Raw genomic sequence first — 115,343 nt, 5'->3', positions numbered from 1 at the left:
CATCCGGTACCGGTCGGCGAGCTTGGCCCGCCAGGGAAGGAAGCTCATCTCCGAGCCGCCCGCGTGCGGAAAGCAGACGAGGTGCGCGTCCGCGCCTTCCTGTCCGCCGATGGGGACGACGGTCTCCGCGGGCACGGCGGACGGACCGTGCTCGCCGAAGTGGGGGTCGCCATCTGCGGTTCTCGCGGGCATCGCACCATCCAGGGGTCAGTGAGGACACGGCCGGACCGGGTGTCACCATGCCCGGATATCCGACAACCCGGGCTGGCCGGCACCTTGAGGTCACGGCGCCCCACCGTAATGGACGCGTCGCCCGCGGAAACGACCGGCCCCCGGCTTTTCTTGCGCGATCTCAGGCGATCAGTTCGGCCTCCTTCGGCCTGGAGAGCGTGTACTCCAGCAGGCGGCGGAGCACGCGGCCCGCGTCGCGGCGTTCCCTGGCGTCGAAGTCGACGATGGGGACGCTCGGGTCGATTTCGAGCGCCTCGCGGATCTGCTCGATCGTGTAGTCGAGCTGGCCGTCGAACCGGTTGAGCGCGACGATGTAGGGGATGCTCTGGTTGCGTTCGAAGTAGTCGATCGCGTCGAAGCAGTCGGCCAGACGGCGGCTGTCGACCACGACGACCGCGCCGACCGCCCCGCGCACGATGTCGTCCCACATGAACCAGAAGCGGGCCTGGCCCGGCGTGCCGAACAGGTACATGATCAGCTCGTCTTCGAGCGTGAGGCGGCCGAAATCCATGGCGACGGTGGTGGTCGTCTTGCCGGGGATGGCCGTCAGATCGTCGTGGCCCATGCTGGCCTCGGTCATCACGGCCTCGGTGGTCACCGGGGGGATCTCGGAGACCGAGCCGACCAGGGTGGTTTTGCCCGCGCCGAACCCGCCGGCGACGACGATCTTGGTGGACACTAGCGAGCCGGAGCCCGCAATGTCATTGGAAGAGACGTTCGAGTCCACGGAGCGCCCTCTCCAGAACTTGGTTTTCCGACGGACTGTGTCCGGTGATGGTCGGGTGGATGTAGACGTGCCCCTGGTCCGCCAGGTCACTGATGAGAACCTGGGCCACGCCGATGGGGATCCGGAGTTCCGCGCCGATCTCGGCGACCGAGCGTGGTTCCCGGCACAAAAGGCGGATGCTCTGCGATTCCGGCAGCAGGTTCGACGGGGCCGGAGCATCCGGATCGGAGACCGAGACAAGGGTCTGCACCATCAGGGGATGGCGCGACCTCGTCCTGCCGCCAGTGAAGGTGTAGGGGCGGATCCTGGCGCCCCTCTTCCTACGAAAGCTCATTGTGCTGGCATCCTCTTCGTATTCCGGTGCCGGGTCCGGTCGGAAGTCGGCAGGATCGGCACGGTCACGGCGTGATGACCTCACGCAGCTGGGAGCGCAGCTGGGGAGTGAGCACGTGCCCCGCGCTCTCCACGAGCAGCGCCATCTTATAGGCGACGATTTTCATGTCGGCGCTGCTCGATGTCAGGACCGCCAGCGTCGATCCGTCGCTGATCGACATCACGAACAGGTGCCCGTGCTCCATCCGGAGAATGAGCTGTTCCGAGGTGCCTTTGCTGAAGAGCCGCGCCGTGCCGTCCGACAGGCTCTGCATGCCGCTCGCGATGGCCGCGAGCTGTTCGGCGTGCTCCTCGGGAAATTGCTCGGAGGCGGTGAGCAGGAGTCCGTCAGAGGAGACGACCACGGCATGCTCCACCCCGGGCATTTCGGAGACGAAGTTGGATATGAGCCAGGTGAAATTCTCCGCGCTTTCGCTCAAGCGGTTGTCCATGTGCGACCAGATCCTCGGTGGGTTTCCGTAGCGGGATTGCTGGGTGTAAGGGGACTGTCCGGCCACCTGCCCGCGGCCGGGGCGACCGCCGGTAGCGCCGCGTTCTCCGTTTGCGGCGCCGGAGCGGGGCGGTCGCGGACCTTGGCTATTCGTCGGAACCGCTGCCCGCTGCCTCCTGGCCTTCGATGAAGCCTTCCAGGTCGGCCCGGATCCGCTCGGCCTTGCTGGCGGGTGCGCCGTTCCCGTCGCCCGCCGTACCGTCCACCGATGTCTCCGGGCCGGCCAACGGCAGAGGAGCGGTGTTCCTGTGGGCGCTGCGGCGCGGCAGCCCGGCCGCGGTCACCGACGACTCCATGGCGCGGTTGTTCTCCTGCGCTTCCGAACCGGGAACGGATGGTGTGGGACGGCGTGGCAAGGACCCGTCGGAGGGCGCCAGCGACATCGAGGGGGAGACCGGGCGCACGAGGGAATGCGCGGACCTGCCGACGGGCGGCTCGACCGGACGGGGGCCGGTGCTACCGAACAGCGAGGACGGCACCACGACGTGGGCACTGATGCCGCGGAAGGCGCGTCCTTCGAGTTGCACCTGCAGACCATGTCTGTGCGCGATGCGGCTGACGACGTAGAAGCCCATGTGCCGGATGACTTCCTCGTCCAGCACGGGCTCGCCGCGGAGCCGGGAGTTGTACGCCTCCAACCGGTCCGGGGGAATGCCGATCCCCTCGTCCTCGACGGTGATGAGCAGCTGGTCCTCACCCATCGCCTGGGCGCTGATGACGACCTGGGCGTGGTCGGGCGACTTCTCCGTCGCGTTGTCCATCAGCTCGGCGATGAGGTGGCTGATGTCGTCGGCCGCGGCGCCGGAGATGAACAGGTCGGGCAGGTGCCCGAGGCGGACGCGCTGGTACTCGCTGATCTCGGAGATCGCGGCGCGCGCGACGTCGAGCAGAGGGACCGGCTCGGTGGCCGTGTCACCGGAATCCTGCCCGGCGAGGACCAGCAGGTTCTCGCCATTACGGCGCATCCGGGTGGCCAGGTTGTCGATCCTGAAGAGCTTGTCGAGCAGCGTGGGGTCCTCGCTGCTGTCCTCCAGCTCCTCCACGACCTCGATGAGCGAGTCCACCAGGGCAAGGTCGCGCATGGCCAGACCGGCCAGGGTTCCGGTCAGCAGATCGGCGCGGTCCGGTACGGGCACCGGCCCGGACGCGGGGACCGCGGGTGGTGTCTCAGGAGTGGGGGCGGTCGCCACCGCGGGCGGCGCCTGCGGTGCCGACGGCGACGGGCCCATGGGGGCGGGAGCGGGGGGAGCCGTCTGCGGCTGGGCGCCGTAGGGCGGGACGGGCTGCGGCCCGCTTCCAGCGCCGGGGTGGGGCGGGGACGGTGGCTGGTGCAGGGGGTAGCCCGGCCGCACGCCGGGGGTGGGCGAAGCGGGCGGCTGCACCTTCCGGCCGACGCCGATGCGGCGCAGGAAGCGTCGCCACCCGGAGTCCGAGGGCGGCGGGGCGGCGGCCTCCACCCGCATCATGTGCGAGAGAGGATGGTCCCCGTTCTGGGACGGCTGAGGGGGCAGGGGTTGGTCTCCCCGCCCGGCCGACGACGGTGGCTGTGCCACGGCACATCTCCTCGTATGCAAGGGGAACCGGACGGCGGTACAGGGGGTCTCAGAACGCAGGATGCCGTCGGAGCTCGCACAGGAGCCGGGCCCGAGTTCGCGTGACCTACCGCGATCGGCTCATACCAGCGGTGGTGCCCACCCATCACGGCGGTGGCGCCGCTGGCATCGCGCACTTGACCCCGCGGTTGGTCAACCGCCGGGATATCGCCTCATGATCAACGAATCGTCGGCAACGCTAGCACCGACCAATCCCCTTATGCAGCAAGGTTTCGCGACCTTCTGACGTTCTCTTGACGAATGCGGACCGGCCGCTCTCGGTGACTCTCCGACTACCTGGGCGGACACGCGCCCAACTGATCACGATGTGATGAGAACCACCCACCGGATCATCAGACCCATTTTCGTCCGCTATCCGACCTTTGCCGCCTCGATCGCCTTGAGAATCCTCTTCTCCGAAACCGGGTAGGCGGTGCCCAGCTCCTGGGCGAAGAGACTGACCCGCAGCTCCTCCAGCATCCACCGGATCTCCCGCACACCCGTTTCGTCGGCCCGCCCCGGCCCCAGCCCGGCGAGCAGCTTCTCCCACGCCTGACGCATCTGTTCGACCTTGGCCATGTTGACCTGGTCGCGGCGGGGGTTCTCGGGGAGCTTGGCGAGCCGGTACTCCATGGCTCGCAGGTACCGGTGCAGGTCGGCCAGGCGTCCCCGGCCCGTTTCCGTGACGAAACCAGAATGGATCAGCCCCGCCAGTTGGCCCTGGATGTCGTTGAGGGACGGCAGGACGGCCAGGCTCGTGGTGCCCTTCAGCTTCCGCTGCACCTCGTGGGCCTTGCCCAGTACCCGCGCGGTGGCCGCCACGACCTCGGCCAGCGTGTCGCCGAGTTCGGCGCGCACGTGCTCGCGCAGCTGGTGGAAGGCGTCGCCGTCCCACACCGGGCCCCCGGCCTCGGCCATCAGCGCGTCGACGGAGCAGCGCAGGCAGTCGTCGAACAGCGCGGTGATGCCGCCGTGCGGGTTGTGGCTCAGGGCGAGTTTGGCCGTGTTGTCCAGGCCGCGCTGGACCACCGCGACCGGCGAGGGGACCTGCAGCAGGAGAAGCCGCCGCACGCCGGCCCACATGGCCGCGCGCTGTTCGGCCTCGGTGTCGTAGATCCTGATGGCGACGCTGTCGCCCTCATCGACCAGGGCCGGGTAGCCCCGGACCGACGGGCCGGCCGACTTCCGCTCGAAGGTCCTGCTCAGCGGGCCGAAGTCCCACGAGGTCAGCCCCGTCTTCTCGATGCCCTTGGCCTCGGCGGAGATCGCCTTCTGCAGTCGCGGCTTGAGCTGGGCCCGCAGGGCGGCCAGGTCCTTGTCCTCGGCCAGCTTGCGGCCCTTGGTGTCCACCGCGCGGAAGGTGATCCGCAGGTGGTCGGGGACCCGGTCCAGCTGCCAGTCGTCCGCGCTGATGCGCTCCCCGCTCATCTGGCCGAGCTCTCGGCCCAGCGCCTCGCACAGCGGCTCGGTGTAGGGGGTGAGCCGGGCGAGGACGGCTTCGGCGTGGTCGGGAACGGGCACGAAGTTGCGCCGCAGCGGTTTGGGCAGGGACCGGATCAGCGCGGTGACCAGCTCACGCCGCAGGCCGGGGATCTGCCAGTCGAAGCCCGTGTCCTCCACCTGGTTGAGGACCTTGAGCGGGATGTGCGCGGTGACGCCGTCGGCGTCGGCACCTGGTTCGAACTGGTAGGACAGCGGGAAGGTAAGCGACCCCTGACGCCAGGTGTCGGGGTAGTCCTCCTCCCGCACCTCGTCGGCCTCCTCGTTGATGAGCATCGACTTCTCGAAGCCGAGCAGGTCGGGATCGGTCCGGCGGACCCGCTTCCACCACGCGTCGAAGTGGGCGGCCGAGACCACCTCGGCGCCGATGCGCTCGTCGTAGAACTGGAACAGCGTCTCGTCGTCGACCAGGATGTCGCGGCGGCGCGCGCGGTGCTCCAGGTCCTCGACCTCCTCCAGCAGCCGCCGGTTCTCGTGGAAGAACTTGTGATGCGTCTCCCAGTCGCCCTCGACCAGGGCGTGGCGGATGAACAGCTCGCGGGAGAGCTCCGGGTCGATCTTGCCGTAGCCGACCTTGCGCTGAACGACGATGGGCACGCCGTAGAGCGTGACCCGCTCGTAGGCCATGACCGCGCCGCGGTTCTTCTCCCAGTGCGGCTCGCTGTAGGAGCGCTTGACCAGGTGCCCGCCGAGCTCCTCGGCCCATTCCGGTTCGATCCGGGCGTTCATCCGTCCCCACAGCCGGGAGGTCTCCACCAGTTCGGCGGACATCACGAAGCGGGGCTGTTTCTTGAACAGCGATGATCCGGGGAAGATCGCGAAGCGGGCGCCGCGCCCCCCGAGGTACTCGTGCTTCTCCGGGTCCTTGAGGCCGATGTGCGAGAGCAGGCCGGCCAGCAGGGAGATGTGCACCTGGCGCGGGTCGGGCCGGGCGGAGTTGAGGGTGATCCCCATGCCCTTGACGACCTGCTTGAGCTGGCTGTAGATGTCCTGCCACTCGCGGACGCGCAGGTAGTTGAGGAACTCGGCGCGGCACAGCTTGCGGAACTGGTTGCCGGACAGCGCCCGCTGTTGCTCCCGCAGGTAGGACCACAGGTTGAGGTAGGCGAGGAAGTCCGACTCTTTGTCGGCGAAGCGGGCGTGCGACTCCTGGGCGGCCTGCTGCTTGTCGGCCGGGCGTTCCCGCGGGTCCTGGATGGACAGCGCGGCGGCGATGATCATGACCTCGCGGACGCATCCGTTGCGTTCGGCCTCCAGCACCATGCGGCCCAGCCGCGGGTCGACCGGCAGCTGCGCGAGCTTTCGGCCCAGCGGCGTGAGGCGCTTGCGGGCGTCGGTGGCCTGCGGGTCCAGCGCCCCCAGTTCCTGGAGCAGGTGGACGCCGTCCTTGATCTGCCGGTGGTCGGGGCCTTCGACGAAGGGGAAGGCGGCGATGTCGCCCAGCCCGAGCGAGGCCATCTGCAGGATGACCGAGGCGAGGTTGGTACGCAGGATCTCGGGGTCGGTGAACTCGGGGCGGGAGCTGAAGTCCTCCTCCGAGTACAGCCGGATGCAGATGCCCTCGGACACGCGGCCGCAGCGGCCCTTGCGCTGGTTGGCCGAGGCCTGGGAGATGGGTTCGATCGGCAGCCGCTGCACCTTGGTGCGGTGGCTGTAGCGGGAGATGCGCGCGGTGCCGGGGTCGATGACGTACTTGATCCCCGGCACGGTCAGCGAGGTCTCGGCGACGTTGGTGGCCAGCACGATGCGTCGCCCCCGGTGGGGGGTGAACACGCGGTGCTGCTCTGCCGAGGAGAGGCGGGCGTACAGCGGGAGGATCTCGGTGTCGCGGAGCTTGAGCTTCTCCAGTGCGTCGGCGGTGTCGCGGATCTCCCGCTCACCGCTGAGGAACACCAGGACGTCGCCGGGGGCCTCGCGGCCCAGCTCCTCGACGGCGTCGCAGATGGCCTGGACCTGGTCGCGCTCGGTGTCGTCGGTGTCGCCGCCGTCCTCAGCGATGGGCCGGTAGCGGACCTCGACGGGGTAGGTGCGCCCGGAGACCTCGACGATCGGGGCGTCGTCGAAGTGCCGGGAGAAGCGCTCGGGGTCGATGGTGGCCGAGGTGATGATGACCTTGAGGTCGGGGCGGCGCGGCAGGAGCTGCTTGAGGTAGCCGAGCAGGAAGTCGATGTTGAGGCTGCGCTCGTGGGCCTCGTCGATGATCAGGGTGTCGTACCGGCGCAGCATCCGGTCCTGCTGGATCTCGGCCAGCAGGATGCCATCGGTCATGACCCGGACGAGGGTGTCCTCGCCGGAGTGGTCGGTGAACCGCACCTTGTATCCGACGGTCTGGCCCAGGGGGGAGTCGAGCTCCTCGGCGATGCGCTCGGCCACGGTGCGCGCGGCGATGCGCCGCGGTTGGGTGTGGCCGATGCTGCCCTGCACGCCGCGGCCCAGCTCCAAGCAGATCTTGGGCAGCTGGGTGGTCTTCCCGGAGCCGGTCTCACCGGCGACGATGACGACCTGGTGGTCGCGGATCGCCTCGGCGATGTCGTCCTTCTTCTGGCTGACCGGAAGGCTGGCGGGATAGCTGATCTGCGGGCAGGCGGCCTTGCGCTGCTCCAGACGCATCTCGGCGAGGTCGATCTCGGCGGCCAGCTCGGCGGCGATGGCGTCGCGCTTGCGTTCGTCGCGCACTTTGTGCAGGCCGTCGATACGACGGCGCAGCCGGTGCCGGTCGGCGGGCATCAGCTGGCCCAAGCGGGCGCGGAGTTCCGGGTAGGGCGCGGGGGAACCCGCGGACTTCTCCGAACGCGGGGATCTGGCTGGCGAGGTTCTCATACCGAGGTCAAGGATATGAGCGTTCGCAAGGGGTTTTCTCCGCAAACGACCGGCCATTCGGGAGATCCACGCCCTGAAACGTGTTCCATGTCACTCAGGGTTGGGTAGCGTCACACACGGCACATGTGACGAGTATGCATGCCCCGAGTACTCACCCCCCGGATCATGGCCCTGGAGAGGACCAGCGAGTATGCGACGACCGTGGCTCGGATTGAGCGCGCTACCACTGAGCCTGATTCTGCTGACCGCCTGTACCCAGCCCGCCGAACGCGGCAGCTTCGAGAGCCTCTCCATCGCGAGTGGCACCACGGGCGGGGTCTACTATCCCATCGCCGGAGCGATCTCCCAGATCGTCGGTTCGGAGGTCGAGGGTGTCGGCGCCACGGCCGAGGCCACCGCCGCCTCGGTGGAGAACCTGCGCCTCCTCGGCGCCGGGGCCAGCGAGCTCGCCGTCGTCCAGGGCGACTCCGCTTACCAGGCCGACAATGGGGAGGGCGAGTTCGCCGAGCAGCCGGTCGAGAACCGCGCGTTGGTGGTGCTGTACCCGAACGTGTACCACAACGTGTCCCTCCAATCGATCGACGACCGGCTCGAACTCGACTGCTTCTCCGACGTCCGGGGCCGCCGGTTCTCCGTGGGCGCGCCGGGCAGCGGCAACGAGCTGACCACCAGCCTGGTGTTCGAGGACCTGGGCATGGACTTCGACGACATCGACGTGCAGCGCTACGCCTACGCCGAGACCGCCCGGGCGCTGCGCGAGGGCCAGCTGGACGCCGGTTCGTGGGTGGTCGGCGAGGGCCACGGCAGCCTGCGCGAACTGGAGGCCACCGACCCCCTGCACCTGATCCCGCTGTGCGGCGACGAGGTGGACGCCGTGGTCGAGGATCACCCCTTCTACACGTCGCACATCATCGAGGGGGACACCTACTCCACGGTCTCCCGTGACGTGCGGACCCTGGCGGTGTGGAACATCCTCACCGTCCGGCCCGACTTCCCTGACGCCCTCGCCTACCGGCTGGTGAAGGCCGTCTACGAGAACGCCGAGGCGGTGAACCAGGTGTACCAGCCCGGAGCCGAGTACCTGGTCCCCGAGACGCTGCGGAAGAGCCCGGTACCGCTGCACCCGGGGGCGCTGCGGTACGCCGAGGAGGCCGGCGTGGACATCCCGCTGAAGCTGCACGGCTGAAGGTCCGGCGGGCCACCGTGACGCGCCACCGAAGACCGGGCACCGGCCGGGCCGCTGCCGCCGGGGCCACCGGACTCCTCGTTCTGGTGGCCCTCCTGTGGCCGGTCTGGCCGGCCCTGACGCTGGAGGGGCCGGCCGGACCCCTCGGGGATCTGCCGCTCGATGGGCGACGGTGCTTCGGCCTCACCTTCGTGCATTCCGTCGACGGACTGCCCATCGAGGACCGCTACCAGGTCCGCTCCGGGCGGATCGTGCAGGAGTCGACCCTGCTGGCGCAGTTCGGCGCCGGGACGGGACACATCCCCGGGGTCGGCACCGGCCGGGCGGTCGGTGAGCGGTGGAAGGTGAGCGGGCTCGACCGGGACATCGGCGAGCTGCGGATCCGCGTCGGCTCCCCGCCTGCCGACCACCGGCTGGTGCACCCCGGCGGCGTGCTCGCTCTGTCGGACTGCTGGGCTGGTGAGGCGGTGGTGGTCCGAGCGGCCCGGATCTCGACCCTGCGACGCGCCATCGCGGCGATCGCTCCGGCCGATTGCCCACCCCCGCAGACGTGAGGAGTCGACAGCCCACATGAGCGACCAGCACCTGGACGGAGCGGACCGAGCCGCGGAGCGCGGGGACGCCGAGGGCGCGTCTCCGGAGAGATTCACCCGTCCGCTGCGATCGGTGGCGGGGACGGAGACGCGCGGACATCGCGAGCCGCCGCTATGGCGGCGGCTGGCGGCGGAGCGCTGGGGCGAGGGGCCGGTCGCCGGTGTGATGGCGGCGGTGATCCTGATCCTCGCGATCGCCCTCGGCGGGTACCAGATCTACACGGCTCTCGTCATCGATTTGGATGCCTACCTGCAGCGCGTGCTGCATCTGATGTTCGTTCTGGTCCTGGTGTTCCTGGTGTGCCCGGCCGGGAAGCGCCGGTGGACGCGTGCGCTGCCGATGGCCGCCGTCGACCTGGTGTTCGTCGTGCTGGCGGCCGTGGTCGGCGTCTATCCGGTGCTGTTCTACGGCGACATCGTGGGGCGCGTCGGCACCCCGAGCGCCGCGGATCTGACCATGGGGATCGTGGCGATCCTGCTCCTGCTGGAGGCGTGTCGGCGTGTCATCGGCCCGTTCATGTCGGTGCTGGCGATGGTGTTCGTGGCCTACGCGTGGCTCGGCCCGCTGCTGCCGGACACGATCGCCCACCGCGGCTACACCTACCAGCGCATCGTCTACCACACCTACCTGTTCCAGGAGGGGATCTACGGGCTGGCGCTGGGTATCGCCGCAACGTTCGTGTTCGTCTTCATTCTCTTCGGCGCGTTGCTGCTGAAGACGGGCGGAGGAGACTTCTTCGTCGGCCTGGCCTACTGCCTGACCGGCCGGCACGCGGGCGGCCCGGCCAAGGGGGCGGTGGTGGGCAGCGCGCTCATGGGCTCGGTCTCCGGTAGCGCCATCGCCAATACGGTGGCCACGGGCGCGTTCACCATCCCGTTGATGCGACGGGTGGGCTACCGCCGCCACGAGGCGGCGGGCGTCGAGGCCGCGGCGTCGACCGGCGGACAGCTCCTCCCGCCGATCATGGGCGCCGGGGCCTTCGTGATGGCGGAGCTGGCGCGGGTGCCCTACGCCGACATCCTCAAGGTGGCGGTCGTCCCGGCGCTGATGTACTTCGGGGCGCTCTTCCTCTTCGTGCACATCCTGGCCCGCAAGCACGGCATCGGCGGGCTCCCGGCCGAGGAGATGCCGCGGCTGCGCACGGTCCTGGCGTCGGGTTACCACTTCCTCGCCCCGCTCCTGCTGCTCATCACCCTGCTGCTGATGTATGTCACCCCCCTGCGGGCGGGGCTGTACGCGACCGCCACGCTGTTCCTCGTGGCGATGCTGCGCGCGGGCAGCAGACTGGGGCTGCGGGACCTCGCCGAGGTGTTCGTGATCGCGGCCCGCAACACCCTGGGGGTGTCGGTCGCGACGGCCGTCGCGGGGATCATCGTCGGCGTCGTCGGGCTCACCGGACTGGGCCTGAAGTTGTCGGCCCTCATGCTCGACGCGGCCGACGGGCGGCTGCTGCTGACCCTGGTGATGGTGGCGCTGGCCTCGCTCATTCTCGGACTGGGGCTTCCGGTGACGGCGTCCTACATCGTGCTGATCGTCCTGGCCGGTCCAGCCCTGATCGAACTGGGCCTCCCGCTGATCGTCGCGCACATGATCGTCTACTGGTACAGCCAGGACTCCAACGTCACACCCCCGGTGGCGCTGGCGGCGTTCTCGGCGGCGGGCATCGCCGGATCCGACCCCATGCGCACCGGACTGACCGCCTGGAAGTTCGCCAAGGGCATCTACCTGATCCCACTCCTCATGGCCTACTCGCCGCTCCTTTTGAACGGCACCCCGGCCGAGGTCGCGATGGCCGTCCTCAGCGGTTGCTTCGCCCTGTTCGCCGCCGCCGTGGCCCTGGAGGGCTTCCTGGTCCGCCGCACCCTTCTCACCGAACGCCTCGTGCTTCTGGCTGCGACGGTGCTGATCCTCGTCCCTGGCCTGTGGCCGGATCTGGCCGGGATGGCCCTCGTTACGGCGGTGATCGCCGCCCAGGTGCTCCTGCGCAAGAGCGAGCGGCCCACCCTGACGGCGCCGACGAGATAGGCGATGGCGCACCGCCGCCCCGCGGAGGCGGGGTCAGGCCAGGGACTTGTAGTAGTAGGTGGTGGGACGCAGGACCCCGGCGGGGTCGGCGGCGAAGTCGGGGATGGTGCCGACCCGCGTCCACCCGGTCGCCGCGTAGAGCCGCTCGGCGGCACTGCCGGTCTCGGTGTCGAGGACCAGAAGGGTCGACCCCGCGTCGGCCGCGGCCGCTTCGGCGGTGGCCAGCAGCGCCCGGCCGACGCCAATGCCCCGAGCCGCCCGTTCCACCATCAGTTTGGCGACCTCGGCGCGGTGGCGGTGGGTGGGCATCCGGCCCTGGCGCAGCTGGACGGTTCCCACGATCCGGTCACCGGACCGGGCCGCCCAGACCGCCAGCGCCCCATCGGCCACGTCCGGTGCGAGCCCTTCCCACCAGGCCGTGGCCTCGGCCAGGTCGATCGATCCGGTAAAGCCCACCGAGGCACCGCTGGCGACCGTGTCCACAAGGACGGCCGCCAATTCCTTCGCGCATCCGAGCAGTTCCTCGGACGACAACCGCACGATCTCCGCCATGGCCCCACTCCCTGTTGTCCGTGTCGACGGCCAGGGAGCATTATGCGGGCGGCGCTCACGCCGCGGCCCGCCGGGGTCGGGTGGACCGGGGGACCACTCCGCGGTGAAAGCCCCGTCCCCTTCCCGCTGGCGGTCAGGGGCCGGGGGCCTCGAACCTGTCCGTCCTTGGCCGACCCATCGGCGTGATCACCGCTGGGGCGCCCGTGGCCGCTCCCAGCGCCGGGGTCCGCCCGCGTGGGTCTCAGCCGACGCGCACCAGCATCTTGCCGACGTTGGCGCCGCGCAGCATGTCCAGGAAGGCGTCGCGCGCCTGGTCGATGCCCTCGACTACTGTCTCGTCGTAGAGCAGGTCGCCCTTGGCCAGCCACTCCCCGACTTCGGCGGCGAAGGCGTCGAAGCGGTGGTAGTGGTCGCCGACGATGTACCCGCGCAGGGTGAGGCGCTTGCCGACAGCCAGGAAGAGGTTGCGCGGTGCCGACTCGGGCTCGGTGGCGTTGTACATGGAGATCATGCCGCACAGCGCGGCGCGGCCGCCCTCGTTGAAGGCGTTCAGCGCGGCCTCTAGGTGCTCTCCGCCCACGTTGTCGAAGTACACGTCGATGCCCTCGGGTGCGGCCTGGGCGAGCTGCTTGGAGACGTTGCCGTCCTTGTAGTTGAACGCCGCGTCAAAGCCGTACTTGCCGGTCAGCAGGTCGACCTTCTCCTTCGACCCGGCAGATCCGATGACGCGCTTGGCGCCCTTGAGCCGGGCGATCTGGCCGACGATGGATCCCACGGCTCCGGCGGCGCCGGAGACGAAGACAGTGTCGCCCTCCCTGAACTCGGCGATGTCGAGCAGCCCGACGTAGGCGGTGAGCCCGGTCATGCCGAGCACGTGCAGGAAGACCGACTCGGGGACGCCCGGCACCTTGGACACCTTGTGGAAGTCGGAGGCCGGGCCTTGGGCGAGGGTGCGCCAGCCACCGAAGTGCAGCACTGTGTCGCCGACCGCCAGGTCATCGGAGCGGGAGTCGACGACCGTGCCGACCGCGCCGCCCTCCATCGCCTTGTTCAGCTGGAACGGCGGGGTGTAGGACTTGACGTCGTTCATCCGCCCCCGCATGTAGGGGTCCACGGAGATGTAGGTGTTGCGCACCCGCACCTCGCCGGGGCCCAGATCGGGCAGTTCGCGCTCGACGAGTTGGAAGTCCTCGTTCTTCGGCCACCCCACGGGACGGGCGGCGAGCTGCCACTCGCGGGTGGTCGATGCGGCCGAGGCTGCGTTCGTGGACATGTGTCCTCCAGATTGGTGATCGGGCGGCGGACCCGGCGGTCCGGCGCTGGCAACGTGCCGTGCCGACGCCGACCGGACGGCATCATCCCGCGTCAACGTCGACACTCGGACGATCATTCCCGAATGCCATTAGATTTTTATTGAGCGTGTTTCAACATGCCTGGTTAGACTGGTCCCGATGAACGATCAGACCGGGCGGCGCCGCCGCCCCAGCAAGGGCGACCAGCGCGAGGAGGCGATCCTCGCCAGCGCGCGGACGCTGTTGTGCGAGCGCCCGATGAGCAAGATCACCGTCGCGCAGATCGCCGAGGGCGCCGGGATCACCGCCCCGACCTTCTACTTCTATTTCGCCACCAAGACCGATGTGCTGGTCGCCCTGCTCGACCAGGTCGCCGAGCGGGTACGCGACGAACTGTCGGGGTGGCTGGAGAGCGAGGACGGCACGGGGGCCGGGGCTGAGGAGGCGCTGCGCCAGGCGCTGACCACCAACGCCTACCTGTGGGCCGAGCAGGGAGCGCTGCTCCGCGAGGTCTTCGTCTGCCCGGACAACGACCCGCGGCTGGCCTCCTTCCGCGACCGGGTCAGCGAGCACCTGATCACAGCGCTCGGGCGGCGCATCGAGCGGGACCGTGAGGTGGGCCGCGCCCTGGCCGGGCCGCCGGAGGCGGCCGACCTCGCGCGCACGCTGGTGGAGATGACGTTCGCGGTGTTCTCGGCTGCCTCGCGACGCGACGACCCCGCGCTGCGCGACGGCCGCCTGGTGGAGACGCTCGCGGCGGTCGTCATGCGCTCGGTGTACGGGGCGGCGCCCCGCACCGGGGTCTGATGCGGCGGGGCGCGGGAGCGGCGGAACCCGCGCCTGGTCCCCGCGGTGGCGGACCGCGGTCTGCTCCTGTTCCCCCACGCCTCGCGGCCGGGTGCCGGTGCGCATCTCAGCGGACCTCGTCGACGTCGTTCTCCAGGCCGTACTCGGCGACGTAGGTGTCGAGGGAGCCGTCGCGCAGGGCGTCGAAGACGTCCCGCTTCACCGCCTCGTCCAGGTAGGCGACATTCTTCCCGTCGATCCAGTCGGTGCCGCTGATGGGCAGGCTGAGGAACGTCATCCCTTCGGGGCCGACCTCCAGGAGGCGCGCCCCCATCGCGCGCAGCGTGGTCATGCCCGCGCCCTCGTCCACGGCCAGGGACCCGCTGGCGGCCTCCAGGAAGGCGTCGAGCCGGACGGGGTCGGTCCGCAGCTCGGCACTGGACACCTTGGTGGCCATCGCCTTGAGGAAGGCCTGCTGGCGTTTGATCCGGTCGCGGTCGCCGCTGGGCAGCCCCTTGCGTTCGCGGACGAAGCGGAGCGCCTCCTCGCCGTTCATCCGGTTGGTCCCGGCCGGCCAGGACCAGCCGTTGCTCGGGTCGTGGACCGGTTCGACCAGGTGCACTTCGACACCGCCGAGGGCGTCGGTCATCCGCTCGAACCCCTGGAAGTCGATCACCGCGACGTGATCGATGATCACCCCCGTCTCCCGTTCGACCGTCTCCACGAGCAGTCGGGCGCCGCCGCGCCGGAAGGCGTTGGAGATCCGGTCGGGGCCGTGGCCGGGGACGTCCACCCAGGCGTCACGGGGGATGGAGATGAGGTGGGCGCGGTCCGCGCCCTGGGGAGCGTGCAGCACGATGATCGTGTCGGCGTGGGACTCGCCGGCCCGCCAGTTCTCCGCTGTGGAGTCGCCGCGCAGGTCGGACCCGACCAGCAGCCAGACCTCCCCCGGATCGCCGCTCCTTGCCATGCGCCCGGAGGGGAGGGCGTCCGGGATCCGGTCGATGTTGCCGTCGAGGGTGAGGAGCCGCCAGAGCCCCACCGCAACCACCGCACCGCCCAGCAGGGCGATCGTGGCCAGGACCACCACGACGATGCGGAACCCTCGCCTCCACAGCATCTCCATGCGGGATCCCCGATCCGTGCGACGTGCGATTGCCCTTCCCGATGACGGGGCTTTTCTCACATCCGTCCCGTGTTCCGGGCGGCGACCAGACGTACGCATAGCGCTACCTGACGTCTATACCCACACCACCCCCGCCCCATCGCCCCCACCGGCTCCTCCCGTCAGGTAACCCGTGAGACCCCTGATCAAGTTGTCCGCATTCGGCCACTTGTTTGAACTATGACTTTTGTCAGTTCCACCGTTCCCACCCGGGTTTCTAGGGTCGTCGCCGTTATGCCGGCTTCGGCCCGCTGTCCCCCGCAGCGACAGCAGGGCCTCCCCCACCCCCGAAAGGCAGCCTGTGAAACGAGGCAGAACACGAGGCGGTCGCGTCCTTACCGCTGTGAGCATGCTCGGCGCCGCCGCACTGACCGGCGTCCTCGTGTCGGCGCCGCCCGCGGCGGCCGACGCGGTCGCCCCCGACCTCGCGCGCTTCTATGACCAGGAACCCACCTGGAAGCCCTGCACCGGACCCGGGCTCGACGGCCTGGAGTGCGCCAAGATCGTCGTCCCCATGGACTATGACACCCCCCGCGGCGAGAAGATCCGCGTCGCCATCTCCCGGCACAAAGCCGCCGACCGCGACCACCGCCGCGGCATCCTGCTCGTTAACCCCGGCGGCCCGGGCGGCAGCGGGCTGGGGTTGCCCAGCTACCTGGGCAGGCAGAAGATCGGCGAGGTCTACGACCTCATCGGCTTCGACCCGCGCGGCGTCGGGCAGTCGACCCAGCTCCGGTGCACCGAGCCCGACCTCGACGACCTCGACCTCCCCACCCGGCCGACCAGCGCCGAGCTGCACAACTACACCGAGTGGGCGCGCCGCACGGAGGAGGGCTGCGACCGCACGGCCGGATCGCTGCGCCCCCACATCACCACCGCCAACACCGCGCGCGACATGGACGTCATCCGCGGCGTACTCGGCGAGAAGAAGGCCAACTACCTCGGCTACTCGTACGGCACCTACCTCGGCGCCGTCTACGGCAGCCTCTTCCCCGAGCGCCTGGACCGCAGCGTCCTCGACTCCTCGATCCACCCCGACCGCGTCTGGCGCGGCACCTGGCTGGCCATGGCCCGCGCGCACACGGAGAACGTGGAGCGCTTCACCGAGTGGGCCGCGGACCACGATGCCGAGCTCGGCCTCGGCGACACCCCCGAGGCCGTGTTCCAGACGATGGAGGACGTGGCCCAGCGGCTGCACGAGAATCCCGTCGACGGCTTCGACCGCTCCTCCTTCGACCAAACCGTCTTCGCGCTCAACCGGAACCAGGGCGGCTGGGACGTCCTCGCCGGGGTCATCAGCAGCTTCCGCGAGGGAGACAGCGCTGAGGCCAAGGAGGCGGCGCGGGCGGGTTCGCTGCGCATCGCCGCCGACCGCGCCCGTCTGGCGGACGGCGGCTCCTCCACGTTCACCACCATCCGCTGCGAGGCCGACTGGCCGAAGGGGATCGGCGGATACTACGCCGACATGCGGGAGTACACCGGCAAGTACGCCTACGGGCTCGGCGGGGCCCTCTCCGCGCCCGACCCCTGCACCTTCCGCTCCTACACGCCCGATGAGAAGCCGGTGGAGCTCAAGCGCGACGGCTACCCGACCGGCATCGTCGTCCAGGGCCACTACGACACCCAGACCGCCTGGGCGGGCGGACCGGCAATGGCCAAGCGGCTGCGCGACAGCCTCATCATCGTCGAGAACGACAGCAACCACGGCTACTACGGCGGCCCGGACTACGACTGCGTCACCGAGCAGATCGACGACTACCTCATCGACGGCATCCTGCCCGGAAGCGCCACCACCTGCCCCGGCAAGCCCCTGCCCGACCTGACGGCGGCCGACGCCGCCGACGAGGACAACCTCACCGAGAAGGTGCGGGAGCAGATCGACGAAGAGGAAGAGCAGCCCGCTCCGGCGGTCCCCGCTCCGGTTCCCGCCACCTAGCGTCCGATCCCCAGCGCGGGGCGGCGGGGCAGAGGGGCCCCGCCGCCCCGAGGCGCGGGCCCCGAGACCAGCAAGGGAAAGCCGTCCCGTGGGACGATGCCCGCTCCGATTCCCGTGACCTGGCTGATCAGCGGCGCGGGCGGGGTGTCCCGCCCGCGCCCCGCGTGTCACCGGGCACGGGGCACGCGCAGCGTCACGATCTCGAAGGGGCGCAGCGCGAGCCGGACCCCCGCGGCGGTCTCCTCCGGCTCCGGTGCGTCGGCCAGCCGCCGCTCCAGCAGGTCGACGCGGGTGACCCGGCCCGCGTCGAAGCCGAAGGCGACCTCGGCGCGGGCGCGGGCCCCCCGGGACTCGTACATCCGCACCACAACGTCGCCGGAGTGGTCCTCGGCCAGCTTCACCGCTTCCACCACCACGCCCGGATGGTCCACGGCGACCAGCGGCGACACGTCGCCGTCCCCCGGCACCACGCGCTCGGGCAGGTTGATCCGGTACCCCTCGCGCACGGCGTCGCCCACCTCGGCGCCGGGGACCAGCGCGTAGGAGAAGCGGTGCACGCCGTGATCGGTCCTGGGATCGGGGAACCGCGGCGCGCGCAGCAGGGACAGCCGGACGGTGGTGGTCGTCCCGCCGTCGGACCGAACGTCGCGGGTCACGTCGTGGCCGTAGGTGGAGTCGTTGACCACCGCGTGGCCGTAGCCGGGTTCGCCGACGTGGATCCAGCGGTGCGCGCACGTCTCGAACTTCGCGGCGTCCCACGAGGTGTTGGTGTGCGTCGGGCGGCGGACGTGCCCGAACTGGATCTCCGAGGCCGCGTCATCGGCCCGGACGTCCAGCGGGAAGGCCGCCTTGAGGAACGTCTCGGTCTCGCGCCAGTCGACTTCGGCGGCGATATCGAGCCGCTTCGCCCCGGGCCGCAGCGTCAGCGTCTGGGTGAGCGCAGAGGACCCGAAGCTCCGGCGCACCCGCACCTCCACGCCGCCGTCCGCGGCCCGGCCCGCCGTCACCTCGTCGGCGTCAACCAGGTCCACCACGGTGTTGCGGTAGAAGGAGTCGACGTCCCAGGCGTCCCACATGTTGGGGAAGTCCGGGTGGAGCTGGAGCAGATTCCCGCGCGCACCGGGGGCCAGGGCCTCCCGCCCCTCCCGCAGGTCGAGCACGGACGCCACCAGGCCGTCGGCGTCGATGACCACCCGGATCAGGCCGTTGCTGAGCACATGGGCCCCGCCCTCGCGGGTGTGCCGCACCTTCCCGGAAGCGGAGGTCGCGGTCCCCGCGCCGAGCGCGGGAACCCCGTTGCGCGCGTGCGGGGCGGCGTTGAACACGACGCGGGGGCCCTCCGCGTCCCCAGCGTCCGGCGGCGCTCCGGCCAGGGCGCGCTGGGCAGTCTCGATAACCTCGGTGAGCTGGGCGGCCACGGCAGCGTAGGTGGCCGCGGCCTCGCGGTGCACCCAGGCGATCGACGTGCCCGGGAGGATGTCGTGGAACTGGTGCAGCAAGACGGTGCGCCACACCCGGTCCAACCGCTCGTAAGGGTAGTCGAGGCCGGTGCGGACCGCCGCCGTCGCCGACCACAGCTCGGCCTCCCGCAGCAGGTGCTCGCTGCGCCGGTTGCCCCGCTTGGTGGCGGCCTGGCTGGTGTAGGTGGCGCGGTGCAGCTCCAGGTAGAGCTCGCCGAGCCAGACCGGCGCGTCGGCGTACTCCTGGCGCGCCCGGGCGAAGAAGTCGGACGGCCGCTCGATCTCCACCCTCGGCGACCCTTCGAGGTCGCGCAGGCGCTCGGCGCGGGCCAGCATCTCGCGGGTCGGGCCGCCCCCGCCGTCGCCCCAGCCGAAGGGGGCCAGCGACCGGGTGCCCGCGCCCTTCTCCCGGTAGTTGCGTTCGGCGTGGGCCATCTCGCGGCCGGACAGCTCGGAGTTGTAGGTGTCGACGGGCGGGAAGTGGGTGAAGACACGGGTGCCGTCGATGCCCTCCCACCAGAAGGTGTGGTGCGGGAAGGGGTTCTTCTGGTTCCAGGAGATCTTCTGGGTGAGGAACCACTCCGACCCCGAAAGCTTCACGATCTGCGGCAGGGCGGCGGAGTAGCCGAAGCTGTCGGGCAGCCACACTTCGCGGGTGTCGACCCCGAACTCCTCGGCGAAGAACCGCTTGCCATAGACGAACTGCCGGGCCAGCGCCTCGGCCCCGGGCATGTTGGTGTCGGCCTCCACCCACATGCCGCCGACGGGCACGAACCTCCCCTCCGACACCTTCTTCTTGACGCGCTCGTAGACCTCGGGGCGGTGCTCCTTGATCCACGCCAGCTGCTGGGCCTGGGACATCGCGAACAGGAACTCGGGGTGGTCATCCATCAGCGCGGTGACGTTGGCGGTGGTGCGCGCCACCTTGCGCACTGTTTCGCGCAGCGGCCACAGCCAGGCGGAGTCGATGTGCGCGTGCCCGATGGCTGAGACCCGGTGCGCGCTGGAGTGCGCGGGCGCGGCCAGCGCGGGGGCCAGCTCCTCCCGGGCGCGGGCGGCCGTCGCGCTGACGTCGTGCAGGTCGACGGCGTCGAGCGCGCGCTCCAGCGCCCGCAGCAGCTCCCAGCGGCGCGGGGCGTCGACGGGCAGCTCGCGCATGAGCTGGTCGAGTACGTCCATGTCCTGGACCAGTTCCCACACGGTCGCGTCGAAGACCGCGAGGTCCACGCCGCGCACCGCGTACAGCGGCCGGTCAGGGGCGGTGTCCCGGTCGCCGAGCTCGGTCGGGCGGAAGGGCGGTACCCCCAGGACGACGGGGTTGGCGGCGGCCTCGATGTAGTACTCGACCCGCTGGCCTCCGGCCGCCGGGGAGCCGACGCGCAGCCAGCGGTTGCGCGGGCTGAGCCCCTTCACCACGGCGCCGTCGGCCGTGTAGGCGAGGCCCTCGCACTGGAAGCCGGGCATGCGCTCGTCGAAGCCGAGGTCGATGACGGCCTCGACGGTGCGGCCCGCCCAGTCGGGCGGCACCTCGCCGCGCACCCGGAACCAGGTGGTGCCCCAGGGCGGCCCCCACGCGTCGCCCACGGACGCGGCCGTGTAGGAGGCGGACAGCCCGGCCGCGACCGGCACCGGCTCGCCGGGGGCGTCCCAGCGGGCGATCTCCATCGGGATCGCGTGGGGGTAGACGGCGGGGCGGATGCGCTCGTTGAGGACACGGGTGACGCGGTTCTCCACCAGCGTGCGGTCGTCGTGCATGTCCACCTCTCATTCTCGTTCGTCGATGCCGGTGGTCGGCCGACGCGCCGCGCTCACCAGGTGTAGCGCAGCACCGCCGGGGCGGAGCGCCGATAGTCGTCGCCGACGGCGTTGATCTCCAGCCGCGCCGCCCGCTCCCCGGGGTAGCGGCGGACGCCGGTCAGGTAGTGGGCGGTGCTGGCGGTGGCGCCGAACAGGACCGGGCCGTCGGGGGTGGCCTGGGCGACCTCGTAGTGGCGGGCGCTGCCCGCCGCGCACCAGCGCACGCGCAGCGTGGCCGAGCCGTCGGCGTCGGTGTGCGCCGCCTCGATGCGCGGGGCGCGAGGGCGTCCGGGCGGCTGTTGGGCGCGCGGCGCCAGGCGGAGCCGCCCCAGCCGCCATCGCGTGCCCTCGCCTTCGCTGTTCGACCGCAGCCGGACCCCGAGCGCACGCAGGGTGCGGCCGGGGCCGCCCGGGAGCGGGAAGGTGCTGCGGGACCAGGACGTGCCCGGAATGGGTTCGACGGGGGCGGTGAGGTACGCGTATGGCGGTGCCTCGCCCGGACGCGCGGGGTCGGCCCAGGCGACGGCCAGTTCGACCGTCGTCCCCGCGTCGCCGTCGTGCACGAGTTCCACAACCGTGTCCGTACCCGCCGCGATGACCGATCGGACGGGATAGAGGTCGATTTCCGCGGGTGCCGCGGTGATCCCGGCGCAGAGCAGGGAGTTTCCGCCGTGGAAGGGCGTATCGAAGTCGAAGTCGACCGTGGCGCTGGTACCGTCGCCGCGGCGTACCCAGCGCCGGGGCGGAAGGACGTCCTGCACGCCCAGGTGGTGCCACGCCCGGTCGGAGACGATCCGCCCCTCGACGGCGTACCGGAGTCCGTGGCCGGTGTTGAAGACGGTGCCGAAAGGCGCCACCACGGCGGCACAGCGGTCGGCCACGTGTGCGGAGACTCCGGGCCACCGGGCGGAGGGGGCCGGGGCGCTCGGGTCGCCGGAGGGCCCGGTCCAGAACCGGTCGTCGCGCCGGTGGAACTCCCCCGGCGGCGCGGATTCGGGCGTCGACGTGTGGGTCCACTCCGGCCGGTAGAAGCCGATCGACGTGACACCGGCCGGGTCGGCGGCGAAGAGGGCGTCCCAGTCGACCGGCGTGCGGTAGCCGCGCGCTTCGACGTCGACGCCCGCCCACAGCTCGTGCGGGTCGCGGTCGAGGCGGGTGGCACGGGCGGCGGAGTCGGCGAGCCCGTCGGCGGTCCAGTCGAAGTTGAGGAACATGGTGTGCGCCACCGGCGTCCCGGCGTCGTGGAAGAACGGCTCGTTGGCGTCGTTCAGCCGGTTCTGCCAGGCGATGGTCCCGCTGGTGGTCATGGAGTCGTACCAGCAGACGCGGAGCGCCGAGGCGGCCCGCATGTGACGGAGGAAGCCGCGCACGGCGTCGGCCAGGGCGGTGTCGCCCCCGCTGGTCTCGGCGTTGATGAACCAGCCGTCGAAGCCGCAGACCCGCGCCACCTCCACGAGCTTGTCGGCGACGGGGTACCGGCCGGTGGCGTCGTCGCGGCGCACCAGATCGCGGGTCCAGCGAAGGTCACCGCCGTAGGCGGTTGGCGGTAGGAACACGGTGCCCAGGACCGGGACCCCGTTGCGGTGCGCGGCGTCGACCACGGGGGCGTTGGGTGCCAGGATCAGCCCCTCGGACGCGGATCCGCCCCAGAACACCAGCTCCTCCAGGTAGGACCAGTGCGTCAGCGCATAGTAGCGGGCGCTAGACCCTCCCGCCCGTCTCCCACCGCCACCCTCGACCGAGGAGCTCCGCGTCCCCCATTCTCCCTGGCTGGGGTTGCCCGAGGTCGGAGCGAAGGACACCAGCGACTGCACGCGCGCGCCGCCCACGGGAGCGCCGGGGTGGGGCCCCACCGGTGTGCGGCGCTCGGCCAGCGGCACGGTGGCGGTGTTGTAGGGCAGGTCGGGGTCGTCCTGCGGGCGGTAGTCGAGCAGGCTCCGCCAGACAACGCCCTCGTCGGGTTGCCCGTGGGGCACGGAGTCGGGGAACCAGTAGGCGGCCTCGGGCCGCGCGGCGCCGCCAGCCCCGCTGCGCGGCGGGGCGCCGGCCGGTGAGGAGGCCGCCGCCGGACGGCGGCCGAGGGCCGTGGCCGAGACCGCGGCGGCCAGCGCGATGAGTGTGCCGGCGGCGATCACGCAGCGGCGGGTGGGGCGGGCGGGGTCATGGGGGATGTCCACGGCGGGTTCCTCCTGTGTATCAGGGCAGGACCTCATCGGGGGTGACCACCTCGGTGATGCCGCGCGAGCGGAGGTGGTCGGGGTCGGCGGCGCGGTCGGCGCGGACCAGGGCGGGGCGGGCGCCGCCGTCGGCCAGCCGCGCCCAGGCCTCGAAGACCGGGCCGCCGGGCGCGCACGTGTAGCGGCGCGGCGCGGTCGCCGGGTCGCCGGGGTCGAAGGCGAGGGCGAGGCCGCGCGGCGCGGGGGCCGGCGGGTGGGAGCGCAGCTCCTCCACGATTCGGGCCAGTCGGCGCCCCGCCGGTTTGACCTCGCGGTCGACGGTCAGCAGGCCGAGGTCGTACTCCAGCTCCGGGAAGTCGGCCAGGGCGCGGTCGACGTCGTGCGAGCACCACCAGGTCACTCCCCACACGTTGGCGCAGGTGGCGACGTTGCGCACGGTGGCCTCGGCGAAGTGGGCGGCCGACCGTGGCGGGACGTGCGGCCGGGGCGCGCCCACCTCCTGGAGCCAGACCGGACGTCGCGGGTCCGGGGCCCAGGCAGTGGCCAGCTCCACCAGGTATTCGGCGTGGTGCAGGGTGGCCGCGCCGGTGGGGCCGTGCCGCTGCGCCGTCCCGTTGAACACCCACGAGTGCACGGTGGTGGCGGCGCCGCGACCCACGGCGTGCTCGGGGGTGAAGGGGTGGCCGTCGAGGTACCAGACCTTGTCGTCCTCCGCGTGCAGGTGGAGGCGGTGGGGGGCGCTGTCCTCGCACGCCTTGAGCATCCGGTCCAGCCACGCCGCGGCGCCGGAGGGGTCCACCCGGTCCGGGTCGGGGTGGGGGTCACCAGAGAACTGGTTGACCTCGTTGCCCACGGTCATGCCGAGGAAGTTGGGGCGGTCGGCCAGTGCCGCGGCGAGGGTGCGCAGGTAGGCCTCGACACCGCTGATGGCGTCGGGGTCGGTGAAGAGGTTGCGGCGCTGCCAGGTGCGGGTCCAGGCGGGGAGGAAGTCGACGCCGGACAGGTGCCCCTGCACCCCGTCGACGGCGACGTCGAGCCCGCACGCGGCGGCGGTGTCGACCAGGCGCCGCAGCTGCTCGACGGCGCTCGGCCGGATGAGCGTCCGGTTGGGCTGGAACACCGGCCACAGCGGGAAGACCCGGACGTGGTCGAGGCCAAGGGCGGCGATCGATTCCAGGTCGGCGCGGACCTCGCCGATGTCGAAGTCCAGCCAGTGGTGGAACCAGCCGCGCGTGGGCGTGTAGTTGGCCCCGAACCGCAGCGGGCCGGAGACGCGGCTGGACGGCGTCGGCTCCGCGGGCTCGGTGGTCGCGTCCGTCATCCTTTGATGGCCCCTTCGTTGACGCCGCGGAAGAAGTAGCGCTGCAGGGTGAGGAAGAGCAGGATCAGCGGTGCGACGGCGATGATGGTGCCCGCGGCGATGAGCCGCTGGTCGCCGACGAACGTCCCCTTGAGGTAGTTCAGGCCGATGGTGAGCGTGTAGTTGTCGGGGTCGCTGAGCACGATCAGCGGCCACAGGAAATCGTCCCAGGCCCCCATGAACGCGAAGATCGCGACGACCGCGATCGTCCCCTTGACCGAGGGAAGCGCGACCCGGGTGAAGCGCTGCCAGGCGTTAGCGCCGTCGATCACCGCGGCCTCGTCGATCTGCGTGGACTGCGCGAGGAAGGCGTTGTACATGAGCAGCACGTTCAGCGCGCCGACCATGCCGGGCAGCACGACCGCGATGAGGGTGTCGTTGAGATGGACCGACCGCATCATCAGGAACTGGGCGACCATGATGGCCTCGCCGGGGACCAGCAGCGCCAGGATGAAGACGCCGAGGGCGGCCAGGCGGCCGCGGAAGCGCAACCGGGCCAGCGCGTACCCGGCCAGTGCGGCGCCGACGACGTTGAGCACGACGGTGGCCAGCGCGACGCGCACGGAGTTCCACACGTATCCCCACACCGGCAGCACCTCGCCGACGCGGACGAAATTGCCCAGGGTGGGGTCATCGGGCACGAAGCGCGGCGGGCTGGCGTAGATGTCCTCGCCGATGCCTTTCAGCGCGGTGGACAGCTGCCACAGGAAGGGGCCAACGCTGATCGCCATGATGATCAGGAGCAGGGCGTAGCGCAGGACGGTACGGGTGCGCCGCCCCACGCGCCGCTTGGCCACCCGGCGGGATGGACGCGCTCCGGGTGGTGGGGACGACGCGGTCGGGCGGTGGATCCGGGTCCCATTCATCGGGGGTCCTTCCGGCCGGTCTGCAGGCGCAGCACGGACAGCAGCAGGCCCAGGGTGAGGCCGAACAGCACCAGGCTGAGCGCCGCACCGTAGCCGACGTGGCCGTTGAGTCCGGAGCTGACCTCGCGGATCAGCATGACCAGGGTGATGTCGCGGCCGCCCGGTCCGGCGGTGTCGCCGGACAGGATGAAGATCTCGGTGAAGACGCGGAACGCCGCGACGGCGCTGAGCGCCGAGATCAGTGTCATCGTGGTGCGCATCGCGGGCAGGGTGACGACGAAGAAGCGGCGGATGGCCCCGGCGCCGTCGACCTGGGCGGCCTCGTGGAGTTCCTCCGGGACCCGGCCGAGGGTGGCCAGGTAGATGATCATGTAGTACCCCAGCCCCTTCCAAATGGTGACGATCATGGCGCTGGCCAGCAGCAGCCACTCGTCGGTGAGGAAGGGAACGGGGTCCTTCAGCACGCCCAGGGCCTCCAGGGTGCCGTTGACCAGTCCGCGGCTGTCCAGCAGCCAGGTCCAGATCAGGCCCACCACCACGGCCGAGGCGATCACCGGCGTGTAGAAGACGGTGCGGAAGAACCCGATGCCCGGCCCCTTGTCGCGCACCAGCAGGGCCAGCAGCAGGGGGAGGAACACCAGGGGCGGTACGACACCGATCACGTACAGCGCCCCGTTGCGCAGGGCCAGCCAGAACCGGGGGTCGTCGGCCATGCGGGCGAAGTTGTCCAGGCCGGTGAAGGTACCGGGGCTGATGGTGCGGGCGTCGGTGAACGCCAGGAGGACGGTGGTGAGAAAGGGCGAGATGTTGAAGATGAGGCAGGCGGCGAGTCCCGGCAGGAGGAACAGCCAGGGCGTGGCCGCCCCCTGCAGAGGCGGCCCGGACCGCCGCGCCGAAGCGCGGCCGTTTCGGGAGCTGGACGCGTCGCGGTCCGGCCGTCGTTCCCGGAGGAGGGCGTCGGCACTCATGCGGCCCCACCTTCGTGTCCGTGGCCTGGCCAATGGCGCACGTAGCGACGCGCGAGCGGGAGGGAGGCCCCCTCGGCGATGATCATGGCAATGCTGTCGAAGGACGGCCGGAAATCGACACCATCCCCGTGATCGCGGATGGACGCGGCGAGGTGCGGAACCCGGGTCCGCTGGGCGGCCTTGTCAGCGGTCGCCCTTTCCGGCGTTCTTGGGTGAAAAGCGGCACCGAGGACGGCAGGGAGTTGAGCTCGCCGGTCCCCTGGCGGGTGCGGCCGGGCGGGGGCTCGCGGCGCTGGCTGGCCGGCTCGCTTCGCGTGAGGGGCCTTCCGCGATGCGAGAGCACCCCACTCTCGCAGGCCCCCTCCGGCGATGATCATGGCGATCATCCCGACAAACCGGACAAAACCGGGACGATTCCCATGATCATCGCGGAGAACTTGTGGCAAACCGGACATTCCCGGCGCACGGCGGCCCACAATCCGACTCTCGGGCCGCCCGCACGCCCCACCAGATAGCCGATCAGGGGCGTCCCACCCCCACCTTGCCGCCGCCCCCGATCCACCGGCAAGGAGACCAGCGAAGCGACCCGCAACCGCTGCCCCCGCCCAGCAGGACCCCCTCAGACGACCGGCACCCCCAGCACCCCGCCCCCGTCGCCGCCGCTTTTCCCCCAAGAACGCCGGAAAGGAGGACGACCGACAAGGCCGCCCAGCAGACCCACGACCCCTAACCCTGTTCCAGCCCGCGGTGACCATGGGGATTGTGAGGACGAAATGGACAGCATGGACCCGCCGGATGAGCGCGTACGCGGCCGGAGACGGCATCGTCGTTCACTCCGTGTCGAGCAGGCTGTTGCACGCGTCGACCGCGGCGTCGAGCGCCTCCCGCGGGGTCTTGTCGCCGCGCATGGCCAGGGCGATCTCGTTGCGCAGGATGTTCTGCATCTGGTCGCTGAAGCGCACCGGCGTGTAGCTGGTGGCGTTGGCGAGCTGTTGGGCCGCCGCGACGCGGACCCGGCCATCGTCGGTGCCGTCCTCCTCGGTGAAGTAGGGGTCGTCGAGCGACCCGACCGTGCTGGGGAAGATCTGCACCTCGCGGGCGAACGCCTCCTGGTTCTCGGCGTTGGTGACGAATTCGGCGAAGGCGGCGGCCGTCGCGGGATGGGACGCGCGCGCGGAGACAGCGAGCCCCTGCAGGTACATGTGTGCCTGGCCGGTGTTGGTGAGGATCTCGGTGATGCCGACGTTCTCGTAGAGGCTGGGCGCGTTGGTGCGGAAATTGTCCAGGTCGTAGGCGCTGCCGGGGGCCCAGGCGATGGCCTCGCTCATGAACTGCTCGCCGCTGCCCGTGTAGTCCTGGGTGAGCGCCTCGGGAACCAGCGCACCCGCGTCGTACATGACCTTGTAGCGCTGGACCATCTCCACGGCGGCGGCGTCGTTGAAGGCGAACGCCGTGCCGTCCTCGTTCATCAGCTGGGAGCCGTACAGACCGAGGTCCACGATGCCGGGGGTCTGGCCGAGCATGGCGATCTCCCCGTCGGTCGCCTCGGCCATGGCGATCGCTTGGTCGAACAGCTCGCCGTAGGTGGTGGGCGGCGCGTCCGGGTCGAGCCCGGCCTTCTCGAACAGCGCGCGGTTGTAGAAGATCGGACCCGTGTTGAGGTACCAGGGGTAGGCGTAGGTGCCGGGGAGGCCCGGCATGGCGAAGCCCGACCACGCGTCGGGCAGATAGGCCCGGGACGCCTCGGGGCGGGCTTCATCGAGGTCGAGCACCAGCCCGGCCTCGGCCAGCGGGTAGACGAGGTCGGGGGCGACGTTGACGACGTCGGGCAGTTCTCCCGCCGCCGCGTCGACGCTGAGTTTCTCGGCGTACCCTTCCGCCGGCTGGTCCAGCCATTTCACCCTGGCGCCGGGATGCTCCTTCTCGAACGCCGCGATGACGGCGTTGAAGTAGTCGCTGTAGTCGGCCTTGAGATTCCACGTCTGGAAGGTGATCTCACCGGTGGCCGCACCGGTGATCTCGCCCTGGGGCGCCGCGTTCTCGGCACTGCCACCGATCCCGCATCCGGACGCCGCCAGGGCGGCGGCGGTCGCCAGGGCGCCGATGCTCGCGTGCTGGCTGATGCGCATGGCACGGCCTCCTCTGTTCGCGGAGCACGGCACCAACGCGGTCGGCGCGCCGCCGACGGCCCCAGGGCCCGCCGATTCGCACGGCGATTGGTAAAGCGCTTAAGTTCCGCACTCAACGACGAACATGAACCCACGGGCGCGGCCTCGTCAATACGGGTACTCGATATTTCTGACCGAACGTCCGGGCGGGCACCCGCGCCCGTTTCGACCGACGCGGAGATCACCGCGCGGGTACACTCCCCCTGCTGTGGGCGACCACACCACCATGCTTCACTGAACCGATTAATAAATCCGTTCCTCCGTCGCTCCGCCGCTATTTGTCCGGCGCGGCGGGACCGCCACGCGCCGCGAAGGAGGCCGCACTGTGCGACGCCCGACCATCGCCGACATCGCGCGGCGCGCCGGCGTCTCCTCCGCCGCGGTCTCGTTCGCGCTCAACGGGCGGCCGGGCGTCTCGGAGCACACACGTCAGCGCATCCTGGCCGCCGCCGACGCCCTGGGCTGGCAGCCCAACACGGCCGCCCGGGCCCTGTCAGCCAAGCGTGCCGGAGCCGTCGGCCTGGCCGTCGCCCGCCCGGCGCGCACACTCGGCGTGGAGCCGTTCTTCATGCAGCTGATCTCGGGCATCCAGGCCGAGCTGTCGGAGCGCGCGAACGCGCTCCTGTTCCACCTGGTCGAGGACGTCGAGGCGGAGATCGGGCTGTACCGGCGGTGGTGGGCGGAGCGCCGGGTCGACGGTGTGCTGGTGGTCGATCCCCGTAGCGCCGACCCCCGACCGGCCGCGCTGCGCTCCCTCGGGATGCCGGCCGTGCTGGCGGGCGGCCCCGACCCCGAGGGCATCCTGCCCGGCGTGTGGATCGACGATGCCCGCGCCATGGCCCGCATCGTCACCCACCTGCGCGAGCTGGGGCACCAGCGCGTCGCACACGTGTCCGGCCCGTCGGGGCTGCTGCACACCGAGCGGCGCTCGGCCGCCTTCCAGGCGGCCACCCGAAGGGGCGCCACCGGTACCGCTCCGACCGCCGTGACCACCGACTTCAGCGAGACCGAGGGCGCCCGCGCCACCCGCTCCCTGCTGGCGGCGGCCGACCATCCGACCGCGATCGTCTACGACAACGACGTCATGGCCGTGGCCGGGATGTCGGCGGCACGCCAGGCGGGGGTGGCGGTTCCCGCGGACGTGTCGATCGTGGCCTGGGAGGATTCCACTCTGTGCCGGGTGACCCACCCGACGCTGACCACGCTGTCGCGCGACCCCTCCCGGTTCGGCGCCACGGCGGCGGGGCGGCTGCTGGATCTGCTCGACGGTGAACCGCCGACCGACGTCGAGTTCGACGTGCCCGAATTGATCGTCCGCGAGAGCACCGCCCCGCCCCCCGCCTGACCGGCCCGCGGGACCGCACCGACCCGACGCGACGAAGGAGCTCACCGACCATGCGCCACTCTTGGCCCGACCGGCCGTTCCACCAGGCGTGGCTGCGCGCCGAGGCGCGGCGGCTGCTGTCGTTCGCCGCCGACGCCGAGCGCCCGGGGAACGGATTCGGCTGGCTCGACGACCACGGTGCCCTCCTGGCCGCCCATGGCACCCCCACCTGGATCACCTGCCGGATGACCCACGTGTTCGCCCTCGCCGACCTGATGGGCGTCCCCGGTTCCGGCCCGATCGCCGACCACGGTGTGCGGGCGCTGCTCGGGCCGCTGCGCGACGCCGAGCACGGCGGCTGGTACGCCGGGCTCGGTACTGACGGGCGGCCCGAGGGAACCGTGAAGTCCGCCTATGACCACGCGTTCGTGCTGCTCGCGGCGGCCTCGGCGACCGCGGCCGGTCGGGAGGGCGGCCCGGAGCTGCTGGAGGAGGCGGCCTCCGTCATCGAGGAGCGCTTCACCGACGGCGGCACCGGCCGCTACCTGGAGAGCTGGGACCGCGCCTGGACCCACCCGGAGGACTACCGCGGCGCCAACAGCCACATGCACCTGGTCGAGGCGTTCCTCGCCACCGCCGCCGCCACCGGGCGGCGCGTGTGGCTCGACCGTGCGCTGGGCATCGCCGAATTCGTCGTGCACGAGGTCACCGCGGCCCACGAGTGGCGGATGCCCGAGCACTTCACCCCCGGCTGGGAGCCTGTTCTCGACTACAACACCGACGACCGCGCCCACCCCTTCCGGCCCTATGGGGTGACCGTCGGCCACCTGCTCGAATGGGCGCGGCTGCTGGTGCAGATCGAGCTGGCCCGCGGCCCCGCCGCGCCCGCGTGGCTGCTCAACGACGCTGCGTCACTGTTCGACGCGGCGGTACGGCGGGGCTGGGACGTCGACGGCGCCCCCGGGTTCGTCTACACCCACGACTGGGACGACACCCCGGTGGTGCGGGAGCGCATGCACTGGGTCGCCACCGAGGCGATCGCCGCCGCGGCCACTCTGTACCGGCGCACCGGGGACGCCCGCTACGAGCGCTGGTACCGCACGTGGTGGGACTACGCCGCGCGGCACCTCATCGACCGGCGGAACGGCAGCTGGCACCACGAACTCGACCCGGACAACCGCCCCGCCTCCACGGTGTGGGTCGGCAAGCCCGACATCTACCATGCCTTCCAGGCCGCGATCCTGCCCTGCTTCCCGCCCGCCTCGGCCTTCGTCTCGGCGGTCGGCGGCGGTTCCGACGACAACATCCCGCAGCAGCGGGAACGACCCGAGGAGACCCCGTGAGCGCACCCCGCACCTTGCCGCCGGAGCCCGGCGCGCCCCGACTGGCGGTCCTCGGGGAAAACGTCATGGACCTCATCCCGCGCGGGGACGAACCCGGCGTCTACCGGGCCGTGCCGGGTGGCGGCCCCGCCAACATCGCGGTCGCCGCCGCCCGACTGGGGACCCCCACCGCTTTCCTGGCCCGGTTCGGCGCCGACGGATTCGGCGCGACGATGCGCGAGCGGCTCGCGGCCGAAGGGATCGGCCTGGACCTGGCCGTCGCGGCCGCCGAACCCTCGGCCCTCGCTCTGACTAGCTTGGGCACCGACGGCCAGGCCCGCTACGACTTCTGGATGGACGGGGCCGCCGACTGGCAGTGGAGCGACGCCGAACTGGCCGCGCCGCTGCCGGACTCCCTGCGGCTGCTGTGCGTCGGTTCGGTCGCGGCCTTCCGCGGCCCCGGCGCCGAAGCGATCGAGCGCCTCATGGCCCGGGAGCGCGACCGCGGCCGCTTGGTCCTCGGGTTCGACCCGAACGTCCGCCCGGCGGTGATCGGCGATCCCGAGCGGGCGCGCGCCCGCTACCTCGGCCTGGCGGCGCTGAGCCACGTGGTCAAGGCCAGCGACGAGGACCTGCGGATGCTGCACCCGGGGAGGGACGAGGAGGAGGCGGCCCGGCAGCTGCTCGCCGAGGGCGCCGCGCTGGTGGTGGTGACCGCCGGCGCCAAGGGCGCCCGCGCCTTCACCCGCCACCGCGACCTCGCCGTCCCGGCTCCCGTCGTGGAGGTCCAGGACACCATCGGCGCGGGCGACACGTTTATGGGCGCGCTCCTGCACACGCTCGCCCGCCTGGACGTCGCGCCCGACGCCGTCGCCGACCTCGGCGAGCGGGACCTGCGCACACTTCTGACCACCGCTGGGGCGGCCGCCGCGGTGACCTGCACCCGCCCCGGCGCCCAGCCGCCGACAGAGGCGGATCTGGCCCCCTACCTGTCCTCCTGAGCCCCCACCACCGGTGTCTCCCGTCCCTCCGCTGTGCTCTGGGGGATAAAAAGGTTCAGATCAACGGCGAGGGGCGGGATCAGTCGGCGGCGGAGGTGTCGACGGGTTCACGCATGATCTCGCCGGCTTCCCGGCAGACCTCCCGGGCCGCCTCCTCCCGTCCGGTGGCCGCATAGGCCCGGCCCAGGGCGCGCAGCGCGGGGGCGAGGAAGGAGTGCCATCCGCGCGTGCGCCAGACTCGGACCGCCTCTTCCAGGGTGGTGACAGCCTCGGCCGTGCTGCCGTCGGCCAGCTGGATCTCACCGAGCAGGGTGAGCGCGTCGGCCAGGTGGTGGTCCATGCCCTTGCGGCGGCTGTGGTCGGCGGCCGTCGCCGCCGTGGTCAGGGCCTGGGGATCGCCGAGCGCGATGTACAACCGGGTGAGGTAGAGCAGGGAGAACACCTCGGAGTACCGGTCCTCCAGCGCCCGTGCCATGTCGAGGGAGCGCAGCAGATTGTCGCGGCCGTCGGCCACGTCCCCGGTCAGGCACTGGGCGGCGCCGAGGAACTGCATCGCGGTGACCTCGAAGCGGGGGTTGCCGAGCAGCCGCGCGAGTTCGAGGGCCTTGGTCAGGTGGGTGACGGCGTCGTCGTTCCGGTTCTCCTCGTGGTCGACGACGGCCATCACGTGGTAAGCGCGCGCCGTCCCGCCGAGGTAGCCGACGGCCTCGGCCAGGTCCAGCGCCGCCTCCGCCGACGCCCTCGCCTGGCGCGACGCCCCCTGGGAGACCAGGCCCCAGGTCCGCATCACCAGGGCGTCGGACATCCCGCGCCGATCGCCGATCTCCTGGAACAGGTCCAGCATCTGCTGGGAGTGCTCGTACATCCCGGCCATGGCGTCGTCGCTGTGCTGGGCGGTGGACCAGGTCTGCAGGTCGGTGAGCCCGCGCCAGAGCACGGCCTCGCCCCGCTTGTTGCCGACCGCGCGGCACAGCTCGATGGCGGCCTCGTGCGTGCGCCGCCATTCGTCGAACCTGCCGCGGACGTCGAAGTACTTGCCCAGGCACCCGGCCAGGTCCCAGGCGACCTCGGCCTCCTCCATCGCGCATGCCTGCAGGACGACCGCGGACATCGCCGCCCACTCGGAGTCGTACCACCCCATGGGGTCGCTGAGCAGTTCGGCGGCCTCGCCGGGGGGTAGCGGCCAGCGGGGCGCTTCCCCGTGCATCGTGGCGTAGCAGGGACCGGGGACGTACTCGGTGGCCTGCTCGGCCAGCCACAGCCAGGCACCGAACGCGCGCCGCTGGGCGGCGACCCGGTCCTCCGGGCGATCCTCGGCCTCGGCCCGCTCCCGGCCGAAGAGGCGGACGAGATCGTGCATGCGGTAGCGCAGCCGACCGGTGACGTCGGTCGCGGCGATCGTCAGAAGCTGGGCGTCCACGAGGGTCTCGATGTGGGTCTCGGCCTGGTCCAGGGAGGAGTCCAGCAGCGCGGCGACCGCCCACGCCGTGAAGTCGGGCACCTCCAGCGTGCTCATCAGGCGGAAAGCGCGCCGGGTCTCGTCGGCCAGCCCGGCGTAGCTGAGGGAGAAGCTGGCCCGGACCGCCAGGTCGCCGGTGGCGAGCTCGTCCAGGCGGCGCTGCTCGTCGCCGAGCAGGCGCGCCATCCGGGTCAGGGTCCACTGCGGACGCCCGGCCAGCCGCGCCCCGGCGATGCGCACCGCCAGAGGCGTGTAGGCGCACAGGCGGACGATCTCCTCGGCGGCCACGGGTTCGGCCGCCACCCGCTCGGCTCCGGCGATGGCGGCCAGGAGCTCGACGGCCTGGCGCGGTTCGAACACGTCGAGGTCGATGAGACGGGCACCCTCCAGTCCGGTCAGCCGCGCCCGACTGGTGACGAGCACCGCGCATCCGGGTGTACCGGGAAGCAACGGGCGCACCTGCCGCTCGGAGGCCGCGTTGTCCAGGACGACCAGCACCCTGCGGTCGGCGAGGCGGCTGCGGTACAGCGCGGAGCGCTCCTCCAGCCCGTCCGGCACGGCGCCGCCCTCCAGGCCCAGCGCGTGCAGGAACCGGGAGAGCACCTGCGCCGGGTCGACGGGGCGCTCCTCGGCGCCGCGCAGGTTGACGTAGAGCTGGCCGTCGGGGAAGTTGCGGGCCTGCTCGTGGGCCACGTGCACCGCGAGCGCCGTCTTGCCGATGCCGCCCATTCCAGCGACCGCCGAGATCACCATGGGCGACGCGGGGAGCCGATCCCCGCTGTCGTCGCTCCCTGGGCCGGAGGGCTCGCTGGCGAGTCCGCGGCCGAGCTGCGCCACCTGGGACCGGCGCCCGGTGAAATCGGCGATGTCAGGGGGAAGCTGGGCCGGGACCGGCGCTGAGGCATGCGCCGCGGCGCCGTGGCCGCCTGCGGAGAAGCCGTCACCGCCCGCCTTCGACGCGGCGAGGCGGCGCTCCCGCGGTGGCCGATCGGGGAGATCGAGGGACGCGTCGTTGGTGAGGATCGCCTGCTCCAGCCGGACCAGCTCGCGGCCGGGCTCCAGGCCGAGTTCGTCGGCGAGAAGGGCGCGGCCCTCGCGGTACACCTCCAGTGACTCGCTCGACCGGCCCATCCGGTACAGCGCGGTCATCAGCTGGGCGCGGAGGCGCTCGCGGTAGGGGAACTCGGCCACCAGAGCGGTGAGTTCGGCGGCGACCTCACGATGTCGGCCGAGGGACAGCTCGGCCTCGATGCGCTCCTCGGCCGCGACCTGGCGCATCTCGTTGAGCCGGGCCGCCTCCTCCCGGACGAGGGGCATCGTGTCATGGCCCGCGAAGGCCGGTCCGCGCCACAGCTCCAGCCCCTGACGCAGCAGATCGCCGCCGCGCTCCGTATCCCCCTCGGCAACGGCGAGGCGCCCCTGCTCCACGAGCTCCTGAAAGCGGACCGCGTCCACCTCTCCCGGCGCCGTCACCAGCCGGTAGCCCACCGGCCCGCGCCCAACGCGGCCCGATTCTCCCAGGGCCCGGCGGACGTGGTGGACGTAGACCTGCAGGCTCTTGACCGCCGACTTGGGTGGTGCGTCCTCCCACAGCGCCTCGATCAGCCGCGCCTCGGAGACCATGACGTTGGGCCGACACAGCAGCGCGGCCAGCAGCGCGGCGAGTTTGGGCGACAGCCGCACGCCACCGCCGTGGCCGCGCACCTCCAGCGGTCCGAGAACCTCGAACTCCATGCCAACTCCCTGACGACGGATACCGAGCCCGCCGGACGGGTTCCCCAACCGGTCGCCAACTCGTGCCCGACGGTCTCGCGGGCACGACGCTATCGGGTCGCATTCGGACGGAGCTGACCAGGATGGAGGAGGGGTCGGCCGGACGTCCAACCGTTTTCCATCCCGATTCCAGCCACGGCAGCACACGATGGTGGTCGAGAAGCTCCGGAGCCGACTGGTTCCAGGGCGGACGTCTCCCGAGGGGCGTACTCCGCCAGGTGCGGCCGCGCCGCGCATGGGGAGGGGAGACACCCTCATCACCTCCAAGGACGGCAGCCGGTCCCCTACCGGTTGGGAGGCGACGAGGCGCAGGAGCCAGACGGCCGCATCATGACTTCCGGGTGTGACGAGGGGGCATCATGGTGTGGCCGTCGGCGTCTCTTCCACCGCTCTCCCACCCGTCCCCGCGGCCGACGTCAACACCGCTTCCTTTTACCTTCTTACGCTGCCTTCCGCTGCCTCCCGCTCCTCTATCCCCTGCCCGTAGGCCCCGTGCCCGCGTGCTCCAGGCGGGCGGGCGCGGGCGGCCCGCCAGAGGGACCGTAGAATCGGCCGCGCCGTGTCGCCGTCCCCGCGACCGGTGGTCCCGCCCCCGCACCGCAGTGAGAGAGAGTGACGTGACCGCGCGCACGGTTCTGGTCCTGCAGCACATCGACGTCGAGAAGCCCGGCATGATCCTGGAGGCGCTGCACGACTGCGACGTCGAGATCCGCAATCTGCTCGATGCCCCGTCCCCCTCCGCCATCGACCTGCCGCCCGTGTCCGACCTGGCCGGTCTGGTGATCATGGGCGGGCCGATGAACGTCGACGACGTCGCCGGATACCCCGCTCTCAAGCTGGAACACGACCTCGTGGCGGACGCGATCGCGGCGGGGGTGCCGACCCTGGGTGTCTGCCTCGGGGCGCAGCTGGTTGCCCGCGCGCAGGGACTGGAGGTGCGGACGGCCGGCCAGCTCGGGCTCGGCCCGGAGATCGGCTGGTCCCCGCTACGGGACGTAGACGAGCGTGACCCCGTCGTCGGACCGCTGGCCGCGGCGCCCGGCGTGCTGCACTGGCACGGCGACCGCATCGTGCCCGGCGCCGAGACACCCGTGCTGGCCAGTACCGAGACGACGCCGTGCCAGGCGTTCCGTGCCGGACCGGCCGCCTGGGGTCTGCAGTTCCATCTGGAGGTCACGCCGGCGCTGCAGGACGAATGGCTCGCCGACCCGTCGTTCGATGCCGAGGCGACGCACGCCCTGGGCGCGGGCGCCGCCGACCGCCTGCGTGCTGATGCGCGGGCCATCGCCCCACGGCTGCGTCCCCTGGCCGAGCAGAGCCTGCGGCATGTGCGCTCGCTGATCCTGGACCGCGCCGACGCTGGCCCGCGTTCGGCCGGCTGACCGGGCGGGAACCGCGCGGGCGCCTCATAACAGCACCCTGAGGCGCGGCCCCGGGGACGAGCGATGTCCCCGGGGCCGCGCCTCGTCGTGTGCCGCTCTGGCCGCGCCCGACCCGGCTCAGTGACCGCCGCTGAGCGTGCCGCTGAGCTCCTTGTGCAGCTCCTCGCTGGGCACGTTGAGACCGGTGATCTCGACGTCGATACCGTGCCTGCCGAACTTGTCGCCGGCGTGGTCAAGCGCCGCCACCGCCGAGGAGTCCCACATGTGGGCGTTGGACAGGTCGATCACGACCTTGCTGACGCCATCCTCGTTGTAGTCGAACTCCCCGACCAGCTCGTTGCTGGACGCGAAGAACAGGTCGCCGCGCACCGAGTAGACGCGGACGCCGCCCTCGGGGTCGAGCACGCTGGTGACGGTGGAGAGGCGCGCCACCCCGCGGGCGAAGATGACGATCGAGGTGAGCGACCCGACGATCACGCCGATGGCGAGGTTGTGGGTGCCGACGACCACCGCGACGGTCACCGCCATGACGATGGTCTCGCTCCACGGCATCCGCTTGATGGTGCGCGGCGCGATGCTGTGCCAGTCCATGGTCGCGAACGACACGAAGAGCATCACCGCGACGAGCGCGGCCATGGGGATCATCGCCACGACGTCGCCCAGCACGACCACCAGGATCAGCAGGAACACACCGGCGAGGAAGGTGGACAGCCGCGTGCGGGCACCGGACTTCACGTTGATCATGGTCTGCCCGATCATCGCGCAGGAGGCCATGCCGCCGAAGAAGCCGGTGATGATGTTGCCCCAGCCCTGGCCGCGAGCCTCGCGTCCCTTGGCGGAGCGCGTGTCGGTGAGGTCGTCGACAACCTTGGCCGTCATCAGCGACTCCATGAGGCCCACCAGCGCGAGGGTGAGCGAGTAGGGCGCGATGACCTCCAGGGTCTCCATGCTGAACGGGACGTCGGGCAGGAACGGGACGGGCAGGCTGTCGGGCAGCGACCCCATGTCGCCGACTGTGGGCACCTTCACTCCGGACGCCACGGCGACCGCCGTGAGCACCACGATGGCCACCAGCGGAGCCGGGATGGCCTTGGTGAAGCGGGGCAGCAGGAAGATGACCGCCAGGCCCGCGGCGACGAGAGCATAGACTCCCCAGCCCTTGCCCCAGAAGTGCGGGACCTGCGCCATGAAGATCAGGATGGCCAGCGCGTTGATGAACCCGGTCATGACGCTGGGCGGGACGAAGCGCATGAGCTTGGCGACGCCGAGCAGCCCCAGGATCACCTGGAACACGCCCGCGAGGATGGTGGCGGCGAGCAGGTAGTCGACACCGTGGTCCTTGACGAGGTCCACCACGACCAGTGCCATGGCGCCCGTGGCCGCGGAGATCATCGCCGGGCGACCGCCGAGGAACGCGATCGACACGGCCATGACGAAGGAGGCGAACAGGCCGACACGCGGGTCGACTCCAGCGATGATCGAGAAGGAGATCGCTTCGGGGATCAGAGCGAGGGCGACCACGAGGCCGGCCAGCGCTTCGGTGCGAATCACCGAAAAGGTCGGGAACGTGGGTCTCAGACGCTTGGTCGTCTTCGGCGAGGTCGTCATGGATCCAATCTCACGGAGTGCAGCCCGAAAGAGGGCGAGGAATGCGGTCAGGTCGGTCGGGTGGTCGGGCACGCACTGCATCTGCCAGGGGGTCGGCGTTCGCACCGGGCGATTACCGCGTGGGCAGGGCGTGCTCCGATCGGGTGCGTGTCCTGGCACGCGGCGACACTGCCGCGAGTCCGGCCGAAGGGGCGGCCGGGGAAATCACCGACGGAAAGGAGACGGAGCACAGATAGGCGCGCAAATCCCCCACATGGGACGCAACCACGTTCAACCTTACCGTGACGTTAGGGTCAGGACCCCCTGTCGCCGCGTGAGAGTACACTCACACCCCCGCTCCCCCTGCGGCGGGATACCTGCGCTTCTCCTCAGGCAACCCTCGTCGCCACCGGTGACACCGCCGTTGCGGGCGCGCTAACACGTCGTGAGGAGTCGCGGCGCGGACCGGAAGCCGCCCCAATCCACCCCCGAAACGCCGCCCCAGCGCGACACGCGCGCGCTGATGTGCGATTCGGCTCACACCGAGAGCCGGTCTTCGCTACCGTCGGTGGCGAGTGGAATACCACCCTCAGCGGCGCGGCACTCCACACCGCCTCGTGGGCGTGGCCACCTGTTCGCCTCGGGTTGGCGATTTCTTCCCTAACGTAAGGGTAGAGTGCTCGGCGCCGAAGCGCGCCCCGCGCCTCTGCGCCCCTTCCCGCCCCGCATGGTGGCGATCATTCCACGGACCGCCGGGGTGCCATCCGCGCGCTCTCACTCTTCAAGCATCACGGAGAAGAACCAATGGCGACGTATCGCGTCCGCATGACCGACGGAACCCTGCGCACCGAGCAGGCACTGCGCGTCCGCACCGACGCGCACAACCTCTACCTCGAAGACCGAGCCGCCGGAGCCTGGCGCCCCGTTCTCGATGTCCGACTGGACCAAGTCGACCAGATCCAGCGCCGCTTCACCGAGAACGACGGGCGCTGGGTCTGGCTGACCGAGACGCTTCCCGCTCCCGCGGGCGTCCACGCCTGGAACTAGGCGGGACAGGCCGACCACGGCGCCGACTTCGGGTGCGTGCATACCGGCGATCACGGCCGACTCGGGATACCTTGGCTGTGGCCTATTCGTCGCCCGGTAAAGGTGCCGCATGCTGAACGATGAGCGTGATCCGTCGTCCGAGTCCCGTGATCCTGTGGGGGGATCATCTGGAGCCCACACGCATCCCCGGGCGGATTGCGCGGGCCATGCGGAGGATCACGACGCAACGGCCTCCAGAAAGGGAGAAGAGCAGGGCGGGAAAGCGAAGAAGAAGGACGGGAAGAAGCAGCGGTCCTTTTGGAAAGAGCTGCCCGCCCTCCTGCTCATCGGTCTCCTCCTGGCGTTTGCCATCAAGACGTGGCTGGTCGAGCCGTACTACGTCCCGTCGGGGTCGATGGAGAACACGCTGTTGATCGGCGACCGCGTCTTCGTCAACAAACTCGCCAACTCGACCCGCGATATCGAGCGCGGTGACGTGATCGTCTTCGACGGACGGGATTCCTGGGACGCCGTCGAGGGTGCCCCGGCCTCCTCTGGGTTCCTCACGTCGGTGGCGGACTTCGCCGGGATGTCCCCCGACCGCAAGGACTACACCAAGCGGGTGATCGGGCTCCCGGGAGACACAGTGGAGTGCTGCGACGAGAAGCGCCGCATCATCATCAATGGCCAACCCATCGATGAGCCGTACCTGTTCCCGGGAAGTCTGGAGAGCCACGAGGAGTTCGGCCCGGTGACCGTCGGCAAGGGACGGCTGTGGGTCATGGGGGATCACCGCGCCATCTCCCTCGATTCCCGGGGCCACATGGAGTTCGAGGGCGACGGCACCATCCCCATCAGTTCCGTGGCCGGACCCGCCTTCCTCATCCATTGGCCCCTGGACCGCATCTCCACTCTCTCGACACCCAAGGATGCATTCGCCAATGTTCCGGCGCCGTGAGGACGACCCTGACGCGGCATGGTTCATGCCCAATTCGCGAAACGGCTGCGCGGCGGCCCCTATCTCATTAGCTTGGAAAGGCAGTACGAGAAACGACGGCAGGGTCCAGACCTCACCCGCAGCCGACCGATGAGCGGAGGGCGGGATCGACATGCGCGAACTACACGTGGACGTCCGGTACGACGACGACCGGACGACGTTGCTCGTGCGCGGGGAGCTCGATATCGCCAGCATGCCCGGACTGGAGGACTCCGCCGCCCAAGCCGAGGCCGAGCATCCCAGCCAGTGCGTCACCGTCGACCTCACCGAGCTGGACTTCATCGACTCCTGCGGGCTCAACGCCCTCACCCGCCTGCACCGGCGGCTCCTCCGCGGCGGCAGGAGCCTGACCGTCATCGTTCCGCGGGGCAGGATCGACAAGGTCTTTCAGTACAGCGGATTGAAGCAGTGCATGGATATCCAGGTCTCCCCCACCGCGTCCGACCGCCCATCACTGTGCGGGCATGATCACGGCGACTCCCAGGTGCCACGCCCCGCCGCACCCGTTGACGACGACTCCGGCGACCGCGACCCTCCGGACGCGGCCGCCTGACCGTCCAGAGCTATCCACCCCCCGCCCCCGGCCTGGCGGCCACCGTCGGCGGAGGTCGGCGCGCGCCATAGCGTAGAGAGCGTGATGTCGATCTGGGAGCGCGCGCAGAGCGTCATGGTGGCGGCCTGCGCGGTGGCGGGTTTGATCGTCGGCACGGCGCTTCCGGTCGGCGAGCTCGCGCGGTACGCGATCCTGCCCGCGCTCATGCTGCTGCTGGTCGCGGTGTTCGCGCAGGTGGACGCCGCCCAGGTGGGGGCGGCGCGGCGGGCGCGCACCGTGGTCGCGGCCAGTCTGGTGCTCAACTTCGTGTGGACGCCCGTTTTCGCGTGGGCTGTGGGCGCCGGGCTGCTGGGCTCCGCCCCCGACCTCCGCATCGGTCTGCTCCTGCTCCTGGTCACGCCGTGCACCGACTGGTATCTCGTCTTCACCGGCCTGGCACGCGGGCACCTTGGCATCGCCGCGGCCGTCCTCCCGATCAACCTGGTGCTGCAACTCGTGCTGCTGCCCATCTACGTCCTGCTGTTAGGCGGCCCGGCGGCCATGGTGGACGCGGGAACGCTCGCCGAAGCCGTTCTGCTGGTCCTCGTCATCCCGCTCCTGACTGCGCTGCTCCTGCGGTGGGCGGCGGCACGGTTCCAGGGACCGGCCTGGCGCGACACGGTGCTGGTGAGCGCCGCCTCGCGCGTCGTGCTGCCGCTGCTGTATCTCGCGGTCCTGGCGATGTTCGCCTGGCAGGCCCGCACCGTCATCGAGCACGGCACCGAGTTGCTGGCCATGCTGCCGCCGCTGGCGCTGTTCTTTATCGTGGCGCCGCTGGTCGCCGTAGGCACCGCTCGGCTGCTGCGGCTCCGCGCCGACGAGCGGGCGACGCTGACCATGACCACGGTGGCCCGCAATTCCCCCATCGCCCTAGCCGTGGCGGTGGCGGCATTCCCGGACCGGCCGCTGATCGCGGTCGCCCTCGTGGCGGGGCCGCTGCTGGAACTTCCGGTGCTGGCCGTCCTCAGCCAGATCGTGCGTGTTCCCGGTGAATCCGGCATGGCGCCGCGCGCCGATCGATAGCACCCGCGGGCGAGAACAGGACAGCCAAGAGGCAACAGATTGTAAGTAATTACATACACAGCGAATCTCTTGGTGTCCACCATTCTCACCGGCCCATTTCCGCGATCCGCCCACAAGCTCCCTGCACACAGGACATACTGGTGAGCACGGGCTGCGGACCACGGACGCGATTGCCAGACGCATGGCCACCGCACCCTATTTCGCGATACCTCGCGTCGACCATCAGGACCCCCATGACATCTGCATTCCGAACCCCCTTCGGATCCCGCACCATCCCCCTTCCCCCGCACCTCCGAAGCAGAACCGAACACACGAACAGATAGCGCCCCTCCACATTTTCGCCATGGAGGCGCTCGTCCTTGTGCATTCTATTTCTCGGAGGTTTTTCAGCGTGCCAAAAAATGAGGCGAACACCCCATATTCCACGGCTCCGGTAGCGATCATCGGAATCGGGTGCCGACTACCGAAAGCGCACGGCCCGCGCATGCTGTGGCGGTTGCTCTGCGACGGTGTCGATGCCACCTCAGCCTTGCCGCCGGAGCGGATGGGGGGAAGGCAGAGCGCACTGAGCGCACCGAACGCCCCCGGAGGACGGGGTGGCTTCCTGAACGGGGTCGAGGAATTCGATGCCGCCTTCTTCGGAATTTCCCCCCGCGAGGCGGTCCGAATGGATCCGCAGCAGCGACTTCTGCTGGAGACGACGTGGGAGGCGTTCGAGGACGCCGGCCTGACGCAGGACCGGCTGGGGGGAAGCGACACCGGCGTCTTCATCGGCCTGCAGTCGGCCGAGTACTGGGAACTCGTTGAGCGGGCGGAGCCGCGCGGCGGCTCCGGGATGGACCTGCACACCGGTCTGGGCGCCGGGCTGCGCAGCGTCATGTCGGGGAGGATCTCCTACGCCTTCGACCTGCGTGGCCCCTCGGTGACGGTGGACACCGCCTGCTCCTCGTCCCTGGTCGCGGTGCACCAGGCGGTGCACAGCATCCGCAGCGGCGAAGCGGGGCAGGCGGTGGTGGGCGGCTCCAACCTCCTTCTCCGGCCGATGCTCTCCACGATCATGAGCGACGCGGGCATGCTCTCCCCTGACGGGCGGTGCAAGTTCGGCGGGGCGGACGCCAACGGGTTCGGGCGCGCGGACGGCGTGGGGGCGGTGGTGCTGAAGCCGCTCGACCGGGCCCTGGCCGACGGAGACGACGTGTACGCGGTCATCCGCGGCAGCGCGAGCGGGAACGACGGCCAGGCCAGCGGCTACCTGATGACCCCGGCTGTCGAAGGGCAGTTGCGGACCCTGCTCGCCGCCTACGCCGACGCCGGGATCGACCCGGCCACCGTGGACTATGTCGAGGCGCACGGCACCGGCACGAGTGTCGGCGACCCGGTTGAACTGGAGGCCCTGGGCACGGTGGTGAGCCCCGGCCGCGATCCCGGCCGCCCCTGCCTCGTCGGGTCCGTCAAGTCGAACATCGGCCACACCGAGGGGGCCGCGGGCGTCGCCGGGCTGATCAAGGCCGCACTGTGCCTGAAGAAGCGGGTGATCCCGCCGAGCCTGCACTGCCGGGAACCCCACCCGCTGCTGCCGTGGCAGGACTGGCGGCTGTCGGTTCCGGCGGAGGACGCGATGCCGTGGCCGGACACCGGGGGTCGCGATCCCGTCGCGGGCGTCAGCTCCTCCGGCATCTCGGGGACCAACGTCCACCTCGTGCTGACCGGCGCCCCCGACTCCTCCCGGCAGGACGACGACGCTCCCGCCCCCGCCGAGCGCTCCGGGAGCGCCGCCGACGAGGAGACCGTTCACCTGCTCCCGCTATCGGCTCGCGACCCCGGGGCCCTCTCGGAGCTCGCCCGCTCGTATGCCGACTATTTGGCGACCGAGGGGCGGGCGGTCCCCCTGCGCGACATCTGCCACAGCGCGGGCGAGCGGCGCACGCACTTCGAAGACCGGCTGGCGGTCATCGGCTCGAACCACGAGGAGCTGCGCACCCGGCTGGAGGCCGCGGCGGACGGCGACACACCCCCGGGAGTCATCGGCCCGGGAGAGGCGGCCGAGCACCGCGTCGCCTTCGTGTTCCCGGGACAGGGGGCGCAGTGGACCGGGATGGGCCGGGAGCTGCTGCGCGACTGCCCCGGCTTCCGGCGCTCCATCGAAGAGTTCGACGCCGCGATCGCCGCCGAGGCCGGATGGTCGCTGCTGGAACTGCTCAGCGAAGCCGATCTGGACACGGCTCCGATCGACCGGGTCCAGCCAGCGCTGGTCGCGGTCGAGGCCTCGATCGCCCGTGTGCTGCGCGACTGGGGCGTCGAGCCGGACCTCGTGGTCGGGCAGAGCATGGGCGAGATCGCCGCGGCCTACACCGCGGACGCGCTCAGCCTTGAAGACGCCGTGCGGATCATCTGTCGGCGGTCCGCGCTCATGCGCCGGTTCAGCGGTCAGGGCGCCACGCTGTGGACCGCGCTGACCGCGGCGGAAGCCGAGGACGAGGCGGCGCGGTTCCGCAACCGCGTCTCGATCGCGGTCATCAGTGGGCCGGGGAGCACCGTGCTCTCGGGGGACGCCGAGGCGATCGGGAAGATCCGCGCCGAGCTGGAGGAGCGCGATGTCTTCTGCCGCCTGATCAAGGTCGATGTCGCGGCGCACAGCCCCCAGATGGACGAACTGCGCGACGAGATGCTCGCCGAACTGGCCGAGATCCGCCCGCGAACCGCCCGCCTGCCCATCTGGTCGACGACCGACGCCGCTGTGGTCGACGGGGCCGAACTCGACGCCGGCTACTGGATGCGCAACCTGCGGGAGCCGGTGCGCTTCGGCCCGGTGATGCAGGAGATTACCGGCGCGGACCCGCTGATCTGCTGTGAGATCAGCCCGCACCCGGTCCTGCTGCCCGCGCTCCAGGACGTCCTTGAGCCCGACGACCTCGCCATCGCCCCGCTGCGGCGCGACCTGTCCGAGCGCGCCGGGATGCTCACCGCCCTGGGCGAACTGTATGTGGCCGGGCGGCCGGTGCGCTGGTCCGGCGTCGTCGGCGACGGCGCCCGCTTCACGCGGCTGCCCACCTATCCGTGGCAGCGGGAACGGTACTGGTACACCGACCGGGCGGGCGAATCCGGCCGGTGGAACGGTTCTGCGCTGCTGGGCCAGCGGCTGGACCAGAGCGGGGAGACGGGCGGCGCCGACATCTGGGAGGGCCGCCTGGACCTCACCGGCAACGCCTTCCTCCTGGAACACCGGGTGGAAGGAGAGTCGATCTTCCCGGGGGTCGGCTACGTGGAGATGGTGCTGGAGGCGCTTGCGGAGCTGCGCGCGGAGGAGACGGTCGCCGTCACCGATGTGACGCTCAAGCGTGCCCTGTTCATCGACCCGACGCGCGAACCGCTGGTGCGGCTGTGCCTCCACGCGCCGGAACGCGAACCGGAGGGCACCACCGTCCGCCGTTTCGAGGTCAGCAGCCGGGACGCCGACGAGCAGGGGGAAGGCGACGCATGGAGCGTCCATGCCCGCGGACGCGTCGACTTCGACGCGTCCGGCCACGTGGCGTCGCGGGATACGGGGACATCGCTGGCCGAGGTACGGCAGCGGTGCACAACGGCCATGCCCGCCGCCGACTTCTACCGGAGCCTGGGCCTCCAGGGGAATCAGTGGGAGGGCAGTTTCCGCGGCATCACCGACCTCTGGCACGGCGACGGCGAGGTCCTGAGCAAGATCCGGCTGACCGATGACGTCCCTACGGCCGGATTCCAGGTCCACCCGTGCCTGCTCGACGCGTGCCTCCAGGGCGTCATCGCGGCCAAGGGCGCCGCGGGCGGTGCCCACCGCTCCATCGTGGGCAGCGGGCTCGGCTCGGTGGTCTTCCGCCACCGGCCCAAGGGGCAGGTGTGGTGCCATGCCCGGATCGCCGGGGAGGACGCGAGCGGCTACTGGGGCGAGGTGCGCCTGTACGACGACGATGGGGCGGTGGTCGCCGACATCAGCGGCGTCGGCATCCGCTATCTGGAACCACTCCGGGACCCGCGGAACACGGGCCTGGACAGCCCAGCCGCGGCGGGGTCGGAGGGAACCGCGGACACCTCCGGGCTCTACACGGTGCGCTGGGAAGCAACCCACGCCGTTCCCGCGGATCCCCCACCGGTCCCCTACCTCGTGTACGCCGATGCACGGGGTGTCGGAGAGGGGCTCGCCGAACGGCTTCGCTCGCACGGCCGGGAATGCACGGTAGTCCACGCCGGCACGGACTTCCAGCGGGTCGGGCCGGGGCTCTACACCATCGAGCCCGGCTCGACCGACCACCACCGCCAGCTGCTTGCCGAAACCCTCACGGACCCCGCCACTCGGGCGGCGTGCGTGGTGCACCTGTGGAGCCTGGACGCCGACACCCTCGCTGACGCCGAACGGCGGGGCTGCCTCGACATTGTCGGTCTCACCCGCGCACTCACGGAGTACCCCGATGCCGCGCTGACCGTCGTCACCGCGGGCGCCCAGGCTGTGAACAGCGGCGACCGCGTGCATCCGGAGCAGGCGCCGCTGTGGGGGCTGGGCCGGGCGATCACCAGTGAACTTCCCGCGATGCGGTTCCGGCTCGTCGACCTCGACCCGGCGGCGCTGAACGCGGCGGCCACGACAGAGCACATCGACCCGCTCGTGGCCGAGCTGTCCCACACGGGCACCGAAGACCAGGCGGCCCACCGTGCGGGACGCCGACTGGTGCCGCGGCTCTCCCCCTATGTCCAGCGGGACCAGGGCCTGGTGCCCGTCGCGGCGGGGTCCAACCACCATGGCGGCCCGGTGGAGCTGGTCTCGGGGTCCACGCGGCACCGGCGTTCGGCCGGGGACTCTGTCCCCGGCACACTCGACGCCCTGGAGCTGCGGCCGATGGCGGCGCGGTCGCCGGGGCACGGCGAGGTGGCCATCGAGGCCGCCTACGCCCCGATCGGGTTCCGCAGCGTACTGGTGGCCCTCGGGATCATGGAGTGTCCCGACCCCGGACACCCCGATCTGGGGTACGAGTTCGCCGGGACCGTCTCGGCGGTCGGTCCCGGGGTTCGAGGGCTGTCGGTGGGGGACGAGGTGATCGCGCTGTCCCGCCAGCCAGTGGCGAGCCACGTGGTGACCCCGGCGGCTCTGGTCTGCCGCCGCCCGGCCAACCTGAGCCTGGTGGAGGCGGCGACACTGCCCGGGGCGTTCGTCACTGCCGATCTCGCGCTGCGGGACGAGGCCCGGGTCCAGGCCGGGGACCGGGTGCTCATCCACAGCGCGACCGGGGGTGTCGGGCTGGCGGCCGTGCAGATCGCGCGCCGGGAGGGTGCCGAGGTGCTGGCGACGGCGGGCACCCCGGAGAAGCGTTCGCTGCTGCGCTACCTCGGCGTCACCGTGGTCGGCGACTCCCGCTCGACCGCGTTCGCCGACACCGTGCGCGAGGTGACCGATGGCTACGGTGTCGACGTGGTGGTGAACATGCTCTCCGGAGAGCCGCGCGCGGCCAGCCTGGACTTGCTCGCCCCGTTCGGCCGATGGCTCGAACTCACCAAACAGGACCTGCTGCGCGGGACGCCGATGGACATGCGACCGTTCGACCGGGCGCTCAGCTTCACCTGCATGGACGTGCTGCAGATGGCCCATGAGCGGCCCGATCGGCTCGGCGCCTCACTGCGGGGCATCGCGAAGCTGGTCGGCCGCGGTGAGCTGCACCCGTTGCCCTACCAGGTGTTCCCCGCGGAACAGGCTGGAGACGCCTTCCGGCTCATGGCCCGAAGCGGCCACACCGGGCGGGTGATGCTCTCGTTCACCTCGTCGTCGTCCTCATCGCCACGACCGGACAGGTCGAACCATGAGGCACAGACGAGCCAGGCGATCGCTCCCGCCCCTCCGACACACTCGGGCCAAGCTCTGCTGCCACTGCAACCGCAGACGGCACCCCCACCCCCACCGGTCCGCGCGGACGACGGTTACCTGATCACTGGCGGTGTCGGGGACATCGGGCTGGAGCTCGCACGGCACCTGGTGGCGCACGGAGCCCGCAACCTGCTTCTGGTCGGGCGGAGCCCGCTCACGCCCGAGCGGACCGCCGCGGTCAACGACCTGCGCGCGACGGCCTACGTCGACTACGAAGCCGTGGATGTCGCCGATGAGGCGGAGATGCGGCGTGTTCTGGAAAAGTGGTCCGCCCGCGGCAGGCCGCCGATCCGGGGCGTCGCGCACGCGGCGGGAGTGATCGGGTACACCGACGTCTCCGAAATGACCGAGGCCGACCTGACCGCCGTGATGCGTCCGAAGGCGCACGGAGCCGTGGTCCTCGATCGCCTCTTCACCGGCCATGACCTGGACTTCTTCGTCCTGTTCTCGTCGGGCTCCGCCCTCCTGCCCTCCCCCATGCTCGGCGCCTACGCCGCGTCCAACGCCTACCTCGACGCCCTGGCCCACCGCCGGCGCGCCCGGGGCGAAACGGCGACCAGCGTCAACTGGGGCTTCTGGGCCAAGGTCGGGATGGCCGCGCGCTACCAGCGGGAACACGACCGCAACCCGGCGCCCGATGGCATGCGCAGCTTCGACCCCGAGGAAGCGTTCGCGGTCCTCGACCGACTGCTCGCCGACGGGACGACCCAGGCGGCCCTTCTGCCCACCGACTGGTCCCAGTGGGCCGCGGCCCACCCCGCGGCGGCCCGAGTCCCGTTCTTCTCCCACCTGGTGCCCGGCGCTACTGCCCCTGCCGCCCCGCGTTCGGCGCCACCGGTACCCAGCACGGCGCCGACCAGCGCCCCATCGCCGAATCCCGACCTCGTCCAGGCGCCGGCCCCCATGAGCGCGACAGCGCCTGTTCCCGCAGCGGAGCCGCCACCGGCCCCCGCCCCGACGCGCGGCCCCGCACCCACAGGCGCACCGCACCCCTCCCCCGCCAACCGCGAGGAGATCATCACCTACCTCCGCGACGTCACCGGCCAGATCCTCGGCCTGCCCGGGACGCGCGTCCACCCCCGACGCGCCCTCAACCGCCAGGGCCTCGACTCCCTCATGGCCGTCGAAATCCGCGCCCGCATCCGCCGCGATCTGGGGGTCGACCTCCCCATCGTCAAGTTCCTCAGCGCCGGCACCCTCACCGACCTGGCAACGGCACTGATCGACCGTTCCGCCTCATCACCGGGATAACCCCACATGGCTTCGACCGCTGCCTCGACCGACCAGGGTCGAGGTGGCGGTCGGAGCCTCCGCGACCAGCCACACAACTATGCGTTTGCACTTTGCTCACCGTGTGCTAGGCATGTTTTCCGGGCAAAAGGACGCCAAGCTGCGCCGTGCCCTCCGGGATCTTCACAGGAAACCAGGTGGCAATGGACGTCTTTTCAGTTCACGACCGACTGATCCAGGACTACAGCGAGTACACCAGCTCACTGGTCCAGGTGCGTGATCCTGACATCGCCCGCCATCTGCGCGACGAGCAGGAGCAGAAGGTTCGGTGGCCCGACCCCTGGCTTTCGCTGAACCCGAGCTTCGCCACCGGTGGCACAGTGAGCGAACTGGTGTCCGAGGGGTTGGTGCGCCCCGAATGCGAACGCTTCTTCCGCGACAAGAAGAACCCCGACGATCCCGGCCACCGACCGCTGACTCTCCACCGCCACCAGCGGGAGGCGATTCAGGCTGCCGCGACCGGCGAAAGCTATGTCTTGACCACCGGCACCGGTTCGGGCAAAAGCCTCTCCTACATCATCCCGATCGTCGACAGCGTCCTCCGCGATCCCCGGCCCAACCGGCTCAAGGCGATCGTGGTCTATCCGATGAACGCGCTGGCGAACAGCCAGCACCACGAGCTTGAGAAGTATCTGAAATGGGGCCTGTCCCGGCGTGAGCAGTCGGTGCGGTTCGCCAGCTACACGGGGCAGGAAAACCCGGAGCAACGCGACCAGGTGTTCAAGCGTCCCCCGGACATCCTCCTCACCAACTACGTGATGTTGGAGTACCTCCTCACCCGTCCGCACGAACGCGACCAACTGCTCAAGATCGCTCAGGGCCTTCACTTCCTCGTCCTCGACGAGCTGCACACCTACCGTGGCCGACAGGGCGCCGACGTAGCGATGCTGGTGCGCCGACTCCGTGATGCGTGCGGCGCCCCGCGTCTCCAATGCATTGGCACGTCGGCGACGATGGCGTCCACCCGCACCTTCACCGAGGCCCAGGAGCGTGTCTCGGAGGTCGCCACCCAGTTGTTCGGGACGACCGTCAAGCCGGCCCACGTCATCGGTGAGACGCTCCGCCGGGCCACAGAGACACCAGTGCATTCGCGCGAGCAACTGGTGGCATCGGTCCACGCCGCTCTGGAAGCTGGCGCTGCCGACCGTGGATACGCCGAACTAGCAGCGGACCCGCTCGCCGGATGGGCGGAATCGGTGTTCGGTCTCACCGACGAGCCGACGGACGTCCCGGACGCGCCACCGCGCCTGGTCCGCAGCGCGCCGATCACCGTTCCCGAGGCCGCGAGACAATTGTCCGAGGTCGCTGCTCTCGGAGTCGACCAGTGCGAACACGCTCTCCAGGAGATCCTGCAGCAGGGCGCACGCGCCCGACATCCCGAGACCCAGCGCCCGTTGTTCGCGTTCCGCCTGCACCAGTTCCTGTCCAAAGGCGACACGGTGTATGTCAGCCTGGAGCCGCCCAAAGAGCGCTACATCACCGGCAAGTACCAGGTAAGTGTCCCCGGGCAACGACACAAGGTGCTGCTCCCGCTGGCGTTCTGCCGCGAGTGCGGCCAGGAGTACGTCGTGGTGGCTCGGACCACGAGCACCAGCCACCCGCCCGTGTACACCGCTCGCCAGGAGCAGGACGCTGGCGGCGGCAATGAGGTCAACGGTTACCTCTACATTAGTGACGACCACCCGTGGCCAGCCGACCCCATCAAGGAACAGCGGCTGCCCGACTCCTGGTGGGCCACGGCCGACGACGGCTCCGGCCAAGTCCTGCCGCGTTTCCGCGACAAGCTCCCCCAAGAGAAGTGGATCGACACCGCCGGCCGCGAAACCGCGGAAGGCAATGGCCTCCGCGCCTGGTACGTGCCTGCTCCATTCCGTTTCTGCCTGCGCTGCCGGGTTTCCTACGAGGAGCCGCGCGCCAATGACTTCGCCAAGCTCGCGACATTCGCGGCGGAAGGGCGGAGCTCGGCCGTGACGCTGGTGAGCGGCAGCATCCTGCATGGGCTGGAGGAGCAGGACAATCTTCCCCTCCAGGCCCGCAAGTTGCTCACCTTCGTCGACAACCGGCAGGACGCTTCTCTCCAGGCCGGACACTTCAATGACTTCGCACAGGTGACCCAGTTGCGCGCCGCCCTGCACCGAGCCGCCGAGCAAGCTGGGGACAGCGGTCTACGCCACGACACGATCGCCGAACGCGTCACCGATGTACTCGGTCTGGAGATGGCCGATTTCGCGCAGAACCCCAGGGTCAAGTTCTCCCAGAAGGAGGCCGTCCTCTCCGCCCTACGCGGTGTCGTCGGATACCGCGTCTACGCCGACCTCAAAGACGGTTGGCGGGTCACGATGCCCAACCTGGAGCAGACCGGCCTGATCAGGTTCGACTACGTCGACCTCGCCGAAATCGCCGAGGATGACGAGTGCTGGCAGCGCCGCGCGTTCGGCAAGGACGAGGTGAACGTGTCGGCATACCTCCGCGACGCCTCCCCCGATCTCCGCTACCACCTGGCCAAGATCCTGCTCGACGAGATGCGCCGTGCCCTTGCCGTCGACGTCGACGTGTTCACCCAGGCCGGGTTCGAACGGCTTGTCAGCCAGTCCGACCAGCTACTGCAGGGACCGTGGGCGGTCCAGCAGGACGAGGACCGGGTCATACCCGGCACCGTGTACACCGTGCCAGGGCGCAAGGGCGGCCTGCGCACCGACAAACACATCACCGCCCGGGGGGCATTCGGGCGCTACCTCCGCCATCCAGGTCGGTTCGAACAAGTCCGGCCAGGTGTCATCTCCACCGACGACGCGCAGCTGGTCATCGACGATCTCGTCGGCGTCCTGACCGATCTGGGACTGCTCGCGCGCACTGATGAGGGACCCTCGGGTACTGGTTACCGCCTGAAGTCCTCGGCTCTGGTATGGCAGGCCGGTGACGGCACAAGCGGCGCCTCAGACCCGCTGCGCAAGTTCGTCGACGAAGAGGTCGGCGCGCGGGTCAATCACTTCTTCCGCGATCTGTACCGCGAGGGATCGGCCCGATTCCGCAGGCTCCAGGCCAAGGAGCACACCGCCCAGGTTCCGGCCGACGACCGCAAGGAGCGTGAGCAGGCGTTTCGAGACGGCGTCCTGAAACTGCTCTACTGCTCTCCCACCATGGAACTCGGCGTGGACATCTCCACGCTGAACGCAGTCAGCATGCGCAACGTGCCGCCCACACCGGCCAACTACGCGCAGCGTTCCGGCCGGGCCGGGCGCAGTGGCCATCCCGCGCTGGTTACCACCTACTGTTCCACCGGAAGTGCCCACGACCAGTACTACTTCCGCCGCTCCGACCAAATGGTCGCGGGCAGCGTGCAACCACCGCGGCTCGATCTCGCCAACGAAGACCTGATCCGCTCGCACGTCCAGGCGATCTGGCTGGCCGAGACCGGTGCCCACCTCGGATCGGGGATGGCCGACATCCTGGACGTGTCGGCCGACCCGGACACCCTGCCCACGCTGCGTTTGCAGCCGCACGTGGTCACCGCCGCGCACGACGCGAGGGCGTCCGGCCGCGCCGTCGAGCGAGCCGCGGCCGCCCTGCGGGGGCTGAATCTTCAGGAGAGCTCGTGGTGGTACGACGGGTGGATCGAGGACGTCGTGCGGGCGGCCCCCGGTCGGCTCAACGAGGCGTGTGAGCGCTGGCGCGGCTTGTACCTCGCGGCGCTGAAAGAGCAGCGCACCCAGAACCGGCACGTCGTGGACACCGCCAACAGCCCCCGCGCCCGCAACGAGGCCAAGGCCCGGCGAACCCACGCCGAGACCCAGCAGCAACTACTCCTGAACCAGGACAAGAACCACCAGTTCAGCGACTTCTACACCTACCGCTACTTCGCCGCGGAGGGGTTCCTCCCCGGGTACTCGTTCCCGCGGCTGCCCCTCGCCGCCTACATCCCGGCGCGCCGCGAACGCGGCACCTATCTGCAGCGACCGCGTTTCATCGCGGTGTCCGAGTTCGGGCCCGGCGCGCTCATCTATCACGAGGGACAGCGCTACGAGGTCACCAGCGTCCAGGTTCCGACCGACGGTGGGGAACTGACGACAGCGGAGGCACGCATCTGCTCGGCGTGCGGGTACTGGCATGACCGGCAGGCGGGGACGGATCGCTGCGATGAGTGCGATGGTCCGCTCACCACCATCATGACCGGCCTGATGCGGCTGGAGACCGTCTACACGGTACGGCGCCAGCGCATCTCCTCGGACGAAGAGGAGCGTCGGCGCGCAGGGTTTGAGCTGCGCACGACCTTCAGATTCTCCGACCACGGCACCCGGTCGGGCCGCCATTCCGCAGAGGTGCTCGCGTCGGACGGCGCCAAGCTCGCCGACCTCGTCTACGGGGACACAGCGACCGTCCGGGTTATCAATATCGGCCGCAGACGTCGACGCGACGCCAACGACATCGGATACTGGCTCGACTCGGTCAAGGGGCGCTGGCTGAGTGAAGCCAAGGCGATGGAGGATGTCCCCGACGAGGAGGGCCTGGGTGCCTTTCGCGACGCCAACAAGCCGGTCAAGGTCACTCCCTATGTCGAGGATCGCAAGAACATCCTGGTCCTGCGCTGGGCGTACCCCCTAGACGAGGGCAAGGCGGTGACCCTGCGCTACGCACTGGAACGCGCCGTTGAGGCGGTCTTCCAACTGGAGGACTCCGAACTGTCCAGCCAGGACCTGCCCGACCCTGAAGGGCGTGGCCGCATGCTGTTCATCGAAAGCGCGGAGGGTGGCGCCGGGGTGCTGCGCCAGCTGCGTGATGACCCTCTGAAGCTTTCGGAGGTCGCGGAGGCGGCCCTCGGCATCATTCATGTCCAGCGCGACGGCACCGATCTCGGCCACGCCGACGGCGCCACCGAGCGCTGCGAGCGCGGATGCTACGACTGCCTGCTGTCCTACACCAACCAGAAGGACCACACCAGCATCGACCGGCTCTCCGTGGTTGACGTGCTGTGCGACCTCGCCAGCGCTCGGACCGAGGCGATCGGGGGCACGGCCGCCTCCCGGGAGGAGCACGCAGCCGAACTGGACCGGCTCGCAGAAAGCGGCCTGGAGCGCAGGCTGCTGTCAGTGCTGAGCGAAGGCGGCTACCGTCTGCCCGACGAGGCCCAGGTGACCGTACCTGAAGCGCACGCCCGCCCGGACTTCGTCTACCGGTTGCGCGGCACCGATGTCGCCGTGTTCGTCGATGGCCCCCATCACGACTCCGCCCGCCAGACCGAGCGCGACATGGAGGCCTCGTACCGGCTGGAGGACCACGCCTGGCTGGTCGTACGGTTCCCGCATGATGCCGACTGGACCGGCATTATCGCGAGCTACCCCAACGTGTTCGGCAGCGGACGCCGGCGGTGAACGGCTGGTCTGTCACCGGTTCCGCGCTCCAGCCGCATAGGCTCCGGTGACCGATCTCGCGATCGCATTCCGTCCTTGGCCACGCACACAGATCCGTAAGCTGTCTCTGGATCCCTGTAGGAATGAGCGTGAGGTTGCGTTGTCCCCTGTCCCGGCTGACCGGTGTCTCGGACGCCCTGGAGGTGGCGCTAAATGAGCGCTAGCACGACCGCATTCGAGCCCGGCTCCCTGGTCCGCGGCCGTGGCCGCGAGTGGGTGGTGCTTCCCCGCTTCGACGGCCCGTTCGTCACTGTGCGCCCGCTCAATGGCGACGACGCGTTCACCACCCTCCTCTTCCCCGACGAGGTGGAGCCAGCTGACTTCCCGCCGCCCTCGGCCCGTCCCGAGCACATCGGCGACCACACCTCGGCCGGGTTGCTGCGCACGGCGATGCGCGTCGGGTTCAGCTCCACCGCCGGGCCGTTCCGCGCACTGGGATCGATCGCGGTGGAACCCCGCCAGTACCAGTTCGTCCCGCTGCTCATGGCACTGCGGATGGAGACGGTGCGGATGCTGATCGCCGACGACGTCGGTATCGGAAAGACCATCGAAGCGGCGCTGATCGCCAAGGAGTTGCTGGAGCGCGGTGAGGCACGCCGCCTGACCGTGCTGTGCTCTCCGGCGCTCGCCGAACAGTGGCAGACCGAACTGCGCGATAAATTCGGTATCGACGCCGAACTCGTGCTCCCCGCGACGGTGCGGCGGCTGGAGCGCCCGTTGCGCTCCGACCAGTCGCTGTTCGAGGTGCACCCCTACACGATCGTGTCCACCGACTTCATCAAGGCCGAGCACCGCCGCGCCCAGTTCCTGCGCGCCTGCCCCGACCTGGTGATCGTTGACGAGGCGCACACTTGCGTCAGCGCCTCCGCAGAGTCAGGGCAGCGCCAGCTCCGCTTCGAGCTGCTGAAAGGTGTCGCCAAGGACGCCTCTCGCCACCTGCTGCTGGTCACCGCCACCCCGCACAGCGGCAAGGAGGACGCCTTCCGCGACCTGCTCGGTCTGCTCCGGCCGGAACTCGCTGATGTCGACATGCGCAGCCGCAGGGGCCGGGAACTGCTGGCGCGGCACTTCGTGCAGCGCCGCCGCCGCGATATCCGGACCTTCATCGGCGAGTCCACGCCGTTCCCCAAGGACCGGGCCGTACGCGACACCCCCTATGAGATGAGCCCGGCGTACGCCGAGTTCCACGCTGACGTGCTGGACTACGCGCGCGCGTCCGTGCGTGACACGAGCGGGTCCGATGTGCAGCAACGGGCGCGCTGGTGGTCGGCGCTTGCCCTGCTGCGATCCGTGGCATCCTCCCCCGCTGCCGCTGCCAGCGCTCTGCGCACGCGCACGGCCACCGTGCACGCCTCTACTCCGGCGGAGGCGGACGATGTGGCTCGGGCCAAGGTCTATGACCTTACGGATGACGACGCGATGGAGGGTGTGGATGCCGTCCCCGGTGCCGATGCCACCATCGAGGTCGACGTGAAGGACAGCCCCGAGGCCGCGCAGCTGGCCGAGCTCGCCGAACGCGCGGACGCCCTGCGCGGACAGGAACGCGACACCAAGCTCAAGACGCTGGTCAAAACGGTGAAGGGGCTTCTCGCCGAGGGCTACGATCCGATTGTCTTCTGCCGTTATATCCCGACCGCGGAATACGTGGCCGGCGAGCTGGAGAAGGCACTGAAGAAGGGCCACACCGTCGCGGCTGTGACCGGAGAGCTGCCACCGCCCGAGCGCGTCTCCCGGATCAACGACCTCGTCTCAGCCCAAGGACGGCACGTACTGGTCGCCACCGACTGCCTGTCGGAGGGCGTGAACCTCCAGGAGCATTTCCGCGCGGTCGTCCACTACGACCTCGCGTGGAACCCGACGCGGCACGAGCAGCGCGAGGGCCGTGTCGACCGGTTCGGCCAGCGTGCCGACCAGGTACGCGCGGTCACCCTGTACGGCGTCGACAACGGCATCGACGGGCTGGTGCTGGACGTCCTGATCAAGAAGCACCGGACCATCGCCGACCACACCGGTGTCGCGGTTCCAGTCCCCAGCTCCAGTGACTCAGTGACCCAGGCACTGGTGGAAGGCATGCTCATCCGCGGACAGCAGCCCGACCAGCTCCAGCTCGACCTCGGTATCACCGAGGCCCGCGACACCCTGCACCGCGAGTGGGAGCTCCTCTCCGAGAAGGAGTCCAAGCGGGTCACCAAGTTCGCCCAGTCGGGAATGGACCTGAGCGACGTTGAGCAGGAGCTGCGGCGCACCGCTCCGGCGGCCCGTGACGCTATCGGCAAGCCCAGCGACATCGCAGCGTTCATGCGCGACGCCCTCGGTGCGCTGGGCGCCCCGGTGACCCTCGACGAGGAGAAACTCACCGTCCAGCCGCTGCCTCTGCCTCCTGGCGTGCGGGCCATGCTCGGACTGAAGAGCGGCGCGGCGGCCGAATCCCAGCGGGACAAGGCCAAGGAGCTCGTGTTCCGCCGTGACCTGCCGATCGGCCCCCGCGAACACGTGCTCCACCGCACCGACCCGGCGGTCCGCTCCCTGGCCCGCTATGTCATGGAGTCGGCCCTCGAAGCGCAACCGGAGGTGTCACCGTCCGCGAAGCGCTGCGGGGTCACCCGCAGCGCCGACGTACGGGTACGCACGGTCCTGCTGCTGGTGCGCTACCGGTTCCTGCTGACACTGCCCGGCCGCGACACCCCGCGCACCGTGGTCGTCGAGGACGCCCAGGTGCGGGGCTACCGCTCCGCGGGCGGCGGCCGTGAATGGCTTAGCGACGAGGAGGTCGCGAGTCTGCTCGCTTCATCTCCCGATGGCAACGTCCTGCCCGAGCAGGTCGTGCGACAGGCAGAGCGAGCCGTGGCGGAACTCGGCCAGGTGCAGGGCGAACTCGACGCGCTTGGCGCCACGTTGGCCGAGGAGCTGTACCAAGCGCACTACAACATCCGCAAGTCCGCCGAGACGCGGGTACGCGGGCTGAAACTCGTCCCCCATGACCGAGCCGACGTGCTCGGCCTCTACGTCTACCTTCCGGCTGGAGGCACCCAGTGAGCCCCGTGAGCAGTGCGTTCCGTTCTCACTCTGCGAGCACCGCACTGGCCAAGGAGTACCGGGACTACCCGGCCATCCGTGTGATGGGGTCACTGCTGACCGCCGACATGATCGGGCGTATCGGGTCCGGCGACCCCCAGCTGAAGGGGCTGCGGTCCGAGGACTACGGGCTGCTGCCCGGACGCCGCCTCGGGGAGGCCGCCAGCCGCCGCTGGGAGGAGCTGCTCGGCGCCTACCAGGCGTTTGAGAAACGGCGGAAGGCCGCCAAGCCGACCGATTCGCTCGTGTCGCTGACGCGTGAGCGGTGGCTGCTGCCGCTGTTCGACGCGCTCGGATACGGCCGCCTCCAGTACCAGCGCGGCGGCCTGACCGCTGAGGGGCGGTCGTTCCCCGTCAGCCATGTGTGGAATAACGTCCCCATCCACCTTCCGCCGTGGGGCCGCGACCTCGACGCGCGCATCGGGCCGGGCGAGGACCAGCGGGCACCGCAGTCGATGCTGCAGGACTTCCTCAACACCAGCGACGATCACCTGTGGGGCATCGTTAGCAACGGCCGGAAACTGCGGATCCTGCGGGACGCAGCGTCCCTGGCCGATGCCGCGTTCATCGAGTTCGACCTGGAGACCATCTTCGAGGACGAGCTGTACGCGGACTTCGTGCTGCTGTTCGCCATCGCGCACGCTTCGCGCTTCGAGACGCTCGCGGCGGAATCCGACTCCGCTGAGGACACGGGCGAAGTCACCCTGCCGGCTGAGCCAAGCGTTGCCGACTGCTGGCTGGAGAAGTGGCGTATCGAGGGCGACCGCAGCGGCGTCCGGTTCCGGGAGAAGCTGCGGGACGGGCTGAAGACCGCCCTTGAGGAGCTGGGCACGGGGTTCCTGGAGGTCAACGCCGGGCTGCGTCAGATGCTTGCCTCAGGCGAGATCTCCCGTACGGACTTCCGAGATGAACTCCTGCGGCTCGCCTACCAAGTGCTGTTCCTGTTCGTGGCCGAAGACAAGGGCGCCCTACTCGACCCAGAGGCGGATGGCTCCACCAAGGCACGGTACCGGGAGTTCTTCTCCACCGAGCGGCTGCGCCGCCTGGCCATGGACAGGTATGGCGACAGCCACGACGACCTGTGGCGGACCCTGCGCATCGTACTCGACGCTCTCGGGGCCGACGAGGGCCTGCCCGAGCTGGGGCTGCCCCCACTCGGCGGTCTGTACTTCCGGACGGGGGCACTCGACACCAATGGCGTGGACGCAGACACGAACGGGAAAGGGCGGGTTAATGGTCGACCGGCGGAGCCGCTGCGGCAGCCGGGCGTGGCCCTGTCCAACCAGCGTCTCCTTGCCGCGATTCGCCACCTGACGCAGTTCAGGGACGATCACGGCCGCTGGCAGCGCGTCGACTACCAGCACCTTGACGCCGAAGAACTCGGATCCGTCTACGAGTCGTTGCTGGAGCTGATCCCCTACCCCGACTCCGCCGAACAGACCTTCGAGCTCAAGGCGGCAGCAGGCAACGACCGCAAGACCACCGGCTCCTACTACACGCCAACCGCGCTCGTGGAGACACTGCTCGACAGTGCCCTTGACCCGGTGATCGAGGAGTACGCGAAGAGCGGTATCCCGGACGACCTCCTCAAGATCACTGTCTGCGACCCGGCCTGCGGCTCCGGCCACTTCCTGGTCGCGGCTGCACGGCGGATCGCCAGGGCATACGCCGTCATGGAGGCTGGCGACGAGGAACCGACTCCCGACGCGATCGAGAAGGCCATGCCCGCTGTAGTGCGCAACTGCATTTACGGCGTGGACCTAAACCCGTTGGCCGTTGAGCTGACGAAGGTGTCCCTGTGGCTGGCCTCGCTGGAGCCGGGCAAGCCCCTGGCCTTCCTCGACCCGCATATCAAGGTGGGCAATGCCTTGATCGGGACGACGCCGAAACTGCTGGACGAGGGTATCCCCGACGGTGCGTTCAAGCCGTTGGAAGGCGACGACAAGAAGTTCGCTAAGCAGCTGAAGAAGCAGAACAAGAAGGAAGCACAGACCGGCCAGGCCAGTCTTTTCGAAGCAGGAACCGGATTCCCCAGCAACATCAAACTGGCCGAGAAAGCCCGCCGCATCGACGAAGGGACCAAGCCAGGACTTGCCGGAATCCGCGAACAGGCCCGCCGACTGCGCGAGCTCAACAACTCCGAGGAGAAACGCGAGCGGCAACTTGCCGCCGACGCGTGGTGCGCGGCGTTCGTCTGGCCTCTGCGCCCTGATGCCCCAGCTGCAATCACCAACGCCACGATGTGGCAACTGCGCGACAAGACCGGGGGTTTGTCACCGGGGCAGCTGAGTCGGCTCGAAGTGCTAAGTCGCCGGTACCACTTCTTCCACTGGCACCTGGAGTTCCCTGAGATCTTTCCGGGGATGGACGACGAGCACGAGGATTACAACCCAGAAACTGGCTGGCAGGGTGGATTCACGTGCATAATGGGAAACCCACCGTGGGAACAAGTGAAGCTCCAAGAAAAGGAATTCTTCGCGTCTCGCGATCCAGAAATAGCGCGCGCACCAAACAAGGCCAAGCGCGATGCGCTTATCAAGAAACTTGAGGACAGCGAAACAGGACGCGAAGTTCTGCGCGAATTTTCTTATGCAAAGCGCCGCAGCGACGGAGGCGCTCTATTTCTTCGCGAGTCTGGACTCTACCCACTCAATGGGGTTGGATCAGTTAATACATACTCGGTATTTACCGAGAACGGAAATCGGCTACTGCATCCACTTGGCCGTCTAGGAATGATCGTACCGACCGGAATCGTCACCGACGCAACGACACAGCACTTCTTCAAGGAAATCGTCCAACAAAGGTCTCTCTCCGCCGTTTACGACTTCGAGAACAGGACGACGTTTCCCGAAGTTCACAGCAGCTACAAGTTTAGCTTACTCACCCTCACCGGCCGAAAAATAATTTCAGAACGTGCTGAATTTGCCTTCTATCTTCACACAACCTCAGAAATTAATGACGCCAACAAACGATTCACACTTAGCGCCGAGGAGATCAGGAAGCTCAACCCAAACAGCGGGACTTGCCCGGTTTTCCGATCACGCCGCGACGCAGACTTAGCACTGAAGATACACACCAACAATCCAGTCCTCATCGATCACACCCAAGAGGACGGAAACCCGTGGGATATGAAGATCTTCAGAATGCTCCACATGTCTGACGACGCACATCTTTTTCACGACAGAGAAGAACTAGAATCTAATGGATGGAGGTTGTCAGGAAACGTTTTTATTCGAGGAAAAGACCGCATGCTACCTCTCTACGAGGCGAAGATAGTAGGGATGTATGACCATCGAGCAGCGGATATTATCAAAAGCGAAAATGCAACCTCTAGAAAAGGCCAGCCTAGCTACATTAACGACAATGACCATAAAGACCCACACCGCTTCCCTATTCCCCTTTCTTGGGTTCCCGCATCGGAGACAGAAGAATACAACACAGGATGGCTGTCCGGATATTGCAACATCACTAGCACAACGAACGAAAGAACAGTCCTAGCGTCCTTCATACCGAAGACCCCCACGGGGGATACTTTCCAATTCTTTGACTGCAAACTTCGCCACCTCCTCGTCCCCATATTTAACTCATTTGCACTCGATTATTCAGCGCGCCAAAAACTCTCAGGACTCCACCTCACACACACCCTGATCAAGCAATTCCCTTCCCCCACACCCAGCCAGATCTTAGATGAAAGTAAATGGGACCCAGGAGCTACATATGCGGACTGGATTACTCCGAGAATCCTTGAACTAAGTTATACGGCATGGGACATGGAGGCCTTCTCCCGAGACATGAATGACTCGGGTCCACCATTCGTTTGGAATGAGGAGCGTCGATTCCTAATCCGTTGTGAGTTGGACGCCGCATTCTTCCACCTGTATCGACTTGATCGGAGCGATGTCGACTACATCATGGAGACGTTCACTATCGTGAAGAAGAAGGACCTCAAAGCCCACAGCTCCTTCCGGACCAAGGATACAATCCTGGAGATCTACGACGCGATGGCAAAGGCTTCCAAGACAGGCGATCCCTACCGCACCATTCTGACGCCCCCACCCGGGGAAGGCTCCCGGCACCCAGAGCGCGACTAAGCGTCTACTCCATCATCAGCGGCCGCCCCGCTGTACGTAGTAACGAGGCGGCCCTGATTAGTGGTCAGATTTGGAAATCTCCTCTTTGGAGACCTCTAACGAACGCACTCCACTCCACCCTGGGGAAGGTCAGAACTGCGGAAGCCGGATTCACTGAGTCACGTAGTGCTGTCCCACCGGGAAGTTCGGCGACCTCGACACAGGCCTCGCGGCCACCGCTGTAGCTGCTCTTCCACCAACTGCTCTTATCAAGCACTCGATTCACTCTTCTAGGGTCTTGATGGTTTCTTCGACAAGATTCAGAGATAGTTGCGGGCTAAGTGCCGCTGATTGAGCCCGACTCAACATGGAGTTGAAAACCCTGAGATCATCATCCTCCTCCAGGTACATAGTCAGCGTAGGGGTATCCACGTAGGCCAGGCTGGCATCCATCGGGTCGGGAAAGTCCATTATCGTGAAGCTGCCACTAGTCGCCGCATGAGCGCCTGCGGTGAACGGTAGGACGTAGATATCGACATTGTGACGAGCAGCCATGTGCGTCAAGTGCCTGAGCTGAGTGACCATTACGTTGGATGATCCCACGATCCTCTTAAGGGCTGCCTCGTCGATGACGGCGGTGTAGTCCGGCGGATCGATCTTGTTCAAGATCGACTGTCGCGCGATTCGTGCCTCGACGAGCCTACGGATCTCGACTTCCTCACGAAGCTTGTAGTCGCGGAAGACCGCTTCGGCGTAGTCCGGTGTCTGTAGCAGACCCGGAAGCACCTGCGCCTCGTAAGCACGGATCGCTGAGGCTTCAGCCTCGAAGTCTGGTAGCCCACCAGGAAACGCGTCCTTGTACTTCGACCACCAGCCCCGCTCCTTGGCCAGCCGCGCACATTCGTGCAGCGCCTCACGCTCAGCAGAGTCGCGCACTTCGTACAGGTCGAGGAGGAGATCCAGCTCAGCAGCTGGCAGGCGCTTCTGCTCCCCGCTCTCGATCTTGGAGATCTTCTGCTGCGGCCACCCCAGCGCCGCACCGGCCTTCGATGCCGTCAACTTCTTACGTTCGCGGTACGCGCGCAGCTGCGCGGACAGCCGACGACGCCGAACACTAGGGCTGTAGCTCCTCTGCATGCGACGCAGTGTAGACGCCTCCCGAGAATTCCGGGTAACACTGAATTTCTCTTGATGTTCAGTGTCACCCGGAATATTATCAAAGTGACTAGCGACACCCTGAGCGTCGCAGATCAAGTACGGCTCTCTCAGGAGGTTTCCGCATGTCCACTCACATTTCTCCCCCGAACCACCCGCCCCCGCAGGACAACGGTCGTCACGCCTACCTCACCCGTCTCCTCGCCGCCCTCCGGGCCCGCGGTGGGCAAGCGCTGATCGCACTTGCCGAGACGGAACACCCCGTCCTCTACGTCCGTCACCGGGGCCGGATCATCCCTGTCGTGGTCGTCCGCGATATCGCTGGTGGGTGGTGGTTCATCTGGGGCCGTTCAGGCTCCTGCGATGCCGCCGACGTGGAGATGGCCGCCGATCATCTGGTCCGGCCACCTCTCCCTCCTCATGACCGCGACCCCCACAGCGGGGTGGCGCTCCTTCCGCCCACGCGCAACGCAACGCTCCGCCCACGTCAGTCGCCTCTGGCGGGAGCAGACGCGAGCGCCGTCAGGGCGGTGGCGTAGCAATGTCCGAGTACCGACTCGGTCGGCTCACCGCTGTATCCGAGTTCAAGGAGTTCCCCGGTGAACCCGCCTACTGCCCCGACGCTCGCCGCTTCGTCCGCACCGCGCTCGCAGACCACCGGCGGGTCGTCGACGACGCCGAACTCGTCGTCTCCGAGCTGTTCGGAAACGGCTGCCGCCACACACGCAGCGGCGAAGGCGGCACCCTCGGGGTCAGCGTCAGCGCGCTCGTCACAGAGCTGACCGTGGTCTCCGTGGCCGACCAGGGGCCGACCGCCGCCGACCTGGCTGTCGGACGCCACCCTGTACCAGTTCGCAAACCCGCCGATCCCGACGCGTTCGGCTGGCGGGGAATGCACCTCGTGTCCGAACTGACCGATGACTGGGGGTACTCCCCCAACGAGGACGGCGGTCTGACCGTATGGGCCGTCTTCGAATCCCCACACCTCTCCATGGCTCGCCTCACCGGCTGACGCCACACCCCCGCCATCACCACCCCCTCCCCCTCTTCCACCGGAGAACCGGCGCGCCGCCCTGTGCCGAGCGTCGACCGCCCCGTCACCTCCTCGCTCGCACAAGTCCGCTTGAGAATGACGCGTACCCCGCCTGTCCACAGCCCTTCCGCTTCAGAGGCGAATCCAGGTGGCTGCTGAAATACTGACTTCCACGCAGATCCAGGTGCCCCGCTCCCTGCGACCTGCCCAGCAGTCAGCGACCGCTCCCTAAGCTCACGCCACCCTCACGCCCACCCCCTTCTCCGGAGCCGCGCACGTGACGGGCAAGGAACTGTGTCCCGCCGATCACCGGGACAAAGAGATCAAAGCAGTCCTCAAGCAGCTGGTGAACGAAGGCTGGACACTACGGAAGGAGGGCCACTGGGGTCGCCTGTACTGTCCTTCATCATGCGGATGCCTCTGCATCCAGGTCCCCGGTACACCGAAGAACCCGGGGCGCGCCGCTCGCCGCATTGCCCGAGAGGCACGCCTCTGCCCACTACCCCCAGAAGATCCACGGCGAAGCCTGACGGGATTTCATGAGTGACCCCACACTCTCCCCATACAAGGGGAAGCCTGTGGAGAATTCGTGCCCGGCCAGCTCAGCGCTTCCACGCGCAGTACTGTGAGAGGCCCCGCGTTACGTTGACGTTTGTCAACGGCGTTTGTCAGACTGGCCGCACGCGGAAGTCTGCTGTCCGAGTAGATGGACGCCCCGGGAAAGGCAGCGATCGATGCCCGAGTACGAGTTCACCTTCGTTGTGGACGGGACCGACCTCGATGACGACGCCCTCCAGGTCCTCACCGACGATTTGGACGCGCTCTTTTCCCGATTTCACGGCGTCCTCCGTATGTCCGTAGCCGCAGAAGGGCCGAATGCGGTCGCCGCCGCGGCGGAGGTCTTCGCTCATGTGCGGATGCACGCGGGGCGCGTCCGCCTTGTTCGGCTGGATCGGGACCTCGTCGGAGTCGCCGACATCGCCGAGCGTACGGGGCGGACTCGCCAGAACGTCACCCAGTGGATCCGCGGCGAACGACGTAACTCCGAAGGAGCAGCGTTCCCACGCCCGGAGGGCGCGGTGGGGCGCTCGCTCGTCTGGCTGTGGTCCGAGGTGAACGAGTGGCTCCGCGGTATCGGCCTCGATGACGGCGAGAATCACCCGACCCGATCGGAGATGACGGATATCGACTACCGACTGCAGCAGTGGAACCCCAACAACTTCCCCTACCGCCGTTCGTTCCCTTCCAGTGGGACCAGGTCCGACAGCGAACGACACCCATGGATCCGGTACGTCGGGCTGGAGGAAACGCCGAGTCCGTGAACCGGCAACCGTCCTCTCCATGCCCCGGTGCCCCTCCGGCACTGCCGACAGGGCGGGTTGGCAGCAACGCATGGGCGGTTCGGGATACCGTCGGCATGTGAGCTCCGACAGTAACGCGTACCTGATGGTGATCGGCGACCGTGAGGCACTGGCTTGGGTGCTCTCCACCCGGCAGACGGCCTTTCCAGCGGGAAGGCGAGGCCAAGTCGCCCAGCTGACGGCGGGCGACGAGCTGTTCGTCTACACCACCCGGGGCTGCTTCCGGAATCCGTCCCGCGACCGAGGTCGCGTCATCGCCAGTGCCACCGTCACCGGGCCGGTCGTTCAGGACGACGATCCCGTTCGCTTCGGGGAACGCAGCTTCCCGCTGCGTTGTCCACTGGCCATCACCCACCTCGCACCGTTCGGGACCGGGCTGGAACTCGGCGAGCACCTCAACGCCCTCGAACTCTTTCCCGACCCCCGGTGGTGGAGCATCCGCCTCCGCCGCCCACCCGTACCAATCGGCGAACACGACCGACGCTACATCGCCGACCGCCTCCGCACCCTCGTCCGTCCGATCGATGAATCGCTCGACGACTACGTCCGACTCGGCTCCCCCGCGCAGGCACAGGGACCATCGGCCTGACCTCCACCACCGCGCTTTTATTTTCGTTCGCCGACGGACTTCGCGCTTGCAGGCGGCGACGTCCCGTGGTTCCTTCATTGCATCGCCAATCCGGCCGGTTTCGGCCACATCGTCTGGGTCGATCCTATAGACCAATTGCGCTAGCCTTCCGACATCCCATGATCCTCGAATGAAAAGGCGCGCGTGTACGACGGACACCACAGCGAAGATTCCCTGTTCGCCTCGTCCAATGTTCAACGGATCGACCACGCGCCCTACATCAGGACGGTCTACACAGCCGCTGCCGCACACCCCCGGCTCCGCCTCGGCACACCCGAAATCAACAGTGACGCCGTAACCCGGTCAGCGCACATCGAGCTGCACAGCTCCATTTCCGGGCGCTGGGACGGACGTCTCACCTCAGCTGCTCTGGAGTGGGACGATCGGCAGGGCTGGAGAATTCTCGCGACTACGCAGGACGGGCCGCTGACGACCTTCACTTACCCCGGTGGCGTCGTTCCTTTCCCATCAGCCCTCCTGAAGTGGGCAGCCGGCCAGTTGAAGCGCGGACCTGAACCAGCGGGCCAGTCCTCCCCGGACGAACTGTTCACCTTTCAGGAGTCACCCGGTTATATCGCGGTCGATCCCGAGCATGTTGAACAGGAGCTCGCCACTTATGCGAACTACCGCCCTGGCCAGGCGGACGCGTCGGTAACCGTCAGCACACCCCTGGCCGCCCCGCCCACGGACAAGCCCAAGCCGCTCAACGTCGCCGTCACCGACATCACTAATGTGATGCGTGATCACCTGATGAACAATGCCGAGCGGTTCAAAGGGCTCGGCTATGTCGGTGAATTCTCCATCCTCCGCGGTACCTGGGCCAAGGGCGACCGCCTCTGCGTCTTCATCGACCGAGACTCCGACGACCGGAGAAGCCGTGTCGCAGGCCTGGGGATCGCATGCACGTCCGGGAACGCCGGAGACTACGAGAAGCGGCTGACCATTTCGCACTTCGTCGCCGTCTCCTCCCTCATCTCAGTCACGGAGCTTAAGCAGCAGCTTGGGCGATATGGTGATGCCCTGGACGAGAACGGCCACCTCAGTCACGCCCGTGGGCGTCGCCTCCTCGACGCTCTCGCGAGCAAGTCGGATGACCTGGCGAACTGTATCGACGAGCTTAAGGAACTGCTGAACGTCGAACACCCCTCCACCGAAGACCGACCGGTCCGCCCCTACGAGAAGGACGCCGTGGGGGTGCTCTTCGAGGCCTTCGACATCGACAGGGAGATTCTGCTCGACTGGCGCCCCTCTCCAGACTCCAAGAACTTTCTTGACGAGCTTCCCCATCACGACATCAGCCCCCAGGAAAGGCAGCTCATCGCCTACGACAAGGACATCTTCCTCGGCTGGTTCAGCGAAAGAACGGACAGCCTGGCCTGGGGCCTCTTCCGCAACCGCTACAAGACGCGCAGCCTTCTCGTGGCCAACGTGGACAGCTCGCCCACCGAAGCAAAGGCGGGCGTCGACCTCATCTACTACAACCCGAAGGAAAACAGCTTCGTCATGCTCCAGTACAAGATGCTGAAGCCTTCAGGGGATGGCCTCGTCAGTAGCGTCGACGAGAGGTTCCTGGACCAGGTCGAACGAATGCGTGAGGTCGATGAGGCGTTCGCCGACTCCACGCCTGGCCACCCCGAGATTCGGCTCGTCGACACACCATGCTTCGTCAAGCTCTGCGAGCCCCAGACACGCATGGTGAACTCGACCGATCTGATCCGGGGGATGTATCTGTCGCGGGAGCACTTCGAAATCGTTCACTCGTCCCCTGAGGCTGTGGGGCCCAACGGAGGAAAACGTGTGGGCCCTCAGGTCGCACGACGCTACCTCACCAATACCGAGTTCTCGTTCCTCCTGGCCAATGGTTGGATCGGCAGCCGGGGCACCGGAACGGACAAGCTCTCCGAGGAGCTGCGGCGCACACTGAATGCCGGTCGATCGCTCGTCTTCGGGGTACACCTGGACGGCATGGGACGCACCAACTTCAGCGATGGCATCCCCCGGTAGCGCCCTGGTTCAGAGGGCAGGAGCATTCACCGCTCTATCTGGAACGTCTCGGCCCTGAGCTCGCGGCGGTTGTCACGGGTCTCGAAGGTTCCGTCAACGACCACCGGCGTTGAGGTCCGGTGCGCTTCCAGGGCAACCTGGTAAGCGTTCGACCCCGCCTGGACCCAGATGGTGCGCCTGCGCTCTTTGCCCCCCATGGTGAGGACACCCTCGATCCGCACCGATCCGGGTTCGAACGGCGAGTGCCGCTTGACCGCGATGACGGTCCCGCGCATGCGTGCGGGGCCGCCTTGCTCGATCTCACGGAGCCGGTCGGCGGCCTTCCCAAGGATGCGGGGGCTCGCCGCGCTGAAAGGGATATCGTCCGATATTGCGTCAGGCGGAGCGGACAGGCCGCGCGCCCAGGAGAACCCGATGCTGAATCCGCGGTCTTTCTCGTGTCCGCCGAACCTCACCAGCGCTTCGCAGAGACGCGACGTCACCCCCGCGTCCGCGGAGTCATCGAAGCCAGCGAGGTCGCCGTCGGTCTCCTCCGCCTGCTGAACCGCCTGGCTCGCGGCGTGGATGGCCGCATTCATCCGTGCGACGACCTGGCGTTCCACCGGTACGGCGGAGTCCTCGACCAGGCACGCCCGCCCCTTCTCCGGTGATCGGAGCGGCACTTGCGCTACGAGAACGTAGCTTCCCGCCACCGAGGGCCCGAGGCGGACCGACTGGAGGAACTTGGTGATCTGTCCGCTGCGCCGTGCCCCGGCGGTCGACCCCTCAGGGTCGAGAACCGGCCGCGCGGCGGCGTCGAACGCCTTGGTGACTCCTTCGATGGCCGCGGCCCCGGAAAGGAGCGGAATGGTGCCCGACGGTGTTCCGGGGTGGGTGTGGAACCGCTGCACGTCCACCATGGGTTCGGTGACATCGTGTAGGACTTCGGGCAGCGGGCGGCCCTCGACAGCCGCCAGAGTCCGCACTACACGGGCGACCAGGTCGACGTCGTCGTCGTAGACGACCTCCAGCGGCAGGAGCATCTTGCCCGTATCGACCGCGCTCCACACAGAGGCGCCGCGCCAATCCTCCGCATGCCGTGTCCACCCGGTGGCCTCCAGGTAGTCGGCGACCAGGCGTGGGTCGAGCGACGCCACACGCGTGTACAACCGCTCGTTCAGGGAATCCGCCGCGCTCACAGCGCCTCCGCCTTCCTCTGGCCAGGGACGTCTACCGCGACAAGTTCACGTAGGACAGAGGCCGTAAGCAAGTTCTCCTTCGGGATCTCCAGCTTCGTCCGCCTCCTGCTGGACGGTTCTTCGAACCTCTCATGGCCAACGAGCGAGATCCAGTATCCGGCGTGGGCCAGCCGCAGGCAGTCGTGCCCAGCCTCCGTGTAGAGCTCCGGGTCGCTGGGGACCGTCACCACGAAAAGGAAGCGTGGCACGCGGAAGTTGTCTCCGGCGAGCATGTTGAACTGCTTCTCGGTGAGGCCGTTGTAGTGCCAGTGGGAGTCTGAGCCAACCGGTTGCGACCACGACTTGACCTGAACACGGATTTCAGGAAAATCCCATCCACCGGCGCTTCCGAGCAGGCCAACGATGAGGTCGACACCCGAGTGATCGAGTTCGATCTTGCTGACCTGGAGACCGGCCGCCGCTGCAAGAGCCCGGACGAAGTACTCGCCGTACCACCCTTGGACATCTTGCTTGCTGATCCCCAGGGTTCTCTCCTCACCGGTATCAACGCGAAAAAGCGTGTGGCAGGGGCAACGTTAGACACTCTGCGCGACGCGCTCAAGTCGGTGGTCACCGATATGCTCTGGCCCGCCCTCATCACAGACGGTACGGAGAACAACGCGGTGCTGCCCCAGAACAAGAAGATCAGGGAAACAGTCACACGTGCCGTAATGCACGTCCTCGCCGACCTCCCCGATGGCGAAGGATTACACCGGACGGAGCTCTGGAACCGCGCCCAGGAGCGGCATCCCCGCCCCGAAGAGGATTGGGAGACGCACGTCAATGACAAAACGGGACCGTTCGGCCACGTGTTGTGGCGCACCTCTGAACTGGTGAGTATCGGATGGCTGAGCAAGGACGGGAACGGCACTTGGCGTCTGACGGGTGCCGGACGGTGGGCTTTGCGGGAGTTCCCTGATCTTGAACGCTGGGTGCTGGAAGTCGACCGGCGCTATAAGAGGTGGAAGGCCACGCGCGGCCGACTCGAACAGGCGAAACGGATGCTCTCGTCACTACCGGCGGACTCCTGGGTCTCCGTGGACGACCTCACCGCGCAGACCGGAACCTCACCAGGGGAACTCGTCCAGCACATCTGCGGCACCCGCCCCGAAGGCTGGCACCGCCTCCGCGAGGACAGCGGAGCGCCACCGAAAGACGCCCACTTCACGCAGAGCGAGCGGGCGCTCGTCGATGAGTTGGTCGCGGCCGACCAGCTCGTCGGCCCTGAAGGTGCCATCCTGCACGACAAGCGCCTCGACCAGGCAGATGCGATGCGCTACTTCGCGGATGCCGCCGACCCTGATGAGGCCGACGACGATGAGCAGTCCAAGCGCCGCGCATGGCTCATCCGTGGCTCCAACGTGCAAGGGCAGAACCTCGTTCACTCGCTGTGGCTGCCCCATGGGGTATGTTCCCTCGCCGCCAGCCGACTGCGTGATCTCCCGGTCGGCAGTAATCGCGAGACGATCGAGGCGGCCGTCAGGCGCGACTACGCCCACGCCAGCGGCAATGAGCGGTCCGCGTTGGCCCTGGAGTTCCACGCGTTCCTCAGCCGCATTCGCCCCAACGACATCGTGCTCACCAACGTCGGGACGGACGTCTATATCGGCACTATCGACGGCCCGGCCAGCTTCACCTCCAGCAGTGGGAATCGGGCCAACCTGCAACGCTCCGTGGCCTGGCACAACTACGTTGACAACCCACTCGACTACGCCGACGACCTGCCCGCCGAGGCGGCGACGCGTCTGGCCAACCCCGACGCCTCGCTGATCGAGCTCACCGAGTTCGTCGGCGCGCTGGAACAGCTTCTCGGCGAGGAGCCGGAGCAACCCGTGACCGCCCGCGGCTTTTCCCTGCCCGACCCCGACGCAGCGCTCGCGGACAAACTCCACTTCAAGCTCGGCTGGCTACGGGACTGTGTCGAACTGCTGCGTGTCCAACCACAGCTGGTCTTCTACGGACCTCCCGGCACGGGCAAGACCCACACGGCCCAGGTCCTGGCGGAGCACCTCGTCGGAGGCAAACCCGAGAACGTCCAGCTGGTTCAGTTTCACCCCGCCTACTCTTACGAGGACTTCTTCGAAGGGTTCCGCCCCCGCCCTGCGGTAGACGGTCGCGGCGCGACCTTCGAACTCACCCCCGGCCCACTGCGCCGAATCGCCGATGCCGCTCGGAAGCACCCCGACGAGCCGTTCGTGCTGATCGTTGACGAGCTGAATCGCGGCAACCTGGCCAAAATCTTCGGCGAGCTGTACTTTCTGCTGGAATACCGGGGCAAGTCGGTGAATCTGCTGTACGGCTCCGATGGCGGGCTCGGCTTCAGCCTCCCTCCGAATCTCGTCATCCCCGCCACGATGAACACCGCCGACCGCTCCATCGCCCTGGTCGACGCGGCGATGCGTCGTCGGTTCTGGTTCATGGAGATGTACCCCGACACAGAACCTGTCGCCGGGCTACTCAGCCGATGGCTCAAGGCGGAGGGTCACCCGGACGATGCCGCGCTGCTGATCGACGAACTCAACAGCAGGATCGCGGACCGCGACTTCCGAGTGGGCCCCTCCTACCTCATCAGCGATACCGTCCAAATGCCCAGAGGGCTCGAACGCGTATGGCAGCACCAGATCCTCCCCTTGCTGGTCGAGCATCATTACGGGGTCGGAACGGATGTCAACGCCAGGTATGGCTTGGGCGTTCTGCGTGAGCATCTGGGGCTGGGTGAAGCCGTGGCCGGTGCGGAGGGGACCGGAGGTGAGGAGTGAACGCTGGCACGGACGGCCCCTCGTTCCCCATCGCACTGACCGAATACTCCTCCACGTCCGGGGTTTCCTTGAGCGAGCGCCAATCCACCGCCCTCGAAGCGACCGGGATGGTCACGATGAGCCGCGGTCACAATGGCCTGTGGACTCTGAAGGCCAACAAGGAACTCGCCGGAGCCGTCGTGGTCAGTCACGGAGACGAGGCCGTGGAACTCCGGATCGAACCGAAGCTGCCCATCCGCCGGCTGATGTTCCTCATCGGCTATGCCCAGCGAGGGGTGATGTGGAACGACGACCTCGACAACGAGCTCACCGATGCGGGAGAACACGACGGGCTGCTTCCCGCGATGGCCCTTGCCTTCGCGCGGATGGCCGACGGTGCGCTCGCCCAGGGGGTGATGCTCGGATACCGCACCGTGGAAGAGGCCTTGCCGGTTGTGCGTGGGCGCGTTCGCGAGTCAGCGCAGATTCGTGGACGGTACGGGGCGATGCTTCCCGTCGAGGTCGGCTACGCCGACTACACGGTGGACATCGCGGAGAACCAGATTCTTCTTGCCGCGACCCACCGGATCCTGCATATCCCTGGGCTCCCCACGTCGACCAGAGCGCTCTTGCGTCGGGTGAGGGCGCGCCTGAACGGCGTCACCTTGACGAGGCACAAGGACCCGCTCCCCGACTGGCATCCCAGCCGACTCAACACGCGCTATCAGGCAGCTCTCCGGCTCGGTGAACTGGTGCTACGGGACAGCTCCTACGAGCCATTCCACGGGGATGGGATCAGGGTTGAAGGCGTGATGCTGCGCATGTGGCAGATCTTCGAGGACTTTGTAGCGAATGCGGTGACCGATGCCCTGCGTCCACGCGGCGGCCACTGCGCTTCCCAGGACGAGCACTACCTGGACCAGTCCAGGAGCCTGGAGCTGAGAGCCGACCTCGTCTACTACGAGAGCTCGTTCTCGGGAACTCGTCGCCCGGCCGGGGTGGTCGACGCCAAGTACAAGTTCGCGAAGGACGACAGTCCCGAACGCGACGTTCTCTACCAGATGCTCGCCTATTGCACCGTGCTGAACCTGAGCGAGGGCCACCTCATCTATGCTGCCGGTCCCAAGGCGACGAAGAAGCGGCCAGCTCGTCGTGGGGCACGGTCTCACGTACACCGCCTGAACGGGCCCTCACAGATCGCCATCCACCACCACATCCTCGATCTCGACCAGTCATGCGCAACTGAACGGGGGCATGTGGCCGCGCAGAATGGACGGCTTCCCCACTGGTCCGCCATGGGCGGTGCCCAATAGCGTCACCTCTCCATAGGGGATTTCCCTAATCCCACGACGTGGGCTCGGTCTCCACGACCGACCATGAATCCTGAGAGGACGACGGCGCCAGGGGCGACGTACATCCCGATCTCGTTCGCACCATCGTTGGCATAGGCCGACGATTCTTCCTCAAGGTCGATCGTCGTGTCCTCTTCTCCGTCCCAGGAAGACACGACCGCGAGCGGGTCTTCTTCCCTTCTCCCATAGTTCTGCGCGGGCGCTCCACTGATCACTCCGACGGCTGCCTCGGGCAGTGCGACCACCTGTCCGACCTCGACCTTTTCGGCGTTGTAGAACCAGCTGTCCCAGCCGCTCCCAGGGTCGATCAGAGCCTCCCGGCTCCTGCCACTTCCTGGAAACTCCTGCCGGTAGCTGATAACGCTCCGCTCGTTCTTCGCCCCGGCCCACAGCAAGGACCGCTCGTCCCCCGCGCGGACCTCGTTGAGGTCCGGTTCTGGCTTGTCCAACACCGACGCACGACCGCCCGGGAGTCCCTTCTCGATCACCGATCCGTCGAAGGGCGAGAAGGCCACGGCTTCGAGCCCATCGGAGTCTTTTCCGACGGCGTAGCGGGCGATGGCGAGCGCACCATCAGGCGCGACGTCCAGACTCCGCAGGTCCGGCGGTGATTCCCGCGTCCACGCGTCATCTCCCGTCTCGGCATCGAGCCCGACCAGGCGATCGAACTCGCCACCCGAGGGCCGCCTACAGTTTTCTACGAGCAGGATGCGGTTTTCCGTGGCGACCAGTCCGGTCCACGCACTCAACGGAGTGCGAGGCATTACCAGCGTGCAGTCAGAGTCGGGCAACCACGTCCACAGATCCTTTCCAGTGAGGAGGTCCCGGCCCTTCACCGATCCCTCCGAGCCCCGGGGCGGCACGGTGACGAGGGTAGATCCCGTCAGGTGGAGGTTCGGCAGCGAGGCCACGTCCTCCACCGCTCCACTACTGAGATCGGACGATTCGTCAACATAGTCCGCGACGATCTCGCCTGTCGCACTGTCCATCACGACAAAGCGTTCGAGCAGGCTTCCGTCGAGCTGAGGGGACGGGAAGGCGACCAGCACCAAGGTGCCGTCGGGAGTAACCGCGACGCGCGCGACTGGGTTGGGCAGGCGAAACCGCCAGCGCTCCTCGCCGACGCTGGTGTCAAGCGAGAAAACTCCGCTGTCGTCAGCAACCACGACGCCGGTCGATGTCGGGATGACGTCCGTGTCCTCATCAGACCCCTCCTCGGGGTGCACCCACACCCATGACACAGCCCGCACTGTCTCGGGAATACTGGGCGCTGTGAAGGGATCGGCCGTCGTATGGTCCACGCCAGTGCGAGCGGTATCCGTCGCTGCGAGCCCCGCGAGAAGAACGAGTGCGAGCGTTGAGCTGACGGCTGCGGGAACAGTCAGCCGGAACGGACGCACGGCCGCAGGTCGTCCCGCATATACGGCCACCAGAGCTCCGGCAGCGATCGCCGCCGTACCGAGGTTCTGGAGCACAGCGGCAAGGTCGGCTGCGGTCGCGGCCTGGCCGAGCCGCGCGCCGAAATAGTCGGCGGGAAAGTCACGGTAGGTCAGGATGGCGGCGAGGGAGGCGGTGGCCGTTACCAGGGCCCGTACCGGGCCAGTGTGGCGGGAAGCAACGGCGGTGGTTGCCGGGGATCTCCCTGCAGAGAGCCCCAAATCGGTCGTCCACGCCACACCCCACAGGGCAAGGGACGCCCACAACGCCCACCACACAGGATCGCCGTCATGCGTACCCGGCGTTCCCATCATGTCAGCGACGGCAAGCAGTACGACCCCGGCCAGCGGTGCCTCCAAGCCGATCCACGCAGCGAGGTGCTGCTTACGCGAAGTCTCCAGGGTCGGTGATGACATCACAAGGCCACCCCCACAGCAGAGTCCGACGATGGGGTGTGGGGCTCCGATACCCGACCACCTTCCGACGAGGCCAAGATTCTGGCGGTACCTGACGAATCGCTTCGCTCAGTTGCTCGATCACGTTGCGAGACGGGCTCGCCCGCCTGCCTCGTCGGCGCGATGAGACTCGCAGCGGCCGCCACCGCAGCGGCCGAAATGACAAGGAGCACACCCATGGCCACACCCGCGATGGCGGTCCGGAGCGGGCGGGGACACGGCTTGCTCTCGGCACAGACGAGAAGCATTGTGCCGACACCCACAGCACACAAACTCGCCCAAGTAACCGCGAGAAACGGATCAGGCGAGTAGCTAGAGGTCTCGTCAGTGGTCGAAACGAATGTGGTCTCGGGAAAATAGATGCAGGCCGCCAGAAACGTAACCACTGTCGAGCTAACCAATACCAGCGTGTACATGTTCTGCCCTTGACCCGTGTGAGGCAGGTCGTCTTCGAGCCGCCGGTGCAGAGCGGCCTCCGACACAACGGCGGCGATACCGATCGCCCAGATCCAGCCCCCGTTGGTATCGCGCCAGTACTCGTCAGCCTCGACGACAAGCGCCGCGACCCTCGTCACGACCGCGAGTAATCCTCCGGCGATGGCGAGCGCGACTCCTACCCACGCAAGCATCCCGATGAGGCTCCACCGACGAGCCTCTGTCACGCCATCCACCTGCTTCCCAAGCTTCCCAAGGGCATCAGGGCGAGTAACTGCGGCGTTCGGCACGATCCGAAGCGTTCATGCCGCAAGCATCACCAAAAATCGAACACAAAAGGGAAAAGGTAGCAGTTTCCCCCGGGACCGATCCGATCCGCGCAGGGAGCTACGCCATCCGCAGCTGGTCGCGCAGCCTCTTCGCGACCTGCGCCATGACCGCCTCGGCTCCCGGTTGGTTGATCGCCGGGACGCGCGATTCCGTGAGGACGGCGACGCCGAAGGTCTGGCCGTCGGCGTGTTCGACGACGCCGGCCTCGTGGCGGAGGTTGAGCAGCGTCCCCGTCTTCGATGACCACTTGGACGCGTCGGAGGTGAAGTCGGGGGCGAGGCGGTGGCGCAGCACGTTCTCGCCCATGAGCATGCGCACGCGCTCGGCGACCTCGGCGGGGATGGCGGAGGGGGTCCACAGCGCCTGCAGCAGGTCGACGAACGAGCGCGCGGAGCCGGAGTTCGCGCGGGTGACGTCGAGTTGGGCGATGTGGTGTCCGCGCCCGGCCGTTCCCGCCCCGATGGCCAGGGAGTGGGCGAGGTGGACGTCGCCAGGGTCGAAGCGTTCGGCCGGCGTCTCGACGAGGTCCTGCATCATGTGCCGGACGGTGATGCCCGCGAGGCCGAGGGACCGCAGGATCTTCGCCACCTGGTCGGGAGGGGTGAGGTCGAACAGCGTGTCCGCGGCCGTACTGTCACTCATCGACGTACTGAGGTAGAGCAGGTCGTCGATGGCGATCTCGACCGGATGCCGGAACTTCATGAGCCCCATGGGCCCCGGAACGGAGCTGCGGCCGGGCTCCACCAGGAGGCGCGCGGAGCCGTCGAGTTCGCCCGTTCTCATGCGTTCAAGGGTCGCGATGGCGAGCGGGACCTTGACGAGCGAGGCGATCGGGAACTCGACGTCGGGCTCGATACCGATCTCCGCGCCGGAGTGCAGGTCGCGGACGAGGAACGAGCCGGACAGTCCGCCGTCGTCCAGCTCGGAGCGCAGGGCCCGGAGGAGGTGTTCGGCGCTCACGCCGCCACCTCGCCATCGGTCGCGGCGCCCAGGCAGCGGGCGACGGCCCGCCACAGGTGGGTGCGGAGCTGGTCGGCCTTCTCGCCATCGCTGGCGACGATGTCGAAGCTGCGGGTGAGGCGGACCTCCCCGATCGGACGCCAGTCCAGCTCCAGCTCGTGGGCCTGCCGGTGCGAGGCCAGGACGAAATCGGCCGAGCCGAGCACATCCGCGACGGCGCGCGTGAGCGACGGCGCGACGGCGACCTGTGCGGGCTGGAGGCCGACGGCGTCGCGGACGCGCATCAGGCGGTCGCGGATCTGGGGGATGTCGTCCTCAGGCTGGATCCAGATACGGCGCCTGCCCGACGACCACGCCGCGCGGCCGACACGCAGGGTCTCGACGAAAATGGCATCGGCGCTGGGTTCGGCCGCGCTCGCCAGGCCGAGTGGCACCGACCACCGGCCCTCGCCCTCCGGAACATCGGCGATGGCGGCGCGCACCTGCTGGGTACGCAAGAGCTCCGCTCTCTCGGCGGGCGCTGCGGGGTGGAAGTCCAAGTAGACCCCCAGCTGGCGCGCCTCGCCGTCAAGGCGCGCGAGGTCCCGCGTCGAGCAGGTGTCGGGCACGGCGACGCGCAGCGGTGTGAGCTTGGCACGCTCCGCTTCGTGCTCCATTGCTTCGGCCAGCTGGACGAGGCGCTTGGCCGACGGCAGCATGTCGCGGCCGAACGGCGTGAGTGTCGCCCTGCGCGTCGAACGGTCGAACAACCGCCCGCCCAGATGCTTCTCCAGGGCCGCGATGCGGCGGCTTGCGACCGGCTGCGGGATGCGCGCGGCGGCAGCACCGAGGGTAAAGCTGCCTCTCTCGCTCACGCTCACGAAGGCCTTGCAGGCACCGACCATGTCCATGGCCGAAGAGTATGCCGTTTCGGCATGGAACTACTCATTTGTGTCTTCGACAGCATGACGGTACGCCCCGAGACTGCGTTGCGGGGCCACCCGATGAACAGGGTGGGCGCCCGTGGCCGCGCAGCGCGCTGCTCGGAGGCGACTCCGGCGGGCGGCCCGGGCGGGCTCGCGAGACTCCACAGCCCTGCGCGTGCAGCCACGCGCGCTCCAGCACAGGAGAGGACGACAGCGAACCATGCCGATCCAACTCGCCACGCGGCGGGCCGGGCTCGCGGCCCTGGCCGCACTCGCGCTTGCTCCGCTGACCGCCTGCGGGACGACCGGCGCGCCGACGGACAGCGGCGCGACCGGCTCCGCCGCGTCCGCCTCGGCCACGCCATCGACCGATCAGGCATCGCTTGACCGCGCCTTCCAGAAACTGGAAGACGAATACGACGCGCGGCTCGGCGTCTATGCGGTGGACACCGGAAGCGGCGACGCCGCCTCCTACCGCGCCGACGAGCGATTCGCCTTCGCCTCCACACACAAAGTGTTCTCGGTCGGTGCGCTGCTGCGGCAGAAGTCCCTCGACGAACTCGACGAGGTCGTCACCTACACCGAGGACGACCTCCTCGACTACGCCCCCATCACCACGAAGCACGTCGACACCGGTATGACACTTCGGGAGGTCAGCGACGCCGCGATCCGCTACAGCGACAACACCGCGGCCAATCTCCTCTTCCGTGAGCTGGGCGGACCAAGCGGTCTCGACGCCGCGCTGGAGGAGGTCGGCGACGACACCATCCACATGGACCGGACCGAACCCGACCTGGGCGACTGGGCGCCGGGCGATGACCGCGACACCAGCACCCCGCAGGCCATGGCCACCACCCTGCGGTCGTTCACCCTCGGCGACACGCTCCCGGAGGAGAAGAGGGCGTTCCTCGTCGACCTGATGAAACGGAACACCACCGGCGACGACCTCATCCGCGCGGGGGTCCCCGACGGTTGGGAGGTCGGCGACAAGACGGGCACCGCCAACTACGGCACACGCAACGACATCGCCGTCCTCTGGCCCCCGGAGGGAGACCCGATCGTCCTCGCCGTCATGTCCAGCCGCGACGAGAAGGACGCCGAACGGAGCGACGCCCTCATCGCTAAGGCCGCCGAGGTGGCCGTCGACGCTCTGACCTAGACCGCGGCGGCTGGACCCACCGGCCCGCACACGACGAAGCCCCAGGCCACGGACCGTGTCACGACCGTTGCAGCCCTGGGGCTTCGCACGGCGCGCAGGCACGGGCCCGGCTTGCCCGCCCACTTTGACGTCGACCTCGGCGGCCGAGCCGGCGGACGCGGCTCCGCGGCTCAGCCCGCCCCCGCCGCGACCCGCCGGGATCACGGTCTGTCACCGCCGTACGGGCGCCGCGGGGGCGCGGGTCGTCAGGTCGGAATGGCGCGGTCGGTGACGACGTGTTTCATGACGAGTGTGGAGTTCAGCCGCTGCACACCCGGCAGCGTGGCCAGGACATGGTCCTCCAGCTCGACATAGGAGGACAGATCTTTGGTCCGGACCCGGACCAGGTAGTCGGGGTCGCCGAACAGTCGCTGGGCTTGGAGCACATTCGGTACCGCGTTGAGCGCCTCTTCGAAACCGAGCAGCGTGTCGCGGTCCTCCTGCTTCATGGTCACAAAGACCAAGGCTTCGAAGGTGAGGCCGACCGCTTCGGGATCCACCACCGCGCGATAACCGCGAATGGTGCCGGACTGTTCGAGTTCGCGCAGACGCCGGTGGGTCGGGGACACGCTGAGGCCGATCCGATCTGCGAGGTCGGTGACCGAGAGTCTGCCGTGGGACTGCACCTCGGAGAGGATTTTTCTATCAATCGAATCCACATTAGTAGATATTACCGATGTCCCCGGCAGGCGCTGGAAAAATTGGGAATAAGTTTGGGGTTGTCTCGCGTAGCGTCGAAGGGCAGCCGATCACAGGAGATGCCACGTGAATCCGACCCTGCTCCTGGCGTACTGGGCCGTGATCTTTACACTGATCGCCATTCCCGGCCCCGACTGGGCGTTCATCGTCGCGCTCGGGTCGCGGCGCGGAAACGTACTGGCCGGCGCCGGAGGGCTCTTCGTCGGGTACAGCGCCGTGGGCGCGCTCGTCGCCGTCGGCGTCGGCGCGCTCGTCGCCCGGTCCGAACCGCTTCTCGCGCTCCTCACCGGTGCGGGCGCGGTATTCCTCGTCTACATCGGCATCGGCATCCTCCGCGGCGCTCCCTCGTCGCCGTCCCTCGAACGGCCGGAAGAGCCGCGGCGCCGCGAATCCCGGCACGGCGACCTCGTGTCCGGCGTGGCGGTCAGCATGCTCAACCCCAAGGGTCTACTGATCATGGTCGCGCTGCTGCCGCAATTCGCCGACACGACCGCGGATTGGCCGCTTCCGGCGCAACTGGCCGTGCTCGGGCTGGTCTTCGCCGCCACGTGCGGGGCCTTCTACATCGTGCTTGGATTCGCAACACGCGCCGTCCTGCGCCGCTGGGGGGCCGCGTCGAAGTGGATTTCGGCGCTCTCCGGAATCACGCTGATCGTGCTCGGCGGGGCACTCCTCGCCGAACAGGTCATCCGCTGGACATGACGCCGGTCCCCTCAACGCACCGCCGGACGCCGCACGACACGAATGGACGCCGCACAACACGAATTACAGAAAGGCCGCTCTGTTCCGGTCCGGTCCGCAACCACGGACCCTTCCGGTAGTAGCATGCTCCCGCTGGAAGAGAGGATCCGATGCCCCCCGAAGACACCCACGAAAAACTGATCACTCTGCTCGACGAACGCGGGGCCGACTACCGGGTGATCGAGCACCCTCCGGAAGGCGCCACCAAGGCCGTCAGCCGGTTGCGCGGGCACGATCCCCGGCACGCCGCGAAATGCATCATCGTGATGATCAAAACCGCCGAGAAGGAGCGGCGCTATGCCGCGGCCGTCCTTCCCGGCGACAAACGCGTCGATTTCGACCGCATGAAATCCCTCTTCCAGGGTGTCTATGCCGGGTTCGCCCCCCGCGAGGTCGCCGAGTGCCTCGCGGGGACTCCCGTCGGAACCATTCCCCCCTTCTCCTTCCACGAGGAGCTGGAGCTCATCGCCGACCCCGAGGTCTTCGAGTTCCCCGAGGTCTTCTTCAACGCCCCCCGCCTCGACCGCACCATCGCACTGCCCAGCACCGACTACAGGGCCATCGCCGAGCCCCGCATCGAGCCGATCGCCCGGGACTGACCCGGGCGCGGCAGCCAACCAGCCGCCGCGCCGGAGCGGTGCGCCGTCAGCCGAACTCGGCGAGCGTCTCCGCGACCGCCCAGTCCACCCACGGAAGCAGCAGTTCGACGTCGCGCCGGTCCACCGTCGGCCCGCCCCAGATCCGCAGGCCCGGCGGCGCCTCCCGATGCGGGGCGATGTCGTACCCCGCCCCGTTCTCCTCGATCCGGGCGCACACCCGGGCGGTGAAGGCCGCCCGCTCGCCTTCCGGGAGCCGCTCGAAGCCCGGGTCGGTGAACTTCAGGCAGATGCTCGTGGGCGACACCGTCGCCGGGTCCTCGGCCAGGAACGCCACGTGCGGGCTGGCGGCGACCCACCGCTCGACCGCTTCGAGGTTGCCCCTCGACCGGGCGATCATGGCGGGCAGGCCACCGGAGTCGGCGCACCAGTCGAGTGCGACCAGCGCGTCCTCCACCGCGAGCATCGAGGGCGTGTTGATCGGGAACCCGTCGAACACCTCCTCCAGCAGCCGACCGCCGCGGGTCAGCCGGAAGACCTTCGGCAGCGGCCACGGCGGCCGGTATTCGAGCAGGCGACGCACGGCCGCCGGGGACAGCGCGATCATGCCGTGCGCGCCCTCCCCGCCCAGCGCCTTCTGCCAGGACCAGGTCACCACGTCCAGCTTGGCCACGTCGACCTCCATCCCGAACAACGCCGACGTGGCGTCGCAGATGGTCAGTCCGGCGCGCTCGGCAGGGATCCACTCCGCGTCGGGAACCCGCACCCCGGAGGTCGTCCCGTTCCAGGCGAAGACGACGTCGCGGGCGAAGTCCACCCGCGACAGGTCGGGCAGCGCGCCGTACCGCGGCGCGCGGTGCACCCGCACGTCGGGCAGGCGCAGTTGCTCGACCACGTCGCCAAGCCAGGTGAAGCCGAAGTTCTCCCAGCAGCACACCGCCACGCCGACCGGGCCCAGCAGGTTCCACATGGCCGCCTCGAACGCGCCGGTGTCCGAAGCGGGGACGATGCCGACCCGGTACTCCGGCGGCACCCCGAGGACCCGCCTGGACTTGCGGATCACCTCGCGCAGTCGGGCCCGCCCGTGGTCGTGGCGGAACGAGCGGCCCACGAACGCGTCCTTGAGCTCGCCCGGCTCCCAGCCCGGCTTCTTGGCACAGGGCCCCGAGGAGAACCACGGCCGGGCCGGCCGGTGCGCGGGCCTGTGCGCCGACACCGCGCTCACCGCGTCAGGGCCACGTAGTGCCGGCGGTGCCCTTCGTAGGCGAAGCGTCCGTGCTGCAGCACCCGGTTGTCCAGCGCCAGCACGTCGCCGCGGCGCATGCGGACCGCGCGCGCGGTCCGCCACAGCGCCCCGCGCAGGAACGAGACCAGATCGTCGTCGATCGCGCCCCCGTCGCCGTAGGCGGTGGTCGCCGGGTACGCGTGGTCGGGCAGGTCGCCCGGGAAGTGCGGGTGGGAGCGCCAGTAGGAGCAGTGCAGCTCGGTGACCTGGTTGAACCACAATTCTTCGCCGGTCTCCGGGTGCGGGGCGAAGGCTGGGCGGGAGTAGGAGTACTGCAGGCGGTCGCCGACCCAGCGGCACCGGTACCCCAACTCCCCCAGCCGCCGCTCGACCGCGTCGCGGTCCCCGGTGCCGAAGACGTCCACCCACCCCTTCTGCCCCGCACCGGACTCCCGCGGCAGGTTCCGGTGGTACATCACCCCCCGGGCCCGGAACTCCTCCAGCACCTCGCCGGGGATGGCCTTCGCGGTCGCGCGTACGTCGTTGACGGGGACCTCACCTCCCTCGACGGCCGCGGCCGCGCAGAAGAAGAAGATGCCGCGCGGCGGGTCGGGCAGGTAGGACATCTCGTTGTGCGGCGACAGCGTGATCCGAGGGTCCTCCTCGCTGGCGTTGAGCGCGGCCCCCGCGTTGTTCTCCCGGACGGCGATGCCGCCCGTGTACCCCGCTCTGTCGTACCCGAGCCCCTCCACCAGGTGCCCGAAGTCCTCCCGGTCCGCGAGCGGGAGCCCGCGCAGCAGCACGCCGCCGTGCTCCGGCAGTGCCGCGTCGACGGCCGCCCGGACCGCCGAGGCGGACGCGGGCCCGTCCGCCTCCAGCAGCGGGATCATCTCGCCGACAGCGGGGACGGTCTCGGGGAAGCCGGGGTGCGACGACCCGGCGAGGTAGGGGCGGTCGCGGACCGCGATCCGGAAGTCGTCGCCGTTCGGGACGCGGCCGAGCGCCGCGGAAGCCGTCATGTCCGATGCCCTCTCTTCATCCGTGGTTCCTGCGGGTTCGGCGGCACCGCTCCCCGGCGCCGCCGGGACGCTACTCGGCCGGGTCTCCCTGCACCACGCACACCTCGTGGTACACGGGGGCGGCGGGATCGGCGTCGAGGATCCGTTTGGCCTCGATCGCTGTCAGCGGGCTGCGGCCCTGCGGGTCGGCGTAGAACTCGCACACGAACCCCGGCTCCTCGCCGGGGCCCCGGGACGCCTCCTCCAGGGCGGCGAAGAACCCGATGCCGGTGCACTCGCTCTGCCGCACCACGCGCGCCACCAGTTCCGTCGGCCGGTAGCCGTTCGCCCGGAAGATCCCGGACAGCGTCTCCCGGCCGACCCTGCACCCGAAGTTGAGGACGATCCGCGCGCGCGGCGCGCAGGACCGCACCTGCCGCAGCAGCGCCTCGATCAGCCCGAGGCCGACGGCGTTGTAGGGCAGGGCGTCAAAGTGCGACCAGGGGTAGTAGTGCGCGATGCGGTCGTCGACCCGACATCGTTCCTCCTCGGCGCCGCCCAGGTAGGCAGCGCAGAACCGGGCGCACCGGGTGTCGAGAGGGTCGGGGACCTGCGGAAGGCATGCCACGACGGCGTCGACCCCGCGCATCGCGGCGGCGGCCTCGCGTGTGTCGATGAGGCTGACGGCCCCCGGAACCGGCCGGAACCGGTGCGCGAGGCCGGGTGCGTCGCGCTCGACGACCCGCTGCGCCAGGAGGGGCAGACGCGGGTCCAGGTCGCTGCCGGTGACCCGGCCGGCCCCGCACCTCTCCAGCATGTGGACGATGTTCGCGCCGCTGCCGATACCGACCTCGTAGACGCTCCGGTCGGCCAGCCCGGCCCCCTCCAGCCCTTCCTGGAAGGTCCGCGTCCACGGGTCAGAGGGGTCGAAGGCGAACCCCGGCAGCGGGTCGCCGGCGTCGGATGCGTGCTTGCACGCGGGCAGCGTGGTCTCTGTTCGCATTGCGGCTCCAACGGTTGTCATTCGATCAGCAGCACATCCGCCGCCTGCCCCCGCAGGCAGTGGTCGGAGCGCATGGAGGCCGCGTATCCCCCCGCATTGATCAGGGCGACGCGGTCGCCTGGGCGCAGCCGGGGCATGCTGTGCCCGGACGCCCAGACGTCGAGTGCCTCGTTGACGTCACCGACGACGGTGTAGGTCTCCTCGCCCTCGTCCCAGCGCGGCACGGCGGCCACGGGCTCGCAGGGCATCCCGTAGAACACGGGCTCCATCGCCAGGTTGAACCCGGCGTCGAGCCCGGCGAAGAGCACGTCCCGGCGCCGTTCGACGTAGGCGACCTCGGTGAGCAGCAGGCCGGCGTCCTTGACCAGGTAGTCACCCGGTTCGACGGCCACCCGCAGGCCCAGTCCGGCGAACCGCCGCGCCACGGCCGAGGCCCAGCGGTCCAGGTCCAGGGGGCGGTCGGCGGCGGTGTGCGGCACACCGAGGCCGCCGCCGATGTTGACCTCCCGCAGGTCGGGAAAGCGGTCCAGGAGCGCCGCGGCGGCGTCCAGCGCCCGCTCCCATTCGGGGAGCTGCCCGTCGAGGTAGCCGCACCCCACATGGAAGTGGAGGCGGACGATCCGCATCCCCCACCGGGCGGCGATGTCGGACGCCTCTCCGAGGCGGTCGGGGTAGACGCCGAACTTCGTGGCCGGGGCACCGCTGTAGTTCAGCCGGTCGTCACCCTGGTAGCCGGTGCCCGCCCCGGGGTTGATGCGCAGGCCGACCTCCCGTCCCGGGCAGGCGCGGCCGAGGGCGTCCAGCGAGGCCAGCGAGTCGGGGTTGACGCGCACGCCGGGGTGGCGCGCGAGGAGGGCGATGTCCCGGCCGGTCAGCGAGGTGCCGGTGAACGAGACCGCCTCGGGCGGGAACCCGCAGGACTGGACGTGCGACAGCTCGCCGGCCGAGCAGACGTCGACGCCGCAGGCGTCGGCGGTCCGCAGGTGGGCCAGGAGCGCGGGCGAGCGGTTGGCCTTGACCGCGTAGTGGATGCGGTGGTCCAGGCCGGAGGAGGCCATGGCGTCGGACAGGCGGCGGGCGTTCTCGCGTACCCGTGCGGCTGAGAGCACGTAGGCGGGCGTGCCGACCCGGGAGGCGAGCTCATCGACGTCGGTGTCGCCCAGGTGCAGGCGGCCGTCGGCGTAACGCAGGTCGGGCCGCTGCCACCAGGGCTCCGCTCCGCCCGGCGCGGGGTCGGCGGCCGCGGCGGGCGGGGGCGCTGGCCCCAGGGCGGCGGCGGGGACGTAGCGCACGCGGTGCGCGGCCCCCCGCAGCGCGGTGGAGACGCGTTCCGGCGCGCACACCTCATCCAGGACCACGCTGAGCGGGGCGGTCCCGGCCGCGCTGGCGCTGACGGCCTGCCGGATGCGCACCGCGGCCTGGGGCGGTGTCAGCCCCCTGCAGTCGAGGGGGCTCGACGGGGTTTCCATGTTCCCACTCCCTGAGTCGTCGGGGCGGTCCGCGGCCGCCCGGTCAGCCGACGCCTTGCGCGCGCAGGTCGTGCTCGGCGGCGTCCAGGGCGTCGGCCGTGATGGTTGCGATCCGGTCGATGTCACCCTTGGTGACGACCAGCGGCGGCGAGAGGATGCATAAGTTCTCAAAGGGCCGGACGAGCAGCCCGGCCTCTTCGCAGTGGCGGTCGACCCGCTGGGCGAGCGCCTGGTTGCGGGCGGTGGGCCCGTCTTCTTCGCCGGGGACCCGGCACTCCAGGCAGGCCATCAGATGGTCGCCGCGCACGGCGGCGACGAGGGGGTGGTCGCGCAGCTCGCGGAGGCGGCGAACGAAGTAGGGGCCGACGTCGCGCACATGGCCGCAGACGTCGTCTGCGACCATCACCTCGATGTTGGCCAGGGCGGCCGCGCAGGCGACGGGGTGCCCGGAGTAGGTGAAGCCGTTGGAGAAGACGGGCTTGGACCGGTCGGCAGCAGCGGCCATGGCCTCGGCGATCCGCTCGGAGACCAGCACCGCGCCGAGCGGCTGGTACCCGGAGGTGAGCCCCTTGGCTGTGACGATGATGTCCGGGACGACGCCGAACGCGGCCTCGGAGGAGAAAAAGTGGCCCAGCCGCCCGAAGCCGCAGACCACCTCGTCGGAGATGTAGAGGATGTCGTTGCGGCGGCAGACGTCGAGGGCGGCCTCGTGGTAACCGGGCGGCGGGATGAGCACGCCCCCGGAGGCCATGATGGGCTCGGCGATGAAGCAGGCGATGTTCTCGGGCCCGATGGCGGCGATCTCCGCCTCCATACGGTCGATGAGCGCCGCGAGGTGGTCGGCGGCCGGCACCGATGAGGTGTCGGGGTCGTGCGCGGGGCTCTCCAGGTGGTGCACCCACCCGTCCTCGTAGTGGAAGGTGGTGCGGTCGGCGGCCTTGCCCGACAGCGACGCAGCCAGGTAGGTGCTGCCGTGGTAGGCGTCGACCCGCGACAGGACGTGCTTCTTCTCCGGGCGGCCCCGGGCGGCGAAGTGGAAATGGGCGATCCGCACCGCCGACTCCACCGCCGTGGACCCGCAGGTGGTGAAGTGGACCCGGTTGAGGTCGCCCGGGGACAGTTCGGCCAGGCGGGCGCCCAGCTCGGCGGCGGGCTCGCTGGAGACGTCGCCGAACGGTGTGTAGTAGGGCATCTTCAGCGCCTGGGCCCGCATGGCGTCGATGAGCTCCCGGCGGCCGTAGCCGACGGTGACGCACCACATGCCCCCGATGGCGTCGAGGTAGGTCCTCCCCTCGGTGTCGGTGACCCGCACGCCCTCGGCCCCGCGCACCACGAGCGGTTTCTGCTCCCCCAGGGCGCTCAGGTCGGCCCAGGGGTGCAGGACGTGGCGCGCGTCCTTCTCGACGGCGGTTTCCGCGGCGGCCGCTGCGGGGCCGCTTCCGTGTACGACGCTGTGCTGAGGCACTTCTGTGGCCTTTCCTGTCGATCAGTCCGAGGCGGTCCGGCCGGGGCCGACGGCGGGGCGGGGATCCAGGGCGGCCCGGTAGCGCTCGTGCGCCCTCGCGACGCCGCTGGCCCCGGCCATCGCGTCGTAGGCGTCGAGGCTCGGGTAGCCGGCGCCGGCCTCTTCCTCCAGAGCCGCGGCGAAGGCGCCGCTGCGGATCTCGCCGAGAATCTTTCTGGCCTTGGCCTCGACGTCGTCGCCGAGGAGGGTTCCCAGTCGGCGCTGCACACCGAACCGGCACGTGGGTGAGCCCTGCTCCGCTATGACCTCGTAGAGTCCGACCGTGGCGGCCTCGGTCATCATCTCCGCCATCTCGCCCGACGCGTACATGTCGAGCAGCGCGGGGACGGGGTCGTAGCCGGCGTCGACGAGCACGTCGAACGCCATCTTGAAGCCGTCCATGAGCAGTGGGGTGAGGAACTGCTCCTGGAAGAGGTCGAGTTCGGTCTCCTGTGCGTGCGGGACCGGCATGACGCCGCGGCGGGTGAACCCGGTGGCCTTGGCGACCGCCAGGGTGCGGCGCAGCGCGCGGCCCGTCGGATCCTGCAGGACATCGAGGAACGCCAGGACGCCGGTGCCCTCCAGATAGTGCCGCCGGATGGGGCGGCCGAACATCTTGGGCGCCAGGAGCGCGGCGTCGGCTTCGATGGGCAGGCGGATCCGGCCGAAGCGGACGGAGAACCCGTGGGCCAGGACGAACAGGTCCCCGTCACCCAGGTGCGGGGCGATCTGCGCGTCGTAGACCTCGGGGTGCGCCTCGTCGGGGATGAGCAGCAGCACGGCCGAGGCCCGCTCGACCGCGTCGGCGATCGGCAGCGGCGCGAATCCGTCCGCGCGCGCGGCGTCGCGGTACGCGTCGTCCCGGTTGCCGACCAGAACCCGCAGGCCGCTGTCGCGAAGGTTGGCGGCGAACGCCCTGCCCTGGACCCCGTAGCCGATCACCGCCACTGTCTCGCCCGCCAGGTCGGCCAGGTCCGCGTCCCTGTCGAAATACATGTTTGGCTCCTCTCACGGTGGGGGCGCGGGCGGGGTCGCCGCCCGGCCCCCGGCCTGGCCGCGCCCTAGTCGGCGGTCCGGGCCTGCGTCGCGGGGACGTGTTCCCGCACCCGGCGACCTAGGTCGGCGTAGGCCATGTTGCGCAGGTAGGCCTCTGCGAAGGCGTCCCATTCACGCCGCGTCCGGCGGCGGTCCCAGCCCAGGAGCTCGGCCATGCGCTCCAGCACCAGGTCGAGTACCGCGAGGTCGAGGTCGCAGCGGCCTTCGGCGTCGAACACGACCGCGTCGCGGATGCCGCCGGAGTTGAGCAGATAGTCCTCGTAGGACCCGGCCATCTGGTAGGTGACGTGATGCTCGACCTTGGCGCGGACGTGGTCGGGGTCACCGCGCGGGTGGTCGTCGCGGTTGGGCGCGTACCGCTCCTCGTCGGGCACAGGGAGGACGGCGGACCGCCGCGTCGTGGACCGGCCGAGCCGCTTGACCCCCGTGCGCCGCAGCTCGCGGGCGATGCGCGCGCCCACCTCGCTGCCCGCCCAGCGGAACTCGGTCAGCTTGACGTTGACCATGTCGTAGACGGTGCCGCCGCCGACGCGGCGCTCATTGATCCGGAACATGCGGGAGATGTCCTGGACGCCGATCCCGCTACCGCTGGCGGCCAGCGGCCGGATCCCGCAGAAGACGTTGAAGATGTCGCGCCGCCCGATCTTCCAGCGATCATCCACGAGTTCGTTGTAGGAGTGCAGGAGCTCCTCGATCTCGTCCTCCTCCGGGACGACGCAGTCGGGGTCGGTATGCTCCCGGTCCGTGGTGGTGCACTGGATGTACCAGAGGCCGTTCTGCTTGAACGGCCGCAGGTAGTGCTGGCGGACGGCGTTGAGCGGTACCAGCCCGACCCGGAGGCGGGGGTCCTTCTCCAGGCTCTCGTGGATAAACCTGTTGGTCGCCTCCAAGTGCGTGCCGCGCGAGTAGACGACGGTCGTCTCTTCTCCCCCGGTCCCGGGGCCGCGGTCGCGCACCCGGTCCACCCACGGGCCCGCGGCGTTGGTGATGGTGCGGGCCCTGACCGTCACCCGCTCGGGCAGCGCGGGGTGCTCGAAGCGGCGCGCCAGCGTCACCAGGAAGCAGTCCTGTGCGGGGCTCCATTCGTAGTGCTCGACCTCGACGTGGCTGAGGGCGCGGACGGGCTCGGCGGCGCTGCTCCGGAAGCAGGCGTCCCGGATGGCCGTGACGATGAGCGTCTTGTCGGTGCTGGCCTTGCCGTCCCAGTAGAGGATCCCGCCGAGCGCGCGTTCGGCGTCGAGATTGCCCAGCTCCCGGTGGAGGGAGCCGTTGTCGGGGAAGTACTTGACCCGGCTGCCCCGGGGGTTCAGGCGGGCCCACGACCACACGGCGGTGAACAGGTCGTACAGCGAGATCCCGAAGAAGACCGCCCACTTGCGCTCCGGGCTGTCGGGCAGCACGAACACGACGTTGGGGATCTCCTCGACGGTGCGCCCGCTTGTATCGAGGAGGATCCTCCGCTCGCGGGTGCCGTACCAGACGAGCTTGAGGTCGAGCCAGGCGCCGATGGCGTTCTGCGCGCGCGTCTGGCGGATCCCGGGGTCGGTCCGCAGCCCGGAGGCGAGGAGCAGACGGTGAAAGGCCATTCTCAGGTAGCGGATCCCAGGGTGGATCGCCTTGCCGGTCTTGCTCGACGTCTGCGCGCCGAACGGCCCGCGGTCGGCCAGAAGCGCGCTCGCGCCCCTGCGCGAGGCGAGGTCGCGCAGTACACCCGCGCCGGCCGCGCCGCCGCCGACGACCACCGTGTCGTAGACGAACCCCCCGTCCGGCCCGGTGCCGGAGCCGGACTCGGCGGCGAGGCTCCGGTAGTGGCGGACGACGTCCGCCATGGAGAACGTCCGCCCGTTCGGCGAGGCCCCGGACGGTGCTCCCGTGGTCGGCGTCACACTTCTCCCCTTCCCTGTCCCCTGTGCACTGCGATCACCCGGTGCTCGACGTCGCGCCAGGCGCGGAACGTGACCGACGCGTCGGGCGGGACGGGCGACGTGCTCCGCCAGTCCCACGTGCGCCGGACCAGATAGTCCATGAAGGCGTGGACGGCCCGCGTGCTCATGCCGGGGGCGCCCCGGCGGAGCGCGGTCAGCGCCTCCTGCTCCTCGCGCTCCCGGAGCATGCGCTCGTAGGGCGGCCAGTCGAAGCCCCACAGCGCATCCATCCGGGCGAACACCGGGGCCCACTCGCGCAGCGCCGCGGCGGCGCCGCGCTGCAGGCCCGGGGGCATCAGGGCCGGGTCGGCGCCGGTACGGGCGCCCGCGTACCACAGGTCGAAGAGGCAGACGGCGACCTTGCCGCGCACCTCGCGCCGTCCGGCGGCGCCGGCGGGGCGGTCGTCGGTGCGCTTGTCGAAGCGCGCCAGGGCGATGCGGCTGCGCGGGGTGCTGTTCTCCATCTCGCGCAGGTTGCGGGCGAACCAGGCCATGTCGTGCGTGCCGGGGGCGCCGCGGTTGGAGACACCGGGGGCGCCGGGGTCGTAGCCGTGCGCCTTCAGCGCCTCCCGGTCGGCCCTGGGCAGGTACCAGTCGTCGCCGCTGCACGCGACCGCTCGGCCGTCGGCTTCGGGGTCGAGGACGGTGTTCAGTACCGCGGCCAAGGCGTTGGTGAGGACCGTCTTGCCCGCGCCCGGGCTGCCGTTGAAGCCGACGAGGAGCATCCCTCCGGGGCGCCGCCGTTCCCGCTCACGGACGATCCACTGGCAGAAGGGGAGGTGGAGGCGCCAGAGGTCGGCGACCGGGGGAGGCGGGCCCTCGGCGCCGGGGAAGTAGCCGCGCCACCAGTCGGCGAACGTCGGCCAGGCGCCGCGCAGCAGGCGGACCCGCTCCAGCGCGGCGCGGCCGGAGTCGGCGTGCCCGCCCGGCGGGGCGAAGGCGGCCTGGAGCGGGTCGCCGTGCACGGCCGCGGTGAGCAGCGCGATCTCGGCCCGCCCCGCCGGCCGCCCGCCGGCGATGCCGGACAGGACGGGGGCGAGGCACGCGTCGACGGCGGTGCGGTAGAGGCGCGCCGCCCCCTCGAAGCGGTCGGAGCGCTCGGCGTCGTGCAGGCGGCGCAGGGCGTGAGCGGACCGCGGGGCCAGCAGAGCGCTCAGCGCCTCGGTGGCCGGGGCGTCCGCGGCGCGGTGGACGGCCGCCCGCAGGTGCCCTTCGGCCTGCCGGGGACTCAGGGGCGCGCCGGGGTCGGCCCGGTCCTGCGCCCGGACCCGGCTCCGTCCGGAGGAGGGGGCGGCCATGTCAGTACTCCGCGAGGGCCGAGCACAGCTCGCCCAGGGTCTGTCCGGGGTCGGCGATGACCTTCAAGGGGACCTCCTTGCCGAGGCGTCGGGCCAGGTCGGTTCTCATCCGCGCGAAGTCGAGCGAGTCCAGGCCCAGGGCCGCGAGGCGTTCCGACTCCTCCCACCGGTGCACGTAGCCGCCGAGCACGGCGCGCAGCGCGTCCTCGGCGGCACCGCCGGCCTCGGGGCCGGCGGGCGGGGGTGCGGCGGCGGGCCCCGGCCGCCCGGACCCGCGCTCGGCGGGGGCGGGCAGCGCGGACACGAGCGGCGCGCCCGCCCACGGACTGCGCGCCCAGTCGACGTCGCACACCGCGTGGTGGCGCCCGCCGGTTCCCCCGGCCAGCGCCGCTCCGACGATCCGGCCGAGCATGCTCAGCGCCGTCCCCGTGCCCAGCGGCGCCTCCCCGGCGGCCTCCGCCGCCCGCTGCGCCCTGGGATCGCGGGCGGCCATGCCGACGCCGCCCCAACTGCCCCAGTCCACGGCGATGACGTCCGGACCGCCGGGTTCGGTACCCCACGCGGCGTGCGCGTCCATCCAGGCGTTGGCCGCGGCGTAGTTGGCCTGCCCAGGCGACCCGAGCAGCGCGCTGGTGGAGGAGAAGGCGACGATCCAGGGGGCGCGGGCCGCTCGCGCCGCCTTCGCCAGATCGCGCAGGGCGAGCTTGGGCGCCAGGACCGGCGGGAAGCGGGCGGCGTCCAGTCCGCGCAGCACACCGTCGTCCAGAGCGCCGGCGAGGTGGAAGACGCCGGCGAGGGGGCCGGTCCGGGCGGCGACGGCGTCCGGGGAGATGCCCGCCGACAGGTCGGCCCGCAGGAAGCGGACGCCCGGGCGCAGGCCGCGGGGCGCGGACCGCCCGGTGGCCACGATCCGTTCCGGAGGGACCCCTTGGGCGCCGATCAGCCAGTCCGCGACGGCGCGGCCGATGCCCCCGGTGCCCCCGGTGATCAGGTAGGAACCGCGGGCGGCGCCGAGGGTGCCGGGCGGCAGCTCGGGGAGCGGGAGGGGGAGGAGCCGCGCGGCGAGCAGCGGACCGCCGCGGTGCAGCAGGTCGGGCTCGCCGGGAAGGCCGAGCGCTCGGTCGAGGAGCGCGGCGGTCCCGCCCGAGCCGTCGTCGGACCACTCGTGCACGTAGAGGCGCTGCACCGCGAGGCCGGGCTCCTCCAGGACCAGGGACCGGGTCAGGCCCGCGGCCAGGCCGCTCTCGGCGCACGCGGGGAGCAGCAGGACGAGCCGCCCGCTGGCTTCGGCCGCGGCGAGGGCCCGCAGGACGTGCAGGAGGTCGGCGCAGACCCGGGCCGGGTCCGCGTCCTCAATGGTCCGGCAGACGAGTCCGGCCACCGCACCGTCGCCGTCCAAGGCGGCGGTGAGCGAGCGCGCGGCCGCTTCGGGGCCCGCCTCGGCGAGGTCGACGCGGGGGACGCCGGGGGACGCAGCGCCCGCTGGTGGCGGGCCCGCGGGCACCCAGCGCACATCGTGCAGGACCCGCTCGGCCGCCCCGGGGGCCGCGACGGCATCCGGGAGGAGCCGCTCCAGCAGGTCGGCGAGGTGCTCCAGAATGCGGTCCCGGTGCGCCAGCATGAAGTCGTGCCCGCCCTCGTGCAGGCGCACCTCGGCCAGCGGGGCGGTGGTCACCTCCGCCCATTCCTCCGCGGCGGCCGCGGGGAACGCGGGGTCGTCGGTGCCGCAGTGGATCTGCAGCGGGCAGTCGACCACCCGGACGTCCGTGCGGCGCATGCGGTCGGTGATCCGCCGCTCGGCACGGCCGTCGGCGTCGAGGTCGGCCAGCAGGAGGGGCAGCACGGAGCGCCGCCAGTCGGGGTCGCCGCACACCTCGTCGGGAACCATGAGGTAGGAGTCGGGCGGGCACTCCGGTGCCGCGGCCGCGGGGGTGATCGGCGCACGGCCCACGGCGCAGAGGGCGGCGAGGCGCCCGCTGAGCGCCCAGTCCGCGAGGGGACCGCTCAGCAGGTCCAGGGCGGTCGAGGCGCCCGAGCTGAGCCCGCAGAACGCCACCGGGTCGGCGCCCGCGTCCGCACGCACGGCGGCGGCGACCTCCTCCAGGTCGTGCGTGTCGTCGAGCGGCCCAGCGGGGCGGTCCGCGGCGCGCCGGGCCGGCTCCACAGCGACGATGTCCAGCCAGTCGGGCGCCGTTCGGGCCCAGGCGCGGAAGGCGGCGGCGTCGCCGCCGGCGTAGGGGAAGCAGTAGAGGCGGACCGCCGAGGCGGGGCGGGAGCCGGAGCGGACAAGGCGCCGGGGTGCCGGGTCCGGCCGGTCGGCCGCGGCGTCGGCCGCCGACCGCTCGGGGGTGGTGTCGACGGGTTCGGTGTCGACGTAGGCACTGGCCTCCGGCCGGGTCCAGTAGCGGGTCCGGTCGAAGGCGTACGTGGGAAGCAGGGGGCGGGGGCGGCCCGGTGCGGTGTCCTCGCCCGCGTGGAGGGCGGCGAAGTCCAGGTCCACGCCGCGGCACCAGAGCGCTCCCACAGCGTGCAGGAGGTCCTCCTCGTCGTCGCGCTCCGGATCCGCGGCACCCGGCAGGCAGGCGAGCGGGACGGGCACGCTCCCGGCCGCGCCCTCGCCCTTCAGGCGCTTGTGCGCGAACGAGGTGAGGACGCCGCCCGGCCCGACCTCCAGGAGCACGTCCGGCTCCCACTTGAGGAGGGTGCCGACGTCCTCGCTCCACCGGACCGGCTCCAGCATGTGCGCCGTCCAGTAGTCGGCGGGCCGGTGGCGCGCGTCGAACCAGGTGCCGGTGAGGTTGGCGGCGGTCGGCACGTCGGGCGTACGGGCGGGCACGCCGCGGGCCGCCTCGGCGAGCCGTTCGGCGACCGGCGCCATGAGGCCGCTGTGGAAGGCATGGGACACCGGGACCTTCCTGCAGGTGAACCCGAGCGCCTCCAGCTCCTCCCGGGCCGTGCCCAGAACGGCGCGCTCACCGGACAGGACGGTGCGGCCGGGGGCGTTCCATGCGGCGGTCCACAGGCCGCTGCGGCCGTCCGCCCATTCCGCGAGCCGGTCCTCATCGCCGACGACGCTGAGCATGCCGCCGCCGTCGGCGGGGAGCAGCTCCTCGGTGGCCCCCGCGCGCACCGCCACGAGCAGGGCCGCCTCGTCGAGGGTGAGCAGGCCCGACACGGTCGCCGCCGCGTACTCGCCGATGCTGTGGCCCGCCACCGCGACGGGGCGCACACCGATGTCCGCCAGGGTGCGCGCGATGGCGTACTCGACCGCGAACAGCCCGCACTGCGCCGCGACCGGCCGCCGGAGGGACGCCTCGTCGGCGCCGAGGACGAGCGGCGCCGGGTCCTCCCGCAGGTGCGGGGCCATGGCGGCGCACGCCGCGTCGAAGTGCAGCCGGAAGCGGCCGCCGTCCGCGCGCCCCCGGTACAGTCCGCGCGCCATGCCCGGCGTCTGCGAGCCCTGGCCGGAGAAGCAGAGCGCCACGGCCGCGCCGTGGTTCGGGCGAGCGTCCGCGCTCCGCGGCGGTGCCTCGGCGCCGCGGAGGGCGTCGAGTCCGGAACCGTCCGCGCCCGCGACGACGGCGGCGCGCAGCGGGTGCGCCTCCCGGGTCAGGTGCAGGGCGCGCACGGTCGGCCCGATCTCCTCGGACGGGAGGCCGCGGAAGTGGTCGGTGAGGGCGTCGGCGTTGCGCCGGAGCGCGGCCGCGCTCCGGGCGGACACCGTCACCAGATGGAGCGGGCGGGCGCGGTTGTGGTGCTGCTCCTCGGAACCGCCGCGCGGCGGCGCGGACGCCTCTTCGAGGATGACGTGCGCGTTGGTGCCGCCGATCCCGAAGCTCGACACCCCGGCCCGGCGGGGCGCCCCGCCTGCGGGGGCGGCCCATTCCGCGCACGCCCGCTGGACGGTGAAGGGCGAGCCCTCGCAGTCGACGTGGCCGACCAGCTTGGGGTTGAGCTCCTGGAAGTTCACCGTCGGTACGAGTGTGCGGTGGTGAAGGCACAGAACGGTCTTGATGAATCCGGTGATCCCGGCCGCGCAGTTGGCGTGGCCGATGTTGCCCTTGACACTGCCGATGGCACAGCCGCCGGTGGGCAGGGCGGACCCGGGGTCGCCGCGGTGCTCCTCGAAGGCGGTCCGCAGGCCGCTGATCTCGATGGCGTCGCCGATGTGCGTCGCGGTCGCGTGGCACTCGACGTAGGAGATGCTCTCGGAGCCGATTCCGGCCATAGCGATGGCATCGGAGATGCACTGGGCCTGCGCCCGCGCGCTGGGGGCGGTGTACCCGGCCTTCATCCGGCCGTCGTTGGATACGCCGAACCCGGTGAGCACGGCCCACACGTGGTCTCCGTCGGCCAGGGCGGTGTCGAGCCGCTTGAGGACGACGGCGCCGACGGAGTCCCCGAACAAGGTCCCGCTCGCCGCCTCGTCGAAGGGGCGTACGCGGCCGTCCGCGCTGCCGACCAGGCCGTCCTGGTACCGGTAGCCGAAGTTGGGGAAATTGACCGCCGAGGCACCGGCGACGGCCATGTCGCACTGGCCGGTGGCGATGGACTGGGCGGCCTCGGCCACGGCGACCAGGGCGCTGCTGCACGCCGATGTGACGGTCATCGCCGGTCCGCCCAGGTCCAGCAAGTAGGCGGTGCGGGTGGCGATGTAGTCCTTCTCGTTGCCGATCTCGGTGAGGAAGAGCTCACCGGGGTCCAGGGGGTCGGTCAGGCCGCCGCCGCGGAGGTGGTGGATCAGGTAACCGTCGATCCCGCAGGCGGCGAAGACGCCGGTGCGGCGGCGGTAGGGGTTGTCGCGACGGGCGTAGCCCGCCTGCTCCAGGGCGGACCAGGCGGTCTCGGCGAACAGCCGGTGCTGGGGGTCCATGAGCACGGCCTCGCGCCGGCCGATCCCCCAGAACCCGGCGTCGAACGCGTCCGGGTCGTCCACGAGCTGGGCGGCGGGCACCCATTCGGGGTGTGACAGGACCTCCTCGGGGACGCCCTTTCGGCGCAGGTCGTCGCGGGAGAAGACGGTCAGCGAGTCGGTGCCCGCCGTGAGGTTGGCCCAGAAGTCGGCGACGGTCGGGGCGCCGGGGAAGCGCCCGGCCATGCCGACGACGGCCAGCCGGGGCGGCTCGCCGCCGGGGGTCGCCGACTGCGTCCGCGGGGCGGCCGGGGCGGTGGTGCGCCCGCCGGAGCAGCGGTCGGCCATCGCGCCCAGCGTTGTGGCCTCGAAGACGTCCACGACCGGCAGCGTGACCCCGTAGCGCTCGGCGAGGAGTCCGGACAGCCGTGCGGCCTGGAGGGAGTCGCCGCCCAGGGCGAAGAAGTCGTCGTCGGGGCCGACGTCCCGGACGCCGAGCACCTCGCGCCAGACGTCAGCGAGGCGTCGCTCGGCCGTCGAGGAGGGGCGCCGCGCCGGTCCCGAGCCGCCGGGTTCGTCCGGCGGCGCCGGGAGGGCTGAGAGGTCGAGCTTGCGCGATCCGCTCCGGCTGACGGGCAGGGCGTCGAGCGCGATGTAGTGCCGCGGCCGCGCGTACTCGGGAAGGTCGCGCCCGGCCCGGTGCCGGACGCCGGCCATGGCCGTCTCGGAGGGCCGTCCCCTGTGGCCGGTGATGTAGGCGGCCAGGCCGCTCGGGCGCCCCGCGTCCCGGTCCGCGACGGGCCGGACGACCGCGCGCCCGACTCCGGGCTCTTCCTCCAGGACGCGCTCCACGGAGCGCAGGGAAACCTTGAAGCCGCGGAGCTTGACGACGTCGCCGGTACGTCCCAGCACTTCGATGCCGCCGTCGGGCAGGAGGCGGGCCCGGTCGCCGGTGCGGTAGAAGACCGCGTCGGCGAAGGGGGTGTCGGCGAGGGCGTCCGGGCAGGGGACGAAGCGCTCCGCCGTGGCGTCGGGATCGGCCAGGTAGCCGGCGGCGACTCCGGGGCTGGAGAAGTACAGCTCGCCCACGCTCCCCCAGGGGACGGGGTCGCCCTTCTCGTCGAGGAGGGCGGCGGCGCTGCCGTCCAGGATGCGGCCGACGGGGGCGGCGGAGCGCTGGGGGGCGGCGCCTGCTGCGCGCGGGAGCAGGTCCGCGTAGGAGATGTCGAGGCATTCCCAGGTGCTGTAGACGTTGATGAGGCGCGGGCCGGGTGGGAAGAGCGCGGCGGCCTTGTCCACGACGCGGGTGGGCACCACCTCGCCCATCAGGAAGACGGCCTCCATGTGCCCGAGGCGGGCGGCGAGATCGGGCCCGGCGGCGGGGTGGTCGAGGACGCTTTCCAGGAGGGAGGGCGTGATGACGATGCGGGTGATGCGGGACTCTTCGAGGGTCCGCAGCAGGCGGACGGGATCCAGGATCGCGTCGTCCGGGATGACGGCCGCCGGTCGGCCTCGCAGGAGGGGTCGGAGGCACTCCCAGGCGAAGAACACGTTGAGGCCGTCGCGGGAGTCGCTTGCGTAGGGGTGGCGCTCGTAGCGCGCGTCGAAGCAGTAGAGGCAGCCCTCATGGGTGTTGAGTACGGCCTTGGGGGTGCCGGTGGTCCCGCTCGTCATCGAGATCATCGCGATGTCGGACGGGTCGACGTCCGGGAGGTCCGGAGGCTCCGCGTCGGGGTGGCGGGCGGGCGGAGGAGCGTCCGGGTCGAGCAGCAGGGTCCGGCCGGGAGTTCGGAAATCGTCGGGGAGGCGCGCGGCGAGCTCCGAGGTGGTGACCACGGTCCGCACCCCGGCGCTGTCCAAGAACCGGCGCAGCAGCGAGGGCGGCCAGGTGCGCTCCAGCAGGCAGGCGGGAGCGCCGAGGGCGAAGCAGCTCAGCAGGGCGGCGCAGTACTCGGCGGAGCTCGGCAGCAGGATGCCCACGGTGTCGCCCTTGGCGGTGCCCCGGGCGGCCAGGTCGCCGGCCAGCACGACCGAGCGTTCCGCCAGCTCCCGGTAGGTCCATCGGCGCGGGTGATCGACCACGGCGAGGGCATCGGGGCGGGTATCGGCGCAGGCGGCGAACCGAGCCCACAGGCTGCGCTTCGGTGCGGCGGGGCGCGGTCCGGCGACGGCGACCGACGGGCGGCCGGCCCGGAGGCGGTCGAGGTGCCGGGTGACGCTGGCGAGCAGGGCCTGGCGCGAGTCGACGGTGTAGAAGTGCCCGCCGGGCAGGACCTCCAGGTCGAAGGGGGTGTCGTCGGTAAACTGCGCGCGCCAGGCGCGCAGGTCGTCAGGACCGGTCGTGCGGTCCTCCGCACCGCCGTAGACGACGCAGGGGACGGAGAGCCGGTCGCCGGAGGGCTCCTCGGAGCCGCGGGACCGCTCCCGGTCCAAGGCGAGGTCGGCCCGGAGCGGTGGCAGGATGAGCGAGCGCAGTTCGTCGTCGGCCAGGAGTTCGCTGGGCACCAGGCCCCACTCGCGGACTTGGTCGAGCAGGCGGTCGTCGGCCGTGTCCAGGCGGCCCCAGGCCGGGGGCAGAGTCGGAGCGCGGCGGGCCGACAGCATGAGCAGGTCCGGCAGGCGCCCGCAGTCCTCGGCCAGCCTGCGGCACACTTCGAACGCCGCCAGCGCACCGAAGCTGTGGCCGAAGAAGGCGAAGGGCGCGCCGTCGTCGTGCCGCCGGACCAGCTCGGTGAGGGCGTCGACCATGGCGGAACGGTCCGGGAGGGGCGGCCGGTCCCGCAGCCGCCCGCGTCCGGGAAGGGTGTAGGAGACGAGTTCGACGTCGCCGGGAAGGCCAGCGGGCCAGTCCCGGAAGGCGGTGTGGTATCCCCCGGCGTGGGGGAAGGCGAACAGGCGCAGCGCGGGGCCCTCCGCTCGGGTGAACACCGCGGACTCGATAGGTTCCGTCGGACCGGTGGAATTCAGCAAGCGCCAGCCCCCTTCCTCGAACCGTTCGAATTTTCCGAAAGCGGCGGAACTGAATTCAAATCAAGAGCAAGGACTACGGGGGATTACCGTGACCGATAAGAATGGATTTCCCGGGAAAACGAGGCGCTCAACAGAAGATTTCCCCCCTCTTCTGAATAATCACATTCAGGGAGCCTATCAGCGGCCATGAGGGGCGTCAACGATCGAGCCATGATCATTTATCGCCCCGTGATCACCGCCTGGACTTACCGAGCACCGGATGGAAAGTTCCCACATTTCACCTGGTCATCGGAGGCACACAGCACCCACGCTGCCACGTCATCGCAGGTCGTGAATGGGAGGAGCAAATCGCGCGTGGACGGATTCGGAAACCGAACGCGTTTGCCGTCCGCATGTTCCGCGAGAGCAAGGGAAATAACCCTGTGGCCGGTGTTGCCGCCTGGCTAATACACCGCCGCGATGCCCACTTCTCAACGCCGCCGCTTTCCCTTACCCTTCCCCCGGCTGTTCGGGGCTATGATCGGAGCGACGAAGAATGACTGACCCTCGTACCAGCGAAATTCTCCGCTTTGCCGAGCGGCTCGCGGACGTCGGCCGCGCCGAGCTGGAGCGCGCCGCGGCCGAGGAGACCCGGGTCGCGACGAAGGCCGATAGCACCTTCGTGACCGACACCGACCGCGCGATCGAGGCCCGCCTGCGGCGGATCATCGGCCGCGAGTATCCCGACCACGGGATCCTTGGCGAGGAGTATGGCCCGGAGCGCCTCGACGCCAATGTGGTGTGGCTGTTGGACCCGGTGGACGGCACGGCACCGTTCATCGCCGGGATCCCCGTCTACGGCACGCTGATCGGGGCGGCCAGGGACGGCCGACCGTGGATCGGTGTCCTCGACTACCCGGCGACCGGGGACCGGTGGACGGGGGTGGACGGCGCCTTCGCCGAGCGGAACGGGGCACGGGTGCGGACGAGACCCTGCTCGGCGCTCGCCGACGCGCTCACGACGTGTTCGAGCCCGGATTTCTTCCGGGACGGCGACCAGCCCGCGCTCAACCGGGTGCGCAAGGAGGTGCGGTACACCCTTTACGGAGCGAGCTCGTTCGCGTTCGGCCTGCTGGCCGCCGGAAGGACGGACCTCGCGGTGGACAGCGGTCTAAAAGCCTACGACGTGTTCGCCCCCGCCGCCGTGATCGGCGGGGCGGGCGGGGTCATGACGGAATGGTCGGGAGCCGGGATCACACTGGAGTCGCAGGACCGCATCGTGGCGACGGGCGATCCGACCCTGCACGCGGCCGCCCTCGACGTACTGGGATGAACTTCGATCCGTCCAAAGCCCCGGGGAGATCAAGATCAGGGCCGAGGCCAGGTCATGTGGCCACTGGCCACGGCACCAACGTCGGAGGGCGCCAGGAGCCGACACACGATGGAAGCCCCAGGCCACGGACCGCTTTGCGACCGTGGAAGACCTGGGGCTTCGCACTGTGCGCCATCAGGGACTCGAACCCCAAACCCACTGATTAAGAGTCAGTTGCTCTGCCAATTGAGCTAATGGCGCCCGCCGCCGTGGTGCGGTGCTCCGCGACGCTGGCGACAGAGAAGACTCTACCGGACCCGGAGGGGTCGCCTGACCGCGCTGGGGTGCTGCCTACGTCACAGCCGCCGATGGCCGGGGAGACGCTCATCGAGCCGGCTCCGCCCGCGTCCGCCGCGCCCGTGCCGCCCCCTGATCCACCGAAGAACGCACCTGGAGACAAATGCGCACAAGAAGCGGATGGTGTCCGCTCCCGCGGTCCAGAGATTCTTAGATTCATCGTCGATCGCGTGCGATCTGTCATTTCCACTGATATTCAGCGACTTCGACCCGGGGTTTCGGAGGGCAGATAATAGGGCCAGAAGAATCAGGGGAGCGACCTGCACACCATGACGTTTGTGCAGGTCCACACGGATACAACACGGACGAGCACCGGCGGGTGACACTCGCTTCCCCAGTTACGGATGGACAGTGACGCACCCATGACCTCCGCAGCCGATAATCGCGGTTGCAGACACCCACCGGGACATCAATACTCTGCGTGATCAATCCAGGTCAGAGGCGAGATTGTTCGAGGCATCTTGACTCGTTTCCGCTACAGAGAGAAGGATTCTGGTGGCGAATCGCTCCATGCTTGTATCCGTCGCGGTCGCCTGCGCTACGGCCGTCGGGGTGACGATGCCGGCCTCCGTGTCGGCATCGGCGGTGGGCATTGGCGAGGGCGAGTACCAGATCGCCTTCGAGAAGACGGGTGCGAGGATGATCCCGTGGGGCGCTTCCACTCAGCGCACGGCTATCCGCGTGTGGCCCGATGACCGGGCTGGGATGGAATGGGTCGTATCGCGCGCAGGGGCGAACTCAGGACGAACCACATACGAGATCCGCAACCTTCACAGCCGCCTCTGCCTCCAGCCCATGCACGGAGCCACCGAAGCGGGGCAGCGCATCGCACAGGCGCACTGCGACGAGCAGCGCCCGCAGCGGTGGCACATCGAGCACGTCGGCGGACCCGCCTTCCAGATCATCCCGTCGGACAACACCTACCTCGCGATCACCCCGGAGAACCCGACCGCCACGAAGTCGTTCCTCGAACTCGGGTACCGGAACCCCATCAACCCTGACTACCGCTGGGATTTCCGCCCCGTCATCACTCCGTTCTGAGGCCGACGCGACGGTGGACGGTCGCTCGCCTGCGGTGGCGCGGGTGACCTCCGGCCGCTTCGGCGGCGTCCGGTCACAGAGTGCGCGTACGACGAAAGCCCCGGGGCAGAACCGAGATAATCGGTGGTGACCCGGGGCTTGTACTGTGCGCCATCAGGGACTCGAACCCCAAACCCGCTGATTAAGAGTTCCCTCGATACCTGCCGGGCACGACTGCCACCTACCGCTATCGCCTGTTTCGTCCCGCTGGACAGCGCCACCCGTGCCGCGCAGGCCCGCATGATCCCGCCCCCGTCCACCGGACCCGAGCGAACACGGAGTCGTTGCCGGACCGACGACCTCCGCACCTCCGACTCGGCCCAACCGGTGGCACCAGCGGATTCACTTTGCCCAGGGCCCGCCCTGTGTTCCCTCCCCGCCCCCTGCGGATCCGAGCAAGCGTTACGCGCCGGACTCCTCGGAAGTGTTGGTGACCGCGAAAGTGTCAGTGAGCCTTTTTCGTCGTGAGGGTGCAGATCACAGCCTCATACCGGCCCCACGGAACCACCCCTGACAGCAAGGAGCCCCTGGTAAGCGGGTTAACGACCAAGAAAACCTGAACACCAGGGGGCTCCGATGCTGTTCTACCGCGCCTGCCTGCCATTGTCACGCCGCACCCTCAACCGGGCCACCCGCACCATCGCCGCCCACCGCAAGGCGACCGGCACTCGCTGGAGGTGCCTGGACGCCGCACAGCAGGCCCTGCTCGTACTGGTCCACCTGCGCAAGGGCGAGCCCTTCACCGCCCTGACGCACGGCTTCGGGGTCTCGGCCACCACCGCCTGGCGCTAAGTCCGCGAGACCGTACGCCTCCTGGCCGGCCTAGCCCCCTCGCTCGAGAAGGCCTTGCGCCGGGCCCGCCGCAAAGGTTGGGCCTTCGTGATCGTGGACGGAGCCCTCATCGCCTGCGACCGCCTGGCCGCTGACCGGCCGTTCTACTCGGGAAAGCACAAGCGCCACGGGATGAAGATCCAGGTCGTGGCCGCACCCGACGGCGAACTGCTGTGGGTCTCAGAGTGCCTGCTCGGGTCGGTGCACGATGTCAGAGCGGCTGGGATCTTCCACCTCGCCGACCGGATCGCGGCCGCGGGCCTGTTCGGCCTGGGTGACAAGCGCTATGTCGGGCTCTGTGCGGTGGTCCTCTACCCGTTCAAGGGCCGCGGTAAGCCGGAGTGGAAGAAGCAGGCAAACTCCGGCCACGCCTGGTTGCGCGGGCCCGGCGAGCGCACGATCTCCCAGCTCAAGAACTGGGCCGTCATGAAGCGGTTGCGTAGCTGCCCCTACGGGGCTGGTGAGATCGCCCGAGCCGTACTGGTCCTACAGAACCGCGAATCACGATGAAAAATGCTCATTATGCTACGACTCCGGCCATTACCTAAAAAGCCACCACCCCGACACTTCGAAAGCCATTCTTCTCGTGTAATGTTCGGCCATGAGCCATTATACCCCAGACTCCTTGGAGATATCCAAATATGGCTGGACGCACCGACCTTTTTTGGCGGCGGGCGGCGAGGAACCGTTCGTCAGGTGGAGCCTCGATGTACCGGGACCAGCGCCGTGAACTGCTGAACGATCTGTCCGGAACGGTGCTCGAGATCGGCCCCGGGTCCGGGCCGAACTTCCCTTACCTCCCCTCGGGCATCAGGTGGATCGGGCTGGAGCCCAATCCGTATCTCCATGAACGGTTGCGCGACGCCGAGTACGGGTCCGTCCTGTGCGGCGATGCCGAGAGCATTCCGCTGGCCGACGGCAGTGTGGACGCGGTCGTAGCGACGATCGTCCTGTGCTCGATCGATGCGCAGAGCCGCGTCCTGGCCGAGGTGATCCGCGTACTCCGCCCCGGCGGGCGATTCGCGTTCCTTGAGCACGTCGGGGCGGAGAGAGGCACCTGGTCGCGGTGGGCGCAGCGGGCCGTCACCCCGTTCTCACGCCGGTTCGACGGCGGATGCGACGCCACCCGGGACACCGGCACGAGCATCACGAACGCCGGATTCGCCCGGGTGGACATGACGGAGTTCGTCGTGCGCGGCCCACTGGGGGTGAGCATTCCGCACGTGCTGGGACGGGCGACGGCCTGAGGGCCGTCCCCCCGTGCCGGCGCGGCCCCGCCGCCCCGGCACAGCCCCGTTCGCGTTCCGTCGCCGGCGGGGGCCGCATCGTCCCGGTGCGCCCGGGTCCCCTTCCTACTCCGCGTCGGCGGCCGGGACCGCGAACGCGGCCCGCACGTCGGCCACGATCAGGTCGTGGTCGATGCTGAGCGCCACCATCGCGCCCAGCGCGGCACTGGTCACGGCATGGATCCACGGTGAGGGCCAGTTCGGCAGCCGGGCCGCCTCGCCTGCCGCGTAGATCCGGTCCAGGCTGGTGTGGCCGTGCTCGTCGATGCGCACGGACCCATCGTCCAGCATCTCGCACCCCAACGACTCGACGATATCGCCGTGGGGGTCCAACTTTGTCTTGAGGAACACCGCGTCGCGGGCCACCTCGCTGTCCGCGAGCCGCACGCCGGTGACGGCACCTTCGGAGCCGAGGACCTCCTCGACCGCGCCGGTGCGCACCTCCACCTCGGTGACCTGCAGCGCGGCCGCGGCCTCCTCGTCGTACTCGGGCTTCCCACCGGTGAACAGGACGACGTCCCGGCCGAACCTGGTGAGCTGAACCGCGAGGTGGGCGTCGGGGGTGCGGGCGCCGAGCACGCCCAGCCTCTTGCCGATCACCTCGTGGCCGTGGCAGTACGGGCACCCGTAGACGCCCGCTCCCCAGTGCTCGGCCACCCCCTTGACGTCGGGCAGGCGGTCGCGGCGCCCGGTGGCCAGCAGCACGGTCCGGGTCCGCTCGATGGTGCCGTCCTCGAACACCACCCCCGCCCCCTCGTCCTCGGTAACCACCGTGGACACCGCGGCGTCCCGGATGCTCACGTGCACGTACGCGCCCAGGTCCTCTCGGGCGATCCGCCGGAACTCCCGCGGATCGATCCCGTCCCGGCTGAGGAACCCGTGCATCGCGTGGGCCCGCGCATTTCTGGGCTCTCCGGAGTCCACCACCAGCACGCGCCGCAGGGCCCGGCCCAGAATCAACGCTGCGTTCAGGCCCGCGGGGCCAGCCCCGACCACGATCACGTCGTACATCAGGCTCTCCTCTTCTCCTCTGATTTCGCGATGCGGGCGGCCAGCTCCCACGCGATCCGCTGGACGTTGGGCGCCTCGAGAACGGTCCGGTGGTCTCCCGGCACCTCGATGACCTCCGGGGCCGCGGGCAGGACCCGCTCCCACCCGTAGCCGGGGAGGGCGACGTCGGTGTCCTCGGCGCGGAACAGCACGACGTCGCCGTCGTAGGCCGTGGGGCGGTGCGCGGCCAGTGCCGAGATGTGCCGCTGGTGGGCCTTGCGCATGCGCAGGAGCCGCTCGCGGTCGAGCCCCACAGGGACGGCCCCGGCCTCGGCGGCCTGCTCCAGGGCCGCGCCGATCGCCGCCTCGGTGTCGAGGGTCCGCAGGTGGCCGGTGTCCAGGGGGATGTCCCCGAAGAACTCGCGGAGCACGTCGGCGTCGTCGACGTCGCCCCCGGCCAGTTCCGGTGCGACGGAGTCGACCATGGCGACCAGGGCGACCTGTTCGCCGGCGTCCCTGAGCCGGGCGGCCATCTCCAGGGCGATCACCCCGCCCAGCGACCATCCGGCCAGGTGGTAGGGGCCGTGGGGACGGACCTCGCGCACCTCGGCGAGATAGCGCTCGACCATGTCGTCGACCCGGGTGTCGGCCTCCTGTCCCTCTTCCAGGCCGATCGGGGCCAGCCCGTACAACGGCCGCCCGTGGCCGAGCCGACGGGCAAGTTCCCCGTAGCACAGGACGCTGCCGCCCGCCGGGTGGACGCAGAACAGCGGAGATCCCTCACCGGGCGTGATCTGGACCAGGGGACGCCACCGGATCCCCTCTCCTCCGCGGCGGACCACCTCGGCCGACTGTTCGACCGTCCGCGCGGCGAGCTGGTCGGCGAGTTGCAGGGCGACCCCGAACGCGCTCTGCACCTCGGTGGTGAGCCGGATGGCGACAAGGGAGTCACCGCCCAGCTCGAAGAAGTCGTCCCCGATCCCGACGCGCGCCGTGTCCAGGACGCTCTCCCAGATGCGCGTCAGGCGCAGCTCCACCTCGTCCCGCGGCGCCCGGTAGGGCCGCTCCGGGTCCCGGCCCGACCGGCCCGCGAGCAGCGCCCCGCGATCCACCTTCCCCGAGGTGGTCATCGGGATGGCGTCCACGATGGTCAGTGCCGACGGCACCATGAAGGCGGGGAGAGTGCGGGCGAGCCGGTCCTGCAGCCGACCGCGCACGTCCGCGCCGATCTCCCGGGACAGGGGCGTGTTGGCCAGGTCCGCGGCGTCGGTGTCGGGCCCGCCCGGCGGCAGGAAGTCGGTCCGTGGCCCGCCGGGGGCGCGCAGCACGGCGTCGAAGGACCCGTCCGGGTACCCGCTGGCCCAGCTCAGCTCCACGTCATAGCCGCAGGACCGGCCCACGGCGCGCAGGCGCTCGGGGTCGACGGCGCCCGACGCCGCGGCGTCGCCGACGTTCCCGACGGCCTCGCCGCCGAGCTCACCGAGGGCCTCGCCGACCGTGGTGTCGCCTGAGGCGGCGAGCAGCCGCCTCCACCGCTCATGGTGCCGCTGGACGCGCGCGTTGGGCACCTTGGCCAGAGCGATGACCTGCCGGTCGGAGGTGCGGATCATGTCCTCGACGGCCTGCGGCGTGAGGCCGGCCTGCTCCCAGCCGGTCCACCTGGCGTTCTGCCGGGTGGGCGGGGCGGCCGCCTTCTCCAGCACCACGTCGTAGCGGAACCGGGTGAGCTCGTTGTCACTGTCCCCGGCCTTGGGCGCGACCTCGATGCGGCCCAGCCCGGGGATCTCTTCCCGCAGCCGGGTGAAGAACCGGGGGTCGACGAGGAGTTCGTTCTCGATTCCGGCCAGGTGGCGCACCTGCCGCACAATTTCGCCGGCGGGGGTGTCCTCGGAGGCCCCGGCGAGCTGCACGGATCCGTGCAGGGTCGCCAGCAGCAGCAGGTTGCGCACGTCGCCGACGACCATGTGCCCGCCCGGGGCCAGCGCGTCCATCGCGCCCCGGATGACGTCGAGCAGGTAGTCGGTGCTGGGGAAGTACTGGACGACCGAGTTGAGCACCACCACGTCGGCGCTCTCCGGCGGGATGCCGTCGAAGTCGACGGCCTCGCCCTTCTCCAACAGCACGTTGTCTAGCCCTCGGTCGGTGACCCGCTCACGGACGTAGTCCAGGGCGGTGGCCGACATGTCCGTACCGCGGTAGGAGGAGCATTCCGGGGCGATCCGGGTGAGCAGGATCCCGGTGCCGCAGCCGATCTCCAGCACTCGGTCGGGCCGCAGGTCGAGGATGCGCTGCACGGTGCGGTCCCGCCACTCCCGCATCTCCTCGGTGGGGATGGGCCGTCCGGTGTAACTGGAGATCCATCCGGCGGTGTTGAAGTCCGGATCGTCCTCGACGACCGGATCGGAGTAGACCTCCTCGTACAGCGACTGCCAGCGCTCCACGTGCCTGCGCAGATAGGCGGTCGAGTCGGCGTCGCCGGTGGCGGCCGCGGCGATGTCGGGTTCCGCGAAGGCCGAGAGGACGGTCCCTTCGCCCCCACGCGACCCCGCGACGACGACCGCCTGCTTGACCATGGGGTCACTGCGGAGGACGGCTTCGATTTCGCCGGGTTCGACACGCTGGCCGCGGATCTTGATCTGGTCGTCATTACGGCCCAGGTATTCGATCACGCCGTCAGGACGCCACCGGGCCACATCACCGGTCCGATACAGACGGGCGCCACTGCCAGGCTCGCCGTAGGGGTCGGGAACGAACCTCTCCCGGGTCAGTTCAGGACGAGCGAGATAGCCGCGCGCCAGACCGACACCGCCCAGGTGCAGCTCACCGGGCACCCCGACGGGAACCTGACGACCCTGGGGATCCAGGATCCGGCAGACCATGTTGGCGATCGGGCGCCCGATGGGCACCACCGGCTCCCCCTTCTGCTCCGGTCGGCACTCCCAAGCGGTCACGTCGATGGAGGCTTCGGTAGGGCCGTAGAGGTTGTGCAGCTCGGCGTCGAAGAGTTCGAAGAACCGGTCGCGCAGGTCCGGGGGGAACGCTTCCCCGCTGCAGAACACCCGCCGCACCGACGGCAGGTCCTCCACCCCCGGGGCGGCCAGGAAGTAGCGCAGCATGGACGGAACGAAGTGCAGGGTGGTGACCTCTTCCTCACGGATGAGGTCCACCAGGTAGTCGGGATCCCGGTGCCCGTCGGGGCGGGCCAGGACGAGCCGGGCTCCGGTCATCAGCGGCCAGAGGAACTCCCAGACCGACACGTCGAAGGTGTACGGGGTCTTCTGCAGCACCGTGTCCCCCGGCCCGATCGGGAAGGCGTCCTGCATCCAGCGGAGCCGGTTCCAGACGCCGCGGTGCTCGACCATGACGCCCTTGGGCTCGCCGGTCGACCCCGAGGTGTACATGACATACGCCAGATCAGAAGGGGTCCCGCAGCGTTCGGGCTCCTGCGCCGAGCCGGCGGGGACGTCGGCCCCCCAGGCGTCGGTGTCCAGGGCCAGGACGGGAACGGTGTCCGGCAGGCCGTCGCGCAGCGCTCCCTGGGTCAGTACCAGTGCCGCGTCGGTGTCGCCGAGCAGGTATGCGAGCCGTTCCACCGGGTCGTCGGGGGACAGCGGCAGGTAGGCCGCACCGGCCTTGAGGACCCCGAGCAGGCCGACCACCAGTTCCACCGAACGGTGCAGACACAGCCCGACCACAGCCCCCTTCGCCACTCCGCGCTCGCGCAGGTGGCGGGCGAGCCGCTCGGAGCGCTCGTCCAGCTCGGCGTAGCTGAGCTCCCGATCGCCGAAACGCAGGGCGACGGCCTCGGGGGTGGCCTCGGCCTGCCGGGACACGGCGTGGTGGGGGCACTCGGAGCCGTACTCGCGGGCGGTGTCCGTCCAGGCGGCGAGCGCCCCCCGCTCAGCGTCGGTCAGCATGTCGACATCGCCGAGCCGGCGACCGGGTGTACCGCACATCTCCTCCAGGAGCCGGTGCATGTGGCCGAGAAGGCCCTCGGCGGCACCGGGGTCGATCCGCGTCCGGTCGAACCAGAGCTTCACCCGGGTCCGGGCGCCGGGGACGATCACCGCGGTCAGCGGATAGTTCGTCTGCTCCGTGCTGTGCAGCTCGGCGACCCGCAGCTCGGAAAGCTGATCGAGGACGGAGAAGTCGGCCGGGTAGTTTTCGAACACCAGGATGCTCTCGAACAAGGGGGAACCAGCCGGGACACCGCTCCACTCCTGCACCCGGTTGAGGGGGGTGAAGTCGTAGCGGCGCTGGTCGATCTGCGACTGCTGGAGCCGTCCCAGCCAGGCGCCCAGTTCCTCCCCGTCCGGACAGGCCACACGGGCCGGCAGGGTGTTGATGAACAGACCCACGATGCCCTCCGCACCGGCCAGGTCGGCCGGACGGCCGGAGGAGGTCACGCCGTACACGACGTCCTCGCTGCCCGCATAGCGGGACAGCAGCAGCGACCACGCGCCCTGGAACAGGGTGTTGACCGTCAGTCTGCGCCGGCGGGCCGTCTCTTCGAGCCGGGCGCAGAGGTCGGCGGGAAGGACGTCCTCCATGCGGTCGTAGTCCTCATCCCGACGGCCCGCCTCCGCGCGCCGGTCCATGCCCAGCGGGGAGGCCTCGGTCACGTCGGAGAGCAGGTCCCGCCAGTACCCCTCGGCGGCGGCCAGGTCCTGCCCCTGAAGCCACTCGACATGGTCCCGGTAGGGACGCACCTGCGGAAGCTCCGGGACGCGGCCGGCCTGGAGCGCCACGTAGGCCTCGAACAGTTCGCGCAGAACCGTCGCCGAACTCCACCCGTCGAGCACGATGTGGTGGAAGTTCCACACCAGCTGCCACACCGAGTCGTCCAGCCGGATGGCGCCTGCCCTGAGCAGTGGGGCACGGCTCGGATCGAACCCCTCCCTGCGCTGCCCGGCCAGCAGCTCGGTCAGCTTCCCGTCCCGGTCGGCCGGGGCGCATCCGCGCCAGTCCTCCTCGGCCCACGGCAGCTCGACCCGGTCGTATACCACGGTCATCGGCGTCTCCACACCGTCCCACAGCACGGCGGAGCGCAGCGCCTCGTGCCGGTTGAGGAGGTGCTCCCACGCCGAGCGGAGGACCGCCGTGTCCAGCTCCCCTTCCACGCGGACGGTGAACTGCTCGAAATACACGCCGGAGTCGGGCGCGGACAAGGTGTGGAAGAGCAGCCCCTGCTGCATGGCGGTGGCCGGGTAGAGATCGGCCACCGGGGCCGGGTCCGCGGCGATCCGCGCCAGCTCCTCCTCGTCCACGCTGGCGAGGGGGAAGTCGCTGGGCAGGTGGGCGCGGTGCACCGACGGCCCGTCCGGCGCGGCCAACCGGTCCAGCGCCTCCCGCACCGACGTGAGCAGGCGGTCCCCGGCGGCCGCCGGGGCTGGGGCCCCCGGGTGGGCCACGTCGACGACCAGTCGGCCGTCCTGCACTGCCGCGTTGATCTCGATCGCGTGGTGGCGGGGGTCGTCCGGCGCGATGGCCGCTTCGGCCCCGCCGTCCTCCAGGGAGAACAGCGGGTCCTGCACCGGACCGGCCTGGTCAAGGCGTCCCAGGAAGTTGAACAGGACGAGCGGGATCGGGGCGTTTTCCAGCAGGTCAGTGTGTTCGCGGAGCAGGCCGAAGCCTATGCCTCCGTCGGGGGCCGAGCGGAGCGCCCGCTTGGTCTCCCGGACCGCCTCCACGGGGTCGCGGCCCCCGACCGCCAGGTGCACGGGCCGGATCGCGGTGAACCAGCCGACGGTGCGGGACAGGTCGACGTCATCGAAGAGGGGTTCCCGGCCGTGCCCCTCGACGTCAACGGTGACGTCGGGTTCACCGGTCCAAGAGGTCAGCCCCTGCGCAAAGGCCGCCAGCACCAGCTCGTCCAGGCGGGCCTTCATCCGCCGGGCCGCGTCGGCGAGGGCCGCCGTCGCGTCGGTGGGCAGGGAGATCCGCCTTCTGACGGCCTCCCCCTGCAGGCCGGGGGCGCCGACGTCCGGGGGGAGCGGGCGGACGGTGTCCAGCACCGAGCGCCAGTAGGGGGCCTTGTCGACTACCTCGGCGGATTCTGCGTACTCGGCCAGCCGCTCGGTCCACTGCGCGAAGGCGGTCGTCTTGGCGGGCAGCTCCACCTGCCGCCCGCGGGACAGGGCGACGTAGGCGCCCTCGAAGTCTTCCACCACGAACCGCCAGCTGACCGCGTCGACTACCAGATGGTGGCAGGCGATGACCAGGCTCCGGCCGGCGATCGCGGCGCGCAGCAGCGGCCCCTGCCCCAGGTCCAGGCGGGAGTGGGCAAGCCGCAGCGCGTCGTCGACGGAGCCGTCCACGACCGCGACCGGGACGTCGGCCTCGCCCGGCTCCACCTGGTGCTGCCCCCACTGCCCGCCGTCGCGGACGAACCGGGAGCGCAGCACGTCGTGGTGGGTGAGGACCCGGAGGAGGGCCCGGCGCACGAGATCGGGGTCCAGGTCGGTCGGGGACACCAGGGTCACCCCCTGGTTCCACCGGTTCGGCTCGGCAAGGTCGAGGCGGAAGAACCAGCGCTGCACCGGTCCCAGCGCGACCGGGCCGGTGACCGGCCCCTGGGGGGCGAGCACCGCGGGGCCGCTGCCAGCCACCCGCACGAGCCGCTCGACCGTCTGCTCCCGGAACACCTGGGCGGGGGTGATGTGGATCCCGTGCTGGGCCGCGCGGGACACCATCTGGATGGAGAGGATAGAATCACCCCCGAGGGCGAAGAAGTTGTCCAGTACCCCCACCCGGTCCACCCCCAGCACGTCCGCGCAGACCATGGCCAGGGTCTGCTCCATGGAGGTGTCGGCCGGGACGAACTCGGCGTCCTCCTGCCATGCCGGCTGGGGCAACGCCGCACGGTCGAGCTTTCCGTTGGCGGAGATCGGGAACCGGTCGAGGACGGTCACCGCCGCCGGGACCATGTACTCGGGAAGGCGCTGCGCGGCGTGCGCTCGGATTTCGCCGCGATCGACGGAGCGGCCTCCGGGAGCGGCGGCCACATAGGCGGCGATTCTCTGCCGAGCGTCGTCCCCGTACACGGCGATGGCGGCTTCTCCCACATCCGGGTGAGCGAGAAGCGCGGCTTCGATTTCGCCGGGTTCGACGCGTTGGCCGCGGATCTTGATCTGGTCGTCATTGCGCCCCAGATACTCGATCACACCGTCAGGACGCCACCGGGCCAAGTCACCGGTGCGATACAGGCGAGCTTCGCTGTCGGAATCGGCGTAGGGGTCGGGAACGAACCTGTCCCGGGTGAGCTCAGGACGTGCGAGATAGCCGCGTGCCAGACCGATACCACCCAGGTGCAGCTCACCGGGCACCCCGACGGGAACCTGACGACCCTGGGGATCCAGGATCCGGCAGACCATGTTGGCGATCGGGCGGCCGATGGGCACGACCGACTCACCCCGCTGCCCCGGAAGGCATTCCCAATGGGTGACCTCGATGGAGGCTTCGGTAGGGCCGTAGAGGTTGTGCAGTTCGGCGTCAAACAACTCGAAGAAACGATCACGCAGGTCGGGGGTGAGCGCCTCCCCACTACAGAAGACCCGGCGTACCAACGGCAGGTCCTCCACCCCCGGGGCGGCCAGGAAGTAGCGCAGCATGGACGGAACGAAGTGCAGGGTGGTGACCTCTTCCTCACGGATGAGGTCCACCAGGTAGTCGGGATCCCGGTGCCCGTCGGGGCGGGCCAGGACGAGCCGGGCTCCGGTCATCAGCGGCCAGAGGAACTCCCAGACCGACACGTCGAAGGTGTACGGGGTCTTCTGCAGCACCGTGTCCCCCGGCCCGATCGGGAAGCGGTCCCTACCCCATACCAGCCGGTTCCAGACGCCGCGGTGCTCGACCATGACGCCCTTGGGCTCACCGGTCGACCCCGAGGTGTACATGACATACGCCAGATCGGACGGTCGAACCGTCGACCCGAGTGCCGTGTCCGGGTGCGGTGCCACCTCCGAGTCCCAGTCACCGTCCACCGCCAGCCCCAGCGTTCCCGTCGGCAGCAGGTGTCGCAGCTCGTTCTGCATCAGCACCAGCGCTGCCTCGGAGTCGCCGATCATGAACTCCAGGCGCTCCGTCGGCTGGTCCGGGGCCAGAGGCAGGTAGGCGCCGCCAGACTTGAACACCGCGAGCATCGCCACCACGAGGTCCACCGAGCGGTCCAGGAGGAGCCCCACCACGCGACCGGCCGCGTCGCGGCTCGCCAGTGTGTGTGCCAACCGGTTCGATTGGCGGTCCAGTTCCGCATAGGTCAGTTCGACGCCCTCGCAGCGAACCGCGATCGCCTCCGGAGTGCGCCTGGCCTGTCGCACCACCGCTTCGTGAAGGCATTCTGGTGTGCCGAATCCGACATCGGTCGCTCCCCAGTCGGCGAACTCCCGCTGCTCCTCGTCCGTGAGCAGGCCGATCTCCGCCACCGGCCGGTCCGGGGCGCCGGTCAGCTCCTCCAGCGCGCGGCCGAGGTGCCCGAGGAGGCGCCTGCCCGCGTCCTCGCCGATCCGGGTCCGGTCAAACCAGACGTCCAGGCGGGCCCGTTCCCCCATCTCCACCAGAACGGTCAGCGGGTAGTTCGTCTGCTCGATGCCGAACATCTCGGCGACCCTCAGCTCGGGGACGTCGTCGAGGACGGAGGCGTCGGCCGGGTAGTTCTCGAACACCAGGATGCTCTCGAACAACGCGGCCCCGGAGGGGACACCGCTCCACTCCTGTACGCGGTACAGCGGGCTGAACTCGAACCGGCGGCGCTCGTGTTCGGCCTCCTGCACCTCCTGCAGCCACGCCTCGACCGTCCGGTCGCCAGGCACACGCACACGGGTCGGCAGGGTGTTGATGAACATTCCGGTGATGTTCTCCACCCCGGTCAGGTCCGCTGGACGCCCGGAAGAGGTCACGCCGTACACGACATCATCGGTGCCCGCGTAGCGGGACAGCAACAGTGACCAGGCGGCCTGAAACAGGGTGTTCGCCGTGAGCCGCAGAGCGCTCGCCGTCGCCTCAATCCGGGCGACCAGCCCGGCCGGAAGCGGGTGTGAGAGCCGACCGTACTCGTCGTCGCCGCGGAAGCCGTCCGCGGGCCGGTCGATGGCCAGGGAGGTAGGCCCGGACACACCGGCGAGCAGGTCCCGCCAGTACCCTTCGGCGGCGGCCAGGTCCTGTTCCTGAAGCCAGCCGATGTAGTCCCGGTAGGGACGCACCGGCGGAAGTTTCGGCTCAGTACCGCGGAGCAGCGCCGCGTAGGCGGTGAACAGTTCGCGTAGCACGGCAGCCGAGCTCCACCCGTCGAGCACGATGTGGTGGAAGCTCCACACCACCTGCCACACGGCGTCGTCCAGCCGGATCACCTCGACACGCAGCAGCGGTGCCGAGGCCAGGTCGAATCCGGAGACCCGCTGCTCGGCCAGCGACCGCTGCATTCGGTCCTGCTGATCCTCGGCGGGCATGTCCCGCCAGTCCCGCTCGGACCAAGGCAGGTCGACCTGGTCGAACACCACCATCAGCGGCTGGTCCAGGCCCTCCCACTGCAACGCCGCACGCAGCACATCGTGCCGGTGGACCACATGTTCCCAGGCGGCGCGGAAGGCCGCCGTGTCCAGCTTCCCTTCCAGGCGGACGCTGAACTGCTCGAAGTACACCCCGGAAGCCGGCGCGGAGAGCGTGTGGAACAGCACGCCCTGCTGTGCGGGGGAAAGGGGATAGATGTCGCTGACCTTCGTGGGCCCAGATTCAGCGGTCACCGGAGGTTCCTCTCATCTTGGCCATCAGATTGTCGAGTTCCTGCTGGTCGAGTCCTGCGAGGGGGAAATCGGAGGTGTGCGCCGCCGCTTCGGCTTCCGCCTTGGCGGTCAGCACGTCCAGGCGACCGCCTACGGCATCGAGGAGTTCGCCGATGGAGGCGTCCTCGTACTGCTCTCGCGAACAGGTCAGGTCGAGTACCAGTCCGCCGTTGTGGATGCCGGCGTTGATCTCGATCGCGTGGTGCCGCCTGTTCTCCGGAGCCTGCGCGGCCGCGGCCCAGGCCGGGTCATCGAACCGCAACCGGAACACGGAGTCGGCTGCGGCCGCCTGGTCGATGTGGCCGAGGTAGTTGAACAAGACCGGGGCATCGGCCGCCCCAGGCAGCAGGTCGGTGTAGGCCCGCAGCAGCCCGTAGCCGATCCCGTTGTCCGGGGCTTCCCGCAGGGCTTCCTTGACGGTCCGGACGGCCTCGGCGGTCTCCGCCCCGCCGACCTCCAGCAGGACGGGGTGGAGCGCGGTGAACCAGCCCACGGTCCGGGCGGTGCTGACGTCCTCGAACAACGGTTCCCGACCGTGGCCTTCGACGTCCACTACGACCCGGTTCCACCCGGCCCAGCCCGTCAGTGCCCGGGCACAGGCGGTCAGAACCAGCTCGTCGGGCCGGGCCCGCATCCGATGCGCCGCTGCAAGCAGCTCCTCGGTCGCTTCGAGCGGCAGCGCGAGACGGTGGGTACAGGCCTCGCCATGGGTATCGGCGCCGACACGGTCCACCGGCAGAGGAGCGATGGACTCGGTGATCCGCTCCCAGTAGTCGGCCTGGCCCGTGACGTGCTCGCTGTGGGCGTGCTCGGCCAGGCGTTGGGTCCAGCCGGCGAAGGAGGTGGTCTTCGCAGGAAGGTCCCCGCCCTCCAGGTAGAGGCGTTCG

At 69.8% G+C, this 115,343-nt stretch carries 68 protein-coding genes, 1 tRNA gene and 1 pseudogene (1 of these 70 running past the window's edge); 31 read left to right on the top strand and 39 right to left on the bottom strand.

Going from position 1 to position 115,343, the window contains the following annotated elements; all coding sequences use genetic code 11:
* The 6 genes from ABD259_RS14860 to hrpA form a co-directional block, all read right to left on the bottom strand.
* A protein-coding gene (locus ABD259_RS14860; protein WP_344102908.1) for a thioesterase II family protein crosses the window boundary here: on the bottom strand, positions 1-192 show its start. Its footprint begins 600 nt before the window's first position; only the first 192 of its 792 coding nucleotides appear in the window; it begins with the start codon at positions 190-192; its stop codon lies off the left edge, out of view.
* A 160-nt stretch (positions 193-352) separates the two neighbouring features.
* Positions 353-910, bottom strand: a complete 558-nt coding sequence (locus tag ABD259_RS14855; protein WP_344102906.1) for a GTP-binding protein — start codon at positions 908-910, stop codon at positions 353-355.
* Positions 911-932: 22 nt separating this feature from the next.
* The gene (locus tag ABD259_RS14850) at positions 933-1,292 is read right to left on the bottom strand and encodes a DUF742 domain-containing protein (RefSeq protein ID WP_344162987.1); all 360 of its coding nucleotides are present in this window, start codon (positions 1,290-1,292) and stop codon (positions 933-935) included.
* Positions 1,293-1,356: 64 nt separating this feature from the next.
* Positions 1,357-1,782 (bottom strand): roadblock/LC7 domain-containing protein, encoded by a 426-nt coding sequence (locus ABD259_RS14845; RefSeq protein WP_425573526.1) that lies wholly within the window; start codon positions 1,780-1,782, stop codon positions 1,357-1,359.
* Between the two features lie 145 nt (positions 1,783-1,927).
* The gene (locus ABD259_RS14840) at positions 1,928-3,394 is read right to left on the bottom strand and encodes a sensor histidine kinase (protein WP_344162984.1); all 1,467 of its coding nucleotides are present in this window, start codon (positions 3,392-3,394) and stop codon (positions 1,928-1,930) included.
* A gap of 411 nt (positions 3,395-3,805) precedes the next feature.
* On the bottom strand, positions 3,806-7,753 hold the full coding sequence (gene hrpA, locus ABD259_RS14835) for an ATP-dependent RNA helicase HrpA (RefSeq protein ID WP_344162981.1): 3,948 nt from the start codon (positions 7,751-7,753) through the stop codon (positions 3,806-3,808).
* Between the two features lie 190 nt (positions 7,754-7,943).
* Between hrpA and ABD259_RS14830 the strand changes: the two genes are divergently transcribed.
* From ABD259_RS14830 to ABD259_RS14820, 3 genes are all read left to right on the top strand, one after another.
* On the top strand, positions 7,944-8,939 hold the full coding sequence (locus ABD259_RS14830) for a TAXI family TRAP transporter solute-binding subunit (protein ID WP_344162978.1): 996 nt from the start codon (positions 7,944-7,946) through the stop codon (positions 8,937-8,939).
* 17 nt (positions 8,940-8,956) lie between these two features.
* Positions 8,957-9,493 (top strand): DUF1850 domain-containing protein, encoded by a 537-nt coding sequence (locus ABD259_RS14825; RefSeq protein ID WP_344162975.1) that lies wholly within the window; start codon positions 8,957-8,959, stop codon positions 9,491-9,493.
* A gap of 205 nt (positions 9,494-9,698) precedes the next feature.
* Positions 9,699-11,558, top strand: coding sequence for a TRAP transporter permease (locus tag ABD259_RS14820; protein ID WP_344163179.1), 1,860 nt, complete (start codon positions 9,699-9,701; stop codon positions 11,556-11,558).
* Between the two features lie 33 nt (positions 11,559-11,591).
* Here ABD259_RS14820 and ABD259_RS14815 read toward each other — a convergent pair whose 3' ends face one another.
* Together ABD259_RS14815 and ABD259_RS14810 are read right to left on the bottom strand one after the other, a co-directional pair.
* Positions 11,592-12,110, bottom strand: coding sequence for a GNAT family N-acetyltransferase (locus ABD259_RS14815; RefSeq protein ID WP_344162972.1), 519 nt, complete (start codon positions 12,108-12,110; stop codon positions 11,592-11,594).
* Positions 12,111-12,351: 241 nt separating this feature from the next.
* A complete protein-coding gene (locus ABD259_RS14810; RefSeq protein ID WP_344162969.1) occupies positions 12,352-13,383 on the bottom strand; it encodes an NADP-dependent oxidoreductase in 1,032 nt (343 codons plus the stop codon).
* 178 nt (positions 13,384-13,561) lie between these two features.
* On the opposite strand from ABD259_RS14810, the gene ABD259_RS14805 reads away from it, so the two are divergent.
* Complete coding sequence (locus ABD259_RS14805; RefSeq protein WP_344162966.1) at positions 13,562-14,209, top strand: TetR/AcrR family transcriptional regulator; 648 nt, start codon at positions 13,562-13,564, stop codon at positions 14,207-14,209.
* Between the two features lie 106 nt (positions 14,210-14,315).
* Here ABD259_RS14805 and ABD259_RS14800 read toward each other — a convergent pair whose 3' ends face one another.
* The gene (locus ABD259_RS14800; RefSeq protein ID WP_344162963.1) at positions 14,316-15,314 is read right to left on the bottom strand and encodes an LCP family protein; all 999 of its coding nucleotides are present in this window, start codon (positions 15,312-15,314) and stop codon (positions 14,316-14,318) included.
* Between the two features lie 388 nt (positions 15,315-15,702).
* On the opposite strand from ABD259_RS14800, the gene ABD259_RS14795 reads away from it, so the two are divergent.
* A complete protein-coding gene (locus ABD259_RS14795; protein ID WP_344163176.1) occupies positions 15,703-17,289 on the top strand; it encodes an alpha/beta fold hydrolase in 1,587 nt (528 codons plus the stop codon).
* A 167-nt stretch (positions 17,290-17,456) separates the two neighbouring features.
* Here ABD259_RS14795 and ABD259_RS14790 read toward each other — a convergent pair whose 3' ends face one another.
* The 6 genes from ABD259_RS14790 to ABD259_RS14765 form a co-directional block, all read right to left on the bottom strand.
* Positions 17,457-20,504 (bottom strand): alpha-mannosidase, encoded by a 3,048-nt coding sequence (locus tag ABD259_RS14790; protein ID WP_344162960.1) that lies wholly within the window; start codon positions 20,502-20,504, stop codon positions 17,457-17,459.
* A 53-nt stretch (positions 20,505-20,557) separates the two neighbouring features.
* The gene (locus tag ABD259_RS14785; protein WP_344162957.1) at positions 20,558-22,723 is read right to left on the bottom strand and encodes an endo-beta-N-acetylglucosaminidase; all 2,166 of its coding nucleotides are present in this window, start codon (positions 22,721-22,723) and stop codon (positions 20,558-20,560) included.
* Positions 22,724-22,742: 19 nt separating this feature from the next.
* Positions 22,743-24,044 carry a glycoside hydrolase 5 family protein gene (locus ABD259_RS14780; RefSeq protein WP_344162954.1) on the bottom strand — a complete coding sequence of 434 codons (1,302 nt, stop codon included), beginning with the start codon at positions 24,042-24,044 and terminating at the stop codon, positions 22,743-22,745.
* On the bottom strand, positions 24,041-24,949 hold the full coding sequence (locus ABD259_RS14775; protein ID WP_344102881.1) for a carbohydrate ABC transporter permease: 909 nt from the start codon (positions 24,947-24,949) through the stop codon (positions 24,041-24,043). Before ABD259_RS14775 ends, ABD259_RS14780 begins: the two co-directional genes overlap by 4 nt.
* The gene (locus tag ABD259_RS14770; protein WP_344162951.1) at positions 24,946-25,917 is read right to left on the bottom strand and encodes a carbohydrate ABC transporter permease; all 972 of its coding nucleotides are present in this window, start codon (positions 25,915-25,917) and stop codon (positions 24,946-24,948) included. Before ABD259_RS14770 ends, ABD259_RS14775 begins: the two co-directional genes overlap by 4 nt.
* Before the next feature lie 830 nt (positions 25,918-26,747).
* Entirely contained in the window at positions 26,748-28,046 is a 1,299-nt protein-coding gene (locus tag ABD259_RS14765; RefSeq protein WP_344162948.1) for an ABC transporter substrate-binding protein, read from the bottom strand.
* Positions 28,047-28,410: 364 nt separating this feature from the next.
* On the opposite strand from ABD259_RS14765, the gene ABD259_RS14760 reads away from it, so the two are divergent.
* Genes ABD259_RS14760 through ABD259_RS14750 form a run of 3 tightly spaced genes read left to right on the top strand, consistent with a single transcriptional unit; the run spans position 28,411 to position 31,732 of the window.
* Complete coding sequence (locus tag ABD259_RS14760) at positions 28,411-29,430, top strand: LacI family DNA-binding transcriptional regulator (protein WP_344162945.1); 1,020 nt, start codon at positions 28,411-28,413, stop codon at positions 29,428-29,430.
* A gap of 50 nt (positions 29,431-29,480) precedes the next feature.
* Positions 29,481-30,752: an AGE family epimerase/isomerase gene (locus tag ABD259_RS14755; RefSeq protein WP_344162942.1), complete on the top strand. Its 1,272-nt coding sequence runs from the start codon at positions 29,481-29,483 to the stop codon at positions 30,750-30,752.
* Positions 30,749-31,732 carry a carbohydrate kinase family protein gene (locus ABD259_RS14750; RefSeq protein WP_344102872.1) on the top strand — a complete coding sequence of 328 codons (984 nt, stop codon included), beginning with the start codon at positions 30,749-30,751 and terminating at the stop codon, positions 31,730-31,732. Before ABD259_RS14755 ends, ABD259_RS14750 begins: the two co-directional genes overlap by 4 nt.
* A gap of 79 nt (positions 31,733-31,811) precedes the next feature.
* Here ABD259_RS14750 and ABD259_RS14745 read toward each other — a convergent pair whose 3' ends face one another.
* Positions 31,812-34,925 carry an AfsR/SARP family transcriptional regulator gene (locus tag ABD259_RS14745; protein ID WP_344102870.1) on the bottom strand — a complete coding sequence of 1,038 codons (3,114 nt, stop codon included), beginning with the start codon at positions 34,923-34,925 and terminating at the stop codon, positions 31,812-31,814.
* A 656-nt stretch (positions 34,926-35,581) separates the two neighbouring features.
* On the opposite strand from ABD259_RS14745, the gene ABD259_RS14740 reads away from it, so the two are divergent.
* Positions 35,582-36,346, top strand: coding sequence for a type 1 glutamine amidotransferase (locus ABD259_RS14740; protein WP_344102868.1), 765 nt, complete (start codon positions 35,582-35,584; stop codon positions 36,344-36,346).
* A gap of 117 nt (positions 36,347-36,463) precedes the next feature.
* On the opposite strand, the gene ABD259_RS14735 is transcribed toward ABD259_RS14740, so the two are convergent.
* Positions 36,464-37,954 (bottom strand): SulP family inorganic anion transporter, encoded by a 1,491-nt coding sequence (locus ABD259_RS14735; protein WP_344102866.1) that lies wholly within the window; start codon positions 37,952-37,954, stop codon positions 36,464-36,466.
* A gap of 783 nt (positions 37,955-38,737) precedes the next feature.
* On the opposite strand from ABD259_RS14735, the gene ABD259_RS14730 reads away from it, so the two are divergent.
* The 8 genes from ABD259_RS14730 to ABD259_RS14695 all read left to right on the top strand — a co-directional run bounded on the left by ABD259_RS14730 (position 38,738) and on the right by ABD259_RS14695 (position 61,319).
* Positions 38,738-38,980 (top strand): hypothetical protein, encoded by a 243-nt coding sequence (locus ABD259_RS14730; protein WP_344102864.1) that lies wholly within the window; start codon positions 38,738-38,740, stop codon positions 38,978-38,980.
* Between the two features lie 109 nt (positions 38,981-39,089).
* The gene (lepB, locus tag ABD259_RS14725) at positions 39,090-39,917 is read left to right on the top strand and encodes a signal peptidase I (RefSeq protein ID WP_344102862.1); all 828 of its coding nucleotides are present in this window, start codon (positions 39,090-39,092) and stop codon (positions 39,915-39,917) included.
* 151 nt (positions 39,918-40,068) lie between these two features.
* On the top strand, positions 40,069-40,509 hold the full coding sequence (locus ABD259_RS14720) for an STAS domain-containing protein (protein WP_344102860.1): 441 nt from the start codon (positions 40,069-40,071) through the stop codon (positions 40,507-40,509).
* An 84-nt stretch (positions 40,510-40,593) separates the two neighbouring features.
* On the top strand, positions 40,594-41,571 hold the full coding sequence (locus ABD259_RS14715; RefSeq protein WP_344103079.1) for an arsenic resistance protein: 978 nt from the start codon (positions 40,594-40,596) through the stop codon (positions 41,569-41,571).
* Between the two features lie 181 nt (positions 41,572-41,752).
* Positions 41,753-48,706 (top strand): SDR family NAD(P)-dependent oxidoreductase, encoded by a 6,954-nt coding sequence (locus tag ABD259_RS14710; RefSeq protein WP_344102858.1) that lies wholly within the window; start codon positions 41,753-41,755, stop codon positions 48,704-48,706.
* A 182-nt stretch (positions 48,707-48,888) separates the two neighbouring features.
* Positions 48,889-54,114: a DEAD/DEAH box helicase gene (locus ABD259_RS14705; RefSeq protein WP_344102856.1), complete on the top strand. Its 5,226-nt coding sequence runs from the start codon at positions 48,889-48,891 to the stop codon at positions 54,112-54,114.
* Positions 54,115-54,306: 192 nt separating this feature from the next.
* Entirely contained in the window at positions 54,307-57,189 is a 2,883-nt protein-coding gene (locus ABD259_RS14700) for a helicase-related protein (RefSeq protein WP_344162939.1), read from the top strand.
* Between the two features lie 5 nt (positions 57,190-57,194).
* Positions 57,195-61,319: an Eco57I restriction-modification methylase domain-containing protein gene (locus tag ABD259_RS14695; protein WP_344162936.1), complete on the top strand. Its 4,125-nt coding sequence runs from the start codon at positions 57,195-57,197 to the stop codon at positions 61,317-61,319.
* Positions 61,320-61,383: 64 nt separating this feature from the next.
* On the opposite strand, the gene ABD259_RS14690 is transcribed toward ABD259_RS14695, so the two are convergent.
* Together ABD259_RS14690 and ABD259_RS14685 are read right to left on the bottom strand one after the other, a co-directional pair.
* Positions 61,384-61,575, bottom strand: coding sequence for a DUF397 domain-containing protein (locus ABD259_RS14690; protein ID WP_344162933.1), 192 nt, complete (start codon positions 61,573-61,575; stop codon positions 61,384-61,386).
* A gap of 5 nt (positions 61,576-61,580) precedes the next feature.
* On the bottom strand, positions 61,581-62,435 hold the full coding sequence (locus ABD259_RS14685) for a helix-turn-helix domain-containing protein (RefSeq protein WP_344162930.1): 855 nt from the start codon (positions 62,433-62,435) through the stop codon (positions 61,581-61,583).
* Between the two features lie 143 nt (positions 62,436-62,578).
* Here ABD259_RS14685 and ABD259_RS14680 point away from each other — a divergent pair, with 143 nt between their 5' ends.
* From ABD259_RS14680 to ABD259_RS14660, 5 genes are all read left to right on the top strand, one after another.
* Positions 62,579-62,992, top strand: coding sequence for a hypothetical protein (locus ABD259_RS14680; protein WP_344162926.1), 414 nt, complete (start codon positions 62,579-62,581; stop codon positions 62,990-62,992).
* A gap of 2 nt (positions 62,993-62,994) precedes the next feature.
* Positions 62,995-63,465, top strand: a complete 471-nt coding sequence (locus ABD259_RS14675) for an ATP-binding protein (RefSeq protein ID WP_344102843.1) — start codon at positions 62,995-62,997, stop codon at positions 63,463-63,465.
* Between the two features lie 755 nt (positions 63,466-64,220).
* Entirely contained in the window at positions 64,221-64,808 is a 588-nt protein-coding gene (locus tag ABD259_RS14670) for a helix-turn-helix transcriptional regulator (protein WP_344162923.1), read from the top strand.
* Positions 64,809-64,905: 97 nt separating this feature from the next.
* Positions 64,906-65,436, top strand: a complete 531-nt coding sequence (locus tag ABD259_RS14665) for a hypothetical protein (protein WP_344102838.1) — start codon at positions 64,906-64,908, stop codon at positions 65,434-65,436.
* Between the two features lie 183 nt (positions 65,437-65,619).
* Complete coding sequence (locus tag ABD259_RS14660; RefSeq protein WP_344102836.1) at positions 65,620-67,479, top strand: DUF6292 family protein; 1,860 nt, start codon at positions 65,620-65,622, stop codon at positions 67,477-67,479.
* A 26-nt stretch (positions 67,480-67,505) separates the two neighbouring features.
* On the opposite strand, the gene ABD259_RS14655 is transcribed toward ABD259_RS14660, so the two are convergent.
* Both ABD259_RS14655 and ABD259_RS14650 read right to left on the bottom strand, forming a co-directional pair.
* Positions 67,506-68,657 (bottom strand): hypothetical protein, encoded by a 1,152-nt coding sequence (locus tag ABD259_RS14655; RefSeq protein ID WP_344162920.1) that lies wholly within the window; start codon positions 68,655-68,657, stop codon positions 67,506-67,508.
* The gene (locus ABD259_RS14650; protein ID WP_344163173.1) at positions 68,654-69,091 is read right to left on the bottom strand and encodes a DUF4365 domain-containing protein; all 438 of its coding nucleotides are present in this window, start codon (positions 69,089-69,091) and stop codon (positions 68,654-68,656) included. The genes ABD259_RS14655 and ABD259_RS14650 overlap by 4 nt, the downstream gene beginning before the upstream one ends.
* Here ABD259_RS14650 and ABD259_RS14645 point away from each other — a divergent pair.
* Together ABD259_RS14645 and ABD259_RS14640 are read left to right on the top strand one after the other, a co-directional pair.
* Positions 69,077-71,455: an AAA family ATPase gene (locus ABD259_RS14645; RefSeq protein ID WP_344102832.1), complete on the top strand. Its 2,379-nt coding sequence runs from the start codon at positions 69,077-69,079 to the stop codon at positions 71,453-71,455. The two genes, ABD259_RS14650 and ABD259_RS14645, sit on opposite strands and share 15 nt — an antisense overlap.
* Complete coding sequence (locus tag ABD259_RS14640; RefSeq protein WP_344162917.1) at positions 71,452-72,747, top strand: McrC family protein; 1,296 nt, start codon at positions 71,452-71,454, stop codon at positions 72,745-72,747. The genes ABD259_RS14645 and ABD259_RS14640 overlap by 4 nt, the downstream gene beginning before the upstream one ends.
* Positions 72,748-72,749: 2 nt before the next feature.
* Here ABD259_RS14640 and ABD259_RS14635 read toward each other — a convergent pair whose 3' ends face one another.
* The 4 genes from ABD259_RS14635 to ABD259_RS14620 all read right to left on the bottom strand — a co-directional run bounded on the left by ABD259_RS14635 (position 72,750) and on the right by ABD259_RS14620 (position 77,293).
* Positions 72,750-74,582, bottom strand: a complete 1,833-nt coding sequence (locus ABD259_RS14635) for an outer membrane protein assembly factor BamB family protein (RefSeq protein WP_344162914.1) — start codon at positions 74,580-74,582, stop codon at positions 72,750-72,752.
* Between the two features lie 56 nt (positions 74,583-74,638).
* Positions 74,639-75,403: a hypothetical protein gene (locus ABD259_RS14630; protein ID WP_344102825.1), complete on the bottom strand. Its 765-nt coding sequence runs from the start codon at positions 75,401-75,403 to the stop codon at positions 74,639-74,641.
* A 97-nt stretch (positions 75,404-75,500) separates the two neighbouring features.
* The gene (locus tag ABD259_RS14625; protein ID WP_344102823.1) at positions 75,501-76,403 is read right to left on the bottom strand and encodes a serine hydrolase; all 903 of its coding nucleotides are present in this window, start codon (positions 76,401-76,403) and stop codon (positions 75,501-75,503) included.
* A complete protein-coding gene (locus ABD259_RS14620) occupies positions 76,400-77,293 on the bottom strand; it encodes a LysR family transcriptional regulator (RefSeq protein WP_344102821.1) in 894 nt (297 codons plus the stop codon). Before ABD259_RS14620 ends, ABD259_RS14625 begins: the two co-directional genes overlap by 4 nt.
* Positions 77,294-77,528: 235 nt before the next feature.
* On the opposite strand from ABD259_RS14620, the gene bla reads away from it, so the two are divergent.
* Positions 77,529-78,467, top strand: a complete 939-nt coding sequence (gene bla / locus ABD259_RS14615; protein WP_344162911.1) for a class A beta-lactamase — start codon at positions 77,529-77,531, stop codon at positions 78,465-78,467.
* A gap of 245 nt (positions 78,468-78,712) precedes the next feature.
* Here bla and ABD259_RS14610 read toward each other — a convergent pair whose 3' ends face one another.
* Complete coding sequence (locus tag ABD259_RS14610; RefSeq protein WP_344102817.1) at positions 78,713-79,165, bottom strand: Lrp/AsnC family transcriptional regulator; 453 nt, start codon at positions 79,163-79,165, stop codon at positions 78,713-78,715.
* A gap of 106 nt (positions 79,166-79,271) precedes the next feature.
* Here ABD259_RS14610 and ABD259_RS14605 point away from each other — a divergent pair, with 106 nt between their 5' ends.
* Both ABD259_RS14605 and ABD259_RS14600 read left to right on the top strand, forming a co-directional pair.
* Complete coding sequence (locus ABD259_RS14605; protein ID WP_344102815.1) at positions 79,272-79,907, top strand: LysE family translocator; 636 nt, start codon at positions 79,272-79,274, stop codon at positions 79,905-79,907.
* Between the two features lie 149 nt (positions 79,908-80,056).
* The gene (locus ABD259_RS14600; RefSeq protein WP_344162908.1) at positions 80,057-80,545 is read left to right on the top strand and encodes a YbaK/EbsC family protein; all 489 of its coding nucleotides are present in this window, start codon (positions 80,057-80,059) and stop codon (positions 80,543-80,545) included.
* Positions 80,546-80,591: 46 nt separating this feature from the next.
* Here the strand turns inward: ABD259_RS14600 and ABD259_RS14595 are convergent, their stop codons facing one another.
* The 9 genes from ABD259_RS14595 to ABD259_RS14555 all read right to left on the bottom strand — a co-directional run bounded on the left by ABD259_RS14595 (position 80,592) and on the right by ABD259_RS14555 (position 98,800).
* Positions 80,592-81,758: a phosphoserine transaminase gene (locus ABD259_RS14595; protein ID WP_344102811.1), complete on the bottom strand. Its 1,167-nt coding sequence runs from the start codon at positions 81,756-81,758 to the stop codon at positions 80,592-80,594.
* Positions 81,759-81,763: 5 nt separating this feature from the next.
* Positions 81,764-82,786: a TauD/TfdA family dioxygenase gene (locus ABD259_RS14590; RefSeq protein WP_344102809.1), complete on the bottom strand. Its 1,023-nt coding sequence runs from the start codon at positions 82,784-82,786 to the stop codon at positions 81,764-81,766.
* Positions 82,787-82,856: 70 nt separating this feature from the next.
* Positions 82,857-83,768: a class I SAM-dependent methyltransferase gene (locus ABD259_RS14585; protein WP_344102806.1), complete on the bottom strand. Its 912-nt coding sequence runs from the start codon at positions 83,766-83,768 to the stop codon at positions 82,857-82,859.
* A 17-nt stretch (positions 83,769-83,785) separates the two neighbouring features.
* On the bottom strand, positions 83,786-85,237 hold the full coding sequence (locus ABD259_RS14580) for a diaminopimelate decarboxylase (protein WP_344102803.1): 1,452 nt from the start codon (positions 85,235-85,237) through the stop codon (positions 83,786-83,788).
* A 43-nt stretch (positions 85,238-85,280) separates the two neighbouring features.
* Positions 85,281-86,702, bottom strand: a complete 1,422-nt coding sequence (locus ABD259_RS14575) for an aminotransferase (RefSeq protein ID WP_344102801.1) — start codon at positions 86,700-86,702, stop codon at positions 85,281-85,283.
* Between the two features lie 21 nt (positions 86,703-86,723).
* A complete protein-coding gene (locus tag ABD259_RS14570; protein ID WP_344162905.1) occupies positions 86,724-87,737 on the bottom strand; it encodes an NAD(P)-binding domain-containing protein in 1,014 nt (337 codons plus the stop codon).
* A 65-nt stretch (positions 87,738-87,802) separates the two neighbouring features.
* Positions 87,803-89,683: an FAD-dependent oxidoreductase gene (locus tag ABD259_RS14565; RefSeq protein WP_344102796.1), complete on the bottom strand. Its 1,881-nt coding sequence runs from the start codon at positions 89,681-89,683 to the stop codon at positions 87,803-87,805.
* Positions 89,680-91,020 (bottom strand): kinase-like protein, encoded by a 1,341-nt coding sequence (locus ABD259_RS14560; RefSeq protein ID WP_344162902.1) that lies wholly within the window; start codon positions 91,018-91,020, stop codon positions 89,680-89,682. Before ABD259_RS14560 ends, ABD259_RS14565 begins: the two co-directional genes overlap by 4 nt.
* A 1-nt stretch (position 91,021) precedes the next feature.
* Positions 91,022-98,800: a beta-ketoacyl synthase N-terminal-like domain-containing protein gene (locus tag ABD259_RS14555; protein ID WP_344162899.1), complete on the bottom strand. Its 7,779-nt coding sequence runs from the start codon at positions 98,798-98,800 to the stop codon at positions 91,022-91,024.
* 577 nt (positions 98,801-99,377) lie between these two features.
* Here ABD259_RS14555 and ABD259_RS14550 point away from each other — a divergent pair.
* Entirely contained in the window at positions 99,378-100,154 is a 777-nt protein-coding gene (locus tag ABD259_RS14550) for an inositol monophosphatase family protein (protein ID WP_344162896.1), read from the top strand.
* 167 nt (positions 100,155-100,321) lie between these two features.
* On the opposite strand, the gene ABD259_RS14545 is transcribed toward ABD259_RS14550, so the two are convergent.
* Positions 100,322-100,394, bottom strand: a tRNA-Lys gene (locus ABD259_RS14545).
* Between the two features lie 591 nt (positions 100,395-100,985).
* Between ABD259_RS14545 and ABD259_RS14540 the strand changes: the two genes are divergently transcribed.
* The 3 genes and pseudogenes from ABD259_RS14540 (at position 100,986) to ABD259_RS14530 (ending at position 103,648) form a co-directional block, all read left to right on the top strand.
* Positions 100,986-101,531, top strand: a complete 546-nt coding sequence (locus ABD259_RS14540) for an RICIN domain-containing protein (protein ID WP_344162893.1) — start codon at positions 100,986-100,988, stop codon at positions 101,529-101,531.
* A gap of 615 nt (positions 101,532-102,146) precedes the next feature.
* A pseudogene (locus ABD259_RS14535) lies at positions 102,147-102,911 on the top strand (transposase family protein).
* A 197-nt stretch (positions 102,912-103,108) separates the two neighbouring features.
* Positions 103,109-103,648: a class I SAM-dependent methyltransferase gene (locus ABD259_RS14530; RefSeq protein ID WP_344162889.1), complete on the top strand. Its 540-nt coding sequence runs from the start codon at positions 103,109-103,111 to the stop codon at positions 103,646-103,648.
* A gap of 105 nt (positions 103,649-103,753) precedes the next feature.
* Here the strand turns inward: ABD259_RS14530 and ABD259_RS14525 are convergent, their stop codons facing one another.
* The 3 genes from ABD259_RS14525 to ABD259_RS14515 all read right to left on the bottom strand — a co-directional run.
* Positions 103,754-104,698, bottom strand: a complete 945-nt coding sequence (locus ABD259_RS14525; protein WP_344162887.1) for an NAD(P)/FAD-dependent oxidoreductase — start codon at positions 104,696-104,698, stop codon at positions 103,754-103,756.
* Positions 104,698-114,417: an amino acid adenylation domain-containing protein gene (locus ABD259_RS14520; RefSeq protein ID WP_344162884.1), complete on the bottom strand. Its 9,720-nt coding sequence runs from the start codon at positions 114,415-114,417 to the stop codon at positions 104,698-104,700. Before ABD259_RS14520 ends, ABD259_RS14525 begins: the two co-directional genes overlap by 1 nt.
* Positions 114,407-115,343: condensation domain-containing protein (locus tag ABD259_RS14515; RefSeq protein ID WP_344162881.1), on the bottom strand; the 937-nt coding region annotated here is incomplete at its 5' end. The genes ABD259_RS14515 and ABD259_RS14520, both read right to left, overlap by 11 nt.

It is taken from the genome of Nocardiopsis rhodophaea, assembly GCF_039530945.1.
In the GTDB taxonomy this organism is placed as follows: Bacteria; Actinomycetota; Actinomycetes; order Streptosporangiales; family Streptosporangiaceae; genus Nocardiopsis_C; species Nocardiopsis_C rhodophaea.
Note: the sequence above shows the minus strand (reverse complement) of the source record. Positions and strands in the feature narration are given on the sequence as shown.

Excerpts from the sequence above, each read along its gene's own strand:
- ABD259_RS14850 (WP_344162987.1), bottom strand. The coding sequence starts at position 1,292 with ATGAGCTTTCGTAGGAAGAGGGGCGCCAGGATCCGCCCCTACACCTTC.
- ABD259_RS14845 (WP_425573526.1), bottom strand. The coding sequence starts at position 1,782 with ATGGACAACCGCTTGAGCGAAAGCGCGGAGAATTTCACCTGGCTCATA.
- hrpA (WP_344162981.1), bottom strand. The coding sequence starts at position 7,753 with ATGAGAACCTCGCCAGCCAGATCCCCGCGTTCGGAGAAGTCCGCGGGT.
- ABD259_RS14830 (WP_344162978.1), top strand. The coding sequence starts at position 7,944 with ATGCGACGACCGTGGCTCGGATTGAGCGCGCTACCACTGAGCCTGATT.
- ABD259_RS14820 (WP_344163179.1), top strand. The coding sequence starts at position 9,699 with ATGGCGGCGGTGATCCTGATCCTCGCGATCGCCCTCGGCGGGTACCAG.
- ABD259_RS14815 (WP_344162972.1), bottom strand. The coding sequence starts at position 12,110 with ATGGCGGAGATCGTGCGGTTGTCGTCCGAGGAACTGCTCGGATGCGCG.
- ABD259_RS14810 (WP_344162969.1), bottom strand. The coding sequence starts at position 13,383 with ATGTCCACGAACGCAGCCTCGGCCGCATCGACCACCCGCGAGTGGCAG.
- ABD259_RS14805 (WP_344162966.1), top strand. The coding sequence starts at position 13,562 with ATGAACGATCAGACCGGGCGGCGCCGCCGCCCCAGCAAGGGCGACCAG.
- ABD259_RS14800 (WP_344162963.1), bottom strand. The coding sequence starts at position 15,314 with ATGGAGATGCTGTGGAGGCGAGGGTTCCGCATCGTCGTGGTGGTCCTG.
- ABD259_RS14795 (WP_344163176.1), top strand. The coding sequence starts at position 15,703 with ATGCTCGGCGCCGCCGCACTGACCGGCGTCCTCGTGTCGGCGCCGCCC.
- ABD259_RS14790 (WP_344162960.1), bottom strand. The coding sequence starts at position 20,504 with ATGCACGACGACCGCACGCTGGTGGAGAACCGCGTCACCCGTGTCCTC.
- ABD259_RS14780 (WP_344162954.1), bottom strand. The coding sequence starts at position 24,044 with ATGACGGACGCGACCACCGAGCCCGCGGAGCCGACGCCGTCCAGCCGC.
- ABD259_RS14775 (WP_344102881.1), bottom strand. The coding sequence starts at position 24,949 with ATGAATGGGACCCGGATCCACCGCCCGACCGCGTCGTCCCCACCACCC.
- ABD259_RS14770 (WP_344162951.1), bottom strand. The coding sequence starts at position 25,917 with ATGAGTGCCGACGCCCTCCTCCGGGAACGACGGCCGGACCGCGACGCG.
- ABD259_RS14765 (WP_344162948.1), bottom strand. The coding sequence starts at position 28,046 with ATGCGCATCAGCCAGCACGCGAGCATCGGCGCCCTGGCGACCGCCGCC.
- ABD259_RS14755 (WP_344162942.1), top strand. The coding sequence starts at position 29,481 with ATGCGCCACTCTTGGCCCGACCGGCCGTTCCACCAGGCGTGGCTGCGC.
- ABD259_RS14745 (WP_344102870.1), bottom strand. The coding sequence starts at position 34,925 with ATGGAGTTCGAGGTTCTCGGACCGCTGGAGGTGCGCGGCCACGGCGGT.
- ABD259_RS14735 (WP_344102866.1), bottom strand. The coding sequence starts at position 37,954 with ATGACGACCTCGCCGAAGACGACCAAGCGTCTGAGACCCACGTTCCCG.
- ABD259_RS14730 (WP_344102864.1), top strand. The coding sequence starts at position 38,738 with ATGGCGACGTATCGCGTCCGCATGACCGACGGAACCCTGCGCACCGAG.
- lepB (WP_344102862.1), top strand. The coding sequence starts at position 39,090 with ATGCTGAACGATGAGCGTGATCCGTCGTCCGAGTCCCGTGATCCTGTG.
- ABD259_RS14720 (WP_344102860.1), top strand. The coding sequence starts at position 40,069 with ATGCGCGAACTACACGTGGACGTCCGGTACGACGACGACCGGACGACG.
- ABD259_RS14715 (WP_344103079.1), top strand. The coding sequence starts at position 40,594 with ATGTCGATCTGGGAGCGCGCGCAGAGCGTCATGGTGGCGGCCTGCGCG.
- ABD259_RS14710 (WP_344102858.1), top strand. The coding sequence starts at position 41,753 with ATGGCCACCGCACCCTATTTCGCGATACCTCGCGTCGACCATCAGGAC.
- ABD259_RS14705 (WP_344102856.1), top strand. The coding sequence starts at position 48,889 with ATGGACGTCTTTTCAGTTCACGACCGACTGATCCAGGACTACAGCGAG.
- ABD259_RS14700 (WP_344162939.1), top strand. The coding sequence starts at position 54,307 with ATGAGCGCTAGCACGACCGCATTCGAGCCCGGCTCCCTGGTCCGCGGC.
- ABD259_RS14685 (WP_344162930.1), bottom strand. The coding sequence starts at position 62,435 with ATGCAGAGGAGCTACAGCCCTAGTGTTCGGCGTCGTCGGCTGTCCGCG.
- ABD259_RS14680 (WP_344162926.1), top strand. The coding sequence starts at position 62,579 with ATGTCCACTCACATTTCTCCCCCGAACCACCCGCCCCCGCAGGACAAC.
- ABD259_RS14675 (WP_344102843.1), top strand. The coding sequence starts at position 62,995 with ATGTCCGAGTACCGACTCGGTCGGCTCACCGCTGTATCCGAGTTCAAG.
- ABD259_RS14670 (WP_344162923.1), top strand. The coding sequence starts at position 64,221 with ATGCCCGAGTACGAGTTCACCTTCGTTGTGGACGGGACCGACCTCGAT.
- ABD259_RS14620 (WP_344102821.1), bottom strand. The coding sequence starts at position 77,293 with ATGGACATGGTCGGTGCCTGCAAGGCCTTCGTGAGCGTGAGCGAGAGA.
- bla (WP_344162911.1), top strand. The coding sequence starts at position 77,529 with ATGCCGATCCAACTCGCCACGCGGCGGGCCGGGCTCGCGGCCCTGGCC.
- ABD259_RS14600 (WP_344162908.1), top strand. The coding sequence starts at position 80,057 with ATGCCCCCCGAAGACACCCACGAAAAACTGATCACTCTGCTCGACGAA.
- ABD259_RS14590 (WP_344102809.1), bottom strand. The coding sequence starts at position 82,786 with ATGACGGCTTCCGCGGCGCTCGGCCGCGTCCCGAACGGCGACGACTTC.
- ABD259_RS14585 (WP_344102806.1), bottom strand. The coding sequence starts at position 83,768 with ATGCGAACAGAGACCACGCTGCCCGCGTGCAAGCACGCATCCGACGCC.
- ABD259_RS14580 (WP_344102803.1), bottom strand. The coding sequence starts at position 85,237 with ATGGAAACCCCGTCGAGCCCCCTCGACTGCAGGGGGCTGACACCGCCC.
- ABD259_RS14570 (WP_344162905.1), bottom strand. The coding sequence starts at position 87,737 with ATGTATTTCGACAGGGACGCGGACCTGGCCGACCTGGCGGGCGAGACA.
- ABD259_RS14560 (WP_344162902.1), bottom strand. The coding sequence starts at position 91,020 with ATGGCCGCCCCCTCCTCCGGACGGAGCCGGGTCCGGGCGCAGGACCGG.
- ABD259_RS14550 (WP_344162896.1), top strand. The coding sequence starts at position 99,378 with ATGACTGACCCTCGTACCAGCGAAATTCTCCGCTTTGCCGAGCGGCTC.
- ABD259_RS14530 (WP_344162889.1), top strand. The coding sequence starts at position 103,109 with ATGTACCGGGACCAGCGCCGTGAACTGCTGAACGATCTGTCCGGAACG.
- ABD259_RS14525 (WP_344162887.1), bottom strand. The coding sequence starts at position 104,698 with ATGTACGACGTGATCGTGGTCGGGGCTGGCCCCGCGGGCCTGAACGCA.